Here is a 115,343-nt window from a genome sequence, read left to right on the forward strand (position 1 = left end):
CTCGCTTGGGATCTCGGACCCCGATTTCGGTTTGCGTGGCATACATGCTCCTTTTGGTACATGTTATGCCTCGAACACAAAATCTCTGACACTCTCTGAGGCACCCATCCGCATCGATGTCGACCGCGAACAACGACCCCGCAATGCAAAACAACACGACCGCCAACGGCGCCACCGTCAAGGCAGCGCCGATGTCGGTGGGAACCTGTCCCCCGCGAGCCCCCAAGACACGACTAAGAGCGCAGCACATCAGCAAGGCAACACCCCAACCCACCCCTCACCCCATAACCCGCTACGCCCCCTCCCCCGTCCGGAACGCAGACACCGCCGCGCGCAGTTGCTCAGTCTGATCATCGAGCGAACTCGCGGCCGCCGCCGCTTGCTCGACAAGCGCCGCATTCTGCTGCGTCACCTTGTCCATCTCCGTGATCGCGTGATTGACCTGCTCGATCCCGCGGCTCTGCTCATGCGACGCCGCCGCGATCGTGCCCATGATGTCGGTCACGCGCGCAATCGCGTCACTGACCTGACTCATCGTCTCCCCCGCGCGCCCGACAAGCTCGGCACCCGCCTGCACGCGCGTGCCCGACGTCTTGATCAATTCACGGATTTCCTTCGCCGCCGTCGACGAACGCTGCGCCAGACCCCGGACTTCGCTCGCGACCACCGCAAAACCACGCCCCTGCTCACCCGCGCGCGCCGCCTCGACCGCCGCGTTCAACGCCAGAATATTGGTCTGGAATGCGACGCTTTCGATCATGCCGATGATGTCGCCGATCTCCACCGAACTGCGCTCGATGCCCGCCATCGTCTCGACGACTTCACCCACGATCTTCGTGCCTTGCGACACGACATCGCGCGCCGCGTCAGCAAGACCATTCGCCTCGCGCGCATTGTCGGCATTCTTCTTGACCGTCGACGTCAGCTCTTCCATGCTCGCCGCGGTCTCTTCGAGCGACGCCGCCTGCTGTTCCGTGCGCGCCGACAGATCAAGATTGCCCGCCGCGATTTCCTTGCTCGCATTCGCGATCGACAACGCCGACATCTTGACCGTGCCGATCGCGTCAAGCAAACGCTCCTGCATCACGCGCACCGAAGCCAGCAAACTGGTGTGATCGTTAGCGGCCGTATCGACACGAACCGTCAAATCGCCCTCGGCGATCTGGCGACACACCTCGCCGACGTCTTGCGGATCGCCGCCGATCGTGCCGAGCACGCGACGAATGATCAACGCGATCGCACCCGTCAACGCAAGACCGACAACGATCACGACAACCAGCGCCTTGATCAAATGCGCGACGAATTCGGCGTCGATATCGTCGATATACGTCCCGGTAAAAACGTGCCAGTCCCACTCGGAAACATATTCGCCGTAAGCCAGCTTCGGCTGCGGCTTCGTCTCATGCGGCTTCGGAAACTGATAGTCGGTCAGATGCGTGCCGTCGAGATCGTGTTTGACGATCTCCGCCGTGAAATGCTTGCCCGTCGGATCCACGAGATCATTGATCGTGTTCTCCGTTTCGGGCCGCACAGGATTCAGCAACTGGAACAGCTTCGAATCCGATACGAGCAGATAACCGGCCTTGCCATAGCGAATCGGCCGAAGATGCGCGAGCGCAGCCTTCTGCGCATCGGCTTTCGACATCTTGCCGGACTGCTCCTGCTGCACGTAATACCGCACGACGCTGACCGCCGATTGGACCTGGTTCGCAAGCCCTTCGACGCGATCCTGAATCATCAGATTGCGTGTGAGCGTCGCACTCAGCGCCGACAACACGATCAGGCTGATCCAGACGAAAACAACCATGCTCCACAGCGAAGCCTTGAAGCTCAACTTTTTCATTTGCGCGCCTTATACCGATGCTATTGCGTAGGGGGCGCACACTCAGGCCCCACCTCTCTCAAATTGCCATATCGGTGCGAATGCACGGCGCACGCATGCGTGTTTTCACCTATTCAGCGTTACGGGTCGTTTCCCTTCAGCGTGCCTAAGCATCGAACGGATTGCGCACGACAATCGTGTCGCCACGCTCCGCGCCCGTCGTGACGATCGACACGGGCGCCTGCGCGATCGTTTCGATCCGTCTGATGAAATCGAGCGCCTGCGTCGGCAAATCACGCAGATGCCGAACGCCCTCGGCCGGACGCGTCCATCCGTCGAACCACTCATAAATCGGCGTGGCGCGCGCCTGCACGGCAAGGCTCGCCGGCAACACATCCGTGCGGCGTCCATCGACGTCATAGCCGACGCAGAGCGCGATTTTGTCGAATCCATCGAGCACATCGAGTTTCGTCAACGCCAATGAATCGATGCCCGACACTTTCACGCTCTGCCGCAGCTGCGCGGCATCGAGCCATCCGCAGCGGCGCGGCCGCCCCGTATTGACACCATATTCGCGGCCTTTTTCTCTAAGCCGCGCACCGAGCGCATCGTCGAGCTCGGTCGCGAACGGCCCTTCGCCGACGCGCGTCGCATACGCTTTCGTGACGCCGACCACATGCCCGAGACGCGACGCACCGCACCCGGTTCCCGTCGCCGCCGCCGATGCGACCGTGTTCGACGACGTCACATACGGATAGGTCCCCCAATCGACATCGAGCATCACGGCCTGCGAACCCTCGAACAGGATGCGCCGACCTTGCGCGTGCGCGGCATCGAGATCCGCCCAGACCGGACGCACGAAACGCAGCACGCGCGGTGCGATATCCAGCAGCATCGGCAACATCGCATCACGCGTGAAGCCGGCGAGACCCGCCCCCTTGAACCATGCATTGTGATGGTCGATCAGCGCATCGAGCTTGCGCGCGAGATGCTCCGGTTCGGCGAGATCGCACACGCGCAGGCCACGGCGACCGATCTTGTCCTCATAAGCCGGCCCGATCCCGCGCAACGTCGTGCCGATCGGTTGACGGCGCCGCTTTTCCTGCGCGGCATCCAGCGCACGATGGATTGGCAAGACGAGCGTCGCGTTGTCGGCAATCGCAAGACGGTCGGGCGTAACCGACACACCGAGTGCTTCGACACGTTCGATTTCCGCGAGCAGCGCTTCAGGATCGAGCGCGACCCCGTTGCCGATCACGCCGCGCTTGCCACGCACGAGGCCGCTCGGCAGCAGCGCAAGCTTGTAAGTCTTGCCATCGACCACAAGCGTGTGACCGGCATTGTGACCGCCGTTGTAACGCGCGACGAAATCCGCGTCGGCGGCCAGCCAATCGACAAGACGCCCTTTTCCTTCATCGCCCCATTGGGCGCCCACTACGACGACGTTTGGCATACCAAATCCGGTTCATGTGAAAATTCGACGCACGACATTCCGCTCTCTGTCGCCCTGCCTCGTCGATACCGGCGCCAATATAGTCGCGTGGAACGACGTGCATCAAACGATTAAACTTCGGACTTCGCGTGATTTAAATTCACACGATGCCGCCCATGAGCCGAAAACTTCCTCCATTGAATTCGCTGCGCGCTTTCGAAGCGGCTGCGCGTCTGAGCAGCTTTTCGCTCGCGGCCGATGAGCTCTGCGTCACGCATGGCGCAGTCAGCCGGCATATTCAGCAACTCGAAGCTTGGTTCGGCCATGCGCTGTTCGAGCGGTATAACCGTCGTGTCGTGCTCAACGAAGCGGGCGGCCGGTATCTCGCGGAAATCGGCGCCGCGTTCGACCGCATCGCGCTCGCCACGGCCCAGCAGATGCAGCGCGGACACGCCACGATCCTGCGCGTGAATGCGCCGGCCACGTTCTCGTTACGCTGGCTCGTCCCGCGGCTATCCGCGTTTCAGCTCGACCATCCCGCGATCGAGGTTCGTCTATCGACGTCGAACGAAGCGATCGAGAAGGTCCGCGACGAATTCGACATCGTGATTCGGGGCGGTCCGCATCGCGTCGAAGGCTATCTCGCGGACGAATTCCTGTCCGAGGTGCGTCTGCCGGTGTGCTCGCCCAAGCTGCTCAAGGGCAAGACGCTCAAGAAACCCGCTGACCTCGCGCATTTCACGCTTCTGCACGCGGCGACCTATCCGCGCATGTGGCCCGACTGGCTCGCGAAGGCCGGCACGCCGAATCTGACGCCGCGGCATACGCTGACGCTCGAACATTTCTATCTGACGTTGCAAGGCGCGCTCGACGGACTCGGCGTCGCGATGGGGCCGACCGCACTCGTCGCGGACGATATCGCCGAAGGCAGGCTCGTGCACCCATTCGACGGGCCCGCCCTGCCCGCCTGGCGGTATTTCTCGTATGTCGCGCTCGCGCGCGCCGAGGATCCGGCGATTCAGGCCTTTCGCGCATGGCTCGCGATCACGGGAAGCCATGCGGCACCCGACACGGCATAGTGCGGCATCCACAGGAGACATCCGTGACGCAACGCCCTCGTCGCAACGCATCGACCTCGTCGCCGACATCGACACCATCGCCGACGCCGCGCGGACCGTTGGCCTTCGATCCGCGCATCATGTTCACGCTTCGCGCCTCGCCGCCGCGCTTGCCGATCGCGTGGCGCGCCGCGCTCTGCATGTTCGTCCTCGCCGCCGCGGGGTGGCTTGCCGCCGACATCTCGGCGGGTCTCATGGCGACGATCGGCGCGTTTACATCGCTCTACGCGATTGATCGTCCCTATGCGAACCGTGCGCGCGTGCTCGCCGCGATCGCACTCGCGCTGGCCATGGCCGTTTCGCTCGGCGTCGAAGCCCAGCATGTCGCGTATGCGGCCGTCCCGCTCGTCGTATGTCTCGCCATGGCGGCGACCTGGATGTGCCGCGTGCTCGATATCGGGCCGCCCGGCGCGTATATGTTCTCGCTCGCGTGCGCGGTCAGCACGGCGATGCCGGTCGGCCACGCGTCCGCGCTGCGCCCCGGCCTCTACGTGCTCGTGGGCGGCGCGCTGTCCTGGCTCGTGCATATGACGGGCGCGCTATTCGTGCGTCGCGCACCCGAGCGAGCCGCCGTGGCGGCGGCCGCGCGCGCGGTCGCCCACTTCGTGGACCATGCCGGCACCGTCGACGAAGACGCGACGCGCAACCAGGCCGCGCTCGCGCTGCACCAGGCATGGACGATCTTGATCACCTGGCAACCCGCCTCGGCGCCGAAGGATCGCGCACTCGCACGCCTGCGCACGCTCACGCAGACCTTGCATCGTGTGTTCGCCGAACGTGTCGCGTCACGCGCGAACACGGCATCCGAAACAGCGGCGCTTGCCGCGCAAGCGCGGTCGATCGAAGCGCAGGCCAACGCAGCCGCGCGCGATACCTCGAACGCGACGCCGGCCGACATCGCCCAGACCGCCCCCCTTCCGATCGGGAGACTTCCGACGCGGCATCTGATCGCGGAACAGATGCGCCTCGATGCGCCGCTGATCCAGACGCTATTGCGCGTCGGCGCGGGCGTGGCGATCGCCGGATCGCTGAGCATGGCGTTCGGATTCGAGAAGCCGTACTGGGCGATGGCCGCCGCCGTCCTCGTCCTCCATCAAGGACTCAATCTCGCGCGGACACTCGAACGCTCGGTGGCGCGCACGGTCGGCACGTTCGTGGGAATCGGCGCGGCCGGCGTGCTGCTCGCGGCACAGCCCGGCGGCCTCTGGCTCGCGATCGCGCTCGCGGGCCTGCAGTTCGTCGTCGAAATGCTCGTCACACGCAACTATGCGTTCGCAGTCGTCTTCATCACGTCGCTCGCGATGCTCATCGCGTCGGGCGGCCATCGGGTCGCCGATATCACGGCCCTGCTGCTCGCGCGCGGTATCGATACGGCCCTCGGGTGCGCGGTCGGCGTCGCCGTCTCGATCGCGTTCGATCGATACGCCTCGGAGATCACACTGCGCGAGCGCGTCGCGGCGGCGCTCGATGCGACCGCGACGGTCGCGCGACACGCGGACACAGGCTCGGTGTCGTCCGTATCCGCGCTGCATGCGCGAAGCATGCTGCAACATCGGCTCGTCGCGCTGTCCGCCGCGTACGACAACGCGGTCCATGCACTGGCGCGCAAGGCCCGCCAGGCGCAGCGTTGGCACCCCGTTGTCGTCGCAACGGAACGGCTCGCGTACCGCGTGCTCGCGATGTGCTGGGAAATCGAATCCTCGGACACGCCGGGCGATGCAAAACCGAATGAGACATCGGACGCATTGCCTGATGACGCACGTCACGCCTTGGCAAACACGCTAGCCGGGATCGCCGGTGCAACCCATGCGCAGCAGCGCTTCACACCGGCCGCCCCCCTGCCCGAAGAATTCGCGACCGAGATCCGGGATCTGATCGACGCGCAAGCCGCGTTCGCGGCCGCGCATCGCGACACAATCTAAGGCGCTTCGTGCGAGATGGGCATGCAATCCCGTTCGAATTCAGTCGCGCTCGGTCAGGCGTACAAGCGGGTAAACATTTGCAAAGGCGGGTCATATACTGGCTAGGCAAGCGATTGGAGCGTCCCTCACACACCCGTCCGGACCCGGCCATGCTGACCATCGACCATATCCGCGCGATTCCGCTGTTTTCGTCGTTGCCCGAGAACGAACTCGAACGGCTCGCGCACACGTCCGCGGACCTGCATTTGAACGCGGGAGAATTCGCGGTTCACGAAGGGGGCGAGCGCGCGCTATATGCGGTGCTCACCGGCAAGATGGAGGTCATCAAGACGTTCGACGGCATCGAGCGCAGGCTGGGCTGGCGTTTGCCCGGCACCATCTTCGGCGAGGTGCCGCTCGCGCTGAGTTCGCCGTTTCCGGGCGCGTATCGCGCGGCCGAGCCCTCGCGCGTCATGCGTATCGATGCCCAGCATTACTACACGCTCGCCGCCGCGTCGCCCGAGGTCGCGCTGAAGATGGGCGCGCTCGCACGCGAGCGCATCGGCGGTCTGCAAGGCTTGTCGGCGGAACCGCCGAAGGCGCGCGTCACGATGATCGGTCATCGTTGGGACATCGCGTGCACCGCTCTGCGTCAATTCCTCGCGCGCAATCAAATCAGCTTCGACTGGATGACGCCCGATGCGCCCGAATTGCGTGCGCGCTGGCCGGGGACATGTCCGCCCGACAGCGATTGTCCCGTGCTGCGGCTCGTCGACGGGACCGTGCTGTGCCGGCCCGACACGCGTGAGCTCGCGCAACGGCTCGGTCTGCAGACGCAGCCGCGTCATCGCGAGTACGACACGATGATCCTCGGCGGGGGGCCGGCCGGACTCGCCGCGGCCGTCTATGGCGCGTCGGAGGGTCTGCGCACGATCGTCATCGAACGCGAAGCGCCGGGCGGACAAGCGGGGACGTCATCGCGCATCGAGAACTACCTCGGTTTCCCGAACGGCGTGTCGGGCGACGAACTCGCCAGCCGCGCCTTGCAGCAAGCCAAACGCCTCGGCGCGGAAATCCTTGTGACACGGTCGGTCACGCGCATCGACGTCGAGCGCCGCACCGTCCATCTCGACGCCGATGACGTGATCCGAGCACGCACGATCATTCTCGCGACGGGCGTCACGTGGCGTCGTCTCGCGATCGAAGGCTTCGACCGGTTCATCGGTAAAGGGATTTTCTACGGCGCATCGCGCAGCGAAGCGGACGCGATGCACGGGCTCGACATCCATCTGATCGGCGGCGGGAATTCGGCGGGGCAGGCGGCGCTGTACTTTGCGAATCACGCACGCAACGTGACGCTCGTCTTGCGGGGCGACGCGATCGAGAAAAGCATGTCGCGCTATCTTGTCGAGCAGCTTCGCGCGAAGACGAATATCGCGGTGCGGTTGCGCTCGGAAGTCGTCGGCGCGTACGGCGACACGCATCTGACCGCGATCGATATCCGCGACGGCTCGACCGCTGACGTCACGCGTCACGCATGCGGCGGACTCTTCGTCTTTATCGGCGCGGACGCGGAAACCGCCTGGCTGCCGACCGAGATCGCACGCGATGCGCGCGGCTATGTGCTGACCGGCGACGACGTCGTCAAGGCGGGACGCTGGACCCGAACGCGCGATCCGTATCTGCTCGAATCGAGCGTGCCGGGCGTCTTCGCGTGCGGCGACGTGCGGTTGAGTCCGGTCAAGCGCGTCGCGTCCGCCGTCGGCGAGGGCAGTATGGCGATCGCGTTCGCGCATCGCTTTCTCGAACTCGAAGGGCGCGCTCCTATCGCGTGATTCGCTTCACGCCATCATCAACCCAACTTCGCGCAGCGACCAAACGATCATCACACAGTCACCGAGCGGCCATCACGTGTTGCGCGTGATGGCCCGCGAACAGCCGGTCAATGCGTCGCGCACTTAAAGTTCGATGCGACATTCACGTCGCCGCTGCCCGTGTATTTCGGCCAGGACGGGTACTCGCACAGCGGGCGTGTGCGGCCATGCGCGTTCGCACCCGCATCGGCCACCACGAGATCCTTCGGCGCGACGCCGTGCTCAACCCATTGATCGAGCGCACCGAGCGAATCCCACGACGCGATGTACGTGCCCGTGCCGTGCCCGAAGCCCGGCACGATATAGAAGCGCATGAACGCATCGGCCTTGCGCTTGCCCACGCGCGCGACCAGACGCTCGTAGTAGTCGATCGTGTTGTAGGGACTCACGGCCGTATCGACCGAACCATGCATGAGCAACAGCTTGCCGCCATGCGATGCAAACGCCGACAGATCCACATCGTTCGCGTCGATGACCTTCGAGATGTGCTGCGTGCGAGCCTTCCATTGATTCGGATCGAACGTCAGCGAGTCGATGTTCGTATCGCGCGTGATGAAGTATCGAACCGCGGGATCCGAAAGCACATAGAGACCGAAGTCCGTCATCGGCGTCGGCGGACTTGACGGCTCGGCGCGCTTGCCGAACGTGAAGATCGACGACCAGTCACCCCCTTCGAGAATCGGCCAGCGCGCGAACGAGCGAACGCCGTTCGCGAGCGGGAAGCCGAATGTCACGCGCGAATCGATTGCCTTGACCGCGGCGATCTGTGCGTCCGACAAGCACGTATCGCCCGTGTCCTTGCCGCCTTCGCAGCGCAGCGCGGCAATCTTGAACGTCTTCCGGCAAGCCGCGACGTTGCTGATGACGCCGTCCTCGACACCGTCGAGTCCATCGCATGCCGCGAGGACTTCGCGCTGCAGCAACGCGACCTTGTTCGGATTGAGCCAGCCCGCGCCTTGGTGCGCATAGACCTTCTTCGACAGCGCATTCCCGTCGAGCTGCAGGATCGTGAAATCGTAGACCGGGTGCGTGGCGATCGCGCCATCGTAGTCCGCCGGCCATCGCTGGATCGCGAGGAAGGCTTCATGGCCGCCCTGCGAATTGCCCGCGAAATACATGCGCTTCGGCGCCGACCCATAACGGGCGTCGATCAGATACACGGCCACGTCGTGCGTTTTCTTGATCTGGCTGCCGCCGAAGTTGTCGAGCGCTTCTTCGTTGAGCGCGAACTTGCCGTCGACATTCGACGGACTTTGATGTCCGGAATCGCTCCCGAACGTCGCATAGCCCTGAGCCAGCGGCGTCGGTCCGGACATCGGTCCGAACGGCACCTGATCGAGCGCCGTCACGACGGTGCCGTTGTAGCCGCCGCCGCCGCGCTGCAAGGCTTTCCCGTTCCACGTCGTCGGCAGATTGAGTTCGAACTGGATATGCGGCGCACTCGGATCGACCGGATGAATCGCGCCCGTGACCTTGCAGAACTCGCCGTTCGCGTTGCCCGCATCGTTCGCGCCGACGAGCGTCGCCGACGAGACCGTCGCGCCTGTCGTCGGAAGTCCGATCGCGCTTGCGGGAATGGCCTTGCCGGCGAGGCCCGAACAGGCCGCGGCCGATGCCGACAGCGCGGTCGAAACGGCCGGCGCGGACGAAGCGTTCGCCGCCGAGGGCGCATGGCTCGCGCATCCTGCAATCCAAACGCTCGCGGCCATCATTGTCGCGAGCGTCATCGAAGAGGCTGTTCTTTTATTCATGTGGGATCCTGGAAGGTCGGCTCGGCGTGCGAGCCGTTCGGATTCGATTCGCGCACGTAAGCCGTGCGGCGCGAACGGTGCGGCCGCGCAGCGTTCACGGCAATTGTCGCAGACCGGTCCCGATTTCGTCGATGACCTCACGCGAGGTCCGGAGACGGTCGAACCGCCCCGACATCGCGTAAAATCGCGTCTCTCGCGACGGGATATCTAGCCCGAATTCGCGCCATCGCTCGAACCCTGATTGCCGTATGACTTCCGATATCAATCCCCACGCAAGCCTCGACGATTCCGCCGACGCCGACGTTGTTCACGAAGACCGTCTCTGGCGCGACAAGGGATGGACATGCCGTGTCATCAAGAACGAAGACGATGACGGCTGGGCTGTCGAGATGACGCAGGACGGCGAGGCCGAACCCGCGCTCGTGGGTCCCTGGACGATGGGACGCGACAAAAAAAATCCCAAGCCGCTCGACGTCTCTGCGTTCAATACGCTCGTCAAGACGGCATCCGAAGTGCTTCGCCGGCATGAACAGCAACTGCATGCGACGTTGCACAAGCAAGTCTGGGTCGACACGGCCAACGATCGAATCAGCGTGACGCTCGATATCGTGCCCGACGAAGACGATCCCCATGCGATGCTCGCCGCCGAAAGCGCGGACGGCGAACCGCTCGCGCGAATTCGCGTGACGCCTGCTTTCAAGCTCAATGCACGCAGCGCGGCACAGTGGATCGAAAGCGAGTATGCGAAGCCGAGCGGGTCCTGAATCGATCGGGTCGATCCAGTCGCTTCGCTCGATGCGCATTCGACACGCACATCGGACTTCGCGCGCCGCGGCCTTGTCTATGCATGGTCGACTCGAAACCGGATACGGCCGCCGCTCGATATCCATAACGTCACGGCCGAGATGCCGAGCAGAACAAGCGAGCTGATCAACAGCCCCACAAAGCCATGCACGGGATAGACCCAGCCCGCGACGGCCGATCCGAAGCCCATCCCGCTGTAAACGAACGACGCCGTCAACGCAAGCGCGATGCCCCGCACGTCGGGCGTGAGTTCGACGATACGGCGTTGCTGCGAGGGCCACACGATGTCCGTCGCAAAAGCCCAAAGCGTCAGCACGACAAACAACCATCCCATGCGCGCCGGTACGACCCAGAGTAACAGCAGATCGAGCGCGAGCAGGCACATGGCAATCGCCAGCATGCCCTCGGCGCTATATCGACGCGCCGCGCGCGTCACGAACAGATTGCCGGTCACGCCCGCGACACCGAGTACGACAAGCGACACCGAGATGAGATGCGGTCCCGCATGAAACACATCCCGGATGATCGGAGCAATGAACGCATACGTCGCGTACACGCCGGCACCGATGAAAAAGACCACGAGAAACGCGCTGATCGTGTCGCGTCGCACGAGCAATGATCGTATCGACGTCAACGGCACCCGTTCGCCGAGACTCGTGTTCGGAACGAATCGAGCGATCAACGCAGCCGTCGCGACGCCCGCGACGGCAACAATCACATAGAGCGCCCTCGGCCCCCAGGTTTGCGCGATCCACGATGAGACCGGGATGCCCACCATGCTCGCGACACTGAGTCCGAGCACGACCATCGCAATCGCGCTGCCCTGATGTCTGCGCTCGACGAGGCTCGATGCAAGCGCACCGAGCACGGGCGCGATCAGCGCGGCGCCCAAGCCCATGATCAGGCGTGCCGCGAGCAGCAGCGCGTAGTTCGGAGCGACCGCAAAAAGCAGCGCCGACGCGCTGAAAACCGAAACACCGAGCAACACTTGCGAGCGCCGGCGCAGATGCCCGAGCAACACCTGCAGCAAGGGCGCCGCAATCGCGAATGTGATACCGAACACCGAGATCAAATACGCGCTCTGCGAGTCGTGAAGATGCCAAGTGCGCGAGATCGGCTCGAGCGCACCGACGACCGACAGCGCGCCCGTCGCCTGCACGAAATAAGCGAGGCTCAGCGTGCGCAGTGCGAGCGCCGTGCGCGGCTCGATCCTCATATCGTTGTCGTTATGCGCTGACGCTAAGCGGTCGGCGCCCAGTGGTGTCGTGCTCATGATGTCGCTCCCGAGAGCCTCTGTGATGAATCGATGGCACGCATTCTGGTCCGCCGATCTGATGGCGTAAATGACGTATAGGGTTATAATTCGCGCCATTCACGTCGGAGCCTCGCGAATGCTGACCGAAGCGGTTCGTCTTGGCTAGGAGATGGCTCGACGCGAGTGCGAGTGCGAGTGCGAGTGCCAGTGCCAGTGCCAGTGAATCAGAGGAGCGCGCAATGCATCGATTGGGATACCTGCTCAGCGACGGCTTTCAGTTAATGGCGGTTGCGTCGCAAGCTGTATTCGAGGTCGCCAACAAGGTTAACGGCGCACCGTTTTACGCGATCGAGAACTTCTCCGTCGCGGGCGGGGAAGTGCGTTCATCGCTGGGCATGTCGGCGATGACGCGCTCGATCGGCACGCGCTCGCGGATCGACACATGGATCGTCGTGGGCGGGTTTTCGCCGATCAACGCGCCGCCTCCGGCGGACCTTGTCGCATTCCTGCGTCAGCGCGGTGTTCGTGCGCGGCGGATCGCGGCGATCTGCACCGGCGCTTTCGCGCTTGCCGAGGCCGGACTGCTCGACGGACGGCGCGCGACGACGCATTGGGACTACGCGAAGCTCCTGCAAACGCACCATCCGAGGATTCAGGTCGAAGCCGATCGCATTCACATCGCTGACGGTCCGATCTGGACATCGGCCGGGATGACGGCCGGCCTCGATCTCGCGCTCGCCATGGTCGAAACCGATCTGGGAGCAGACGTCGCTCGCTCGGTCGCGCATCAGTTGGTCATGCATCAACGGCGGTCGGGCGGACAGTCGCAACATTCCGAACTCCTCGACCTTGCGCCGAAGACCGATCGGATCCAGAACGCGCTGAACTATGCGCAGCAGAATCTGCGGGGTTCCCTAACGGTCGACGCGCTCGCCGAGGCCGTCAATATGAGTCCGCGCCAATTCAGCCGCGTATTTACCGAAGAGACCGGACAATCGCCGGCCAAAGCCATCGAAAACCTGCGGCTCGAGGCCGCGCGACTCATGATCGAGCAGAGCCGACACTCGCTCGACGTCGTCGCGGTCGAAACAGGCTTCAGGGATCGCCGGCACATGCGCGAAGTTTTTATGCGCCGATTCGGCGTGCCGCCGCAGACAATACGCCGCGAGGTTCGTCATCCGTCCGCGGCGCGCGCGGACGGCCCATCGTCCGAATCACGCATCGGCGCGTGACGCGTTGAACACCTCGAGCATCTGCGTATTCAAGCCATTGACGAACGCATGCTCGCCCGGTCCCGGGTTGTTGCGGAACGGCTTCGCGATCTCAACGAGCACCTCGTCGACATCCGTCCCCAACACCGCGACCGTTTCATCGATAAACGCATCGAGCGGCATCGCCTGCTCCGCCTCGCGGCTGTTCATCAGATCCGTGCGAACCCACGGCGGCGCGATCTCGAGAACGCGCACATTCGTGTCCTTGAGCAGGAAGCGCTGCGAAAGCACGTACGAATGCACCGCGGCCTTCGTCGACGAATAGACGGCCGTCATCGCAAGCGGAACGAATGCGAGCACCGAGCTGTTGTACGCAATCACGGCGTCTCGCTTCGTCTTCAGATGATCGATGAGCGCGGACGTCATGCGGATCGGCCCCATGAGGTTCGTCTCGATCGTCGACACCATCAGCGCGTCGTCAATATGACCGGCGGCCTCGTCGGGCAGCATGACCCCCGCGTTGTTGATCAGCACGTTGAGGTCCGGATAGTCGGCGACCAGTTGCGCCGCGACCTTCGCAATGCTCGCGGGATCGGTGATATCGAGTTCGATGGCCGCCATGCCGCGATTCGCCGCGACGACCTCGTCGAGATGGCTGCGCCGGCGGCCGCTGATGATGACCTGGTTGCCGCGCTTGTGAAGCGCCTCGGCGAGTCCGCGGCCGATGCCCGAACCGCCGCCCGTGATGAAGATCGTGTTTCCGGTGAGTTTCATGATCGTGCTCCTGTGGACCGCGTGGGTCCCGATGATCGTGCTGAGGTTGGAGGGAGTCAGGCAGCGAACCGGTCGCCGAACATCGGCAACCCGCTCACGGATTCGGCGCGCGTCGCTTCGTCCTGGAGGACGTCCCAGTGCTCGGCGAGCTTGCCGTCTTCAAAGCGAACGACGTCGGCCGCGATCCATGCGGCGGGCCGGCCGTTTCCCGAGAAGCGACCATGCGCGATCACGTAGTCGCCTTCGGCGACGATCAGCTGGTTCTCGTAGCGCAGCGTCTCCGGCAAAGTGCGGACCAGGTCGAACAGGCCTTCGCGTCCGGGCGCGATATGCGCGCTGTGCTGAATGTAGCGATCCGACCAGAAGCGCTCGGCCGCGGCGTAGTCGCGTCGATTGAACAGCGTGTCGAACGCTTCGAGCACGCGCGCCTTGTTCTGTTCGGGAGTCGTCTTCGCCATGATGCCGCCCTCATTCAAAAGATTCGGATCCCGGTTGTTGCGACTTGGATCGTCGCACCTTGGATCGTCGTTTTGCCGCTGCTGCCCGAATCGCCGGAGAGCAGGCTATACTCAAGACAATGGTGAATGACATTGTCTTGAGTGGATTGTCGGCGCGCCCTTTCGCAATGTCAATGGTGATCACCATTGTATTTTTCGATCAATCGCATTGGGTCGACGCGGGCCGGAGAGAGGGACGAATGGGTGTTTCGAGACAACAAGCGGCGGAAAACCGGAGCGCGATCGTGGCCGCGGCGGATAAGCTGTTTCGCGAGCGCGGGGTCGATGCGGTCGGGCTGGCCGAACTGATGAAAGCGGCGGGCTTCACGCAGGGCGGCTTCTATAACCACTTCAAATCGAAGGACGCGCTCGTAGCGGCCGTCATGGACAAGGCGCTCACGGAAGGCGGCGCGACCTATGCGTCATTGATCGACAACGCGAAATCGGCGGGCGTCGACCCGGTCAAGGCGCGCATCGACTGGTATCTGTCGCCTGAGCATCGTGCGGATATCGAGGCCGGCTGTCCGCTGTCGGGCTTTGTCGGCGACGCGCGACGGCTCGACGATGTCGCGCGCGGCGCGTATGCCGCCGGTCTCGCGATGAATCTCGCGGACTTCGCGAAGATCATCGACGAGACGCGGGCCGACGGCGCAAACAGCCGTCAGAAGGCGATCGCCGTGTTCAGTCAGATGGTCGGGACGTTGCTGCTGTCGCGCGCGGTCGCCGACGTGGATCCGAGTTTCGCGGAGGAAATTCTGGAAGCCGGGCGGCGGGCGTTGGCGGACGGTAGGACGGATACGGAGCCGGGGCATCGGGTAGGCAAAACGACGCGCTGAACATCAAGGCCGCCGCCCTCGCCAACTCGCACGTACAACGATGCGCGTCAAAGCGCGCCCGACATGTTCACTCGGCGTCGCGGCGCGCTTCGCCCAGTTCCGGCAATCCCGGGCTATCCGACGCCCGATAAAGAAGCTGGTCCCGACGTGCCTGTTTGACGAACGGATCCGTCACTTCATAGCGTCCGTGGTCCTTTCGCATGACGAGGTTCGCATCCGACAACGCAAGCAGCGCTGACTGAACATCCGTCACAGAGACATCGCGTCCCAATGCATGCGAATAGTCGCTCAATGCACGCGCGGAAAACAAACCCTTCGTCGCGTCCTGCGCCGCGCAGATACGCGAGAACACTTCGCTCGCGAGGCCGCCGAGCTGATCGAGTCGCGCGAGCTCGATATTGCCCGTCGACACCTTCAGCGCGTTGACGATGATCGGCAACTGCGTGTCGGCCGGCACGCTCCGATCGGCCGCACGCAACGCCTGGAATGCCTTGATCAACTCTTCCGGCTTGTAACCCAACTGCTGAAAGGCAGCGAATGCGACCCCGAGCGAAGGCGTCATCTCCTGAAGCTGCGATCGGGACTGATCGAGCATGAACTGAACGTAATCCTCCCCGAGGACCGGGAAAGGACGCGACTCCGCGCCCTGGAACGCCTGATTTCCGCGAATCACCAGCTCCTGGACCTGTGCCCGATGCGAGCCCGTGCCAATGAAAATGAACCGCCCGGGTGTGCCAGGGCGCATGTTGACCCGTTCGCGCGCCGCCTTCAACGCAAACAACAGATCGCCGCCTTGCTGGGTACCGAGTGTGTGCTGCACCTCGTCGACGATCAGCACGACATCGGTACGCACCTGATCGACCAGCTCCGTGATCGCCTCGGCCAGCGTCGTGCCGCCTGGCTTGCCGAGCTTGTCGAGATTCAGGCCGAATTTGAAGCCGGCGGCCGCCAGCTCGAGATGTGAAATGGCCTTGAGTCGAGACAACAGCGCCGAATGCGGCGCGCCGAGATCTTCGAGTGTCCTGCGAACCTCCGTGATCAGGAGATCCGCGGGATTCGCCTGCGGCTGAGCCCAAAGATCCGCGTACATCACGATCGCACCGCGACGTTCGAGTTCGGGAATCAGATCGAACTTCAGGAACGTTGTCTTACCGACCCGCCGCGGCCCAGAAAGGAATAGTCCTGACTGGAGCGTTTGCTCAAGCGCGCCCGGTTGGAGCAACTGCCGCGCCATGTCACTCGCCAAGACGGTCCGGTGATAGGTCAGGCTCATGATCTACAGAAAATTATGTGATTGCCATAATTATGGCTATTGCATAATTTTCTGTAAAGTCTCCATGCCGGCGACCCGGGCGATTGCTGGACAGCGTTCCAAGAGACGCCTGCCCGCGCGTCCATCGCTTTTCGCCCCTCGGTGCCTGCCCATCACCCCCGATCCCACGGCGGCACATCCGAAAACGCATCGGCAAGGAAATCGATCGCCGCACGCACCTTCGCGCTTACATGGCGACGGCTCGGATACAACGCGAGCACGTCGATGTCGGGCAAGCGATAGTTCGGCAACACGCGCACGAGTCGGCCCGCGCGAAGGTCGTCGCCGATCAGAAACGTCGGCTGCCAAATGATGCCGCGTCCGGCAAGCGCCGCCGCGCGCGCCGTGTCGCCGTTGTTCGTATGCATGACGCACTGCACGCGCACAGGATGCGGCCGGCCTTCGTCGTCGGCCAGTTGCCACGCGTCTCCGGTCGCCGCGTACGTGTAGCCGATGCAGGGACGCCCGATCAGATCCGCCGGCACGACCGGGTGCCCCCACTGCGTCAGATACTCGGGCGACGCGCACAACACGTTTCTCGACGTCGCAAGCTTGCGCGCGGCATGATCGACCGTGCCGGCCCGCGAGATCCGGATCGCAAGATCGAACCCCTCCTCGACGATGTCGACGACACGATCGATCAGCGCGACTTCGAGCTCGACATCGGGATACCGCGCCATGAATCGCGGCCAAAGCGGCGCCAGATGGAGCACGCCGAAACTCACCGGCGCATTGATCCGCAAACGCCCGCGCGGTTCGATCGACGCGCTCGTCAACACCCCCTCGGTCTCCGCGACATCGTCGAGAATCGTCGTGCATCGCGCATAAAGCGTCTCGCCGCCCTCGGTCAACGACAACCTGCGCGACGTCCGGTTGAGCAAGCGCACGCCAAGATGCGCCTCGAGTTCGTTGACGTAGCGCGTCACGTTCGCGGGCGACGTGTCGAGCGCATCGGCCGCGCGCGCGAAACTCCCCCGGTTGACGACCATGACAAAGACCTCGAATGCACGCAGCCGGTCCATGGAGCACTCCGATCATTTATAAAAACTGAATCATACGGTCAGAATCTTGGCCTTTCCGTCTCAAGAAGCGAATCATAAAGTTCACATCACGGCGCCGGGCATGACGCTCGGCCCACCCCAAACCGGAGATTGAACATGCAACGCTTGTCAGGAAAAGTCGCCATCGTCACGGGCGCAAGCTCGGGTATCGGCCGCGCGGCCGCCAAGCTGTTCGCCGCCGAAGGCGCGAAGGTCGTCGTGGCGGCGCGCCGCGAGGCCGAACTCGATACGCTCGTCAAGGAAATCGAGCATGACGGCGGCGTCGCCGCCTCGCTCGCGGGGGACGTGCAATCCGAAGACTTCGCGAAAGCGCTCGTCGCCCTTGCCGTGAGCCGCTTCGGCCGTCTCGACATCGCGTACAACAACGCGGGCACGCTCGGCGAGCTGGGTCCGACGACCGGCGTCTCGGAAGCCGGCTGGACCGCGACGCTGGCCACGAACCTCACGAGCGCGTTCCTGGGCGCCAAACATCAGATCCCCGAGATGATCAAGCACGGCGGCGGCTCGATCCTCTTCACGTCGACGTTCGTCGGTTACTCGTTCGGGTTTCCCGGCAGCGCGGCTTATGCGGCAAGCAAGTCCGGCATCATCGGACTCACGCAAGCGCTCGCGGCCGAATACGGCGCGCAAGGTGTACGCGTCAACGCGATCCTGCCCGGCGCCGTCGATACCGATATGTACCGCGACATGAACGACACGGCCGAGTCGCAATCGTTCATCACGGGCCTGCATGCGCTCAAGCGCGTCGCGAAACCCGAAGAACTCGCGCGTGCGGCGTTGTACCTCGCGTCCGACGACGCATCGTTCGTCACGGGTACGGCGTCGTTGGTCGACGGCGGCGCATCGATCACGCGGACATGAGCCGCGAGCCGTTGCCGTGAGGATCCCGCAGAGTCTTCACGGCCGTCACGCTCGCGTGCGCTAGGTGCGCTGGGTGCGCCCGGTGCGCCCGGTGCGCGGACGAAAAAAAACGCGCCGGGGTCGGCGCGTTGTCTTCTGCGGTCTATCGAGCGTTCGCGACCCGCGCCGGCATGCGGTCCCGGACCGCTCGCGCGGCCGGCGGGCGGAACGCAGGCGCCGCGACGACAGCTGAACGCATCGCGCCGTCGTCGACAAGCTTGAACACGGCAACCGCGTGGCGCAGCGCATCGGCCTGACTTTCGAGCGACTGCGCGGCGGCGCTCGCTTGTTCGACAAGCGCGGCGTTTTGTTGCGTGACGGAATCCATTTGCGTGACGGCCTGCGAGATCTGATCGATACCGCGACTTTGTTCGACCGTCGCGGCCGCAATCTCGCTGATGATGTCGGTCACGCGCTTGACCGAGTCGATGATGCCCGTCATCGAACGGCCCGCATCCTCGACGATCGACGCACCCGCATGGACGTGCGCCGTCGACTGCTCGATCAATTGCCGGATGTCCTTGGCCGCGCTCGACGAACGTTGAGCCAGATTGCGCACCTCCGACGCCACCACCGCGAAGCCGCGCCCCTGCTCGCCCGCGCGTGCCGCCTCAACGGCCGCGTTGAGCGCGAGGATATTCGTCTGGAACGCAATGCCTTCGATGAGGCTGATGATCTCGTTGACCTTGCCCGCGCTTTCGCCGATATCGGTCATGACCGCCACGACGCGCTGCACCGCGTCGGAGCCTTGTTGCGCCTTGTCCGAGGCGGCTTCCGACAAGCGCGCCGCCTCGTTCGTGTTCTCGGCGTTCTTGTGCACGGTGCTCGTCAGCTCTTCCATGCTTGCCGCGGTTTGTTCGAGCGATGCGGCTTGCTCCTCGGTACGCGCCGACAAATCGACGTTGCCCGCCGCAACTTCACGCGTCGCCAGCGCAATCTGTTCGCTGCCCGCGCGCACCGTACGGACCGTGGTCACGAGGCTCTCCTGCATCGTCGCGAGCCCGCCGATCAACAGCCCCATTTCGTCGCGCGACGACACGTCGATGCGATGCGTGAGATCCCCGTCGGAAATCCGGTCGAAATGTCCAAGCGCGCTTGTGAGCGGGCGGCCGATCGCGTGACGCAGATTGTTCCAGGTCAGCAGCGCGGCCAACACGCCGACAGCGATCGCAACCCAGACCACGGCGCGGAAAATCGCAAACGCGTGTTGCTGCGCGAGATACGCGCGCTTGGCGCCGTCGAACACGGCGTCCTTAAGCTTTTGATCGCTCGCGGTGAAATCCGCGTAGTAGCCATTGTTCTCAAGCGCCGCGCGCATGATGGTTTTCACATCACCGCTTTTGATCGATTGCGCGAATGCATCAAGGCCCGCGGAAAAAATCTTGCGCTTTTGCGCCACGTCCTGGACAAGCCGATCCTGCTCGGCATCGCGCGGAAGCGCGGCGAATTTCGACCAGATCGCATCCGCTTGCGTCGCGAAAGCCTTCGATTTGTCGATGATCGCATCGAGATCCGGCGCGCTCGGATCGAGCGCGGCACGCAGCAGCGCAGCGCGTTGACGCGCCATCACGATCTCGACTTCGCTGATGCCGGTCACGGCGGGCAGGTCGTTGCTATAGGTATCGCGATTCGCGTGGTTGCTGTCGGTCATGCCGACGATGCCGAGCATACCGATCAACAACAACAGAGACGCGAGCACCGCCATCGCGATCGCGAGACGCGTCTTGATTGAAACCGTCATGAGCGCTCCAGGGTCCGGCTGGAAAGGGTCGATAAATATTTTTTTATCCGGCTCCCGCAATTACGGCATCGAAAGGTTCGACTTTAGAAAAGCTGAAGAATCGGACGACCGAAATTCGAAGCGCATCGCTTAGCAATGCGACACGCTACGAATGCACTCGGTGTAAACGCTAGGAAAAATACAGGCGGGATGTGCAAACGCGCGATGCGTGCGGAACGCATGTGTGATGCATCAACGCCTGATATCGGACTTCGTCACGGTTATGTGCCGTTATTTGAGCGTCATCGGCACGTCATTGATTTCTGCTTGATGCGCATCACGCCGAATCAACTCATGAATCACGCACGTATCCGACCTAGTCGGATTGACGACGCGGTGTCGACAGCGATGCGTGCTCGCGCGCGTCCTGTTCGTCGGCGGCCGAGGCAAGCGCCGCATGCCGCATCAGCGGGATCAGTCTTGCCGCGCCCCATGCGGCGACGAGCAGCACGCCCGCCAACAACGACCATATCGCGCTCGCCGACCAGTGCAGACCAAGCAGATAGCCGCCCGCCATCGAACCGATCACCGAGCCGATGCGGCCGATGCCGAGTGCCCAGCTCATGCCGGTCGCGCGGCTCGACGTCCGGTAGAACGACGACGTGACGACGTGCGCACCCGTTTGCGCGCCGCCGGTGCCGACACCGATCGCGAACATGAGCGGCAACAGCACGATCGCCTCGGTTCCGACATGTCCGGCAGCCAACAACGCGAGCACGCCGACGCCGAACGACACCGCGAGCACGCGACACGGACTCCAGCGGTCCATCAAATAGCCGAGTCCGATCGAACCGAGCGCGCCGCCGATCTGGAACGTCGAGGTGAACGCCGCCGCGCGCACCATCGTCATGCCGAGATTGGTCAGCAACGTCGGCAACCAACTGTTCAGAAACAACAGCACGAGCAGGTTCGCGAAGTAGACGACCCAGATCAACACGGTTCCGTGACGCACGTCGCGTGCAAGCAGATCGGCGACCGGAAAACGGCGGCGCGTATCGGGATGCGTCGCGAGGTCGACGGCGTCGATATCGGCGTGCGGGAACAGCCGCGACGCAATCCGAGCGATCCGCGCGCCCGCATCGTCACGCAAGGACAGAAAACGCAGCGACTCGGGGATGCCGAGCAGCAAGGCCGGCAGGAACAGTATCGGCAACATGCCGCCGGCGACGAGTACCGCGCGCCAGCCGAAGTCCGACACGATCCATGCGGCGGCGAGCCCGCTGATTGCCGCGCCTGCCGTGAAGCCGCAGAACATGGTCGTGACCATCAGCGAGCGATGGCGTCGCGGGCAGTATTCGGACGTCAGCGTAATCGCGCAGGGCATCGTCGCACCGAGTCCGAGGCCTGCGAAGAAGCGCAGCGCAATGAATACCGGCATGGATGTCGCGAGCGATGCGGCGAGCGTCAGCAGTCCGAACACAGCGACGCTCGCGATGAGGATCGTCTTGCGGCCGAAGCGATCCGCGAAAGGACCGATCGCCATCGCGCCGACCATCAGCCCGAACACGCCCGATCCGAACAACGGCGCGAGTTGCGGCGGCGTAAGGCCCCATTCGGTCTTGATCGCGGGCGCGAGATAGCCGACCAGGATCGAATCGAAGCCATCGAGCAGCACCGCGAGGAAACACAGCACGCCGATCCGGATCTGCGCGCGCGACAGCGGCTGCGAATCGACAAATGCTTCGAGGCTCAGGCGCGCGTTCGCCATGACCAGTCTCCGGCTCGTAGTGTTGTCGGCATCGACACGGTTCTGTTGCGCGGACGTGTCGTTTGAATCGTCGGCGCTAAGGCTTCTTGTTTGGCTTAAGCCATCTTGACGTTCATGAGCTTCTTCAGCTTTTTGAGTTTCTAAGGCTTCTAAGGCTTCTAAGGCTTCTAAGGCTTCTAAGGCTTCTAAGGCTTCTAAGGCTTCTAAGGCTTCTAAAAATGATCGAGCGTCGCGCGCTTCTCAAGCGCCTTAAGACGATCCGCATAACGCTTCCAAAGCGCCCACGGCTTGCCGATCGCGCCCATATTCGTGTCGTCGGCTTGAAGTGCTTCGTCTTCGTCGAGATACGTCACGGGGCCGCCGAGCGCGATCGCCTGCTGCTGAATCGTCGCGTTGCGTTCCGTATAGATCGCGCGATAGACGACGCCGGGAATCGACGTGCTCGTCGCGACAAAGCCATGCCCGCGCATCAACGCGATCGCCGACGATCCGAGCGCCTGCGCGAGCGCCGCGCCTTGCTCGGCGCGACGGACCAACATATCGGTACAGCCGAAACAGGCGCGGATATCGAAGACCGGCGCGCCTTTCGCGAGAAATCCGGCCATGTGATAGACGGGACGCAGCGGCTGCGTGACGATGCCGAACGGAATCACGGCCGGCGCATGGCTGTGCACGACCGCGCGCACATCGGGCCGCGCGCGATAGATCTCCGCATGAATCGGCACCTCGAGATACGGTTTCGCGTCCGCGCCTTCGGAGATCGAACCGTCGAGCCGCATCGTGATGATGTCGTCGATCTCGACGAGTTCGGGCGCGCACGAGCGCGAGATCAGGAATTCGCCGGGACGCTCGGGATGACGCGCGCTCACATGACCGAACGCATCGAGCACGCCCTGATGCGCGAGGATGCGATTCGCGGCGACGAGCTCGTGCTTGAGCGCGAGGAGACGGCTGCCGGCATCGATCGAAGGGGTATCCATGGCGAATCCTTATTCGAGGACGGTCAGTCTAGTCGCGCCGGGCGATGGTGTCAGTCGGGTATTCCCGGACCCGGGCGACGCACATCGCCACGGTCGACATTGCGGCCCGTTACACGCGTCGTTGCGCGCATCATATGTGCCGCATATGCACACAGATACGATCGACGCTTCCGGCAAGCGTCCCGACGACGCATGAAGCGCCGCGCACCGCGGGTGAAGCGCACGAGATGCTCACACCTAGGCGCGATGCAAAACAACGGCCGACACGCGTTAGAATTTGTCCGCTCGCCCGCACGCGAGCGCTCTACACAAGACTCGATACGATATCGAGCGTCGGAGACAGACCTTTCTTTATCCCGCCCATGAACCAGCGTCTTGCAAGACTGGCTGACATTCCGTCATTCGTTCAGATGTGCTGCGCGATCCTGCTGCTCGGCACCGCGTCGTCGTTCACGACTCCCTACCTGTCCTTGTTCGGCGTCCAGCACGCGGGCATGACGCCGTTGCGGCTCGGCATCTTCATGACGTTGAACGCCGCGAGCAGCGTAACGATGAGCACGCTCGCGGGCAAATGGTCGGATCGGCGCGGGCGGCACCATGTCGCACTGCTGGGCGCGCTCTGCGCCGCCGTGATCGGCTATGTGGGGCTATGCCTCTTCACGAACTACGCGGCGCTGCTCGTGATCGGGATTGCGTTCATCGGTGTCGGCGGATCGGCGATGGCGCTGACCTTCGCCTTCAGCCGCGTCAACCTCGCCTATCGCAACGACGCGGAACGCTCGCTCGCGACGGCCTCGCTGCGCACGATCTTTTCGATCGCATGGGTGTTCGGACCTTCGATCGGCGCGCTCGTGCTCGCCGCGACGAATTTCAAGGGGCTCTTTCTGTTTGCGGCCGCAAGCTTCGCGGGATCGGCCGCGATCGTCGCGAAGATCGGCCCCAAAGCCGTCGCCGCGCGCGCACGCACGGCCGCGACGGCAAAGACACGCGAAGCCGAGCCCGGCGATGCGATCGACAGCGGGACCATGACGTGGCCCGACGTGGCCGCCGAAGAGCGTGAAATGCTCGCGGAAGAAGCGGAGGCGCAACGGGCAGCTTCGGCTTCGGCTTCGGCTTCGGCTTCGGCTTCGGCTTCGGCTTCGGCTTCGGCTTCGGCTTCGGCTTCGCAGCATGCATCGACCCACGGCGCACGCGACGCAAGCGCACCGCCCGCGCCCACATACGGCGCGCAGCCCGTGCACGTCGACAAGGCCACGCTCTGGCGCACGATCATCGCGCTGACGCTGCTCGGCCTGAACTCGAACGCCACGATGATCACGCTGCCGCTGTATATCGTCGACGGCATGCATGGCTCACGCGGCCACGTCTCGACGATGCTCGGCCTCGGCGCGTTGCTTGAAATCCCGATGATGCTGATGCTCGGCGCGCGCGCGCCGCGACTCAACAAGATCCGATGGCTCGCGGCATGCGGCGCGTCTCACGCCTTGTACTTCGTCGGCATGTCGCTCGCATGGAACGTCGACGTGCTGATCCCGATGCAGGTGCTGTTCGCCTTCGTCATCTCGGTCATGTCGTGCCTCGGCATGATCTACATCCAGGACATGATGCCGGCGACGCCGGCCGCGGCCACGGCCCTGTTCTTCAATGCATCGCGCGTCGGCTCGATCCTCGCCGGCGTGCTGTCGGGCGTGATGATCGGATGCCTCGGCTACCGCGGCACATTCATCGTCCTCGCGCTGTTGGGCATCACGTCGCTGTGCCTGTTCCTCTATCGCTCGGGCGACCGTCCCGGCCCACGCGCCGACGATCACCGCGCCGCGCGCACATCAGCCTAGACGATCGGCTCAACCCTCTGCTCTCACGCATCGTCGTGCCGCGGCGAATGGCGCAAGACCTGCCGGATCTTGCGCGCGAGCGCCTCGCGCGAATACGGCTTGCTCAGCAGCTCGATGCCCTCGTCGAGACGACCCCCATGCACGATCGCATTGTCGGTGTATCCCGATGTGAACAGCACGGCGATATGCGGCAATCGCTCGCGCGCCTTGCGCGCGAGTTCGGGGCTCCGGATCGCGCCCGGCATCACGACATCGGTGAACAACAGATCAATCGGCACACCGCTCTCGATGATCGCGAGCGCGCTTTGCGCATCCTTCGAGCGAAGCACGCGATAGCCGAGCTCCGATAACAGCTCGACGACCGTCCGGCGCACATCCTCGTCGTCCTCCGCGACGAGCACGGTCTCCGTGCCGCCGGTGATCGGTCCCGAATCGGTCTCCGTGACGAGATCTTCCTGCTGCCGCACACGCGGCAAATACAAGCGCACGGTCGTGCCCTGGCCCACTTCGCTATAGAGCTTGACGTGGCCGCCCGACTGCCGCACGAATCCGTAGACCATGCTGAGTCCGAGTCCGGTGCCCTGACCTTCGGGCTTGGTCGTGAAGAACGGCTCGAATACGCGGTCGACGATCTCGGGCGAGATGCCCATCCCCGTATCTGTCACAGCGAGCATCACATATCGACCGGGTGTGGATTCCTGATTCATCGCCACATACGCATCGTCGAGCACCGCATTGCCGGCCTCAATGGTGAGGCGGCCGTGACCCTGCATCGCATCGCGCGCATTGATCGCGAGATTCAGCAGCGCGTTCTCGACCTGAGACGGATCGACGAGCGTGTTCCAGAGCCCGCCCGACACGATCGTCTCGATCTCGATGCCGTCGCCGAGCGCGCGCCGCAGCATATCGTCGAGCCCCCGGACAAATCGGCCGAGATTGACGACCTTCGGCACGAGCGGCTGGCGCCGGCCGAACGCGAGCAATTGCGACGACAGCTTCGCGCCGCGCGCCACGCCCGCGAGCGCATTGCGCACGCGCTGCTCGGGCTTGTCCATGCCCGCGACATCCTTGACGAGCAATTGCAGGTTCCCGCCGATGACCTGCAACAGATTATTGAAATCGTGCGCGACACCGCCCGTGAGCTGGCCGATGGCCTCCATCTTCTGCGCGACGCGCAGCGCCTCTTCCGCGCGACGCAAGGCCTCGCGCGACGCGCGATCGGCCGTCACGTCGCGCCCCACGCCATGGAGTCTCGAACGGTCGCGCTCGACCGACAGGGTCCAGGCGATCCACTTCCATGCGCCGCTCGCGACCCGCATGCGCGTCTCGATGTGTACAGGCCGTCCGTGTTCGCGCAACGACGCGAGCATCGACGCGACGGTCGCCACGTCGTCGGGATGCGAGAACTCGAGATAGTGCGTACGAAGCAGCGCGTGTTCGTCGAAGCCGAGCGTGCGGGTCCACGACGGACTCACACGGATCAGATGACCGTCGAAATCCGCGATCGCGAGCAGGTCCTCGCTCGTTTCCCAGAGCCGGTCGCGCTCCGCGACGGTCTCCGCGACGCGCTGTTCGAGCGTCTCGTTGAACGTGCGCAACGTGGCTTCGACCTTCTTGCGTTCGACGATTTCGAACTGCGCGTCGCGGAACAGGCGTGCTGTCTCGCGGCGCAGCTTCGAGAGCTGGAGGTTGCTCGCGACGCGCGCGAGCAATTCGCGCGCGGAGAAAGGCTTGACGAGATAGTCTTCGGCGCCCGCTTCGAGACCGCCGACGGTCGCTTCCTCACCCGCGCGCGCCGACAGCAGCAGGACGGGAACATCCGCGAACCGGCCATGCGCGCGCAACGTGCGCAAGAGTCCGAAACCGTTGAGACGCGGCATCATGACGTCCGACAAGACGAGATCCGGCTCGAAGTCCTCGACGAGTTCAAGCGCGTGCTGCCCATCCGATGCAACCGCCACGCGATACCCGGCCGCGCCGAGAATACGCCGTATATAGTCGCGCAGGTCCGCGTTGTCGTCCGCGACGAGCACACGTGCCCGGGGCTGCGCGTCCGTCGTGGCGACGGATGCCCCATCCTCCGTGCGCGTCGCCGCGCGATCGCCGTGCGACGCCTGCCGATCGTGCGAATCGTGCACGCTACGCGCGCCGCCGTTCGCCGCGTCCATGCCCGATTCACGATGATCGGCGAGCCAGCGCTGCGCGGTTACGACGAACTCGTGCGCATCGATGCTCGCGCCCGCGAGCGGCGCGCGCATGTCGACCTCGATACCGGCCGCCGACGCGGTCGGCATCGTCACGATGAAACGCGTGCCGACGCCCGGCTCGCTCTCGACGCGAATCGCGCCGCCCAGCAGCCGCACAAGTTCATGCACGAGCGCGAGACCGATCCCGCTGCCTTCGATCGTGCGCCCCTCCGCCCCCGCGACACGGTGGAAGCGCTCGAAGACGCGCGGCAACTCGCTCGCCGCCATGCCGATCCCCGTATCCGCGACGATCACATCGACGCTCGCGCCATCGCGCGCAGGTACCACATGCACTTCGACGCGCCCCGACAGCGTGAACTTGAACGCGTTCGACACGAGATTCAACACGACCTTTTCCCACATCTCCGTGTCGATGACGACGATGCATGCGGAAGCCGGATAGTCGACGATCAACTCGAGCCCCGCGCGCTCGATCGTCGAACGGAACAGCGAAGCGAGCTCGGCCGTGAAGGTCCCGATGTCGACCGGTACGCGATGCAGGTCGATACGACCGGACTCGATGCGCGAGAAATCGAGCAACGCGTTGACGAGCTTGAGCAACCGCAAGCCGTTGCGATGCGTGATCTCGATCAGCGCGTGCGTCGCATCCGGGTCCTGCGCGGGACCGTTGAGCAACTCTTCGAGCGGACCGAGCATCAACGTGAGCGGCGTGCGGAATTCGTGGCTGATGTTCGAGAAGAAGGTCGTCTTCGCCCGATCGAGTTCGGCGAGCGCTTCGGCGCGCTGCCGTTCGAGGTCGTACGCCTCGGCATAGCCGATCGCGCTCGCGAGCTGTCCGGCGACGAGCGACAGGAATTGCCGGTAGCGGTCGTCGACGAGACGCCATGGATTGAGCGCGGCGACCAGCACGATCTGACGCGCGCTGTCGCCGGGCGGCGCAATCCTGACGATCGCGGCGCGCGACGGCGGCCGCGACCACGGTCCGCTGGGCAACGGTATGTCGAAGCGGGTCGTCAGGTCGGGCACGATCGTCATCTCGGCGTCGCCGAGCGTCGCATACGGCCAGATCGGGTTCCCGGCCCCATCGAGCGCCGCCGGAGCAGCCGGATGATCCGTACCGATGCCACATGCGGCGACACGTTCGAGCGGCGCGCCGGCCGCCCCTGCGTAGAGCACGGCGAACGGCACGTCGTGCGGGTTCGTGCCCAGCGCGCGCACCCCCGCGTCGCAGGCTTGCCGCCACGTTCGCGCGTCGCCGGTCGCCGTCGCGAGTTCGCGCAGCAGGGTGAGCTGACGCTCGCTGAGCACGCGGCCGGTGTCGTCACTGTTCGCGCAGATGATGCCGCCCGTACCGCCGTGATCGTCGGGCACCGGACTATACGAGAACGTGTAGTACGTCTCCTCCGGATACCCGTTGCGCTCCATGATCAGGAGTTTGGCTTCGGTATAGATGCCCTCGTGCCCCTCAAGCGCGGTCGAGAGCATCGGACCGATCTCCTCCCAGATCTCGCGCCAGACTTCGCGCGTCGGCCGCGCATGCGCCCACGGATGCTTGCCGCCGATGATCGATTTGTACGGATCGTTGTAAAAGAAGATCAGATCGGGGCCCCAACCGATCCAGATCGGCTGGCGCGACGTGAGCATGATGCGCACCGCGGTCTTGAGGCTCTGCGGCCATCGCTCGGGCGCACCGAGCGTCGATAAAGACCAGTCGTAGTCACGAAGCAGCCGTCCCATCTCGCCGCCGCCTGCGAGGAACGATCGCGTGTCGCCGCTTTCGGCGGTCTCGGAAGGGGCCAGCATGCGTAAGGGGTCTCCGTGGAGAAGCGTAAGCGGGACGACCGGTTCGGGTAAGCCTGCTTTCATCGCGCCGGATGAGGTCGTCCGATGCGTGCCGATCACGGCGACCGCGCGTCGGCCGTCATCGCTGACGACGTCCGCGGCTAACATGCGCAATTTATGGGCCCGCTCCGCGCGACACGCGCGCGAATCCGCCCCAATCCGATCGATACGGGGTCGGAGCCTCTCAAAAACGGCGATCGCGATCGATCCCGTTCGAACGCCGCAAGCCCGACGACGCGGCAGCCGCGGCTCACCAGTTCTCGGCGAGCCAGTCGATGAGCGCCTTGACGCGCGCGGTCCGCATGCGGCGGCGCGGCACATAGGCCTTGAACCAGTTTTCTTGCGGCGAGAAATCCGGCAAGACCTCGACGAGTTCGTGCGCGCCGAGCGCCTGTGCCGACACGTACTGGGGCAGCAACGCGACGCCGAGACCCGCGCGCGCGGCTTCGAGCAGCGTCATATTGTCGTCGGCCTGAAGCCGCGCGCTCACGTCGACCGAGACGACGCCGCGCGACGACTGGAAATTCCACGTCGTGCCGGTCGGCGAAAACACGAGGCACGCGTGATGCGCGAGATCGCGCGGATGCTGGATCTTCGGATGCGTGTCGAGATAGGCGGGCGTCGCGCAGAGGATGGGCCGCACGGGACGCAGCGGAATATCGACGACGCCGTCGTAGCTCGCGAGCCGCCCGCTGATCGCGACGTCATAACCGCTTTCGGCGGGATTGGCCGAGTGATCGACGAGCGAGATCTGCATCGTGATGCGCGGATGCGCTTCGAGGAACCGGCAAAAGACCTGACCGAGTTGAGCGAGCGTGATCGTCGTCGGCGCCATCACGCGAATCGGGCCTTCGAGCTTGCCGGCGTCGCGCTCGACGGCCGACATGAGCGCCTCGAAATCCTCGACGACGTCGCCGGCGCGTCCGTAGAACCGCTCGCCGGCCTCCGTCAACACGACCTTGCGCGTGCTCCGCTCGAACAGCTGGCTCTTGAGCTCGGCTTCAAGCTGCGCGATCCGGCGCGCGACGACCGACGGCACGACGCCCATCTTGTGCGCGGCCTCCGTAAAGCTGCCGCCGCGCACGACGGCCACAAACGTGCGCACATGCGTAATGACGTCCATCTGGTTGGGCCTCCACGCACCGCGCCCCGCGCGACGCCGTCGACGCGGGACAGCCGGTCTATTTGTGCAAAAACTCGTTGATAGATACCGCGTTTTATCACAAATGCCCGATGATTTGCATCAATACAATGCGATTCAGAAAGGCCGTCAGAGCCGCCCGGCAGGCAAGTGCAAGCACTGCGCCCCGCACGGGCCATCCTTGTTCCCACGGAGACAGCAGTGCACAACCACCCCACACTCGATATCAAGGCGTTGATCGACGCCCGGCGCATCAGCCCCATGCAATGGCTGCTCGTGACGCTATGTTTCTTCATCGTCGCGGCCGATGGCATCGACGTCGCGATGATGGGCTTCATCGCGCCCTCGATCGTTCATGACTGGCACCTCGCGAAGGCGAGCTTCGGCATCGTCATGAGCGCCGCACCGCTCGGCCTCGTGGTGGGCGCGCTCGGCGCGGGCCCGCTGTCCGACCGGCTCGGACGCAAGACGATCCTCATCGCTTCGGTGCTGCTGTTCGCGATCGGCACCCTGGTGACCGCGCTCACGCAGGACATCGGCCAGATGATGACGATGCGCTTTCTGACCGGCATCGGTCTTGGCGCCGCGATGCCCAACGCGACGACGCTCGTTTCCGAATACGTGCCGCAACGCCGGCGCAACCTGCTGATCACGTCGATGTTCATCGGCTTCGGCGTCGGCTCGGCCGTCGTCGGTTTCGCGGCGGGTTGGCTGATTCCGCGCTTCGGCTGGCGTTCGGTCATCGTGTTCGGCGGCGCGATCCCGCTCGCGCTGCTACCGTTCCTGTTCGCCTACCTGCCCGAGTCCGTGCGCTTCATGCTCGTGCGCCGGCATGCGGCTGAACGCATCGCCGCGACGATCCGGCGCGTCTGCGGATACGAGGCCGCGCCCGGCACGACGTTCTCGGCCCCCGAGCCCGCGCTGCACACGACGAAATCGACGGCCGTGCTGTTCACGCGCGGCTATGCGCTCACGACGCTGTCGCTCTGGATCACGTATTTCATGGGTCTGCTCGTGATCTACCTGATCACGGGCTGGCTGCCGATGCTGATCAAGGACAGCGGCCTGCCGATCACCGAGGCCGCGAACATCACGGCGATGTTCCAGACCGGCGGGATCGCGGGCGCGATTCTCGCGGGCTGGGCGATGGACCGTCTGCGTCCGGCGCCCGTCATCGCACTCGCCTATTTCGGCGGCGCGCTCTGCGTGTTCGGCGTCGGCGCGGTCGGGCCCGGTTCGGCGTCGCTGTCGCTCTGGATGCTGGCTGCGGGCTTCTTCATGAACGGCGCGCAGACGGGTCTCAATGCGTTCGCACCCGCGTGCTATCCGACGCTCGCGCGCGCCACGGGCGTGAGCTGGATGCTCGGCGTCGGCCGCCTGGGCAGCATCCTCGGTTCGGCAAGCGGCGGCATCCTGATCGGACTCGGCTATGGCTTCGGTCCGTTGATCTGCGGGCTCACGGTGCCCGCCGCGCTCGCCGGTCTCGCGATTCTGTTGAGCATCGTCGCGGCGCGCCGGAAGTCGGCCGATGCGCCGGACATCGCGGTCGCCGACGTCTCCGCGCTCGGTCACTGACGCATGCGTTCGCTGATCCGTCTGTCCGCTTAACCGTTTATCGCAACACCGGGCCGCGCCGTTCGCCGCCGGCTCGAGCATCTCCGCACTCACGCATCGAGGCAGCACGATGGCACGAAGCAACTTTACGGTCGAAGTCACGCGAGTCAGGCAACTGACCGAACGCGTGCGCGAATACCTTCTCTCGTCGGTCGACGGACGCCCGCTTCCCGAATACGGCCCCGGCGCGCATATCGCCGTGCATACCGTCTCGCCGACGCGCGGCCTCATCGTGCGCCATTACTCGCTGATCGGCGGCACCGATCGCGAGGACGATCCGCGCGACACGTACCGGATCGCCGTCCAGCGCGAAAGCGACACGCGCGGCTCGGCGCATATTCACGCGACGTTCGCGCCTAGCGTGCGCATCGAAATCGGGCCGCCGGTCAACGACTTCCCGCTCGATCGTCGCGACGCGCGGGTGCTGCTGATCGCGGGCGGCATCGGCATCACGCCGATCTTCTCGATGGCGCGCAGCCTCGCGCGCCGCAATCGCGCATTCGAGATCGTCTATGCGGGCCGCAACCGCGCCGCGATGGCCCTGCATGACGAGCTCGCGGGACTCGCGCGCGATGCCGCGACGTTCCACTACAGCGATACGGCCGGCGTGCTCGATCTCGCGGCGGTGCTCGCGCGTCAGCCCGAAGGCACCGTGGTCTATGTCTGCGGTCCCGTGCCGATGGTCGAGGCGACCCATGCGGCCGCCAAGGCCCTCGGCTGGCATACGGGCCGCGTGCACAGCGAGCTGTTCGGCGCGGGCGCGCCGTGCACGCCGCATGCGTTCGACGTGAAGCTCGCGCGCAGCGGACGCACGGTCCACGTCGGCGAAGACGCGAGCATTCTCGACGCGCTCGGCGCGGCCGGCGTGCCCGTGCTCTGGGACTGCCGGCGCGGCGAATGCGGCCTGTGTCCGCTGACCGTGCTGTCGAGCGACGGCGCGCTCGAACATCGCGACCGGTATCTGAGCGACGAAGAAAAAGCCGCGGGCGACCAGATGTGTATCTGCGTGTCGCGCACGCAAGGACGCGAAATCGTGCTCGACGCGTAACACGCATTCGCCTGACTCGATGCGATCGCCTCGGCACGATCCCCCGGATCGCACCCGCCCCCGAATTGGAGAAATCACGATGTCCCACCACGATCTTGCCGCCCTCGCGCCGTCCGCCGATCCGTTCGACGTATCAGGCGCCGAACCCGACTTCGAACCCGGCGGCTTCGCCGACCATACGACGCCGCTGATTCGCAATTGCTGGTACGTCGCCGCGCGCAGCGAGGAAGTCTCGCGCGACATCATCAGCCGGCGTCTGCTCGGCGTCGACGTCGCGCTCTATCGCACGCTCGCGGGCGAGACGGTCGCCGTGCGCAATCGCTGCCCGCATCGTTCGTTTCCGCTCGCGAAGGGCAAGCTCGAAGGCGACGTGCTCGTCTGCGGCTATCACGGCATGCAGTTCGATCCGTCGGGCCGGTGCGTCAACATGCCGGCGATGCCGATCGTGCCGACGAATGCGAACGTACGCAGCTTCCCGACGATCGAGCGCGCGCCGCTCGTCTGGATCTGGCTCGGCGACCCCGATCGTGCCGACGAGGCGCTCGTGCCCGATACCGGATGGCTCAACGACCCCGAATGGAAAAGTGTCAGCGGCAGTTTCCATTTGAAGTCCGACTACATATCGATGCATGAAAATCTGCTCGATCAGACCCATTTCCCGTTCCTGCATCCGGGCGCGATCGGCACGCCCGAATATGCGCGCTCAAAGCTCAAGGTCCGGCAAGAAGGGGATGTCGTCGTGATCGACCGCGCGCTGCGCAATTCGCCGCCGCCCGGTGTTTATGCGGTGCCGACCGGTCTCGCGGGCCAGCCCGTCGATCGTTTCTCGGAGGCGCGGTTCGTCTCGCCCGCGCTGCATACGGCCTATGCGCGCATCGTCGACAACCACGACCCGAGCGGCACGCCGCGCACGTACCGGTTCAACATCTCGCACATCTTCACGCCCGAGACGAACCACAGCATTCACTACTGGTGGTTTTGCAGCCGGAATTTCAAGCTCGACGACGCGGACATCGATGCGCATCTGTATACGTCATCGGACAAGGCCTATAAGGAAGATGTCGACGCGCTCGAATGGATCATGGAGACCGTGCGGACCGATACCGAGCCGCAATTCGATCTCAACTTCGCGCCCGACAAGCCCGGCTTGCTCATGCGACAGACACTTCATCGTCTCGCGGCGCAGGAGTCGCGGGGCCTGCGCACGCACGATCGCGGCGAGACGGCGTGCAAGCAAGACTGCGCGAATCGGTAAGACGCGCGCGATGCATTGCGCATCGCGCGCTCCGACACCCGAAGGCCCGGACCGCTCGCGTTACGCGGTCACTCGATGACGATGCGCACGCCCATCGGCCCGAGTTCGAACGCGCTCGGCACGCGCCCGCCTTCGAGCGCGTCCGTGCCGCCTTCGCGGCCCGTATCGACGAGCTTGACCGACTTCGTCAGGTTCAGATAGAACGCGATACGACGTCCGTCATCGCCCTCGCGCACCGAACGCTCGACGCCCTCGAGCAACGGCGTCAATGCCACACCGCTTGCGCGCGCGGCTTCCGTCAGCAGCCGGCGATACCCTTCGGCGTCCGGCACGGTGCCCACGTAGTACGCAAGCCCCTTCACGAAGCGGTTGCGCGTGAGCGCGACACGGCCCGCGAAATACTCGCTCGCATACGTCGCGACCGCCTCGGCCGTCGTCGGATTCAACAGATCGCACCATTGCGCGCAATCGACCGCGTCGGCATCGCTGTCCGAGAATTGAATCTGTTGCGTGTCGTGGCCGACGGGATCGTATTCGTCGACGACCGCGCCCACGACGTCGGCGAGCAAGCCCGGCAAACGCGCCGCATGGCAGACATTGTTGAGATTCTTGACGCCGGTGCGCGGCGTCACGATCAGCGTGCCGCCCGCCGCGACGTATTCGCGCAGGCGTGAGGCCGTCGCTTCGTCGAGCAGATAGAGCGACGGCGCGATGACCATCTTGTAGCCGCCGATATCCGACGTCCAGTTGACGACGTCGACGCCGAGACCGAGCGAGACGAGCGTGCGATGAATCTGCCGGAAATTGAGCAGGTAATCGAAGCCGTCCGACTGCGGTTGAATGCGCAGCGCATTGAGCTGTTCGTGCGAGAACAGCATCGCGACATCGTTGCGGATCGTCGTCCCGTCGAGCAGCGGCGACAGACGCTGGACTTCCTCGCTGAATTGCGTGAACTCCACGAAACGCCGGCCCGGTTCGCCGTGGTGATCGTGCAGGCCGTGCCAGAACTGCTCGGCGCCGATCCGCGCGGTGCGCCAACGGAAATGCACCACCGTGTCCGCGCCGCGCGACACGCTCTGCCACGCGTGCGCGCGGATCATGCCCGGCGTCGGCGTGCGCGACATCGGATGCCAGCATCCGGGCGTGCCGCTCAATTGCTCCATGACCCAGAAGTTCTGCTGCTTGACGCCGCGCGTGAGATCGAGCGTCATCGCGCCGTGATAGATGCGCGCCTTGCTGTCGTTGTCGAGATCCGTCGCCGGGTAGTAGTCGACCGACACGAAATCCATGCTGTCGAACAGGTCGTAGTAATCGTTGACGACCGGATAACCCCAGAGATTGTGCGTGACGAATTGCCCCGGGCAATTCGCCTTGATGATCCGCGCCTGGAAGCGATTGAACGCCGCGGCCGAATCCGAGCAGAAACGCTGGAAGTCGAGCAGGTACGACGGATTCAGATGCGGCGAGCCGCCGAGCGGCGTCGTGATCTGCGACCACGCCGTGTATTCGCCGCTCCAGACGACCGTACCCCACTCGCGATTGAGCGTCGCGAGATCGCCGTAGCGCGCCTTGAGCCATGTGCGGAAATCGGCGGTCGCGCCGTCGCTATGGCTTTCCTGTCCGATCATTTCATTGTCGGTCTGCCAGCCGATCACGTTCGGATGCCGGCCGAAGTGACGCGTGAGCCGCTCGACGATGATCTCCGTGTAGTGCCGCAGCGACGGACTGTTGTAGCAGCGATGCAGCCGCACGCCCGGGTAGATCGGCCGGCGTTGGTTATCGAGCGGCAGCACGTCGGGATGCTTCTCGACGAGCCAGTTCGGCGGCGTCGCGGTCGGCGTGCCGATCACGACCTGAATGCCATGGCGCGCAAACGTATCGATCGCGGCATCGAGCCACGCGAAATCGAACCGTCCTTCAAGCGGCTCGAGCCGCGACCATGCGAACTCGGCAAGACGCACGAGCGAAATGCCCGCTTGCCGCATGCGCGCCGCATCTTCTTCCCAGATGGCCGAGTCCCAATGCTCGGGGTAGTAATCGACACCAACCCTCATGCGTAAATCCTGATTCGTTGTTGAATTGATTTAAAGCGATGCGAACGCGCGGCGCGGCACCCCCGACGAGGCGCTCAGTGCGCCGCATCGGGCCCGAAGCGCATCGCGTGCGCCGTGCGCCTAGCCCTTCGTCGCGCCGAACGTCAGTCCGCTCACGAAGTGCTTCTGCATCGCGAAGAAAATGCCGACCGAAGGCAGGGCGGCCAGCAGCGATCCCGCCGAGACGAGATTCCACGCCGTCGTCCATTGCCCCTTGAGCCCCGCGACACCGACGGTCAGCGGCGCGGCGTCGTCGCCTTGCGTCAGGCAGAGCGCCCAGAAGTAGTCGTTCCAGACGAACGTAAAGACGAGTACCGCGAGCGCCGCGAGCGCGGGCCGGATCAACGGCAGCACGACGCGCACGAACACCTGCCACTCGGACGCGCCTTCGACGCGCCCCGCCTCGATGAGCTCATACGGCAACTCCTTGATGAAGTTGCGCAGGAACAGCGTGCAGAAGCCCGTCTGAAACGACAGATGGAACAGGATCAGGCCGCCGACCGTATTGAACAGACCCAGTTGGAGCGTCAGATTCCGCACGGGAATCATGAGAATCTGGATCGGCACGAAATTGCCCGCGACGAAGGTCGCGAGCACGGCCGTGTTGCCCTTGAACGGATAGGTCGCCAGCGCGAAGCCCGCCATCGACGACAACGCAATCGCGCAGATCACCGACGGGAACGTGATCAGGCAGCTATTCCACGCGTAATGGAGCATCGGCGAATCGACGAGCACGGTCCGGTAGTTCTCGACCAGACCGAACTCATGCGGCCACCCCCAGTAATTGCCCTGCACGAGTTCGGCCGACGAACGCACCGATGTCACGACGACCGCCAGCAACGGCAGCAACCAGACGATCAATGCGATCGGCAACGAGACCTTGTAGAACACGCGGCGCGACGGCCGCCACTTTTCGATGGGTAACGGATACATGCGCGCCTCGTCAACGCTCGGCCCGCAACAGGCGGCGGAGCTGATAAGCGATAAAGATGATCATGATCAGGAACAGCACGACCGCGATGGCCGCCGAATATCCGAAACGGAAGTACTTGATCGCCTGGTCGTACATGAAGTACGCGAGCACGGTCGAGCTGTCAAACGGCCCGCCGCTCGTCATGACCGAGATCAGGTCGAAGCTGCGCAACGCGCCGATGACGGTCAACGTGACGGCCATGAACGTCGCAGGCCGCAATTGCGGCAGCACGACGTGCCAGAGCAGCGACCACCCTTTCGCGCCTTCGAGCCGTCCGGCCTCGATGATCTCGGGATTCATGCCCGTGAGTCCGGTGAGGAACAGGATCATGCAGAACGGGATCTGCGGCCAGAGCGCGGCCGCGATGATGCCGAACGTCGCCATGTGCTCGTTGCCGAGCACCGGGACGCCGTGACCGGCAAGCACGCGCAGCAGTCCGAACGCGGGGTCGTAGAACCAGCTGAACACGAGGCCGATGACGACGCCCGGCACGACGAACGGCGCGAAAAACAAGGACTTCACGAAACGGATGCCCTTGACCGACTGATTCAGATAGAGCGCGAACACGAGCCCGATCGGCGGCGCGAGCAACAACAGCACGAGCCAGATCAGATTGTTTTCGAGCGCCGTGTAGAACGTGTCGGTGCCGACGAGCTCGCGATAGTTCGCGAGCCCGACGAACGTGCGCGCGCTCACGCCGTCCCAGCTGTAGAAGCTCAGCACGATGCTGCTCACGATCGGATAAAGCACATAGATCGCGAACATCGCGCATGCGGGCAGCAGGAACAGCAGCGCCGAACGTCGACGCCGCCGCGCAAGCGGACTGCTTGAAGTCTGCGTGGTCACGATTTCTTGTAGATCCGTTGACGCGTTTCTTCGAGATGGCTCAGGATCGCATCGAGCTTCGACGGATCGCTGACGAAGCGCTGCATGCCCTTCATGCCTTCGTCGGCCATCTCCTTGTTCATGTCGCGGTCATAGAACTGCGCGATGCCACCCTTCGTGCTCGACAGAATCTCGAAGCCCGCCTTCGCGAATGGATCGTCCGACACCTGCGCCTGATTGTTCGCGGGCAGCGAACCGAACGTCTTCGCGAGACGGCCGTCGATCTCCGCCGAGCCGACGAACGCAAGGAAACGTCGCGCATCGACCTTGTTCTTCGCGCGCGCCGGGATGTTCAGGCAGTCAGCCGAACCGTCCTCGGCGACCGGCACGTTCGGATCGACCACGGGGAAGCGGAAATAGCCGGTCTGTGCCTTGACGTTGTCAGGCAAACCGCCCGAGATGAACGTGCCCATCAGCATCATCGCGGCCTTGCCCTGGATCAGCAGCGGCTGTGCGGAATCGAGGCTGTACGACAGCGGATCGTCGACGAAGTATTTGTTGTCGATCAGCGTCTTCCACGCCGCGTAGACCTTCTTGACGCGTGCGTCGGTGTACGGGATCTCGCCGTTCATGAGTTGCATGTGGAACGCATAGCCGTTGATCCGCAGATCGAGGTAATCGAACCACGCGGCAAGCGTCCACGCATCGCGGCCGCCGACGGCGATCGGCGTGATGCCCGCGGCCTTGAGTTTCTGGCTCGCGTCGAGGAACGCCGTCCAGGTCTTCGGCTCTTCCTTGATGCCGACCTTCGCGAACAGGTCCTTCCGATAGAACAGGCCCCACGAGAAGTAGTCGGTCGGCAGCGCATATTGCTTGCCCGCATACGACGACGGTTGAACGAGCGCCGCATAGTTGGCGTTCCAGCCGTTCTTCTGCCAGTCGGGCGTCAGGTCTTCGAGCAGGCCGCGTTCGGCGTAGTAGCGCAGGCGTTCGCCCTCGTGCCACTTGACGATATCGGGCGCTTCGGTCGTGAGCCAGCCCGGCAACTGGACCTTATAGGCCTCTTCCTCGATGAACGCGGGCTTGACCTGGACGTCCGGGTTCGCCTTTTCGAATTCGGCGATCACGGTCTCCCAGAACGCGCGCTGATTCGCACCCTTGAACGCGATGTTGAACGTCAACGTACCCGCGCTCGCGATACCCGTCGCCAGCAGAGCCGCACACGCGACCGACAACCGAAGTGCCTTCTTCATTCCCGTCTCCTGTTAATTGTGTGTGATGCGCGGCAATGCACGTCCGTCCTTGGCGAACAGATGGCAATGCGCGGTATGGACAGACAAGCGGACCACGTCGCCAACGCGCGCGGTCGTGTCGCCCTGCACTTTCGCGAGCAACGGATGGTGCTCGTCGTCGCTCAGGTGCAGATAGCTCTGCTCGCCGAGCCGTTCGGTCAGCGAAACAGTGCGTATGAGGATCGGCGCATCGGCTTGCGCACCGGATTGCGAACCCGGTTCGCCGCCCCGCGCGAGCGGCGTCAGATGCTCGGGCCGCACGCCGAGCGTGACGCGATCGCCGGGCGCGACGTCGCGCGCGCCGTCGACCGGCACGGTCACCGATTCACCGGTGCCCGTCAGTCTCACGCGCACGCCGCGCGATTCGATCTGCGCGACATCGGCCGTCAGGAAATTCATGCGCGGCGCGCCGATAAAGCCCGCGACAAACAGGTTCGCGGGCGAGTGATAGAGCTCGAGGGGTGCGCCGACCTGCGCGATGCTGTCGAGATCCGCGCCGTCGCGCGAGCTGCGCAGCAGCACGATCTTGTCGGCCAGCGTCATCGCTTCGATCTGATCGTGCGTGACGTAAACCGCGCTCGAACCCGCGAAGCGACGATGCACGCGCGCGATCTCGACACGCGTCTGCCCGCGCAGCGTCGCGTCGAGATTCGACAGCGGTTCGTCGAACAGGAACACGCCGGGCTCGCGCACGATCGCACGGCCGATCGCGACGCGCTGCCGCTGACCGCCCGAGAGCGCCTTGGGCTTGCGATCGAGCAGCGCTTCGAGTTGAAGCACGCGGGCCGCATCGAGCACGCGGCGCTCGATCTCTGCCTTGGACACGCGCGCAAGCTTGAGGCCGAAGCCCATGTTCTCGGCCACGCTCATATGCGGAAACAGTGCATAGCTCTGGAACACCATCGCGATGCCGCGCTCGGCGGGCGGCACCTCGTTGACGCGCTGCCCACCGATGACGATGTCGCCCGCGCTCGGGTCCTCGAGACCCGCGATGATCCGCAGCAGCGTGGACTTGCCGCAGCCCGACGGACCCAGGAAAACGCAGAACTCATCGGCGCCGATCTCGAGATCGACGTTGCGCAGCACCGGCGTCTGCGTGCCGAATGCCTTTGAAATACCGCGCAGTGAAATGGCCGCCACAGTGTCTCCAAGCTTGATTTAACGTTAAATCATCCGTTTTAAAAAAAACGGCGAATGCCGTTCCGAGGATGATGACGTTGCGATGTGTGCCGTAACGAATCACTGTGCTGTACGATCTGGCAACGAAATTTTTCGGGTTCGCGCGTGGTGTCGTTCGTGCGAACCCGCATTGACGAAAGGGAGACTATGAGCAAGCGGCCAGGCCAGATGATGACCATCAAGGACATCGCCGGACTTGCGGGCGTGACGCCGATGACCGTCTCGAACGTGCTCAGAAACCGTGGACGCGTCGGCGAGCTCACGCGCCAGCGCGTGATGGAGGTCGTCGAGGCGCATGGCTACCGGCCGAACCTGACCGCGCGCGCGCTCGTCGAACGCCGCGCGCCGACGCTTGCGCTGATGCTCGGCTGCATCACGAATCCGTTCTATCCCGAGTTCACGCTGCAGGCCAACAACGCCGCGCGGCGCCACGGACGTTTTCTGCTCGTCTGCAACACCGACTACGAACCCGACAGCGGCACGCGCTTCATGGCCGACGTCGCGGGGTCGCTGTCCGACGGCATTCTCGTCGCGAACACCGGCGAGCTGCGCGTCGAGGAACTCAAGGCGATCCAGGCATCGGGCACGCCCGTCGTCGTGTCGGTCTGGGAGTTTCCCGATGAACCGCCCGAGGGCATTCCGTGCGTCGCGTTCGACTCGCGCAAGGCCGGACGCATCGCGACCGAGCATCTGCTCGAACTCGGACATACGCGGATCGGCGCGCTCGTCGCGAGCGCCAAGAAGGGCATCCACGGCGGACGTTATCAGGGCTACTGCGACGCGATGCGCGCGGCGAAGGTCAAACACGTGCTGGCCGACGCGCATTTCGGCGAGGACAGCTATCAGGGCGGATACGACGCCGCGATTGCGTTGCTGACGACGCGCCCGGACCTGACCGCGTTGTTCGTCTCGAACGACCTGCCCGCGCTCGGCGTGCTCAACGCGGCAGCCTCGCTCGGGCGCAGCGTGCCCGGCGATCTCTCGGTCGTCAGCATCACGAACATCGAGCTTACGGGTCAGTCGCGGCCCGCGTTGACGACGGTTTCGATTCCCACGGCCGAGATGGCCGAGGCCAGCGTGGATCTGCTGATCCGTCTGATCGGGCAACCGGGCGCCCATGTGCCGATGGTCATGACGTCCGATCCCGTGCTCATTCGCCGCGCGTCGACGGCGCCGCTTCAGGCGTCACCCGCGCCCTCCCGCTCGCGCTAGACCTCGCCCGCAAACGGGTGAACCGGCGTATCGATCGATCGGAAAGCATAGCGGCGCAGCAGTTCGCCGTAGCCGCCGCGAATATGAAATCCATCGCATTTGCCGATGTATTCCGATGCGCGCATCCGATACACCTGCGGCAGCAGATACCACGGCAACGCGGGAAGATCGTGGTGAACGAGGTGGTAATTGTTGTTGAGAAACAGCAGGCGCATGAGCGGCCCCGCTTCGTTGATCGCGATGCGCGCCTTCGTCGTCGAGACCGCGCGGTGTTCGTAGAACGAGCGGATCATCGCGATCGACTGCGCGGGCCACGCGATGACGACGAGGTAATACCAGACCGGCACGCCGCTCCACCGATGCATCGCGATCAGCATCGCGGCGAGCAGACCGCCATGCGCGATCCAGATGCCGAGGTAACGAAAATCCGCATGCCACCATGCGCGCAGCGTGTGTTTGACGAGCGATCCGACCGTCATCGGCGGCCCGATGACCATGCGCCCGACGAACGTCTTGCGGATCCGCAGCAACGCACGCTTGAGCGGCGACATCCGTTGCCATGCATGACGCAACACGTAGTTGCTTTCGGGATCGACGGCCGGCACCGTGAGCCGCTCGTCGTCGTGATGGGCGAGATGGGTGTCGCGATAGATCGTGTACGGATACCAGACCGCGATCGGCGCGCAACCGAGCAGCCGATTGAGCCATTTGATGCGCGTCGGGTGACCGTGCATGAGTTCATGCTGGACCGATGAATACCAGGTCGTGAACACCACGAGCAGCGGCGCGGCCGTGACGAGATCGATCTTGCGCGCATGAAGCAGCCAGAGCGTGCCGAACCATCCGCCATAGACCGCGACGATCACGAGCCAGGTCGGCCACTCGGTGCGCGCCGTCCAGCTTGATCGCAGGCGCATGACGGCCTGCCGATGTTCAGGGTCGAAATATTCGTGCATCGTGATACGCGTCGAATCCAGTCTGCCTTCGGCTGATCGCGCGATATCGGAGCCCTTCTCCTGTAAGGGTCCGGCGCGGACATCCCGATCGGGTATGGCATGAGTCTAAGAGGCATGGATGCACACGACCAACGAACGAATCGTTAGAAGCTTATGGCATCCGGAACGCGAGGAAAAAATGACCGAATCAGGCGAGTTGCGGATAGCCGAGCTGAATCGCCGTCTCTTCGAGATGCACGATCAGTGCGTAGTCGTCGCGTTCCAGTTTCGCAAAGCCTTTGAGGCGTAGCGTTGCGGCGCGTTCGGCGTCGGCGTCGAGCGCGTATTCGAGCGCCGCGCGCAGACGCTCGACGAGCGCGGGTTCGACCGTCGCGGATGCGATCAAAGGAAGACCCGGGGTCTGCATGCTCAGGCCGAGTACGCGATGCGGAAGATGCGCGAAACCGTGGGCGTCGCGCGCAAATGCATAGGTCACGCAATCGATCGCGGCGATATCGGCGGTGCCGGCAGCGAGCGCTGCAAGCGAACCGAGGTGAGAGCCGGTCTGCACGACGGACGCGAAAAAGCGGCCCGCCCGCGCAAATGGCGCGACCGCGTGCCGCAACACATTCATGCCGCTATTGGACATGGAATCGTTGACCGCAACACGCAGGCCGCGGCACGGCTCGAAGGACGTCGCGCCGCGCGCAAAGGCCGCCTCCGAAACCACGATGACGCTTGAATACGCGGGCCCGTCGCAACCGTCCGCATCGAAGATCGGCGTACCGACGATCTGGATCGACGCAGGCAACACACGCATGAGCGGATAGCCGCAGGTCTGCGACAGCAAGAGATCGTCGCGGCGCCAGAGCGCATCGAGATCGGAACCGACGTCGTCGGGCTGCACGACGCGATCCGCAAAACCGTCCTCGCGCAGCCGCGATATCGCGTCGTCGACCAGCGCGCGCCAAAGCGCGCGCAATCGCGGCGTCACGTTGTACATCGGCAGGGACACGATCCATTCGCGCATGGGATGGCGATGCAAATCTAACGAATCTCGCGCGCGACGCTTTGCAGCATCTTGAACGCCTTGAAACGCGCCGCGTGCAATTCGGCCAAAGCGCCCGCGCGCGGCGCATAGGTCCGGCTGATGCTCGACATCGCGTCCATCGCCGAACGCACGTCGTCGAACCGCGCGCCCGCCACCGCGCCGAGGATCGCGGCGCCGAGCAGCACCGGCTCGTCGGCCGCGGTCGCGAGGACCGGCTTGCCTGCCGCATCCGCGAGCAACTGGCGCACGAGATCGGAACGCCCCGCGCCCCCGCTGATCACGACGCATTCGATCGGCGCGCCCGCGATGTCCTGCGTTTCGATGATCTGCCGAAGCCCATAGCCGATGCTGCAAATGCCCGCAACGTAGAGCGCCACGAGGCTATCGAGATCGGTCTCCATGCCGAGGCCCGCGATGACCGCGCGCGCATGCGGATCGGCAAGCGGCGCGCGATTGCCAAGGAACTCGGGCACGATATGGAGCCCCTTCGCCAGCCACACGGCATCGGACGGATCGTTCGACGCCGCCGCGGCAAGGTCGGTCAGCAGCGCGGGCAGCGACAGGCCCGCCGCATCGGCGCGCGCCTGCGCTTCACGCGTCGCGGGATGCATCGAGATCAATCGATCGATCGCCGCGCCCGCGACGGATTGCCCGCCCTCGTTGAGCCATGCGTCGGGCACCATCGCCGAGAAATACGGCCCCCAGACGCCCGGCACGAATACCGGACGCTGCGTCGTCGTCATCGTGCACGACGACGTCCCGAACACGTAGGCGAGGCACGCTTCGGGTTGCTGCCCTCGCGCGCCGACGCTGCCGATGCCGCCCGCATGCGCGTCGATGACGCCCGTCGCGACAGGCGTGCCCGCACGCAAGCCGAGCTCCGCGGCCGCCGCTTCGGTCAATCCATGACCAAGCGGCGTGCCCGCATCGACGACACGCTGCCCGATCCGCGCGAACTGCTCGTCGGCCAGCACGCCGAGACCCACGGCCCGGAAATAACTGTCGTCCCAGCGCCGCTCATGCGCGAGATAGGTCCATTTGCACGTGACCGTGCAGGTCGAGCGCGCGAGATCGCCCGTCGCGCGCCACGTGAGGAAATCGGTCAGATCGAAGAACTGCCACGCGGCCGCGAACACCTGCGGCCGGTGTTCGAGCAGCCACAGCAGCTTCGGCGTTTCCATTTCGGGCGAGATCGTGCCGCCGACGTAGTCGAGCACGCCGTGGCCCGTCGCATTGATACGCTCGGCCTGCTCGACCGCGCGATGGTCCATCCAGACGATGATGTCGCGCTCCGCGTCCTCCGACGGCCCGACCGGCAACGACGTGCCGCCTTCGCCGAGCACGACCAGCGAACACGTCGCATCGAATCCGATGCCCGCGACTTGATCGGGACTCGCGCCGGCCTGCGCGAGTGCGTGCCTGACGCAGTGACAGATCGCGTTCCAGATCTCGCGGCTCGATTGCTCGACAATCGACCCGGCCGCGCGAAACAGTCCGATGTCGTGCTTGGCCGAGGCCAGCATCCGGCCTTCGAGATCGAAGACGCCGGCCCGCGCGCTGCCTGTGCCGACATCGACGCCGATCACATAACGAGGAAGTGCATTCGATTCGCGACTCGGATTTTGAGGGGTCATGGTGCCTGACGTCATGGAAAACCGATGATTCAATCGACGGCCATCGCGCGATGGCCGCCGCCGTCACGCGATCATAGATCAACGTTATTCGGAAGGATGACGAGATCGCGAATCGTCATGTTGCACGGTCAGGGTCGGGATCGGGATCGGGATCGGGATCGGGATCGGGATCGGCATGAAGAGTCGCGACAGATCGCGCGCGACGCACGGCATCGCGACGCGCGTTGCTTAGCCGCTATACGAGCCGCGCCGCGAGCCGAGTCTTCACGTCGACCCATTCGGTGTCGATGATGCTGAAGCGAATCGAGTTGCGCTTGCGCCCGTCGGGCATGATCCGCTCATTGCGAACCGTGCCTTCCTGCGTGGCGCCGAGGCGCAGAATCGCGGCACGCGACTTTTCGTTGAGTTCGTCGGTCTGGAACTGCACACGCACGCATTGCAGGTCCTCGAAGGCATACGTCAGCAGCAGAAACTTCGCTTCCGTGTTGATGCGCGTGCGCTGCGCCGATGCGGCGAGCCACGTGCTGCCGATCTCGAGCTTGCGGTTTACGCGATCGATTTTCCAGAACCGCGTGCTGCCGACGATGCGGCCCGTATCGCGCCGCACGATCACGAACGGCATCACCGTTCCCGCTTCGCGCCCCTTGAGCGCGGCCGCGATATAGCTGTCGACGGTCTCGGGCCCCGGCACGACCGTGACTTTGAGCTCCCAGAGCGCACCGTCCGCCGCGGCTTCGACAAGAGCCGCCGCGTGCGTCGTTTCAAGCGGACGGAGCTCGACGGCGGATCCCGTCAAAGTGGGTTGCGACGCGGGGCGCGCAGGCGTTGTGGCGAAATCGGTCGGCGTCATCGGGCAGCGAGAGGCAGGGTCGAATCGCCGATTGTAGTGCAGGCCTCGTGCGTGCTTGCGCGTCGGTCTATTCGCCTCGGCCCCTCGTATCGTTTCAGCGATTCGCGATACGTCGCGGTTCGCCTCGCATTCAACACCCGCGTCAGGCATGTCTTTATCTGTATATGCGTCTCATACAGTTCATGCGGGTCGACGCAGATCCGCGATCATGTCGATGAACGCACGGACCTTCGGGCTCGGCACGCGTCGTGCATCGTAGAGCGCCCAGACGTCGACAGGCGCGTCGACTTGCGTGCCCCATCGCACGAGCCGTCCGGCGGCGACATCGTCTTCGACGAGCAATCTCGGCAACAACGCGGCCCCGACGCCCTCGAAGACGGCCTCGCGGACCATCAGCAGCGAAGAAAGCCGAAGCACCGGAAGCGGACGCAGCACAAGGGCCGCTTGGGCATCGGTACGGATCGTCCAGGTCCGGGGCGTGGCCGCGGATGAGGCGACGACGACGGGGATACGCGACGCATTGAGGCCGTGCGGACGCGTCGCCGGACGCGCGGCCGAGGTCGGTGCGACGAGCCAGCGTTCGTCCTCGAACACGCGATGTCCGGCGAGACGGGTTTCGCGCGGCGGATCGATGAGGATCATGAGGTCGTAGCCCTCTTCGACGGGATCGAGCAGACGATCCTCGGCGATGAGTTCGAGATCGACCTCGGGGTGGGTCAGCGTGAAGCGCGCCGCGAGGCGCGAGAGCACGAGATGCACAAGGGCGACGGGCGCGCTGATCCGCAGGCGTCCGTGGACGGCCGGCGCACGTAGGGCGACGACTTTGCCGGCTTCCTGCAGCTCGGCGAGCAGTCCTCGCGTGCGTTCGTGCAGCGCCATGCCCTCTTCGGTCAGGCGCATGCGCCGCGACCCGCGTTCGATCAGTCTCACACCCAGTTCCTCCTCGAGTTCGGCGACGCGCCGTGTCAGCGTCGCTCTGGGCCGGTCGAGCGCGCGGCTCGCCGGGCCGAAACCGCCGTATATCGCGACCGCGTTGAAATCGGCGAGCGCCGCTAGGTCCATGAACGTTCCGTCAGGTCGATGGGACGTGCCATATTTCACAAGTAACGATGACGTCGAACGCATGATTGAATGGATCGACGCCGCGACGAGACGTCGGTGCGCGCCGCGCATTCCGTACGATATCCGGCAAAATGGCGCTTTGCCGACGCATGGCGTTTATCGCATGCCGATTGGCGGCAAGGGCATATCGATGATCGATGTGCGCGGCATCGACGACGCGCGCGCCGGCGATAAAACGCCGGATTGAATGTTGGATTGAACGCTGCACGGGCCCGACGGGCCGGAGACGGTCGACGATGTTTCGTTCTATTCGTTATGCGTTTGCGGTGGCGGTCAATGTCGCGATGCCGGCGGCCGCCTATCGTCTTGCGTTCGGCCATTACGGGCTCGAAGGCGCGCTCGTGGCGTCGGCGATACCGCTCGTCGTCTGGATGGGCATCGATATCGTGCGATTCGGGCATTTCGACGCATTGAGCGCACTCGCGCTCGCGGCAATCGCGCTTTCGCTGCTCATCGTCGTTTCGGTGCCGGAACACTGGATCGTCGCGGTTCAGGACCCGCTCGTCAGCGGCTTGATCGGCGTGCTGTTTTTGCTCTCGCTCGGCTTGCGGCGTCCGATCGTCTTCTATCTCGCGCGGTCGACGATGGCGCGCGAAAAACAGGGCAAGGAATACGAATTCGACGAGATGTGGCGCACGCGTCCCGATGTCGTGCGTTCGATCCGGCTCATGACGGTGGTCTGGGGCGTCGGATTTATCGGCGAAAACGTCGTGCGCTTGTGGATCACGTACGGCGCGACCCGCGACAGCGCCGATCGCATCTCGATGTGTGTCCGATACGGCACCTATCTGGCCCTGACTGCATGGACCGTCTATTACCGGCGCGTGATGATCCGGCGCAGAGAGACGTCTGGGGTCGCGCAGGCGTGATCGAAGGGCCGGCGAAATGTGCTGTGCGCGGATGCTTGTGGGGCGCGGCGGCACGGCTCGAAGGCGTGCTAGACGACGTGCACTCGATCAGGTTTGCGATCCGTGGCGCGCGATCCTTTCTTCGATACGACTCAACAATGCTTGCACGAGGCCGGCGGCAAAACGCTGGTTGGCAATCCGGTCGTCATCGTCCATTGCACCCACAAATCTCGCATACGCGACCGAACCCGCTTTTTCATGACCCTCGCCGTGTTCGTCGTCGCCAAACCGACGACGCAGCGCCGCAAGACCTGCGTCGATCGCGGCGCGATGAGCATTCGATCGTTCGCGCTGCGCGAATTGCTCGGCAACCTCGTCGAGGGTGCCGGCATACCGCAGCACGTGAATCAGATCGCCGGCGTCCTTGTTTTCCATGCGGTCATCGAGCGCCAGTGCTTTCAGGATCACGAACGCCGGCACATCGGCAAATCGAACGATCTCGGTGGCGATACCCCTGCCGTCCAGCAGTCTGCCGGTGATCTCGCGCTCCCTATACCACTCGTGCACCACACCTGCGAATTTCACGGGTAGCGCAGAGATGCCCTCCCCATCGACATTGACCAGCTTACCGGGTGTTGCGTCTCCAGCGTCTCGCAGGAATTCAACAAGCACATGCGTGGTGTCACTGACCTTGCGCCGCCACTGCCAGGAGGAACGCGCACCGGTGCGGGTGATGTGGCGCTCAAAACCGCGCGCCGTAAGCTGCTCGGCCAACACCGTGTAGCCGTCACCGCTAGCGATGAGTGCAATGTTGAGCACGACATCGACGTCCGAAGTACCGGCATGCGCAGGGACGTCTGGGGGCATCTCGGGTGTCAAATAGCGCGGTACGAGGCCGCCGACGAGTCGCAGCGTATCCTTGAGACTGCCGAGCGCGCAGAGAAGCGTGAGCAGCGTGCTTTCGCACGCGGCAGTCACGTCCGGGTGATAACCGGCGGCCGTGCTGGGTTTGACTCCTGTCATCTTCTATAACTCCAATTTCTCTAGAAGGTGCTGAGCCAACTCCTTGTTTCGTCCTCGTCCGTCGAGCAGGTCGAGATACAGCACGAAGGGACTCGCGAAACACGCCCCGTATGCTGACCGCGGCTGGCGAAACAACAGACTTGCTCCATCGCGTTCAACGAGAGTGACGTTCCCGCCTTTGTCCGCAGGTCTCAGACCGATCGCGTGAGCCAGCGTCTCGGCAGATCCGGGCGGAACAATCATCGCCGCGCTGTCCACGCCCGTGAGGAGCGGCGCATACGCGTTAGCAGCCGCCGCACCGGTGAAGGCCCAATCGAGCGGTAGGTTCGCTTTCTCAATTTGGTCCGTCAAGCGGGCGAGGAGCTGGTCGCCATGCTCGACAAAAGCGTACCAACGGGAACGGTGGTGTGTACGACGCGTCCAGTGCTCGGCCCACGCGTCAAGGAGCGCGCGTGGCGCCGAAAGGCGTCGCAAGCGCAATCGGCCCGCTCCGGTCGATGACTCGCACCATTCGCGCCGCTCGAGTTCCTGTAACACGACGGAGCACGTGTAGGGCGACGTCCCGGTGATGTCCGCGAGATGTGCGGCAGTAATCCATTCGTTCCGGTGAATCAGAAGCGCGTGGATGACCCTTTCGCGCGAATCCGTGAACAGCGATAGCGCTTCAGTCTTTATCGAGGGCAGATTCGGTCGTTCGATATTGATCAGCCAGTCGCGCCAACGCAGAAAAAGGTTGCCATTGCGTTCGAAGTAGCCGATCCCGTGGCGGCGAAGCAGTGCTTTGGCCCCGGGGCTGAGGGACTCAGCTGCGACGAACAGCATCAGATCCTCGGGTCGTTCGGAAACCCGCTTGTACTCGTCGAGCTTCCACACGGCCCGTTGAACATCACGCGGATATGCAAAGCGGATCACTTCCACGGCCACCTCGACAGGCATGTCTCCGGCGGCGAGTTCCACAACGACATCAACGAGCGAGTGCTTTGCGGACGAATTGGCAACATGTCGAGTCGTAAGGTGCCCCGCCGTTGCGTCGCGCAAAGCGGAATCGAGGGCGGCGGCCATCTCGCGTTCATACGCCTGACGGGTCATCTTGGGGCGAGGCATATCAGCGTCTCGGGAACAATTCGACGAAATCGGTCACGCTGGCTGCGGGGCAGGAATGCCACTCCGATCTAGTTTTAGCTATTTTAGCCAAATTAGCTGCACAGCAAATTAACCAAATTTAGCAAAGCGCGCTTGGCCGGCGTTTCGCTGAGACAGTGTGAAGACCTTCAGTCGAGGGACAACGGACCGGCGACCGAGATCGCCTCTCTTTCAGGTCACCCGCTCATTACGACGCGCACGGAACAGCGGCTGCCGCGCAGGCGAGCCGCTCACGAGCCGACAACCGCGAGACGCGAACTCAATCGTCCGCCATCAGCCGCACGGTCTCGATCGCGCGATACACGAGCGCCTGCGCATCTTCGAATGCCGGGCTCGCGCGGACCAGCCCGTTGAGCCGGTTATCGATCAGCAGCGTCGCGAGGCCATGCACGTAGGCCCACGCCGATGTCACCGCGACCGCGTGTTCGGGTGTGAGCGGCAGGAAGGGCGTGCCCTGTCTGTTGTCGTCGCGCGCGGCATCGACATCGCCCGACAGCACGCGCCCCGCACGCGCGCGCGCCGCCATCAGCGAGGGGCGCGCGGAATCGAGCAATTCGCCGCGCGACATCAGCCGGAACAGATCCGGATTCTCGATCGCGAATTCGACGTACGCGTGCGCGACGGCCTTGCGCCGCGCTCGGCCAGGCGCCGCTTCACGGCCGCTCGCCTCCATACGGTCGGCAAGCCGCTCGAACGCCCGCGCGACAAGTTCGCTGAGCACACCGGCCATATCGCCAAAATGATGCTGCGGCGCCGTGTGCGACACCCCGGCTTCGCGCGCAATCGAGCGCAGCGTGAGCCCGCGCAGCCCATCGCGCGCGAGCACCGTCTCGGCCGCGGCCAACAACGCTGCCGGTAGCGCGCCATGGTGATAGGCGCGTGTCCGGCCCGCACTGTCTCCGAGTTGCGGCGCCGGGGGCACGTCGATGCCGGCCGCGGCGCGAGCGGCGGAGCGCGGACCGCCAACACCGGCGGCGCGCCCGGGTGCAGCGGCCTCCGAGGCATGGGCCGCACCATTCGCATCGTCTTCGGGCGCGGCAACGGCGACGCGCTCAGCTTTGGGTTGTGTCATGTCTTGCACGCCATGTTTCCATCGTAAAAATATGTTGACGGGTTTCGCCTGTTTGGTCAAAATCTTTCCACCGGAAACATAGACGATCCGATCTCATCGGATCTCCGACGCGCGCCCGCCTCCGCGATTGCGCGCCAACCCGACGCAACACAACGAGGCAGGCCATGAATTCGAACGTATTGATCTCCGGCGCGGGTGTCACAGGTCTCGCACTCGCCTATTGGCTCGATCGCGCGGGCTTCGCGGTCACGATCGTCGAACGCTCGGCCGAGCTTCGCAGGGGCGGACAAGCCGTCGACATTCGCGGCGTCGCGCTCGATGTCGTCGACGCCATGGGCCTGCTCGACGCCGCACGGGCGCTGCGCACGCAACTCAAGGGCATGTCGATGCTCGATGCCGACGGCCACGAAACGCAGCGGACCGAGGAACGCACATTCAGCGCGGGACGACTCGACAGCGACGACATCGAAATCTTCCGCGACGATCTCTGCGAATTGCTGATCGGCGCGCTCGGCTCGCGCGTCGAATTCATCTATGACGACAGCGTGCGTGCGATCGACGACGATCGCGACGGCGTATCGGTCACGTTCTCAAGCGGCACATGCCGCCGGTTCGATCTGCTCGTCGGTGCCGACGGTGTCTATTCGAACGTGCGCAAGCTCTGCTTCGACAACGAATCGTCAGACGTCGCTTCGCTCGGCATGGTCCTCGCGCTGTTCTCGACGCCGAACTTCATCGAACTCATCGACTGGCAACTCGGACACCGGGTCGGCGGCATCGGCTACGTGATCTATCCGAGCCATGACCAGCGCGAACTCCGGATCGGTGTCGGCTTCGCCGCGCCCGAGCCGCCGCCCGCGCGCAACGACGTCGATGCGCAGAAGCGCGCCGTCGCGGCCGCGTGCGCGCATTTGCGCGGCGACTTTCCACGCTTCATCGAGACGATGTACACCACCGACGCGTTCTACTACAACGAGCTTGCGCAGATTCGCATGCCGTCCTGGTCGAAAAGTCGAGTCGTGCTCGCCGGGGATGCCGCGCATTGCGCGTCGCCGTTCTCCGGACAGGGCACGAGCCTCGGTCTCGTCGGCGCGTTCGTGCTCGCGAGTGAACTCGCGCGTCATCGCGATTGCGCGGCCGACGCGTTCGCGGCCTATGAACACCGGATGCGGCCCTACGTGAACCTCAATCAAGGACTCGTCGATCCGACGCGCCAAGGCCCGATTCCCGACGCACTCATGACGGCGGCCAAGAACGGCATCGACCTCAACGATCTGCTCGAAGCCGTGCAGTGAGCGCATGACGGTCGCACCGTCAAACCGGAAACCGCTCGATCGTCTCGCGTACCGCGCTCAGCACGGTATGCAGTTCGGTCATCGCCACCGAGCTCAAACCGAGTCGCAACGCATGAGGCGCGTGGCGCGTCGTCGCATAGGCCTCGGCCTTCGACACCGCGATACCTTTATGTGCGAGCGCCGTGGCGATCCGGTCCATCCTGAGCCCTTCCGGCAACGTCAGCCAACAAAACATCGAGGCCGGATGCGCAACGATATCCATGCCGGCCAATATCTCGCGAGCCAATTTCTGCCTGCGGCGCGCATCCCGGCGCAGCCATGTCTCCTGTCGCGCAGCCGTACCGTCAGCCATCCAACGCGTCGCGATTGCGGTCACGACACTCGGCAGGCTCCAGTAGCTCGCGCGTATCGTTTGCTTGATGCGATTCGCATGCGCGTCCGCGACGGCCATATAGCCAAAACGGAGCCCGCTCGCGAGACTCTTCGAGAGACTCGACACGTAAACCGTGCGTTCGGGTGCAAGCGTCGCGAGCGCGGGCGGCGCATCGGCTGCGAGGTACGCGTAAGCCGCGTCTTCGATGATCGCGCAATCGTGCCGGCGCGCGATCTCGACGACGCGCGCGCGCTGTGCAGGGGTCCACACCCATCCGAGCGGGTTCTGCAGGGTCGGCATCGTATAGATCGCGCGAATCGCGTGCCGCTTGCACAGGGCGTCGAGCGCGTCGAGATCGAGGCCTTCGGCGCGAGCCGGCACGGGTACGAGTTTGAGCCGCTGCGCCTGCGCCAGCATCTTGAAGCCCGGATACGTGAGCGCATCGACCGCGACCGCATCGTGAGGCTCGAGTAGCGCACGCGCCGCGATATCGAGCCCTTGTTGGGCACCGTTGACGAGAAACACATGCTCCGCGTCGATATCGATCGCGCGATGCCGCGCCAGGAACGTCGCGACGATCGCGCGCTCGTGCAACCGCCCGCCCGGCGGCTGCTGATGCATCAACGCCGCGAGATCGCCCGAGGCCGCAAGATCGCGCAGGGTCGTCCTCAAGAGATCGGCCTGTCCGGGCCACGTCGGATGATTGAACGACAGATCGGCGGTCGAGGCGCTCAAACGCGCTTCGTCGCCACCGTCCCAATCGCGGCGCGGCGCGGCATCGCGGACGTACGTGCCGCGCCCGGTCTCGCCGACGACCAGCCCCTTCGACTTGAGCGCCGCGTAGATCTTCGTCGCCGATGCGATCGCAATGCGATGCCGGGCCGCGAGCTTGCGATGCGTCGGCAACCGCGTCCCCGGCGCGAGCGTGCCGTCGCGAATCGCGGATTCGAGATCGGCGGCCACCTCGTCGACATGCGTTGCAGCCATACGAAGTGTCTCCAGGACAATTATTGGATCGTCCTAGTCTACGGGATTACAGTGATCCCGACCGACCGCCCATAGGATCCGATATGAACGATGCCCTGCCCCGCCCGATACCCGTGCTCGATTATTTGCAGCGTCAGATCGAAGGCACGCTCACGGCCGACACCGTCACGCACATGCGGTATCCGACGGCGATTTCAAAGCTTCTGGGCCTGCGCGTCGTCGACATCGGCATCGCCATGGCCGTGCTCGAAATCGATGCGGACATCGCCTTGCACGGCAACCAGCAGGGGACGATCCATGGCGGTCTATTGTGCGAACTCGCCGACGCGGCGATCGGCACCGCGCATTCGACGGTCGTGGCGCCCGAGCAGAGTTTCACGAGCATCGACCTCAAGGCGGCGTTCGTGCGCCCCGTTTGGAACGCGCGCCTACGTGCGCATGCATGGGCCGAACATCGCGGCCGCACGATCAGCCACTATCGCTGCGAAATTCGTCGCGACGACGACACGCTCGTCGCGACGGTTAGCAGCGCGGTGATGACGCTAAGCGGCGAACAAGCACGAGGACGGTAGAGATCGCGATCGCAACGTGCGCGCGCACGTCGTGCATGCCGATCGCGGCTCCAACGGAACATCTACTTCCCGCTGCGGCACTCGCGTACGCCCGGCATCGCTTCGAGGCGCGCGCGGATCGCGAGGAATTCGTTGCTCGTCGCGCGCGAGAACGCGATCTGGACTTCGTCGGTTTCGGGATCGTCCTCGGCCTGCTGAACGATGAACTGCTTGACGCGCACGCTGCCCGTGCCCAACGCGCTATGGACCGTCTCGAACGACACGCTGCCGCGCTCGACGATCAATTGGACGCTGTGCTGTTGCTTGACCGTGATGAAGCGCCGTTCGAGCGGCTTCACGCCCGCAAGAATGATCACGATGATGATGGTCGCCCCGATCGCGGCCGTGTACATTCCGCCGCCTACCGCGAGGCCGATCCCCGCGACGGACCACAGACTCGCGGCCGTCGTGAGCCCGCGCACGATCTCGCCGCGCAGCAGGATCGATCCCGCGCCGAGGAAACCGATGCCGGACACGACCTGCGCCGCAATCCGAGACGGATCGAGCACGACGTCCTTTTGTCCGAGCACATCCGCAAACCCGAACGCCGATACGAGCATGATCAGCGCCGACCCCACGCACACCAGCATGTGCGTTCTGAGGCCCGCCGCCCAATTCAGCCGTTCGCGTTCGAAACCGATCACGCTGCCCAGCAAGGCGGCAATAATCAGCCGCGATATCAGTTCGACACTACCGATCATGAATCCGGAGTCCTCCTTCGATATGCCGATATGTCGACACGTGGATATGTCAGGCCAACACGTACAGATCACCCCCTCGACGCGCGGCCCCGTTCAACGCGCTCGAACGGACGCGCGCGGATTTCTCCACACCTCATGCCGGATCGCGAGATTGATGATCTCCTTGGTCGGAATGCTGGTCTCGAGCCCCGTCACGCGTGATGGCTCGAACCATTCGCACTGCAGGATTTCATTGCTCGGCGACGGCGCGATTTCGTGCGGAAAATCCGCGTAAAACACGTGATGCCGCTTGTCGCGGCCGCCGAACGCGAATAAATACACCAATTCCTGCCATACGACGGTCGTCTCTTCGCGAAGTTCGCGCCTCGCCGCTTCGAACGGCGTCTCCTCGCGTTTGATCGTCCCTCCGGGCAAAGCCCAGCGCACGCGTTCCTCGCGGGCGACCAGCAGAATCTCGCCAGCGCGTCGGCACACAATCGTTGCCCTATCTTTCATTCATCCCCTGCCTGCGCTCGATTTCCGAATGTGACAGAGGCGGATTATCGCCCAACACAATCCTTGCGCGGGCCGCAGCACGTCTCATGCCCGATCCGGAGCATTTCAATTGCCTTTCGATGCTTCTTGAGCATGCCCTTGCGCCTAAGAAGTCTTTTTCGCAACGACGCGCTCCGCCTAGACTCGTTTCCAAGGCCACCGGCGCGGCGCGATCCAGACCGCTTACCGTCCGGCCCATGCATTGACCGGCCGCGCCTCGCGGCCCCATCGACACCAGGATATGAACATGAACACCTCACCCGTCGTTTTGATCACCGGCGCACTGTCCGGCATCGGCCGCGCAACGGCTTTCGCGTATGCGCGCGCACCTGCGCGCATCGTCGTCTCGGGCCGCCGCGCGGTCGAAGGTCAGGCCCTCGCCGACGCATTGCGCGCGCTCGGCGCGGAAGCCGAATTCATCGAGGCCGATGTGCGTCACGAGGCCCAGGTCCGATCGCTCGTCGAACGCACGGTCGCGCGGTTCGGGCGCATCGATATCGCCGTCAACGCGGCGGGCACGGAAGGCGAAGCCAGCCCCCTCGTCGATCAAACGCCCGAACGCTATACGGATGTCTTCGATGCAAACGTGCTCGGCACGCTGCTCGCGATGAAACACGAACTGCGCACGATGTCCGCGCAACAGCACGGCAGCATCGTCAATGTCTCGTCGACGATGGGTCTGCGCGGCGCGGCCGGACAGTCGATCTATGTCGCGAGCAAGCACGCGGTCGAAGGGCTCACGAAGTCCGCGGCACTCGAAGCCGCGCCGCTCGGCATCCGCGTCAATGCGGTCGCACCGGGGCCCGTGCAGACCGCGATGCTCGACCGCCTCACGGGCTCGGAAGAACGCAAGGCCACGTTCCTGTCGGCCGTGCCGCTCAAGCGCGCGGGCACGCCCGAGGAAATCGCGGACGCGATCGTCTACGTCGCTTCCGCGGCGTTCATGACGGGCGAGATCTTGCGCGTGAACGGCGGCCGAACCGCCGCATAACGCACGCGACGCTCGGTCCGGTATTGCGGGCGGACATATGCGTCGCGTGCACGCGGGCGTACGCGACGCAACCGCGTCGCGCCGCCCGCTTGCTTCTTCACGTTCGGCTCACGTTCGATTCACGTCAGAACGTGTACGTCATCTTCGCGAACGCGGTTCGACCCAGCGAGTTATACCCGTACGCGGTCGAATACTGGCGATCGAACAGATTCGACAGCGACACGGATACCGCCACGTGCGTATTGATCGTGTACGCCGCGCGCAACGCGACCGTCGTGAAGGACGGCAGATAGTCGACGTTCGGCACGCTGTCGTACGTCCAGCCGTTGTAGAGCACCGAGAAGCCCGTGCTCAACGCATGCAGGTTGAACTCGTCCCACGTGTGATCGACGATCAGGCTGAACGTCTGGCGCGGACGACGGCTGAGCCACGCGCTGTCCGTGACGTCCTGCGGATCCAGCAGCCCGACCGACACGCTGACCGGCGTGTACTTGCCGATCGTGCCCTTGTACGAGAAGTCGATCCCCTGGATATGCGCGCGGATCACGTTGAACGGCACGTAGTCGGCATTGAGCGCGATCAGATCGTGCACGCGCGTGTCGTAGAGTGCCGTCGTGAAGGTCCCGATCGACGTCGCCGCGTCGAGCGCGACCTCGACCGTATCGCTGCGTTCAGGCTGCAGGTTCGGATTCGAGTAACCGGGGTAGTACAGATCGTCGAACGTCGGCAACCGGAACGCATTGCCGTACGACACGCGCGCTGTATAAACGGGGTTGATCGCCCACGCGAGCGCGACGTTGCCCGTGTTGACCGACTGTCCTTGAATCACCTCGTGCCGACCCGCGAGGAACAGCGTGACCGGACCGAGCGTCGTCGATTGATGCAGCGAGACGGCCGAATCGTCGCGCGCGGGCACGCCCGACGGAATGTCGACCGGCAGGAAAGCCTGTTCGCGCGTGTAGTCGTAACCGATCTTCGTCTCGCCCGACAGCGGCAGGCCCCAGAGCGTCCAGCCCGACTCCTGATGCGTGAGCGAGGTCGACGACGTGAAGCGCTGCGAGTCGATTTCGTCGGTCGGGATCGTCGGATCGTCCGCGTAGATGTACTGCCGGTCGTTCGCATAACCGAAGGTCTGATCGAATTGGACCGTCGGCGTGATGTCGAGATGGAACGCGACGCCCGTCGTCAGTTGGTGATCGAGCTGGCGATCGTCATAACCGCCGCCGTCATACGACAGATCGGAGCGGTGATAGAGCATGAACGTCGAGATCGACCAGTTGTCGCGCGCATAAGCCAGACGCGCATCGATGTCCTGCGAGTGATACGGATTGCGTCCGTCCTCGTGATACGGTTCCCAGGGCTGGGTCGCATCGATGCCGGCCGTGTTGTAGTCGTGCAGGCCCAACGAATACGTGAGGCCATGCAGTGCGGACAGCGCCCCCGTCGACGGCACCGAACCCGACGTCCGGATTTCCGTGTCGAACGTCTTGTTCGAGCCGCCGCCGAACGAAACCGTCGTCTGGTTGGGTTGATCCGAGGCCTTGCGGGTGAAGAGCTGCACCACGCCGCCAACAGCGTCGGCGCCGAACGAGGCGCTCGCGGGCCCCGAGATAACTTCGACGCGCTCGAACGCCTCGGTCGGCAAGTCGGCCCACTCGGCGACGCCCGTCGTCGACGAACCGACGCGGATGCCGTCGATGAACACCGCGACCTGGCTCGACGACGAACCGCGGATGCTGACCGTCGCCGTCGCGCCCGGACCGCCGGACTGCGACACGGTCACGCCCGGCAGCGTCGCGAGCGCCTGCGTAATGCTCGGATCGGCCGGCGAGAGCCGATCGAGATCCTCGCGCGTCAGCACCTGCGTCGTCGCATAGCGCCCGTCGAACGAGCGCGGCAGATGCGATGCGTCGACGTCGACCTCAGGCAGCGCGACGACAGGGCCGACCTGCTGCGTCGTGTCGGTCTGCGTCGCATCGTCGGCTGCGTGCGCGCACTGCAGTCCGCCGATCGTGATGGCTGAAGTCATCAGCACATGGCGCAGTTTCATGGAGAGTCCTTGTGTATTCGAATGATTGAAGGGCAATGAAAACCGCCCCCCGGTACCGCGCTTGAATCCGATCCGTTTGCGACGCAAACGCACGTCACGTCGAATCATCGGATGGATAGATCGATGTACACGCCGACACACGCGGCGAAAAGGTGGCGCGACGCTCCCTGCGAGGGGACGCCATGCGAATCGGAGAACATGAGACAGGTCCTGAGGTCGGGGCTGTCCAAGCACAGACGCATCGCCATCGGCGATGCTCGCACACTGGGACACCCCGCCCCGTGCGCCTGCGCGGACCTCGGTCGATGGCAGGTCTCCTGGCTCGCGGGTCGTCGCCATCTGCCGACCTTCCCGGAAAATCCAGTGGTCGCGTGGGGCAGAGGCTCACCGCTCACAGTTGCGGGGGCAGCCGCAGATTCGAGCCGCGAGGCTCTGACTGCGTTCCCTTTTGATCCCGGTCAAGGGAACCATCGGGGGCGAGATTACCGATATTGACAGGCCTGCGTCAATGCTGGTGTCGGCGCCTGTGGCGATCGCGACAATGCGATGCGCAAGGCTTGCATCCGCTCGAACATCGCGCCATGCGCGCCCTCCATCTCATTTCATTTTGCTTTCAATGCGGCGACGCTTCACACATGGCAACGTATCAGCGCCGCGCACGATTCGCGTGCGACGCCCATCGTGCTGGTACGCTCATGGCCTTGTCCGACCTTGGAGAGACCTCGACGTGACTCAGATCCGGCCCATGACGTTGCACGACTACGACGCCGTCATCGCACTCATGAAGCAGACGCCCGGCGTATCCGTTCGCGATGCGGACTCGCGCGACGCCGTCGGCCGCTATCTCGAACGCAATCCCGGCTTGAGCTTCGTCGCGTGCGCGGACGAAGCCGACGGCATCGTCGGCACCCAGGCTGCGCATCGCGCGATCGTCGGCTGCATCATGTCGGGCCACGACGGTCGCCGCGGCTATCTCCAGCATCTCGTCGTGCATCCCGATCATCGCCGCCGCGGACTCGGCGGCGCGCTGGCAACGCACTGCATCGATGCGCTCGCCGCGCTCGGCATCCACAAATGCCACGTCGATGTCCTCAAGAACAACGCAAGCGGCGCGGACTTCTGGACACGCCAAGGCTGGTCGTTGCGGACCGATATCGACCGCTATTCGCATATCCGCGGCGGCAACGCGAACGCGTGAACGTGAACGTGAGCGTGAGCGTCCGAACCTGCGACATCCGCACGCGGCGAGGTCGCCGCATTCCATTTAGAATTTCGCCTCACGAATGAGGGAGGATCGATGAGTTACGCGATGGTGCTTGGCGTGGGCTTCCTGGCGGGTCTGCTCAGCGGCGTGATCGGGACCGGATCGTCGATGATGCTGATGCCCGTGCTCGTGCTGCTCTACGGTCCGCAGCAAGCGGTGCCGATCATGGCGATCGGCGCGATCATGGGCAATCTCGGCAAGGTCCTTTCGTGGTGGCGCGAGATCGATTGGAAAGCCTGCGCGGCATACACCGTCACGGCGGTCCCCGGCGCGATGCTCGGCGTACGGACTTTGCTCATCTTGCCGCCGCATGCGGTCGAGATCACGCTGGGCCTGTTCTTCATCGCGATGGTCCCCGCGCGCCGCTGGCTCGCGCAGCATTCGATCCGCTTCACGCTCGGCCAACTGTCCCTGATCGGCGCGGGCGTCGGTTTCCTGACCGGCATCGTCGTGTCGACGGGACCAATCACGGTGCCCGTTTTCATGGGCTACGGACTCGTCAAGGGCGCGTTCCTCGCGACCGAGGCCGCGGGTTCGCTGGCCGTCTATGCGGCGAAGGTCGGCGTGTTCGAGCATTTCGGCGCCTTGCCGATGCGCATCGTCGTCGACGGATTGATCACGGGCTTCTCGCTGATGCTCGGCACCTTCGCCGCGCGGCGCATCGTCGCGCGCATGTCGCCGAAAGCCTTCAAACTCGTCGTCGACGGAATCATGTTCTCGTCGGGCCTGTCCTTGTTGTTCGCGGCCGCGCGCTGATTGCGGCGTTATTGCGACGTTATTGCGGCATGCTCGGCACGAGCTTGCGCGCGATGAAATGCAGCCACCACGCATTGCTGTCGCTGTCGGGCGAGATCGGCTGCGCGTCCGTGCTGCCGAAGACGATGTCGAGTTCGAGACCGAGCGCTTCGAGTTGTCGTTTCTGCTCGGCCAGCGTCATGTAGACGATCATGATGCCGAAATTGTGCGCGGCGCCGACCGCGATCGCATAGCCGCCGAAATCGCGATTGCCGCGTGAATGCCGCAGGTAGTTGTAGATCCCGACCGGCAAGACGCGCAGCGATTGCAGCGTACGCCAGCCGAGCCGCACGGGATTCGGCGTAAAGCGCGGCATCAGCTTCCAGATTCGCTCGCCATAACCCGGACCATGCCGGTTGTGCGAAGAAAACAGCAGATAACCGCCGGGCCGCACCACGCGGCGCATCTCGCTCAGGATCCGCACGCGATCCTCGTAGTCGACCGAATCGATGCCGTTGTAGCTGAACATCGCGAGCGCGAAATGATCGGACGGCAGCGACGACATGTCGCGCGCGTCCATATTCCGGAGGTCCGCATCGGGAAATCGCGCACGCGCGCGATCGAGCAGTCCCGGCGTGTAGTCGACGCCGACGTAGTCGGTCGAGATCGCGCGCATCAATCCGACGGTGCGTCCCGCGCCGACACCGATATCGAGAACGGGCGCGCCCGTGCAGTGCTTCGCGACCCACTCGAACGCGGCCTCTTCACCGGGATCGGTCCACGTGCTTTCGAGTGCGTAGCTGCGTAACGATTCGCGCGAACCCCACGTCGCGCGATTGATCGTATCCAGATCGATTTCACGTGTCATCGCAAACTCCTTGACATGGCGCCGCGCGCGCACCGCCGCGAGACCAAGGTCAGGCGAGCGCACACGGGGGGCTTCGTGGATCGTGTAGAGCGAAATGCGAGGGCGCCGATCGGCGAACGTCCGACTGCGCAATGTGGAAAAGCCGAGGGCTTTCGAGGCGCTTGCGAACGCTTTCATCAAACCATTCGACGCATCAGAGGGTCTGTGCGAAGGCGCACGTTCGACGCGCTCGAACCGCGCCGCGCAAGCGTCATCACGCTGTCACCAAACCCATGCCCATCAAGCGATCGGCCCGCATCGAACGAATCAAATCGAGCCGGTCCGACGCATATCGCGCGTTCAGCGTTTCGCAAGCCTCGTCGTCATCGGTGAATCTTGCTCAGACGACGTGCGCGCGTTCGGCATCGACATATTGCTTGGCATAGCGCGCGGGCGGCACACCGACATGCCGCGCGAACGCGACGCTGAACGCACTTGCCGAACCGTAACCGACGCGCTCCGCGACCTCGGCGATGCCACCCGCTTCGTGTCGAAGCAAACGCTTGGCCAACGCCATGCGCCAAGCAAGCAGATAGGCCATCGGCGCAACACCGACCGCGCGGCTGAAGCGCTCGAAAAACGCGGAGCGCGATAGTGCGGCTTCTTTAGCAAGCGCCGCGACAGTCCACGCCCGCGTCGGACTTTCATGCATCCGGCGCAACGCGCCCGCGAGACGTTCATCGGCAAGGCCGCGCACGAGCCCGGGCGATGCCGCCGTTCCCGCCGAACGAAGCGCTTCGATCAGCAGCACTTCGAGCAATCGCGCGAGTACGACTTCACGCGCGGGACGTCGCTCACGCGACTCGTCGCTGACGAGCGATACGAGTGTCGCAAGCCGAGGCTCCGTGCGGACATGGACGAGCTGAGGCAACAACGACACGAGCAAACCCGCATCGGGCGAGCCAAACACGCAGTGACCGATCTGCAGGCGAACATCGGGCGGTCCGCTTGGCTCGCCGACCCGGAATTCGCCGTTCGCCAAAGCGACCGGCGTCGTGACGAGGCCCTCCGGCGCGAGCGGATCGACGCTCGACGTCGAGAATCCGCGTGCCGACGGGATCAGCACGAAATCCCCCGTGTCGAGGCGCATCGGCGCATGTCCGTCGACCGTCAAACAACACGATCCCTCAAGAATCACGCAATAAAACGGCTGCCCCGTTTCCTCGGGCCGGCGCACGCGCCACGCCCCCGCGCCGCCGACGGCCTTCGAGAACGGCGCCTCGGGCTGGAGCAAGGTGACGACTTCCGCGAGTGGATCGACCATGACTGGACTCTTGCAAACAAACCATGGACTTTCAAGTATAGCGAGTCCGGCTCCAAGTCCCTATCGTCCTGGACACACACCTGGGTTCTTTGGAGACGTCTGTCATGAAAACCGTACTGATCACCGGCTGCTCGTCGGGTTTTGGACTCGAAGCCGCCCGTTATTTCCTTGAGCGCGATTGGCACGTCATTGCCACGATGCGCACGCCGCGTGACGACGGATTGCCTCGTTCCGAACGTCTCCGCGTGCTCGCGCTCGATGTCACGAATCCGCGCAGCGTGCGCGACGCCGTCGAGGCCGCGGGACCCATCGACGTGCTCGTCAACAATGCGGGCATCGGACTGCTCAATGCGCTCGAAGGCGTGTCGATCGATGCCGCGCGCGAGATCTTCGAGACCAATACGCTCGGCACGATCGCGATGACGCAAGCCGTATTGCCGCAGTTCAGGCAGCGCAGAGCCGGCGTCATCATCAACGTCACGTCGAGCGTCACCTTGCGATCGTTGCCGCTGTTGTCCGTCTATACCGCGAGCAAGGCCGCCGTGAATGCATTCACGGAATCGGTCGCGCTCGAACTCGAAGACTTCAACATCCGCGTCCATCTCGTACTCCCGGGCCGTTCGCCCGAAACACGCTTCGGCGAGAACGCACGCGCTCGAATGGCGAACGGTATTCCGCAGCCCTATGAAGCGCTCGCACAACGCGTGTTCGCGGGATGGGCCGAATCGACGAGGGTCACGTATGCGCGTGACGTCGCCGACGCCGTCTGGCGAGCCGCAAACGATGCGTCGAGCGCGCTGAGGATTCCGGCCGGCGAGGATGCCGTGGCGTGGGCCACGGCCACGGCTTGATCGACGTCGTTTCAATCCGTATGCGCTTGTAGCGCGTGCCGCGCGAGTTCGGCGATATGCATGACGCGCCGGCCCGCGCCGTGCTCGATCTGTTCGCGGCAGCTAAAACCGTTCGTGACCACGATCGTGTCCTCGCGCGCGCGGCGAATCTGAGGCAGCAAGGCATCCTCGGCAATCCGCATCGACATCGCATAGTGCTCGGGGTTGAAGCCGAACGATCCCGCCATGCCGCAACAGCCCGTATCGAGCACCGACCATCGAACCCCGAGCTTGTCGAGCAAGGCCGTCTCGCCCGCCATGCCGAACAGCGCCTTCTGATGGCAGTGTCCATGCACGACGACGTCCGCATCGAGCACGGGCCATTCGAATGCCGCGCGCGACACGAAGTCGGAAAACAGATAGGTCTGCTTCGACAGCGCGCTCGCGCGCGCATCGCCGGGCCACTGCTTGAGCAGTTCGTCCTTGAACACCGACAAGCATCCGGGTTCGAGACCGACGAGCGGCACGCCCTGATCGATTTCGTCGCCGAGCGCGTCGAGCACGGCGCCGAGCATCGCGCGCGCCTCGTCGAGCAGCCCGTAGTCGTAGAGCGGACGACCGCAGCACAGGTGCTTGCGCGGCAGCACGACGTCATAGCCGATACGCGTCAACGTCTCGTAGGCGGCGATCGCGATGTCGGGCGAGAAGTGTTCGTTGAACGTATCGACCCAGAGCATCACCTTGCCCGCGCGGCCGGGCACAGGCAGGTCGCGCCGCTTCGCCATCCGTTTGCGAAACGTCTGCTTCGCGAAGCTCGGCAACGCGCGTTGCGGCGCGACGCCCGCGACCCATTTGCCGAACCGCGCGAACGGCGGCGCTGTCAACAGCGACGCAAGCATCGGCACGCGGCTCACGACGGGCGCCCACTGCCCGATGCGCCCGAGCCACGCGGCCTGACGCGGACGCCGATGCGTCTCGTAGTAATGCGCGAGAAACTCGGCCTTGTACGACGCCATGTCGGTATGCGTCGGGCAATCCGACTTGCAGCCCTTGCACGCGAGACACGTGTCGAGCGCGTGCTTGACCTCGTGACTGCGCCAGCCGTCGGTGATGACTTCGCCCTGCAGCATCTCCCAGAACAGATGCGCGCGGCCGCGTGTCGAATCGCGCTCCTCGCGTGTCGCGCGAAAACTCGGGCACATCGTGCCGCCGTCGAGCGCACGGCATTTGCCCATGCCGATGCAACGCTCGACCGCGCGCTGGAGCCCGTCGCCTTCGCGACTCGCGAACGCCAGCTTCGTCGTAAGCTGTACGGGCTTGTACGCGGGCCCCAGGCGCAGATTCTCGTCGGCGCGATACGGATCGACGACCTTGCCCGGATTCAATCGATGCGCGGGATCCCAGATCGCCTTGAATTCGCGCATCGCTTCGATGATCCGTGCGCTGTACATGATCGGCAGGAATTCGGCCTTCGCTTGCCCGTCGCCATGTTCGCCCGACAACGAACCGCCGAATTCGACGACCAGATGCGCGGCCTCGTGCAAAAACGCGCGCCAATGCGCGATGCCTTCGGCCGTGCGGATATCGAAGGTGATCCGCGCGTGCACGCATCCGTCGCCGAAGTGGCCGTACAGACTCGTCTCATAGCCGTAGCGATCGACGAGCGCCTGAAAGCGGCGCAGATAGTCGCCGAGACGCAGCGGATCGACGGCCGCGTCCTCCCATCCGACGATCGGATCGGGCCGGCTCGGATCGATGCCGAGCGCGACCGCCGACGCACCCGTTTCGCGGATCGACCAGATCAGTTGCTGCTGCCGCTTGTCTTCGACGATGCGCGTCGAGATGCCGATGCCGCCGTGGCCCGCATCGAAATAGGCGGCCGCCTCGTGTACGCGCGCGCGTGCATCGGCCTGCGACGCGGCGCCGAATTCGAGCACGACCCACGCATCGCCGTCGGGCAGCAACGCGATCTCGTTCGCCTTGAGCCCGCGCGCCTGCAAGCCGCGAATGATCTGGCGATCGAGCCCCTCGATCGCGATCGGCGAAAAACGCTGGAAATGCGCGATGGCGTCCGCCGCCGTGTAGATATCGACGAAGCCGAGCACGAGCAGCACGCGGCACGGCGGGCTTTCGACGAGTCGCACCTTGGCCTGCAGCGTGACGGCGCACGTGCCCTCGGTACCGACGAGCGCGCGTGCGACGTTGAATCCGTTTTCAGGCAGCAATTGTTCGAGATTGAAGCCCGAGACGCGTCGCGGGATCCGCGGAAACTCGGCACGGATCGCGTCGGCATAGCGATCGCGCAGATCACGGAGCTTGCGGTAGATCTCCGCGCGGCGGCCGCCGTGCCGCACGATCTCATCGAAGTCGGCATCGCTTGTCGGACCGACCCAGAACCGCGCGCCATCGTAGGTCGCGATTTCAAGCGCCTCGACGTTCTCGACGGTCTTGCCCGCCATGACCGAATGCGCGCCGCACGAGTTGTTTCCGATCATGCCACCGAGCGTGCATCGGCTATGCGTCGCGGGATCGGGCGCGAACGTGAGACCGTGCGCCTCGGCGGCATCGCGCAGCGTGTCGCAGATGACGCCCGGTTCGACGATCGCCGTGCGCGCGAGCGGATCGATCGACACGACGCGATTCACGTACTTGCTCGTATCGGCGACGACGGCCACGTTCACGCATTGACCGTTCTGCGACGTCCCGCCGCCGCGCGTCAGGAACGGCACGTCATGACGCCGACAGATATCGAGCGTCGTCACGAGGTCGTCGATATCGGCGGGCACGACCGCGCCGAGCGGCACCTGGCGATAGTTCGACGCATCGGCCGCGTAGAGCGCCTTCGTGCCCGCGTCGAAACGGACTTCGCCGCGCACCTGCGTGCGCAGACTGTCTGCGAGTCGTTCAAGCAACGCGGCGCTCGCCTCGAAGGGCACCGCGGGCTTCGATTCAGATCGTTGCATTCGACGTCATCTTGAAGATGCGTAGCGCACGGCATCGGCACACGGGTCGACGACCCCATGTTGCGATGCATGATCGAATGCGCGCTTGCGCGTGAGGATGCCGTATTTGACCACAAGCGGCATCGGGACCGCCTCACGCATGAACTGGCGCACCTCGGTCTCGCATGCGCCGCGCCGCCTGTGCAATTTCGCAATACCCGACGTTCAAGTTCGCGCTTGAACGCCCGCCGGGCCTTCTGCAGAATGGGCGCGGCCGCCGATCCGGACCCCGGCATCGGTCTTCACGCTTCGATCACGTCAGCACAGCCCCTTCCCGATGAGCACGATCCAGAATCCCGTCCTGCGCGGCTTCAATCCCGACCCCTGCGTCTGCCGCGGCAAGGACGCGTGGTACATCGCGGTCTCGACATTCGAGTGGTATCCGGGCGTGCTCATTTACGAATCGAAGGACTTCGTCAACTGGACGCTCAAGGCCACGCCGCTCGACCGGCTTTCGCAACTGAACCTCATCGGCGAGCAGCCTTCGGGCGGGATCTGGGCGCCCGCGCTCTCGTATCACGACGGCCTCTACTGGCTCGTCTACACCGACACGAAGGCATGGAAGGGTGAACAGAAGATCTCGCCGCTGCGCGACATGCACAACTACGTCGTCACGGCGCCCGATATCACGGGACCGTGGTCGGAGCCCGTGCATCTCGTGTCGGGCGGCTACGATCCGTCGCTGTTCCATGACGACACGGGCAAGAAGTGGCTCGCGTATATCCGCCGCGATTTCCGCGGGATTTATGAAGACCTGTTCGCGGGCATCATCATCCGCGAGTACTCGGTCGAGCAGCAGCGGCTCGTCGGCGACGAGCACGTGATCTACAAGGGCGCGAATCTGCGGACCGACTACTTCATGAAATGCCAGATCTACGAAGCGCCGCATTTGATGAAGAAGGACGGCTGGTATTACCTGATCACCGCCGAAGGCGGCACCGGCTACTCGCACGCGACATGCGTGTCGCGCTCGCGCGATCTGTTCGGCCCCTACGCATTCCACCCCGATACGCCGATGCTCACGTCGCGAGACGTGCAGCGGCGGATTCAACGCACGGGCCACGGCAATCTCGTCGAAGGTCCTGGCGGCCAGTGGTATATGCCGTATCTCGGCTCCCGTCCGATCGAGGGCGAGACCAAGCGTTCGCCGCTCGGACGCGAATCGTGCATCGCGCCGATCGAATGGCGCGACGGGTGGCCATGTCTCGCGATCGGCGGCGTCGTGCCCGGCGAATCGTTCGAGGTCGCCTCCGATGTCGCGCAGCACCTCGATTCGAGCTGGTCCGTCGATTTCGGCCAATGCCGCTCGATCCCTCTCGAACTCCAAAGCCTGCGCATACCGAAGTCCGACGACTGGTGCACGCTACACGAGCGCCCCGGTTATCTTCGGATCCGCGGACAGGAGTCGCCGACGTCGCGGTTTCATCAAAGCCTGCTTGCTTGCCGGATCCGCGATTTCGAATTCGAACTCGAAACCGCGTTTGAATTTACGCCGACCTCGTATCTGCAGATGGCCGGCGTCATGGCGCGCTATGACGAGAACACGTTCTTCTACGTGGCCGTCACACGCGACGACGACGGCGCAAAGATCCTCTCCTATACGGAGATGGATGCGGGCAGCTTTACCTATCAAAATCGACTCGCGAGCTTGCCCGAGGACACGGAGATCGGTCTGCGCATTCGCGTCACGGGTACGACGCTGCGCTTCCTTTATCGCGCGGGTACCGACGAATGGACGGATCTCGGGCTCGAAAAGGACTTCACGAAGCTCAGTGACGAATACGCCACGCCGATCGGATTCACGGGTGCGTTCGCCGGCATCACGGTCAACGACATGCTCGGCTTCAAAACGCCTGCCGATTTCAAATCGTTCTCGTATACTCCGCTGACCGTATAACGCGCGAGCGAGGGTCGACGATGGCGCCGAAGGACTTGTTGCTTGCGCTCGTGGTCGTCGTCGCCTGGGGCGTCAATTTCGTCGTGATCAAGGTCGGGCTCGACGGCGTACCGCCGATGCTGCTCGGCGCGCTACGCTTCACGGTTGCGGCGATACCGGCCGTCTTCTTCGTCAAGCGGCCCCGACTGCCGTGGCGCTGGCTGTTCGCCTACGGCCTCACGATCTCGTTCGGGCAGTTCACGTTCCTGTTCACAGCGATGTACGTCGGCATGCCCGCGGGCCTCGCTTCGCTCGTCTTGCAGGCGCAGGCGTTCTTCACGCTCATTTTCGCGGCGCTGTTCCTGCACGAGCGGTTTCACGCGCGCAATATACTCGGCCTCGCGATCGCGGCGGCGGGGCTCGCCGTCATCGGTTCGCAAAGCGGCCGCGCGATGACGATCGCCGGCTTCGTGCTGACCTTGTGCGCCGCCGCCTCATGGGCGCTCGGCAATATCGCGTCGAAAAAGGCCGGCAAGATCGACCTGCTCGGACTTGTCGTCTGGGCGAGCCTGATCCCGCCGATTCCGTTTGCCGTGTTGTCGTACCTGTTCGAGGGGCCGCAACGCATGGCGAACGCGCTCACGCATCTCGGCGCGACGTCGATCTTCGCCGTCGTCTACCTCGCGTTCATTGCGACGCTGCTCGGCTACAGCCTCTGGGGACGCCTGCTCTCGCGCTACCCCGCCGGGCAGGTCGCGCCGTTCTCGCTGCTCGTGCCGATCGTCGGACTCGCATCGGCCTCCTGGCTGCTCGATGAGCGACTGACGTCGATACAGATCGCGGGCGCGGCGCTCGTGATGATCGGCCTTGTCGTCAATGTCTTCGGGGGATGGTTACATCAGCGGCTAAGTTTCCTGCACTGATCAACAAAAGGCCGCTCCGAAGAGCGGCTTTGAGCGCGCAGCGGCCTAGATGGCCGCCGTGCGAACGTCAGTCGTCGAGCAGCGACAGGTCGCGCACCGCACCCTTGTCGGCCGACATGACGAACTTCGCATAGGCCTTGAGCGCGCCCGACACCTTGCGCGGACGCGCCTTCGCGGGCTTCCAACCCTTCGCGTCCTGTTCCTCGCGGCGACGCGCGAGTTCTTCATCGGACACGAGCACGTTGATCGTGCGGTTCGGAATGTCGATGCGAATCTTGTCGCCGTTGCGCACGAGACCGATCGCACCGCCCGCCGCCGCTTCGGGCGAGCAGTGACCGATCGACAAGCCCGAGGTGCCGCCCGAGAAGCGGCCGTCGGTCAGCAATGCGCAGGCTTTGCCGAGGCCCTTCGACTTGATGTAGCTCGTCGGATAGAGCATCTCCTGCATGCCGGGGCCGCCGCGCGGACCTTCGTAGCGGACGATGACGATGTCGCCGGCCTTGACCTTGTCGGCGAGGATGTTCTCGACCGCTTCGTCCTGAGATTCCGTCACATGCGCCGAGCCCTCGAACACGAAGATGCTCTCGTCGACGCCCGCCGTCTTCACGACACAGCCGTTGAGCGCGATATTGCCCGTCAGCACGGCCAGGCCGCCTTCCTTCGAGAACGCGTGCTCGTACGAGCGGATACAGCCTTCGGCGCGGTCGAGATCGAGGCTCGGCCAACGCGTGTTCTGGCTGAACGCGACCTGCGTCGGAATACCGGCCGGACCCGCCATGTAGAACGTCTTGACGGCGTCATCCTGCGTGAGCGTGATATCCCACTGTGCGAGCGCATCGCCGAGCGTGTCGGCGTGAACCGTCGGCACATCCGTGTGGAGCTTGCCCGCGCGATTGAGCTCGCCGAGGATCGCCATGATGCCGCCCGCGCGGTGCACGTCTTCGATGTGGTACTTGTTCGTGTTCGGCGCGACCTTGCACAGCTGGGGCACGACGCGCGACAGACGGTCGATGTCCTTCATCGTGAAGTCGATGCCGGCTTCCTGCGCGACCGCGAGCAAGTGCAGGATCGTGTTCGTCGAACCACCCATCGCGATATCGAGCGTCATGGCGTTTTCGAACGCCTTGAAGCCGACCGAGCGCGGCAGCACGCGTTCATCGTCGTGCTCGTAGTATTGGCGCGCGAGTTCGACAATGCGACGGCCCGCGCGCTTGAACAATTGCTCGCGGTCCGCGTGCGTCGCGACGACCGTGCCGTTACCCGGCAGCGACAAGCCGAGCGCTTCGGTCAGGCAGTTCATCGAGTTCGCCGTGAACATGCCCGAGCACGAACCGCAGGTCGGACACGCCGAGCGTTCGACTTCGGCGACTTCGGCGTCGGAGTACTTCGTGTCGGCCGCGATGACCATCGCGTCGATGAGGTCGAGCTTCTTGATCTCGATGGCCTTCGTGACGGGGTTCGCCAGACGCGTCTTGCCCGCTTCCATCGGGCCGCCCGAGACGAAGACGACGGGGATGTTGAGGCGCATCGCGGCCATCAGCATGCCTGGGGTGATCTTGTCGCAGTTCGAGATGCAGACCATCGCATCGGCGCAGTGCGCGTTGACCATGTATTCGGTCGAATCCGCGATGATCTCGCGGCTCGGCAGCGAATAGAGCATGCCGTCATGGCCCATCGCGATCCCGTCGTCGACGGCGATCGTGTTGAATTCCTTCGCTACGCCGCCTGCCGCTTCGATCTCGCGCGCGACGAGCTGGCCGAGATCCTTGAGGTGGACGTGTCCGGGGACGAACTGGGTAAACGAATTGACCACCGCAATGATCGGCTTCGAGAAGTCTTCGTCTTTCATGCCGGTGGCACGCCAGAGCGAGCGTGCACCCGCCATGTTGCGGCCGGCGGTGGAGGTCTTGGAACGGTATGCGGGCATCGTGGGTCGTCGAGGGAAATATCGCTGAATAAAAGCGGGCCACGGGAATAAGGGCCTCTCGTGTGCCCGTGCGATCAACCTTTTGAGCCTCGCTCTGGGCAAGCTCCGCGATTATCCCACAGAGGGCGCAACCGTTTCCGTGTACACCGTATCGCGGTTTCCCCGGCTTTCCCGTCCGTGGCGGGCCTGCTTGCCCTCGTCTGCGGCGATCTTTAGTCCGCGTGCCTGAGTGCCTGAGTGCCTGAGTGCCTGAGTGCCTGCGTGCCTGCGTGCCTGCGTGCCTGCGTGCCTGCGTGCCTGCGTGCCGCAGCAGGCTAAACCCGCGCCGGCCAGACATAGAGCGCGACAGCCTGACGCTGCGCACCGCCGCGGGACGCCGCGGCCTGCCGCCCTCGAAACCAGAACTCGATCGATGCGACGCATGTACCCGGCTTGACCTGCGCGTCGAGCAGATCGGCGAGGCCCGACATCTTGCCCGGCATCAGATAACACGTGACCACGTCGGCATCGGAGAGATCGCGTCGCGTGAAATCGCCCCATGCGAAGCGGAGATTCGGAAGGCGGCGCGCTCTGAAACGCGACACCCAGTATGGGAAAGGCGAGAGTTCGACGCCATGAATGCGCGCTTGCGGGAACGCGCGCGCCAACGCGATCGCAAGCGATCCCCATCCGCTCCCGAGTTCGTAGATCACGGCGTCTTCGGCGATATGGGCCTCGCGCAGCAGCGCAATCACGTCACGCGCCGCGCGCGCGTTAGACGGCAACGACGGCGCGCCCGTGAACGCCAGCGAGATCAACAAGGACGCGCCGATCAGCAGCGCGCCGCCGACGAGCACGGTCGATACGAGTTCTTCCATCTTCAAACGCAAGCCGCCATGTTTGTCATCGCCGATATCGAGCCGCCTCGATACCGCGCACCCGGTACGCGCCGTCGAGCCGCCGCTGCGAGTCCCGACGCGCGATCCGCACCGCGATTCTCGCGAAATTCCGCACCGAAATCGAACGTCATGGCGAACGCCACGGTTTCGTTTATTTATACCCGGATAATATTGACATTATATTTTAACCCGGGTGAAAATAGACCGCGTCGGGATCGATATATCTCGATCCCCATCCATTCACAAGGTCAGCCATGACAACGTTCGATTTGAATCGCGGCGCGATCGCGCCGGTCGCCGACGAGGTCGATCTCGTCGAGATCCGCCATAGCGGAGCCATCCCGCGCGATCTCGACGGATCGCTGCTGCGTAATGGTCCGAATCCGTTGCGCGGTCGTTTTGAAGGGCACGACATGGTGTCGTGGTGGCCCGAGTCCGCGATGTTTCACGCGATCGCGTTCCACGACGGGCGCGCGACCGGATATCGCAATCGATGGGCGCGCACGCGCCGCTGGGCCGACGTGTTCGCGCCCGAACGCGCGGCGGTGTCGTGCGATACGAATCCGAACGTCAACGTCCTCACGCATGCGGGCGCTGTGCTCGCGCTCGCCGAAGGCGGTCCGCCGTTCGCGATCACGCGCGCGCTCGATTCGACCGGCATGCCCGCGACGCACGCGGGACTGGCCGGCGGCATGACCGCGCATCCGAAAGTCGATCCGCGCACGGGCGAGCTCATGCACTTTCGCGCCGACTGGCAAGCGCCGTGGTTACGCTACGGCGTCTGCGACGCGCATGGGCAATCGACGCTCGACATCGAAGTTCGGGTCCCCGCGCCGTCGATGATGCACGACATGGCGATCACGGCCACGCACAGCCTGCTGTTCGATTTAAACGTCGGTTACGACTTCTCGATGCTCTCGCGCGGTTACCGGATGCCGTTGCGCTGGCATGGTGAACGTCAGGCGCGCATCGGCGTCATCGCGCGACACGGCGGGCCGATGCGATGGTTCGACATCGCGCCGTGCTTCATCCAGCACGTCGTCAACGCGTATGACGCGCAAGACGGATCGATCGTGCTCGACGTCGTCCGATATCCGTGGTTTTTACGCTTGAATAGCGAGGGTTCGGCATTCGACGACAACCCGCTCGGCACGCTCTGGCGTTATGCGATCGATCTTCGGCGCGGCTCCGTCACGGAAACGCAGCTCGACGAGCGCGGCATCGAATTGCCCCGAATCAACGAAGACCGCACGGGACGTCGCCACCGGTTTCTCTATGCGGTCGAACAGCCGTCGAATGTCGAGATGCGCGGCATCGTGCGTCACGATCTCGCGAACGGCACGGCGATGCGTTACGCCGTGCCCGAGGGCGACCAAAACAGCGAGCCCGTGTTTGTGGCGCGGCCCGACGCGTCGTCGGAGGACGACGGGTGGGTGCTCGCGTGGATCTATCGCCATGCGACCGATACGAGCGATCTTGTCATCCTCGATGCGCAGGCGATCGATCGCGGCCCCGTCGCGACGATCCATCTTCCGAGGCGCGTGCCGGCGGGATTTCATGGCGCATGGGTGCCGTCACACGTCGGGCCTTGAGGCAGGGCGCTTGAGGCAGGACGCTTGAGGCAGGGCGCTTGAGTCGGGCCTTGAATCGGGCCTTGATGGCTTCGGACCCGCCTCCGCACAATGACACGCGGGCTTCATGGACAACGCGCTCCGCGCGTGCGCGGGCTCATACGACGCGCTTTGGCGCGGATCGCCGCTTCGACAGGTAGCGATCGACGAGCCATGCAAGCTCGCGCCGCAGTTCGGGCGACGCCAACTGCCCCTGTCTCGCCGCCTCGTGGACCGCGCCCGCCAGCGCGCCCGCGAGCACCTGCGCGCCCAGCTTCGTATCGCCGACGAAATCGGGCACGTTGACTTTGAACAGCGCCTCATAAGCATGTCGGCATTCGATGTCGAAGCGATCGTGCATCTGCCGCTCGGTTTCGCCGCGCGGACACTCCTCGAGCAACACGCGATGCGCGGTCGCATGCCGGCTATGCACGGCGATCATGCCGTCGACGAGCGCCGCGATACGCGCCGAACGCGGCGCGCTTCGATCGGCCGCGGCATGCAGGACCGCCAGCACGTCATCGAAATGACGTCGCCGCACGGCTTCGATCAAGGCAAGCTTGTTCGGGAAGTATTGGTAGAGCGAACCGATGCTCGCGCCGGCCGCCTGTGCGACGTCGTTCGTCGTCAGGCCTTGCCAGCCGCGTTCGCCAAGAATGTGAGCCGCCGCATCGAGGATCGCGTCGATCGTCGCCCTCGATCGCGCCTGCTTCGGCGCTTTGCGCATCGAAGCCGACGGTTCCGGAATGCGAGTAGCCATCGATGGACCTCCGCACGAAAATATGAGCAATATGCTCGCATTTTCGGACACGGTCGAGACGACCGCCGACATGCGCATCGCACAACGGACGGAGCACGACGATGGCGACCGATCGCATGCAGGGGCGGGATCGACGGCTGCAATGGCCGCTCTATATCGGCGCGCGCTTCGTCTCCGAAGCGGCCGCGCTCGCGATGTCCGTGGCGGTCGGATGGACGGTCTACAAGGCGTCGGATTCACCCCTCGCGCTCGGCGTCGCGGGTCTCGTGCAGTTCGTGCCGATCGTGACACTCTCGCTGCCGGCGGGCGAGCTCTGCGATCGCCTCTCGCCGCGCCCCGTCATCGTCGCGGGGCTCGCGCTGCAAGCGCTCTGCGCGCTCGCGCTGTTCGGATGGACGGCGTGGGGCGCGTCGATTCTATGGCCGCTCTTTGGCGTGCTGGCGCTGTATGGCGTCGCGCGCGCGCTCGTCGAACCCGCGGAACAGGCCTTGTTGCCGCTGCTCGTCGCCCCTCGCGACTTGCCGCGCGCGATTGCCCGCGGCTCGACAGCCTGGCAGCTCGCGGTCATCTCGGGTCCCGCGCTGGGCGGGCTCGCCTCCGCATTCGGATCGGCGGTCGCTTACGCATGTTGCGCGCTCGCGTTTCTCGCGGCGTTAGCGGCGCTCGCCGCACTCGACGTTCGACGTCCGCCGCACGTCGACGTCGCGGGGTGGCGCGAGCGTGTATCGCGCATCGTCGACGGCGTGCGCTTCGTCAAGTCGGAACCGATCGTGCTCGGTGCGATGTCGCTCGATCTGTTCGCGGTGCTGCTCGGTGGAGCGACCGCGCTGATGCCCATCTATGCGCGCGATATTCTGAAAGTCGGTCCGCTCGGGCTGGGTCTCATGCGCAGCGCGCCCGCGATCGGCGCGTGTCTGTGCGCGTACGTCCAATCGCGCAGGCCGACGATGCGGCGCGCGGGTCCGACGCTCTTCGCGGCGATCGCGGTCTTCGGCATCGCGACACTCGTGTTCGCCGTTTCGCGATCGTATGTCGTGTCGCTCGTCGCGTTGGTCGTCGTGGGGGCGAGCGATATGGTCAGCGTGAATCTGCGTAGCGCGATGATCCAGCTCCGAACGCCCGATGCATTACGCGGCCGCGTATCGGCGGTCAATGTGCTGTGCATCGGCGCGTCGAGCGAGCTCGGCGCATTCGAATCCGGCGTGGCGGCAACGTGGCTCGGCACGGTACCGTCCGTCGCCGCGGGCGGAATCGGCGCCTTGTGTATCGCCGCGATCTGGATGGCCGCCTTCCCCGCGCTCAGACGCGTCGATCGCATGCCGCGCGCGGATTGATCGTCGTGTCCCCATTCATCGCGCAACCGTCAGCACGATGCGCTTCGAACTCTCGGCGCGTTCCCAGCATTCGGCGACCGACGACAGCGGGATCGCCTCCGTTTCGATATGCAAACGCGCCGGCAATGCGATCTCGAACACCGACTTCAGCGCGTGCATCAGACGCGGCATCGGCACGCTGCCGATCCCGCTGCCGAGCAGCGTGATCGCGGTCGAGCGCAACACGGCGCCCGGCAACGGCAGGTCCTCGCCGCCGATCGATCCGATCTGCACGAAGCGCAACGGATAGCCGTCAGGCAGCGCCTTGGCCGCCGCGATCAATGACGCACGGGCGCTCGGCCCCCACAAATAATCGAGCACGACATCGATGCCCTCGCGGAAATGCGACGCGAGCGCGCGTTCGAGATCGGCCTCCGGTTGCGTCAGCGAAATCGTCGCGTCCGCGCCTTCCGACCTCAGCGATTCGAGCACAGCCTCATTGCGCCCGGTCGCAATGACCTTGCGCGCGCCCAGATGCTTGGCGATCTGCACGGCCAGGCGACCCGAGCTCCCCGTCGCGCCGTTGACGAGCACCGTTTCGCCCGCGACAAACCGGGCCCGCTCGATCAGCGCCGCATACGAAGACATGCCGGGAATCGCAAGCGCGGCGGCGGTGACGTCGTCGAGCCCGTCGGGCAACGCGATGCAATGCGCGTCCTCGACGACGCAATGCTCGGCCATCGCGCCGAAAGGCGCGGGAGGAAAGGCGAAATACACGCGGCGACCATCGTCGAGACACCCGGTCCCGTCGACTCCCGCGACAAACGGATAGCGCGACGACGACGAATAATGCGTGCCCGATGCACGCGCCCGCGTCACACGGCTCAAGGCAGCCGCACTCACGGCGATCGACCGAAGCCCGGGCTGCGCCTGCGGCACGGCGAAGTCGGCATAGAGCGGGGGCGTATGGGCGGCGGTCACGACTGCGGCTTTCATGGGAATTCCTTATATACGGTTCTGAATCCAAGCACGGAGCCCGGCATCGCGGACCTCGAGTACGTCGAACAGGCCGATCGCGCGTAACGCGGGAAGCGCCTCGACGATATCGGCTTGCGCTTGTGCCTTGGCATCGGCACTCGCGTGCGGATCGCTCCACACGCGCGCATTGACGAGAAACGCCCCGACCGTGCCCTTACGCACCGTCGTGCCGTTGATGTCGCCCTGATTGACGTGATCCGGAAGAAAATCGCTCGCTCGCATGGTCCACGCTCCGTGGCTTTCGATAGGTGCCCAGTCTAGATCTGCGAATTCGGCCATACTCCGGCATATCGGACTTTCGATACGGTGTTTTGGCCATGACCGGTTTCCTGATCCGTCCGGACCTCGTGCTGTCGGACGCGGGCCCCTTTCTCGCGGCGGCCGAACTTACGCAGAAGGAAGCGCGCGATACGGCGCCGCATTCGCACGCGCGCGGACAATTGATGGGCGCGATCAGCGGCCTCGTGTCGGTCGGGCTCGACAAACAGCACTGGGTCGTGCCGGCGATCCATGCGATCTGGATTCCTCCGCATCACACGCATTCGATCCGATCGCACGGACCGTTCTCGGGATGGAGCGTGTTCGTGCGCGAGTCGCGATGCGCGACCTTGCCCCCGACCCCGCGCGCGATCCGCACCAACCCGTTGTTGCGAGAAGCGATACATCGCGCCGCCACGTGGCCGGGCATCGATCTGAACCCGGCTCAGACACATATCGCCGAGGTCATTCTCGAAGAGATCGCGTCGGCCGACGAAGTCGCGCTGGGATTGCCCGAGCCCGAGGACCCGCGGCTCGTGCGGATCGCTCAGGCATTGACGCGCGACCTTGCCGACGACCGTCGGCTTGAAGCCTGGGCGCAATGGGCAGGCGTCGCGCCTCGCACCTTGAGCCGGAAATTCGCGGCCGAGACCGGATTGAGTTTCGCGCAATGGCGCCAGCAAGCCAGGGTGCTGCGCGCGCTCGAATTGCTCGCGGACGACGTGCCCGTCACGACGATCGCGCTTGAGCTCGGCTATGACAACGTCAGCGCGTTCATCGACATGTTTCGGCGCGTGATGGGCGTCACGCCGGGACGATACGGCAACGATGCGGCGCAAGCGTAAGCACGACGCATGCGTCGATATTCGACGCGAATACATAAAATCTGCCGCAAATCAATAGGCCGTCGCGCTAAGGTGACATTCCTGGCTATCTAGCCTGCACGCCCATTCATATTCAGCGATACTCGCCCCCCTTCTCGCAACCGTCTTTGAAAGACATTTGAAACACCTTTGAATCAAGCGTATATCGCGCGGCATGACGGATATGTTTGCGACATATGCACATATTTCCTCGGTGCAGAAAAATGTGTCGAAGGGAAGACTACTGCTTTATCAATCGGCATTTCGTTGTATAGCAGCGACATTGCGTCGCGCGATCACAACGGCCGCGCACGGCGCGGCAGCGATGCGGCGGATTCGCGCGAAACGCGCGTGCCGTCAGTGATTTAAGCGCAAAACGATGCCCGTTCGAAGACGCTTGCGACGATAGATTCTTTAGGGATCTTTGCGCTCTTTTAACGTGTAGCGATCGAGGTGATCCGCACAATTTATTTTTGACTTCATATAGTGACTAGACGTTGATTCCAATTCCCCTGTGATCAACCGTAATTTCGTGGAGCCCCCTAAAACATGAAGAAATCTTTAATCTCCGTCGCAATTCTCGGCGCATTCGCCGCAACGGCCCATGCGCAAAGCAGCGTGACGCTGTACGGCCTGCTCGATACCGGCTTCGTCTACACGAACAATCAGCTCGGCGGTCATACGTACCAGCTCAACAGCGGTTCGACGCAGAACACGGTCTTCGGCTTCAAGGGCAATGAAGATCTCGGCGGCGGCCTGCAAGCGGTCTTCAAGCTCGAACAAGGCTTCCTGCTGAACAACGGCGCTCAAGCATTCGCTGGCGACGGCTTCGGTTCGCAAGCATGGGTCGGCCTGCAAAGCGACGCGTACGGCACGGTCACGCTGGGCCGTCAGTTCGACGTGATGAACGACCTCGTCGGTCCCGTCACGGCGGAATTCAACACGTGGGGCGGCAGCCTCGCGGCGCATCCGTTCGAGAACGACAACCTCGCGGCGAACTCGGTCGTGTTCGACAACACGGTCAAGTACGTGAGCCCGACGTTGAGCGGCGTGACGTTCGAGACGATGTACTCGTTCAGCAACAAGACCGAATTCGCCGACAACCGTGCATACGGTTTCGCGCTGTCGTACGTGATGGGCCCCGTGAATCTTGCCGCGGGCTACCTGCAGATGAACAACGTCGGCGACGGTACGGGCGCAGCGAGCACGAGCGACACGAGCGCGAACTTCCTCGCGCAACGTCAGCGTATCTGGTCGCTCGGCGGCAACTACACGTTCGGCCCGGCGCAAGTCGGCCTCGTGTGGAGCCACACGCAGCTTGACGACGTCGGCGGCGTGTACTCGTTCGGCACGGGTTCGTATCTTGGCGCAAGCGACGACGCGGCGGGTTCGCTGACCGGTTCGCTGCGTATGGACAACTTCGAAATCAACGGCAAGTACGCACTGACGCCGGCGCTGAGCCTCTCGGGTTCGTACACGTACACGCACGGCGCGTACAACGGCACGAATCCGGGCTGGAACACCGCGATGCTGCAATCGGACTACGCGGTCAGCAAGCGCACCGATTTCTACCTCGAAGGCGTGTATCAGAACGTCCACGGCGCACCGGCTGACTCGGTGCTCTCGCACGCGATGATCAACACGCTGTCGCCTTCGTCGACGGACACGCAAGTCGCCGTCACGGTCGGTATGCGTCACTCGTTCTAATCCCGCATCCGGCCCGCGCGGCCGGATTCAGGACTCGCGGCGCCATGGAGTCGATCGCACGCACTGTGCGGCCGGCGCCATGGCGCCGTTTTCGTTGAACAGGCGCTCGATTCGCTCGGCCGGACTGGCAAAGCCGCGCAAACGACATACAGTATTGCGATAGGGACGCGCGATTCGACACGGTGAGCTGCATGGCATACCGATCGGCGGTCCCTGGAGCGCGACGTCCCGCCGGCGCGGCCCGTGTGCCGCAAGGCAAGAACCGGCGTTCCGATCGCGCAGTTCAAGCGCGTGTAGCACACCACTCAGAGGACATGACATGCGTCGCTTCTTGCTGTGTGTGGCGGTCGGTGCGGCTTGCGTTGCCGCGTCGGGATGTGCGGTGCTCGATCAGACGAGCGACACCGTCGAAAAGGACTTCAGCGGCACATACCGTGTCGCGAGCCAGTCGCGCAGCGATACGCTGCAGGTGTCGCAGGCGGAGATCGCATTCGATCGGAACGGCGCGCAGTTGTCGTCGGCGACGATCCGGCTTACGGGCGCAAGCGTGCCGGCGGGCTGGACGCTCACGAAATGCGGCGATCCGGGGCCCTTCGTGTCGTCGACGTTCGCGATCGCCGACGATCCGTCCAAGCTTGAAATGATCGTCTGCAGCAATCAGCAGCCCGTCGAGGATTTTCCGGTCGTCTACCTGATCCGCAGCAAGGACGGCAGTCCGATCGATTTCACGTTTCCGGCGCTTGATTTCTCCAACAAGCGCATCCATGCCGACGCGGGACGTGTGATGGTGATCAAGTGGAACCCCGTCAGTCATTCAAGTTATGCGTTGCAGCCGGGCTGACGGAGACGGTCCCCGTGCAGCGATCGTTGAATGGCACGGGGTTTGCGGCCCGCAAGGGCCCGATCAGCATGAATGGAGCGGAATATGACCATTGAATTCTCCGGCCGGCGTGAAGTCATCGCGGCGGCGCGCGTCGCGTTCGAGGCCCAGGTGAACGGCCGCGACGTCTGGTGCAGCGTGTCGCTCGACGCGCTCAACGAGCGCTTCGGTAACTCAGGGACGTCGTCGCACGATCTGGTCGGCGCGTTCGAAGCCCATCGCACACAAATCGAACGCGCCGCTACGCGCGTGCTCGAGCGCAATGGCGGCGCCTCGGTCGAACTCGAACCCGGCGACTTCAATTAGCGGGATCCAACCCTTTATCGATTCGCGTCCGCGGGTTCGCGTCGGTATTTGCGTCGGTATTTGCGTCGGTATTTGCGTCGGTATTTGCGTCTGTATTTGCGCCTGTATGTACGTCCGCATTCGCCGCGGGCGGACATCCGATCCGTTCGACACCCGGCGCGCATGCGCTGGCGGGCATCGTCGGCGGATCGTCATGCGATGAACGCCGCACGACGGACCCTGACTGCGTGTCGCCGCTCGTGGCGTCCGGCAGGTCGAAATTCGGCAATGTGCCGGGCAGCAGGCGCTTGACCATGCCGGGTTGCTGCGGCGCGGGCAGCGTCGCCGTGTCCGACTCCGGGTCGCCCGAGCCCTGTGCATCGTCAAGGAACAGCCGGCGCTGCGCCGCGCGCGGCGCGACGGCCCCTTCGAGCCGCTGTTCCGCGTGCGTCTCGCGCCATGCGGGCGCATGCGTCGACGGAACGGAGCGCCAGACCAGCACGAGCACCATCGCCGCGACGACGATCCAGCCATAGCGCGCGTTATTCGACGCCGACGACCTCGGCCGCGGTGCGCGGACCGTTTCGCGAAACGGTCCGCGCGCATGCGTCTGGGTCGATGCGCCGCGCGACGTGCCGGATTCGCGTCGCGCACCCGCGCCGGCCGAGGCGCGGGCGTCCGAAGCGCGCGACGAACCGGTCGAGGATCGCGGCGGCGCATCGCGGGTGTCGGTTCGATGCTGACCGCCTGCATGGGTCTGGAATTGGGCGTGTGCGTTGCGCAAGTGTTCGTATTCGCGCGCGACGTCGCGCGCGAGCGGGGTCGCGAGACTCGGCAGACAGCCTTCGCCGCGCAAGGCGCGCGCGAGGGTATCGGCGTTCGGTGCACGCTGCACGAGTTCCCAGGCGCGCGCATGCCAGTCGGTCGGCTGTGCGCGAGACGGGCCCGCGGCGTGCGCGCGATCGCGGCCGGAGGTCGATCCATAGGTGTTCGATTGCGAAGCGGACTGCGCGTAGGCGTTGCGGCGGCGTGCGAGTTCGGCCTCGAAGACGGCTTCGCGCGCGAGTTCGTCGTCATACTGCTCGCGCGAGTCGGGCGAGATCAGCGTGTCGTACGCCGTGCGCACGCGCGTGAACATCTCCGCGCTCCGAACCGGGTCATGCTGGTTCTTGTCGGGATGATATTTCTGCGCAAGGCGCCGGTAAGCGGTCTTGATTTCGGCAAATGTCGCCGTTGGGGCAAGGCCGAGGGTGTCGTAATGCGAGTCCATTGCGGGGATCCGCCTCGCCGCGCCGGCATCGGAATCGATGCCGACTGCCCGAGTCGGACCACTCAGTCGTCAAGACTGTCGTTAACGGCATATCCGGCGAAAAGTTGAAGGTCAACCGTTGGCCCTCGCGGATCCGTGAAGTTCTCGCTAGCGGAGAGGGAACCTAAAACAACGGCTGTCGTTTAGCGCGACACATCGGTTTTCCTGTCGGACGACAAGCCAACCGGCAACAGAATGCGGCGAAATACGCCAGGCCGACTTGCTGCACCTAACGACTGTGATAACATCCGCCGCAATATGTCCCCCACCTCTGGGCCCGGTGCAAACCGGCAACTCATGTGGGGGATTTCCTTTTGTGGGCCCGGAGAACCGATATGGCCGCAGTAGGACAACCGTCGTTCTCCCCGCTCAAGCCCCATCTCTCCTACGCCGATCAGCTCGACCTATTGAGGGCGAGAAATCTGACCATCGGAGACGAACGCGCGGCGTTAGATACGCTGCAGCGCCTCGGCTACTACCGATTGGTCGGCTACTGGTTTCCGCTGCGCAGACCGGATCCGGCGAACGCCATGGCGCGCCTCGACGAATTCGAGGACGGCGCGACATTCGAGCTTGCGGTCGATCTCTACAACTTCGATCGCACCCTTCGTTTGCTGGTACTGGACGCCATTGAACGCATCGAAGTCGCTATTCGCGTCGATGTCGCTTACCTGCTCGGAAAACGCCACCGACTCGCGCACGAATGCGCATCGCTCTTGGATTCCCGTTTTACGTCGCCTCGCGAGAACGGCCGACCATCGGGTCATAGCGACTGGATGCGGCGCTATCAGGATGGCGTGCGCAAAAAAACGAAGGACGAATTCGTCGCACATCATCTCAGCAAGTACGGCGGCAAGATGCCTATCTGGGTCGCCACCGAGACCTGGGACTTCGGGCTCCTCTCCAAATTCTTTGCAGGAATGAAGTACGGCGATCGAAACAAGATCGCACAGCGGTACGAGTTGGACGGGCAAACGCTCGAATCGTGGCTACGCGCATTGAATTTCGTCCGTAACGCTGCCGCACATCACGCGCGCCTTTGGAATCGAAACAACCCCGATGGACCGCGACTACCTACGATGCAGCGCCATCATCATCTGCACCATCTGCGTGGCGATGACTTCGCCCGGCGTCGCGTCTATGGATCTCTGTGCGTCACGCGGTATCTGCTGAAATGCGTCGATTCTCAGTCCCAGTGGATACAGCGTCTTAAATCGCTCGCCGACACATTCCCGATCTCGGATCTCGTCAGTTTGCGTAATGGCGGTTTCCCGCCCGCCTGGCAGGATCTCGCGCTTTGGGCGGCCGTCTGAGTCGACAACATCGCAACGCAAAGGTGGCACGCGCAGCGCGGTCCTTTGGCATATCACGCGATCACGGCAGGCATCGGACGATTCAAGCCGCTCAAAAAACGGGGGACGATTATCACCGTCGCCCCACACGCACCTCTGCATTCAGGCCGCCCGAACCGGCTCCTCCCACGTCGCGCCCGACAGCACGCCGCCGTCGACGACGATCGATTGCCCCGTGATATAGGCCGAGGCCGGCGACACCAGCAGCAGCAACGTGCCCACGAGATCGGCCGGTTTCGCAAGGCGCCCGGCCGGAATGAAGTCCTTGAACCATTGCGCGCGATACGTATCGTCCCACAGCGGACGCGTGAACTCGGTCTGCACAAAACCCGGCTCGATCGCATTGACCTGAATGTTGTCGGCCACCCATTCATGCGCCTGCGCGCGCGTCAATTGACTCACCGCGGCCTTCGACGCCGCATAGACCGAGATCGTATTGAACGCATGCTTCGCGCTCAACGAACTCAAGTGCACGATCTTGCCACCCCCGCGCCGCTTGAGATGCGGATGCACGGCCTGGCTCAGGAAATAGACACTCTTGAAATTGACATCGACGACCGCGTCGAAATCCTCCGACGTGACGGCATCGATCCGCTTGCGCCGATTCGCGCCGATGCTGTTCACGAGGATATCGAGCCCGTCGAAGCGCTCCGCCACGCTATCGACGAGCCGCTTCGCGGCCTCCGGTTCGCGCGTGTCCGCCACGAACGTCTGCACGGTGCCGCCCGCGTTTTCGATGGCCGTCTTCGCGCGTTCGAGCCGCGTCGAATCGACATCATGCAACGCGATGCGCGCCCCGGCCTTCGCCAAGGCCAGCGCGAGTTCGCTACCGATCGCGCCGCCGCCGCCCGTCACGAGCGCCACCTTGCCATCGAGGGAAAAAAGCTGATTCAGTATCGTTGACATCGAACATTCCGAATTGATGAGCCCGCGGCTCACATCACGCTAGCGGGCAATGGGTCGTGCCGGATCGAGAATCCATTCGCTCCACGATCCGATGTAATGCTTGGCGTCGCCGAGACCCGCATGCGCGAGCGCGACAAGATTTTGCGCGGCGGTCACGCCCGAGCCGCAGTAGAAGATCACCCGGCTCGGATCGACGTCGCCGAACAACTGCGTGTAGTGCGCACGCAGCGCTTCAGGCGAACGAAACCGGCCATCTGCGCCGAGCGTGTCGGCGCGATCGGCGAGCCGCGCGCCCGCGATATGTCCGCGCACCGGATCCTGATAGACGCCTTCGCCGTGATAGCCCGCCTTCGAGCGGCTGTCGAACAATGCCCAATCCGCATCGAGCCGATGCTGCTCGACGAGATGAATATCGGCCTGCAGCTCGCTGCGTTCGGCATGTCGATACTCGGTACGCTCGCGCGGCGCGACGAATGTGTCGATCGGGTAGCCGAGCGCAAGCCAACGCTGCAAGCCGCCGTCGAGCACCGCGACCGCATCGTGTCCGGCCCAACGCAGCATCCACCAGACGCGCGCCGCGGCCATCATGCCGCCGCTCGAATCGTAGACGACGACCTGCGTATCCGGCGTGACGCCCCATGCCGACAGCGTCTCGCGCCACGTATCGAACGCGGGCAGCGGACGGCGCCCGGTCTTGCCCGCGACGATCGGCCCCGCGAGATCGGTCGCCAGGTCCGCGTAGTGCGCACCGGGAATATGGCCTCGCGCATGCTCTCGCCGACCCCACGCCTCGTCATCGAGCGTGAAGCGCGCGTCGAGAATCAGCCACTCGGGATCGTCCAGTTGCGCGCAGACCGTTTCGGCCTGTACGACAGACGTGTATGCCATGCCCCGCTCTCCCACTCATAGACAGGGCAAACATCATTGCACGCGCATTCGCGCGCTCAACCAACATATCGTGCTTTGCTTATTCGCATACCGAAACTTTGCCTTCCGTGAAATCGATATCGAATTTGCTTGGTATGCGGTACGTGCCGGACATGATTACATATTCATTCGATTCACTCGAACCTCGATAACAACTCGCGCATGGGTCCGATGACGGACCCATGGGCACGGATAGGCGGTCCTTGTCAGAGCTTGACGATGCGACGTCTTGTGTGTGTACGCGTCGCAGCGTATGCGATTTGTTGAATCCCGACCTCTGACATCCCCGTTCCATCCATGATCAAGAAAATTGCACTCGCACTCGCGTTGTCCGGCGTACTGACCGTCGCCGCTTCGTCATCCGCACTCGCCGCGCCGAAGGGCAAGGGCGCCCCCGTCAAGGTCTTCGTATCGGTGCTCTCGTTCTCGTTCCCGCATTTCGTCTTCCTCGAAGATCAGCTCGAAGACGAAGCCAAGAAACTCGGCAACGTCGACGTGATCCGCTCCGACGGTCAATTGAGCGCGCCGAAGCAGATCGCCGACGTCGAAGCCGCGATCGTCCAGGGCGTCGACGGCATCATCATCGCGCCGGCCGATGCCAACGCCCTCGCGCCCGCGATTCGCGAAGCGATCAAGGCCGGCATCACGGTCGTCACGATCGACCGCCCCGTCAACGGCGTGCCCGAAGTGCTCGCGAATGTCGCGGCCGATAACTTCACGGGCGCCGTGCATCAGGGCGAGGCCGTCGCAAAGCAATTTCCGAAGGGCGCGACGATCGTGAATCTCCAAGGCATTCCGGGCGACAAGACGGCCAATGACCGCAACGCCGGTGTCCACAAGGCGCTCGACGGGAAGCCGGGCTACAAGTTCGTCGCCGAGCAAACGGCGCATTTCAGCCGCGATGAAGGTCTGTCCGTGACCGAGAACCTGCTGACGGGTCTGCCGACGCCGCCTCAGGTCATCGTCGCGGGCAACGACGATTCCGCGCTCGGTGCGGCGCAGGCCGTCGAGGCACGCGGCCTCAAGGGCAAGGTCGCGATCTTCGGCTATGACGGTTCCGAGAACGCATTGAAGGCCGTGCGCGATGGCTCGCTCGCCGCCACCGTCGATCAGTTCCCGGGCCGCCAGGGTCGCCTCGCGATCGAGACGCTCGTTCAATACGTGCGCGACGGCAAGAAGCCCGCGAAGACCGATCTGCTCGTCGATCCGGTCGCGATCACGAAAGCGAATCTGACGTCCGCCGAACGGTACGGCAAGATCGCGCAATGAGCGAACTGCAGGCGAGCGATGCGCCGGCCGTCCGAAGCGTGGACGGCGCGATCGTCCGCGCGCGCGGGCTCGTCAAGCGTTTCGGCGGTCAGACGGCGCTCGACGGCGTGTCGTTGTCGCTCGCGCCGGGTGAAATTCGCGCGTTACTCGGCGAGAACGGCGCGGGCAAGTCGACGTTGATCAATCTGCTCAGCGGCGCGCTCGAACCCGACGACGGCACGATCGAGATCGACGGACGGCCGGTGCGTCTTGCGCGTCCGCTCGAAGCCTGGCGTCAAGGCATCAGCACGATACGCCAGGAATTCAGCCTGTTCGACGAACTCAGCGTGACGGAGAGCATCTTTACGGGTGCACTGCGCGTCACGCGATTCGGCCGCGTCGACTGGAAACGCATGCACGCGCAGGCGCGCGACGCGCTCGGGCGGCTCGGCTATCCGATCGACCCGCAGCGGCGCGTCGGCGATCTGAGCATCGGCGAGCAGCAACTTGTCGAGATCGCGCGCGCGCTGACGCGGCAGTCACGCGTCGTCATCATGGACGAGCCGACCGCACCATTGAGTCCATCGGAAGTCGCGCGACTCAAATCCGTCGTGCGTCAGTTGTCCGCATCGGGCATCGCCGTGCTTTACGTGAGTCACCGGCTCGAAGAAATCGTCGATCTGTGCCGCACCTATACCGTGCTCAGAGATGGGCGCGAGGTTGCGCACGGCGAGGTCGCGGGCATGAGCGAGGCCGCGCTCGCGAACCTGATGGTCGGCCGCGACATCGCGGTGAGAACGGCAGTGCGCGACACCGCGCCGGGCCCCATCGTCTTTGAAGCCGACGGACTCAGCGCGGCATCCGACGCGCCGGGCGCGGTCAGGCATGCGTCGTTCTCATTGCGCGCGGGAGAAATCGTCGGCGTCGCAGGTATCGTCGGCGCGGGACGCACCGAGACCGCGCGCATGATCTTCGGTCTCGACCCGATCGGCGCGGGGTCGATGCGTCTCGATGGCAAGCCTTATGCGCCGCGTTCGGTCGCCGACGCGATCGAACGCGGGATCGCGCTCGTGCCCGAGGATCGCAAGAACCAGGGCGCGTTCCTGCCGCTCGGCATCACCGAAAACTTCTCGATGCCGCGCGCGCGACGCGCGCCGTTCGCGCGGCTCGATCGCGACGCGGAACGCCGAAGCCTGTCGGCGTTCGCGACTGCGCTCAAGTTGCGCGCGCCGTCGTTCGATGCACCGCTCGCGGCGCTTTCGGGCGGTAATCAGCAAAAGGTCATGCTGGCGCGCTGGCTCGATGTATCGCCGCGCCTGCTGATCGTCGACGAGCCGACCCGCGGCATCGATATCGCCGCAAAGGCCGACGTGCACGAGATTCTGCGCGCGCTCGCGGCGCGCGGCGTCGCCGTGTTGCTGATCTCGTCCGACTTGCCCGAGGTCCTCGCGCTCAGCGACCGCGTGCTCACGTTCTGCGCGGGGCGGATCACGGGCGACACGCGCGCCGCCGACGCCAACGAGCACACGCTGATGGCGCTCATGACGCGCGACCTGCGCGCATCCGTTCAATCCGAAGAAGCGACCCTGTCATGAATTCCGTTTCGCCCCTCGCCGAGCCGCCGCGCCGCACGCACGCGCATCCTGCCGCGCTCGCCGCGAAATTCGCGCCGACGATCTTCCTGATCGCGCTGATGGTGCTGTTTACGACGCTCGCACCGCGCTTTCTGTCGTCGGTGAATCTTTTCAACGTGCTTCGCCAGGTGTCGATCTACGGCATTCTCGCGATCGGCATGAGCTTCGTGATCCTGACGCGCGGCATCGATCTGTCGGTCGGCGCGCTCGTCGCGTTGACGGGCCTCGTCGGCGCGGTCGTCGCGCACGGCGGCGTCGAAGGACATTTCACGCTGCCGTTTGCGCATGACGGACTCTCGTGGCCGTTCGCGGCGGCGGCTGCGATTCTGGTCGGCGGCCTCGCAGGACTCGTCCAAGGCCTGCTCGTCGCGCGCTTTGCCGTGCCCGCCTTCGTCGTGACGCTCGGCGGCATGACCGCGTTCCGCGGTCTCGCGCTGATCGTCGGCAACGGCAGCCCCGTCAGCGGGTTCAGCGACGCGTTCGGCTGGTGGGGCCGCGGCATGATCGGGCCTGTGCCGGTGCCCGTCGTCGTATTCGCGGTCATCGCGATCGCCGCCGCCTATCTGCTAAGCGCGACGCGCTACGGACGCGCCGTCTACGCGATCGGATCGAACCCCGAAGCCGCGCGACTATGCGGTCTCAACGTACGCGGCGTGCTCACGAGCGTCTATGTCCTCACGGGTCTGCTCGCGGGCCTCGGCGGCTTTTTGCTCGCGTCGCGGCTCAATTCGGCCGAAGCCGTCGCGGGCACGCAATACGAGCTGACCGTCATCGCGGCCGTCGTCATCGGCGGTACGAGTCTCTACGGCGGCAAGGGCGGCATTGCGGGCACGGTCATCGGCACGTTGCTGATCGGCGTGCTGCTCAACGGACTCGTGATTCTCAACGTGTCGCCCTATATCCAGCAGTTGCTGATCGGCGTCATCATCGTCGCGGCCGTCACATTCGACGTCGCGATCAAGAGAGCATTCAAATGAGCCGAACTGTACTTCTTACAGGCACACACGAAATCGAACCGGTCTACCGACAGTTTCGCGCGGGCTCGCTGAGTGCGTCGTTCGGCCAGGGACAATTGAAGGACGTCCGCTGGCGCGGCGTCGAAATCATTCGAGGCCTTTCGTTTCTCGTGCGCACACCGGGCTGGGGGACGCCGTCCCCTGACATCTCCGCGCTCGAGATCGACGAAACCGACGCGCAATTCACCATCCGCTATCGCGCGACCTACCGGAACGACAATGAGATCGTCGCCGCGGACATCACGTTCAGCGGTGCCGGCGAAGGCCGTCTGCACGCCGACGTCACGATTCGTCCGCAGACGGATTTCACGACGAATCGCAGCGGCTTTGTCGTGCTGCATCCGCTTGAAGGTTTCGCGGGGACGAACGTCCGCGTCGAGCACGCGGACGGCTCGCGCGTCGAACGCTTGATCGACGCGGCGATCAGTCCTGGGCAACCTGTCTTCGACATTCGCGCGATCACGCATACGCCGCGATCCGGCATCGAGATCGAGACACGCTTCGAAGGCGACGTGTTCGAGATGGAGGATCATCGCAACTGGTCCGATGCCTCGTTCAAGACGTACAGCCGTCCGATCGGTTTGCCTTACCCGTACCGGCTCGAAGCGGGTACGTCGTTGACGCAATCGGTGCGTATCGGTGTGACCGAACACAGCGAGGCTTCGATCGCGTACGCATCGGACACGCACGGCGATATTCGCGTGAGTGTCGGGGAACGCGTTCCGCATGTGTTGCCGCGCATTCTGGTCGCGCTCGATTCGCGCAGCGCCGCCGATGCGATCGATCACGCGGAACGCCTCGCAAAGCTCGGCGCGATCGAGTACCTGTATCGCCACGATCCCGGTCTCGGCAACGGTGTGCATGCGATCGAAGCGCTGGATGCACTCGTTCGCGCGAGCGGGCATCCGTTTTCCGCCGAGTTGATCCTCGCGCTGCCCGATCAGGCGGATCGCGAAATCGCCGGCTTCGCGGCGCAGCTCGAACGCGCGGGTCTCGCGCCGCGGACCGTCGCGGCATTTCCGGCATCGGACCGGCAATCGTTTCAGCCCGGTGAAGCGCGGCCGCCGGTGCCCTCGGATCACGAGATCGCCGCATCGTTGCGGCGCTGGTTTCCCGATAGCGCGATCGCGGGCGGTTCACCCGCGTTCTTTACCGAGCTCAATCGCAAGCGGCCGCCGCTCAGTGTCTTCGACGTGATTGCACATGCGACGACGCCGACCGTTCATGCGTCTGATGATGGTTCGGTCATGCAGACCCTCGAATCGCTCCCGCATATCTTGCGTTCGGGTCGTACGCTCGCGGGTGATGCCGCGTATCGGATCGGACCGATCGGTATCGGGGCGAGACTGAACCCGTACGGCGCGGGGCCCACGGCGAATCCGTCGCAGATTCGCGTCGGACTCGCCGATGCCGATCCGCGCCAGCGCGCGATGTTTGCCGCGGCCTGGCATCTCGGTTATGCGGCGGCGATCATGCCGTTCGATATCGATTCGCTCGCGCTCGCGGGGCCCGTCGGGCCATTCGGCGTGTTGTCGCTCGCGCAAGGCTATGCCCGCGCGTGGTGGGATACGGTGCCGGACGGCGCGGCGTATCCGCTCTATCACGTCGTGGCCGATCTCGCCGAGGGCACGGGCCGTCTTGCGCTGAACGTCCGCGTCAGCGATCGCCGTGTCGCGGCGCTCGGATTCGAACACGCGCGCGGCCGCACGCTGCTGCTCGCCAATCTGAGCGCGGAACCCGTATCGGTCACGCTCGACGGACTCCGCGATGCACGCATTCGATGGCTCGATGCGCAACACGCGCCCGATGCGGCGCTCGCTCCCGAACACTATCGAGGATCGGCCGAATCGCTCGGCGTCGAGGGCCATGTCTTGCTCGACGCCTATGCGTATGTGCGTATCGACGAGGTCGAGCCATGATCGGCTTGAACGCAGTAAGCCCCAACTCATTACACGTCATGCGTGCTTCAAGGGCTCGTCCCGGTGTACGCGGCGCCTCATCGCATCGGACATCCATTTCATGAAGATCACTGATTTGCGCCCCTTGGGCCGCACCGGAGCCTCGATTCCCGTGCTCGGCGTCGGCACCTGCCCGCTCGGCGAGTTGTTCGGGGTGATTCCCGACGACGAAGCCACCGCCACGTTGAATACCGCGTGGCACAGCGGCATCCGTCTTTACGACACCTCGCCGTGGTACGGCCTCGGACTCGGCGAACGTCGGACCGGTTCGCTGCTGTATCGCAAGCCGCTGTCGTCCTATGTGCTCTCGACGAAGGTCGGACGGCTTTTGCGTGCACCCGAGCGGCGCGATCGTATCCGGCCCGCGCCGTGGAAGGGCGGTCTCGCGTTCGATCACGTCTACGACTATTCGTATGGCGGCATCATGCGCTCGTATGAGGACAGTCTGCAGCGGCTTGGGGTCAATCGCGTCGACGTGCTCTACATTCATGATCTCGACACGGGGTACTTCAAGGAAGAAGCCGCGTTGCTCGCGCATCTCCGCGATCTCGAGAAGGGCGGGTTTCGCGCGCTCGAGGAGCTCAAACAGGCGGGCGACATTCTCGCGTATGGCGCGGGCATCAACGAGCCCGGCATGATTCATCGATTCCTCGACCGGCATCCGCTCGACGTGTTTCTCGTCGCATCGCGCTATACCTTGCTCGAACAGCAGATCTATGCGGATGAACTATTGCGTGCCGCACGCGAAGGCGCGTCGATCGTGGTGGGAGGCGTCTTCAATTCGGGGATTCTGGCGACGGGCGCGCGCGAAGGCGCGCGCTTCGAATACGGTGCGGCGCCGCCCGCGATCGTCGAACGTGTGCGGCGGCTCGAACGTGTGGCGCAGCGACACGATGTTGCGCTCGCGGCGGCGGCGCTGCAATTTCCGTTCGGATTTTCGGCCGTGAGTTCAGTGTTGTTCGGGCCGACAACCGCGGAGGAAATCGAGGCGAACGTTCATCACTTCGAACGTGCGATTCCGCCGCAGTTCTGGGCCGATCTGCGCGACGAAGGACTCGTCGCGGAAGATGTGCCGTTGCCCGCGGCGGTCGCGGTGTAAGGACGCGCGTTCGCGCGTCCTACGCTCTGACCAGGCGACGCCGGACGCTACCGAGCGCACGACGTGCGACAAGCGCGACGCGACGCAGTGGGAAAAGCACCGCTCGCGTGAACAAGCGGATCGGCATCGTGGTCTGCAACGAGATCTGCACGGTGCGCGCGTATTCGGACGAAACGAATCGGCTGATCTCAACGAGTTCCTTGCCGATTTTGACGATTTCGGTGCGCGTGTGCGCCTCCGAGTCCGGCACCTGCGCGGCTTGGTCTTCCGCATACTTCTGCAAAAGCAAGCGCAGATCTTCAAGACTGTCGCTTACCCACACATAGGGAGGCGACTGTCGGATGTCGATGTATTGAAGAACGGACTCGATTCCACCGGGAACATCCGGATCGATCGCGACCCAGCCCATCGGCATGTTGTACAGATCGAATCCGAAACACGTACCGCACCAATGGTTGCGGTACGGGTCCGCATCGTGTTGCCTGAAGATCAGATCGAATTCTTTGCGTATCGAGCGCAGTTCGCTGCGCGATCGCTGGCCCATTGCAATCTCGTTGAGCTTCTCAATGGGTTCGAACAAATCGTAGGCAAACGGATCGCACGACACGAGAAAGTCGCGCGAATGCTTTAGGACCGCCGGATCAATACGCTGCCGTGCTTCGCCCGTCTCGATCGATAGAACGACTTGCAAGTAGAAGCGCATGATGACTTCATTGAGCAACCTGAATCGCGTCCCGTCGCGCCGGCCTTCAATGACTTTCGCGACCGATCCCGGCTGGATCGCCCCCTTGCTCACAAGATACTCGAGCTGCTGAGCCACGCCCAGCCCCCAGAAGTAATGATCCCCGACGCCGAGGCGCTCGGCATATTTTTGAAAATGCTTGATCTGCTTCGGGATCGCCGAATTTCGGTAATACACCAGCGGCAAATTAACAATCCGGCTTCGCTTTTGAGCGAAGGAAATCAAAAACCAACATACGTGAGAATAGATCGGCGCGACCGCTTGCGACTCCCAAGCCACGTCGACGTCGACAGCCGAGCGCTTGAAAACGACGTTCGAAATCCCCGCGAGCATAAAAACAAAGCCCGCCGTCTGGATCAATGCATCACCGCAAACGTCCACATATAGAGAACGCATCGGCGCCATACGCGTCGCAAGGAGACCGCCCTCGTCGTTGATGACGGACGAATTGAACACGAACATATCCGCCTCGTCGGCGCGAATGGACTTGATCAATTCGAGGACGGTTTCGACCATCGGCAACTCGTCGTCGCCGTGAAACCATATATATTCGCCCGTGCAGAGTTCGACCGACGCGTACATATTTTTCTCGGCATTATCGAGAAATTCAGTTCGCTTAAAAAACTGAACGCGCTCGTCGACTAACGGGGTAATCAGAGCTTCCGTGCCATCATTCGAACAATTGTCGACGACCAGCACGTTCACGTCGTCGGTCCGGGTAAGAAGGTTGCTCTTCAAAAAGAGCACAAGGGAATGAACACGCTTTCCGCGATTGTAGGTCGGAATACAAATCGTCAAAGCGGGTTGCTTGGCGTTGTCTGACATAGCGAATGTGTGTGCTCGATTTATCAGGTTATTTGTCTTTCAGTTACCGCTTACTTCGCCTGAGGCTTGCCTGGATCATCGATGCCGTGCATATATTACGAAATTCCTCGCTGCATGTCGGACCACTCAAATCATTAAAAAATACTTCATCCGAAGTGCAATGACACGCTGCGCCACATCAATCACGCATGTCGAGCCATCCGCGTCCGGTGTTATGTGCACAACGGCTATTCCGTACGCCTCGAAACGTTCTTCCGCCGACGTAAAGTAGGGTGTCGATTGTGTGTCAGTGTCCCATCGCTTCAGTCCGCGACGCAAGCGTAGACGGCTGTCTTTAGGTCAGATATTTCGCACGCTCGTTGCGAATGCGCCTTCCAATGTCCTTGCAGAAGTCAGGCCATGAGCGCTACCGCGACACGGCCAGCCACCAACGAGACAAACAATAAGGACCAGTCGATACACGAGACCCTGTCCTAACCAATCGCGGACGACGAATCCATGACCGGGGCAACACCCTCGAAGCGCATACCCATGCAGCATCATTTCATTGAGCTTTCCGTCCTCCTCTCCGCGCTCCGTTTACTGTCAACGGCTCGCTCGCAAGGCTCGCTCGAACATCCGTTTGAAAAACGTCGGCGACATCGGGATTGAGCAGGTCTAAGACCCCAAAACGTGCACGAACATACGGTGTCGGCTCATGAAATTCGAAAGCAATCGGGAAATATCCCCGATCTCTTTTCATTGTCAAAAAATTGCCTGCAAAATGACATATTCGTAACGCGTACGCCGGGCGCGGCCGCGTCACAAGGTCCTCGGTTGTCGATAACAATATTCGCAGTCACACTATTCATTAGCGCGACATGGGCGGCGCACATGAACAACAACGCTTCCGACACGGCCGGTCGGAGCAAAACAGGGACAGTCTAGACGCAAGGGAGAAATTTCGCGCTGCGACTCCGAGTCCGTCGACAAATATAGGGAATCGTCCGTTCGTCGTGCAGACATTTGAGAATGTTTAAGATGATATTCAATCTCAAAGAGCCGACGCCGTGACCGCGTGCCCCTCTCGTTCATGGCCGCCTGTAGCGACAACTTTACGAATTCGTGCTCGAACCTAACCGTCCGCTTTCGACGTAGAGATACACAATTTGAAACATATTTGCTCATGACGGGAGCGAACTTCTAACTTAAAACATGCGTGTCATGTAAGCCACGCCGCATCCTCCCTTAGCGGAACGAGCGGCCCGTGATTGCGCAAGTATCGTTCCAAGACTGACTGAACGTCTCGAAATGAGCGTGGTCGATAGGCCTGTCGTGACGCATGACACAGCGCGCACCCCTTCACCAGGATTGATCTCGGCTCAATACAAGATCGGTCCATGGAAGGACTGACACGTCGTCGATCATGTGACACGGTCTTTTTTGTTCAACGACTTTCACAGGGGATATTCGGCCAATGCAAACTCAACTCAGCCACACTATCGTATCGGAAGATCTTGCTGCGATCATCGATGCAGATCTTCCCTGGGAGCGGTTTGAAGGCAAAACCGTGCTCGTGACCGGCGCTGGTGGTCTGGTTGGAAGCTACATCGTCTGGACCTTACTGGCATTGAATGAACGCTCCGACAAGCCGGTCAAGGTCATCGCGTCGGGTCGCAATGCATCCGCGCTCGCACACAAGCTCGGTGCTCACGAACACCTTCGCCTCGTCGAATTGCCGCTGACGAATGTTGCGCCGCTGGAATTGAAGGCCGATTTCGTCATCCACGCGGCGAGCCCGTCTCGCACGTCGATCCACCGTGACGATCCGCTCGGAACGATTGCACCGAACGTTTTCGGTACGCAGGCTTTGCTCGAACTCGCGCAACGGTCTCGCGCCGAGGGATTCCTCTTCGTCAGCAGCGGCGCCGTATACGGGCAGCCTGAGTTGGCGGACGGCCAACGCGTGCACGAAGATATCGCCGCGTCATATGGTCATCTAAACCCGGTCATGTCTTATGCCGAAGGCAAACGCATGGGCGAGTTTCTCTGTCGCGCATGGGCCGCGCAGCATGGATTGCAAACAACCATTGCTCGACTCGGTCACACCTACGGCCCAGGGCTTGAAGAAACCGACGAGCGCGTGTTCGCGGACTTTGCGTTTCGCATTCTGCGCAACGAACCCATCGTGATCAAATCCGCCGGCACCGCGATTCGGCCGTTCTGCTACGTCACCGATGCGATCGTGGGGCTCTTCACGATACTGCTGCGCGGCGGCAAAGGCGAAGCCTATAACCTCGTCAACGTACGCAATGAGTTTTCGATGCTGGAACTCGCTTCAGCGTTACGCGAAGAGTTCTCCGAGCGCAATGTGCACGTCGAGGTTCTCGGTCAATCATCGCACTCGTTCCAGAAGCAGATCCTGCTTTCGACCGACAAGCTCGAAGCGCTCGGATGGGAACCGAAGATCTCGATTCGCGAGGGATTCAGAAGAACAATCGAGAGCTATTGAGCGGTCTTCGCAAAGCATTCACAACCGGCGACGTGGCTGAAGGCGCCAGCGTGACCCGGAGTCGGGTGTATCGAGGCCGGATCGAAGATCGGAATACCCGACGAACTTCTCGCATCGTATTCGCGTAGAATCGGCCGCGTTTGAAGCAACCTTACGGCTTGCCCACGAGCGCGGCTGCAACCCATTGGACGGACCGCAACTTAAAACGAGCGCTCGCCTTAGACACACCCCGCGCGCGGCACTCGCCCTGTCTGCGCATACCGCATGCATGCCAGGGCGCCCCGAGTACGCGCATCGCAACCATCTGACGCTTCTATGTTCGGATCGATCGGTCGAACCCGCAGTTTCCCGCCCACGCGTAGACATGGCGGCCCAAAAAACAACGTTGAGGACCGACGTGGTACGTAATTCCCGGATCGATACCCTGCTCATCTTGCGCGGGATTGCTTGCCTTCTCGTCGTGCTTTCGCATGTCAAAGGCGAATTCCCGTGGGCGAATTTCTTCGTCGTTTTCGGTCACGACTATACGTGGACGATATCCGTCACCGGAACCACAGGCGTGTGGATTTTTTTCGTTTTGTCCGGATATTTGATGGGCAAGGCGTTTTATACGGGACGTTATGATTACAAACCCCGCGGCATTGCGAGATTTTATCGAGATAGATTTCTGAGAATTTACCCCCTTTATCTCGCGAGTATCATTGTATCGTGCATTATTTTTCACGAAACCTATCCGATCGATGCACCGAGCATTCGAACGATAGCTCATCTACTTCTATTCAGCTATTATGGAAGAACGCCATTTCCGGATTCGGTGCTCTGGACGATTTCTACTGAATTTCGCTTCTACCTGCTCGCGCCGCTTCTCTTCTTTGCACTCGAAAAAACAGTAAGCAGTACGCGATCCGCCGTGGTCGCAGCCGGCGTTTTTATTCTCTTGCAGATTGGGTTTCGATCCTGGCTATATCTTCATTACGCCCATCGCGTCCCCGACTGGACTACATTCTGGATATTGCACAGCTACATTCCTCTCATCGGGAATTTCGATTCATTCACTCTCGGATTTTTATTGAACGTCTTCGTGATCAAATGGAACGCGCAGCCGCGTCGTAGACAGCCGCCACGCGCCGCAGGATGGATCGTTCTTGGCATATCGACGATCGTGTCGTCATATGCGGGATATAGAGGACTATTACTCGCTCAACCGGGCTACAAGCCGCTATTCTTTTGCGCGCTAGAGTCGATCATTGTCTTGGGTGTCTGTCTGACATTGTTCTGCTTCGAAAGCCACAACAACAATACGCTTCGCATGCCCGCGCTAAATTGGTCTGCGATAAAAACCACGCCGCTCAGGAGCTTCGAGATTTTCGGCGTCGTGACGTTTGGGATTTATCTATGGCACATGCTGGTGCTCGCATGGGCCAAGAATATTCATTTCCCAGTGAGTAGCGCACAGGCAGAATTTGTACTTCGATTCGTTCTCGTGCTCGCGGTCACGACCGTCATTTCGGCAGCAACATACTTGCTAATTGAGAAGCCGTTCTTGCGTCTGCGTTCGGTTTTACGATGGCCACTATCGGTTCGACAGCCCACAAACGATATCGACGGAGCGGCGAGCCGATAGCGAGCCTCACGCATCCGACCGAAGTCGCCTTAAAATGGCCCGCATTGGTGCGGTCAGGCGCCACGAACGCGACATCCGAAGTGCCGCAAGTTGACTGTGGGCATCACGTGCGTCGGCCGCCTGACGCGCGCAAGCGATCTCGAGCTCTCTCACGCGCTCGTTAAGACGTTCGACTTGCGCATGCGTCGAGTCGGAGTCGAGCCGCAACGACGCCGCGCGAGCGAGCCCGGTTTCGACGACTTCCGGCGTATGAATCAGCGATAACAGGCGGTACTCATCGGCATTCACCTCATGCAGTAGCGTCATCGTCTCCGCACTCAACGCGGGCTTCTCGCTGCCGTTCTGCACGTGTACGATTTCTGCTTCGGGATCGAATGTAAAATCAAGCAAGTGTGCGATCGCCGACGCCGTCTCCTTGAAATGCGGATACATGCCGATATAGACGAATCGCTCGTGAACCGCGGCCGCCAGTTTTAATTGATGATACTCATCGATCAGACTGTCGTAGTACGTCGGTTCGAGCGTCGGTCGGCCGAAAAGCACCGACCACAAGGTATTGAAATAGTAATTTCTGTAGTACGGCGTTCGGCACGCGACGCGCGCAAGTTCATTTGGATCCGTATCTGGGTTTCGAAAAAGCGCGTACAATTCTTCGCCCATGACTTTTCGATACCAGGCAATTTCGCCTTGATTCAGGGGATATTTTTCCGGCTCATCAATGCCACGCGCCAAAATTAGCTTGATTTGAAAAATATCGGAAATGAAACGCTCAACCGGATCGCGCAAAATGGTCGCATACTGGCACCTCTCGCCTGGCAATCCAAAATCGAGATTTTGTCGCGTATGGTGATGGCAGAGATAGTTTTTGAGAAGATTATTTGGATCCCTGCCGCCCGGAAAATATATATTCAGGGCCGATTGCGTATCGAAAGGCGTACCAAACGACTTCAACGATCCATCGTATAAATCAAATACCGGGATTTGATTTCTGACCGCCGCATGTGCGAGAGAATGCCAGACGGTCGAACCGCTGGTCCGATGTAGGTGTAAGAAAATCATTCCGAACTATCCTTCTTATCACACGCTGCGTGTCATGCACGACGCCAAGTCAAATAGGCGTCAATCACGTGGGAGCGTCACACGCCTGTAACGACGGCTCGCTACGATCTTTTTAAATCGGGGAATGGCGTGTGAGGCGACGCAGCACCACGCCGTCCCACCTCCCGTCCATCGCGAGAGCCATACTTTCAGGCAGTGTCCGAAATCGCGGGACGCGCAAAAGGCGCTTCCAACGCAATACCGAGTTCTTCGTAGAATGCGTCCAACTCGCAGTTCTCCATGACCAACCTCGGATGAAACTTGAGCCAATGCATCCACAGCTCTTGGTTATCCAGAAACCAGATATGCAAGGATTGCCCGAAATCGAGGTAAAAAACCGCCGGATCCCAATGATGCAGACGAGCGATCAGCCAGCAAGCCAACGACCCGCCCTGCAGCATAATGAGCGGGGGCCCACTTCCGATACGCTTAGCCTCTGCCTTTGCTTCGATCGTGGCCGCTTTGCATAGATCAAGAATAGCATATCGCTGGTTGTAACTTAAAAGCGGTATTTCGAGATGAGTAAACGACGGTAACTTCCATCTTTCGCCGAGCGCCTTGACGCGATTTGCACCGACCAGGACGACAGGCCGTGATCGCGCAAATACGGGAAGTCGCTTGATGTCTCCGGAATAGACCCATCGCTTCCAGATCATGGACTCGTACACCGGCGAATCCGCGCCAAAGAGATCCGCAAAAGTACGCAACTGCGTCGATTCCATCTCGCCGATCGCATCTGTCCGCCCAAATATCCGATGCGCAATAGTGGGCTGCCATTTGAACGAAACTGACCGGAAATAGTCGGGCGAAACTGTCTCGGTGCGGATGCCTTGAAAGAGTTCGTCAAGAAAATTTTCGTTATAAACACCCATCTCGGGCAGGAAAGCGTCGAACGCTCGCGCGGCAAGACGATCAATCTGTGCGTCGGTAAATATGTTCTGCAACTGCCGCTCAACCAACCAGGACGAAAGCAGCGCCCGCGCAGTTTGCAGGTTATGCACACAATCCCAAAACCCGTGCGGCAAGCGAGGATAGGCACAGGCCTGGTTACTTTCGAGTCGCTCAAAGAATGCGTCCGCCGATAGAGCGATGAGCGAGTACTCACGTTCGTCGACACGGAACCGCAGCGTTTCCGCGAGTCCGAATTGGCGGGAATACGCAAGGTTGTCCTCGCGGTCGCGCGCCTGCATGTCGTCAGGCTGCTGGGGCACGTAGGAAACAGGAACTGGCAACACGGCGGAGATCGTCAGATCGATCTCATCGCCGCCCTCATCAACCGCATGCTCGAGATAGTGAATTAGTGCACCGCCCGATCTCGACTCAGGAACCACAATGAGATAGAGAAGCGGATCGAAATACGCGTTGGGCTTATATCCAAGCTTTTCTCCGAACTCAAGAAAGTGCTCGAGCGGCGCAACACCCGCTGGGATAAATTCGCGATAACACGAGACATAAAACGCCTCGTCGAAAATGCGCATCCGTTGAAGGCGCTTGCGCAATGCAACCGCTTGCCGTTCGCTTGTGCGCTGCGCATCCGAGCGCCATATCCGCTTCGCGACAATGCGAATATGGTTCGGAGGCAATCGCCAGCCGCGCCGATAACGATGTGGGATAAAGCGGCGCCGAAACGCGTGCCGCGCGCGATCGGCGAACGCTTGGATGGAGGCTATTCTGTCGCGCATCGTGAATCTCCGACGTCAGTCCGTTATTCGACGATACGAATCGTGCGTTGCAAGAAGGATCGGACAACATCGGGGTCGTTCCACATCAGGACGTCGAGCACCGACATGTTGGGTTCGAATCGATTGTGATCGACAGAATACGTCAGGGTGGCGGGTTCGATGAATCGCAGATCGATCTTCGCTTTCCGCCATTCTTCGGAAACGAAGATATCCCTACCGCCCGGAGGATTGATATAGCGTGTCGCGCCGAACGCCGTGGTGATCGCGAGTGCCCATTGCCCGGCGTGATCGACCCCGGACAGATCGAGATCGAGTTCGCTGCATAACGACCACTTGAACGGAATCCCGAGGTAGTCGCAGACCACGGATAGAGTTTGCACGTTCAGGTCGACCAGACGAAGGGTCGCCGTTCGCGAGAATGCCTGTCTGACTAGTTCACACACGCGCTCAAAATAAGGCGACTTGCCTCGATAGTGATTAAGCTGCCCCAACACGCGACGCTGCGCGGCACCCTTGTCGACGAGCATCACGTCATGAATCGCGGTCGTCGAACGGTGTGCAACCGGCACGCCGACGTACTGCCAGCCTTGCGTGGGATGCAAAATCCGATTTCGATTCATCCAGCTCCGGGCGCTGTATTTAACGACATCGAAAACAATCCAGTGGTCGCACGCGAGGATCAACTGGTAGTGCCCGAGATACGGGAAGAAGTACGGCTGCATGATCCCCAACGTCAATCCCGAACCCCGTGCGGCACCTGTGCATTCGGGCCGCGACGCATCCATGGCAGTGTTGGCTTCGTGGCTCAAATCGCGCGCTCCCGAATGTCGCGAACCATTCGGCACACCTTGTCGATATCCGATTCGGTGATCCCCTGTCCCGAGGGAAATTGAATCAAAGTCTCGCAGAGCTGCTCCGTGACCGGCAGTGACCACGGCGTGTCGTCAAACGGGGGGCACAGGTGCGTGGCCGGCCAGAAATACCGCCGGACGTAGATATTCCGGTTCCAAAGTTCATTCATCAGGCGATCACGACTGGTCCCGAAAACCGACTCGTCAATCTGCGCGACAACATACTGGTAATTGCTTTGCCCGTCGTCGCCGTAGTCGATGACTCGCAAACCCGGAACATCGGCCAGCAAGCGGCGATAGTGAAGATATCGCTCGCGGTTATCGACGATGAGCGCGTCGATATTGCGCAACCCAATCAAGGCCATCGCCGCCTGCGCTTCGGACATCTTCGCGTTCATGCGCAATAAACCCGACGTCACGAAGCCCATGTCGTGAAAACTGCGCGCCGCGCGCAACTTGGCCGCGAGCAGGTCGTCGTTCGTCGTGATGCATCCCCCCTCGGCCGCGTTCAGTATCTTGGTCGCGTGGAACGAGAAGATCTCGGCGTGACCCAGTCCGCCGATCGGCACACCTTTGAAGCGGCAGCCAGTTGCATGCGCGGCGTCGAACACAAGCTTCAGACCGCGCCGCTGGGCAAGGTCGGTGAGACCGTGCGGATCACATGGCCGGCCCCATAGATGGACGCCCAGAATCGCGGCGGTCGAGTCCGTGACAAGCGGCTCGACGCGTCTCGCGTCAAGCACATGCGTCTCGGGATCGACATCGCAAAAGACGGGGGTGAGTCCTGCCCAGACAATCGACTGAACCGTGGCCGGAAACGTGAACGAGGGCGTGATGACGTTGCCCTTCAGATCAAGCGATCTGAGCACCAACATCAAAGCGATCGTGCCATTGGTCACGCAGATCGCATGCTTGACATTGAGATATGCGGCTAACGCGCGATCGAGTTCGGCCGTCAGCGGACCGTGATTGCTGTAGAAACCCCGATCGAAGATGTCCGAGAACGCCGACTGGAACGCATCCCAGCTCGGAAAGTTCAGTTGGCCGACATGCATCGCCTTGTCGGAGTCCTCTAGCATGCGCGGCTCCGCAGACGTTCGAGCATCGCAGGGGCGTCTCTAAACAGCGCCCGGAAAAGCGCCGCAAGGCGCACGATGTCGGCATGCGTGACGCCGTCGCCGCAAGGCATCTGAATCCACACGCGGCTCACCTCTTCGGTCACAGGCAGCGCCGTGCGCTCAGACCCGGGCGCCTCGACTTCAAGCGCGTAGAGCGGCGGCGAATAGTAGGGCCGCACGAGCGCGTTCTCAGCGCGCAGCACATCGATGAGCTGCGCGCGGCTGAACGGACAGCTCGGTTCCACGCGCATCAAGGCAAGACAGAAGTTTTTGACGTTCGCGTCATAGTCAGCGAACGTTACGAAGGGGATGTCCTTGAACGCACGCTGGTAGGCGACGAAGCGCGCTCGATTGTCGGCCATGATGCTTTCCGCATGCGGAAGATTCGACAACGCCAGGGCGGCATGAATCTCGTTGAGCTTCGCGTTCATGCCCAGTTGCGTCGGCGCACCCGAGTTGTCATATCCGAATGTACGTTGGCTCCTGAGCGCATCGGCCAGCGCAGCATGATTCGTCGTCAGATAGCCGCCTTCGAACCCGTTGATCAGCTTCGTCGCATGGAGACTGAAAACGCATGCGGTCGCGCGAGACCCGACGAGATCCGTGCCATAGCGCCCTCCGACTCCATAGACCGCGTCGATGATGAGCGGAACATCATGCTCGCGCGTCGTCGCCTCCAGCGCATCGATATCGCAGAGCGCGTTCACGTTGTCGACAGCAAGCACTGCCGCGGTGTCTGGACCGATCATCCGCGCCAATTCACGCGGACATAGGGTTTGCGTGTGCGGATCAACATCGCAATACCGTGGCTCGAGACCCGCCCAGCGAATCACGTGGGGCAGTCCCCGAAACGTGAATGCGGGCATGATCACTTCTCGCCCACTGGGCCTCGCCAATGCCCGAATCGAAAGAATCAAGGCAAAGCACGCGTTCGCGAACGCGACGCAATGTTGCGCGCCGTGCCACTGCGCAAGACGATCTTCGAGTTCGCTGACGAGCGGGCCCTGATTGCTGAGTCGCCGCCTCTCGAAGGCCTTCGCCATCATCGCGAAGAAGGCCTGCGGATCTCGATTCGCGAGCTGGCCGGTCGCGAGTGCACGCGCAAAGGCCGGGGGTCCCCCCAACACGGCCCAGTCATCAGGGCCAGCCTTCTCCGCGATCGCCGCGACGGATGACGGATCCGACGGCCCGCGTGATCGGATAGCCGAATCGAAGCTCATGAGCGTTTCAGAACCGCGTCGTAACGATAGTGCGCCGAATAAAACGAATCCGGCATGCGAACGATCTGCGTACGCCAACCTGCCTGGACGGCCAACGCATCCATCTCTGCGGGAGTCCGCCATGCGCCCAGCGTGCCACCGGTCGCGGCCAGTTCATCGGCGGGGGGCACACTGCCTTTATAGAAGGCGTGTGCTCGACTCCGGTCCGGGAGTTGGCCCAGAAATAGAGTCTCGACACACGTGAATCGATCGTGCAGCACGCGCAACATCTGCAGCGCGGTCTCAGGCGGAAAGTATTGAAACGCGCCGTAGCACAGGACCTTCGTGAAACGTTCGGGCGCGGCTTCCTGCTGCAAATACGCTAGCGCGTCGGCAAGCAGATAACCTTCCGACGAACGTTTGACGAAGCGACGGTTTGCCACGTCGATCAAGAACGCTGAATAGTCGACACCCAGTCCCCCGTGACACGCCGAGAAAATCGATGTCGTCAATGCACCATTCCCGCAGCAGAGGTCGAGCAGCGTATCGTCCTGCGTCAATTCGAGCGCCGTGGTGATCTGGGCAACGATCATGGCGATCTGCTCAGCGGAAACCGGGCGTCCGTTAACCGTGCGGCGCACTTGCGCCCACACATCATCGTCGTCGCACGTTTCGGGATGATGCCTGTCCGGGTAATGACTCGATGCAGTATTCATAGATGTCCGGCAAATGTCGTGACCAGCGCTTCAGCGCGTCGCGTGTAGCCATCGAATAATGCGCCAGACTTTCGAAGCCGTCAGCCCTGTGTAAGCCCGGATTTCGCCGGGTTGAGTTCGTTCGAGATCTCGCGTTCCAAACAACGGTTGGCCATTCATAAACATTTCAGCCACCTGGCGATTGCTCGCTTCATAGGATTGGACAACTGCCATACGCTGCGCATCGGACAGAAATGGGACATCGTCAAATACGCCCAAATTCGATGTGGCGGCGGTCAGGGCGATCAACTGCTTGTGGTATCGACGCTTGCGCGCGACGTCCAAGGGAAGGCGATTGATCCAGCGCTGGAAATTGAGGATGTCGCGATTGATCCGCTCGTTACTTCTCCCGCTCGGCAACTGGATCGAGCCGGGCGCGACACCCGCGAATTGTAGAAAATCCGCTCGTATGTCGCTTCCGTTACCGGCAAAAGGTGCGTAATCGCGCAGCGTCACGGATTCTGTTCCGAATTCTGCGACCCAGGGCTTGATTCGCTCCGCGTAATCCCAGATATCGCGATCCCGACGCATCGTTGCATCGAGCGTGTCGCCATTGCCTTGCGCTTTGACCGTTTGGTTGTACCAGGACAGATGCGCGTCGTCCTGGCGCCGAATGTAGCAGAGAATATCGACGCGTTCGTCAAATCGCCGGCCCGCCGCATCGAGCAACGCGGCCAAACGTTTCGGCGCGGGAAAAAGATAGAAGTTCTCGCTGCTGAGCACAACCGTGCTCGCGGCATGGCCCGCGACTTCATTCTCGAATCGTCGCTGCAGATCGTCGAGCGTCAGCGGCTGCTGGCTCGCCCAGTCGGGGTATGCGCCGTGCAGCCGGAACGCCAGATCATGATGACCGAAGCCACGCAGGCTGACATCCGGATAGTGGAGCCCATGGTCGAGCAGCGCGGATCGGTTATCGGCAAGGGTCCGTTGTATTGCAGTCGAACCGGTCTTCGGTGCGCCTATATGGACAATCCAGCGCATACGCTCTATGCCTCGTCTCGTCGAACAATCGTTGTTCCGCTCGAATCGCTGCAGCATACTCCGCCGTCGCCCGTCAAACGCGGTGCGCTCGTCTCGCCCAGCAAAGCGTCAACGAGCAATTCGGATACCCGCGCTTGAAAGGCCGTGCGCCCGCGCCCCGGGGTCTGCCATGACGCAACCCCGAGTACACACGCTTCAATCTCAAACAGCCTGCCCCACCGTTTCCGTAGTGCCGCCCGACGACGCCGATTGCCCACGCTCTTCGTGAACGATCTTGCCGTGCGAGATATGGAGAATCCGGCTGCACACGCGATGCAGCAAATCCTTGTCGTGCGATGCGAGCACGACGATGCCCGACTGGTTGATCAGGTGCGTCAGACGCTCCTTCGCGCGCTCGCGGAATTCGTCGTCGCCCACGCTGAGCCATTCGTCCATCAGCAGGATGTCGGCGCCGACCGACGTCGAGATCGCAAACGCCAGACGCAACGTCATCCCGCTCGAATACGTGCGCACGGGCAGTTTCAGATAATCGCCAAGTCCTGAAAACTCGCTGATCTCCGGAATCAACGGCCGAATCGTGCGCACGGGCAGCCCCATCGTGATCGCGCGCAGGACGATGTTCTCCTCACCAGTCGCGTCGACATCGAAGCCCTGCGCGATATCGAGCAGCGAGGTCACCGAGCCCTGCACATCGAGGCGGCCCGATGCCGGTTCATAGATGCCGCTCAACGCACGCAACATCGTCGTCTTGCCCGAGCCGTTGTGCCCGAGCAAACCCACACGCTCGCCGTTCTCGATATGCAGCGTGAGATTGTCGATCGCGCGCACGGACACGCCGCGATCCGTCCCGGACAACTTGCCGCCCGTCGCCGCCGCGAGAAACGTCTTGCGCATCGAGCGCTGCGTCCCCTGATAGATCGGAAATTCGACGACGACGTTTTCCGCAATGATGTGTGCCATGGCTTACAACCAATAAACGATGCGCGAACGGAAGCGCGCGAACAGCAAGAACGAAATACACGCCGTCAAAGCCACGACACCCGTGACCTGCAGCCACAGCATGCCGCCCGAATCCACGCCGAGCAGCGGGTTGCGCACAAGCTCGAGCATGTAGAAGAACGGATTGATCTGCGCAATCCAGATGTGATTCTTAAGCACGCTGGCCTGCCACATGATCGGCGTCATAAAGAACACCACCTGCAGCACATTCGTGACGATCTGCGGAATATCGCGGAAACGCGCGCTCAACAAACCGACGAGCAACGCGACCCAGAAAAGGAAAATCCCGACGATCACCAGCCCGAGCAACGATTCGAGCAAGCCGAGCGGCCGGAACGGCAAAAAGATGAGCACCACGACCACCAGCACCACGGCGTTGTGCATGAAGACGATCATATTGCGCCAGACCAGCCGCAATACGTACGACGTAATCGGCATCTGGCCGTTCTTGATGCTGCCCTCGGAACCCATGAACACGAGGCAGCTTTCGTTGATAACCGTATTGATGAAACTCCACGTGATCATCCCCGATGCGAGATAAGGAATGTAGTCACGCAGCGTCATCCGGAACAGGCCCGCGTACATGACGCTCAAGCCGCTGACCAGCACGGCCGTGCTGATCGTGATCCAGAACGGACCCAGGACGGACCGGCGATACCGTTGCCGGATGTCGTGCCAACCCAGGAATGCCCAGGTCTCCGTGGTCGTCAGCGCGGCCCAGAGGTCCTTTCCGGCCTCCGCGATCCGCATCGAGAATGTCCTTTTCAAAACGCGTTCCTGTGAAAAAAGAATGTCGGCGTCGACGGGAGCGGGTATCGCATCACCGGAGGCCAAACGCCGCATTTTATCCCGAGATTGCGTCGAATCCATGTGACTCGATTCGTACGCACCAGGGATCGCAGCCGGGCAGCCGGACGAGCGCCCTATCGCCGTCCGGCCGCGCGCCAACCCATCACGTTCCCTTCAACGCGATCCGGCCGAGTTTCAGTCGCGTCAGGACCAACTTCACCGTAAAACCGAACCCGTTATCGCGAATCAGATACCGGACCGTGCGCACAAGGCCGCCGATCCGCGCAAACCACGTGATGCGCTCGACATAATCGTCGGACATAGGCTGCGCGTACGGCACACTTTCCGCGGCGGCCTGCGTCGATGCCACAAATTCGCGCAACGCCTGCTCGGCCTGCGCGTACAGACTCAGATAACGCTCGCGTCCAATTGCGAGCGTCTGTCGGGCGCGTTCGAGACCCGCCGCGTCGTCCGCCCCCCACACGTAGCCATCATCGCCGAGTTCGACCTTGCCGATCACATCGGTAAAGTGCTCGTTCGGCAATAACACGACCGGACACCCGCACAAAATGGCCTCGATGATCAGCGCGGAGTTCTCATAGCAATAAAACACTTCCGAGCGCTGAAACAGGTCGCGGATTTCCGCAGGTGTTTGCGCGCCAGGCCGATCGCGCGTGATTTCCTGCAAGCCGTCCGTAATCGGATACGTCTTCGCGCCGTGATAGTACTTGTATTTCCCCGCATAAAAGCACGCGCCTTTGCGCTGCACGCCGGGCGCGGCCGTAAAGAACGTCGGATCCGAAGCAGGAATGAAAATCGTGTGATGCGAATGCGGTACCGAGCCCGCAATGGACTCGCTGTATGAAATGCAGTACTCGTCCTCATGAAACTCATCGTCGCCGCCGAGCAGACCCGCGTAGTTCAGCACATAACGCACGACGAACGGTGCATTGAGCGGGTTGCCCTTCACGCTTTCCGGATAGATCGTGATCGGTGTCAAACCGTTTTCACGATGAAAGTCCATGATGCGCTTCGTCAAAACCGGTGTATTGAGCGAAGGATGGGTCGCAAGGTAAGACGAATAGTGCGGGACCACGACCAGGAACGCCTGCTCCCCCATCCGGTTCAGCGCATGACACAAGTAGTGCAGCACCTTGATGCCGGCCGACGTTCTGACGTAACGCGGAGCAACGATATAGAAAGGGCGGCGCAATTGCGGAAGGAAGACGGATTCAGTGTCGTTCATAGATGACGCGTTTGCGTGAGCCAATATGAGTTTCCAGGACGTATGGCGACGGAATGCGGCAGCTGTCCGTGCCGCTTGCGTCTTTCGCCGGGCCATGCCGGATCGGGTAGGCAGCGTGTCGCAATCCTAATGGGATCGACCGCCGCCAGCCATGCGTGCGTACTCAAACGATCGGCGTAATGTGGGTGATGAAATTCTGTTCACTATGTCGGCACACGTTCCGTGGCCGGAAAAGTGGCCAGTATAGACGCATGCACGCGCAGCATGAGAGTCGTCCGATCGCCCGCTCAAGACATCCGCCCCCCGCGCCGCGCCAGGCCGGGGCGCTGTCGTTTTTTACCTTTCGATACAAATACCCCGAGCCCCATGCTTTTCCGTCATGCAACAAGGACGTCAGACATTCGAAACCTGACCGAACCGATACGCCGTTCATCCCCGCAATAAGGCCATCTTCGACCCGACCGCACACGTGTCACCGAGGGCGCGAGTCGGATCGACCTATGCGGGAAACACGCGGACGGCCTCGACGTCGCGCGCCGTATCGAGGCAAATTGATGTTGTCCGACATCAGATATCAATTTGATGATCAGCGCCACGGTCGGCCACGTCGTGCCGCGAATAGACTCGCTCGACAAGAACATCACGTCCGGGTCACCGCACGGCGGTCCGAAACGCCTTGAAATTGAAGCAAAAGCACTTTCCGGAGTGCGATGGGATCGTGATATCCGATACCCGCATGCGTCCCAGGGTAAACCATCGGCATTCCCATTCTGGCGATGCATTATAGTCTGTTGTCAGACAACTTAGATCGATCGTCACACGATCGATCTAACCGCGCGGCCGGCGACGCGCCGATTTGACCCTCGTGCGCCCCAGCCCCGGCTCACGACGATCGGCGGCCGTGCAGCCGGCTGTCGCCGCCGTGCCGATCCACTTCACGTTCGAACATGCGTTCGAACCCATCCTTTTCGAACGGACTCCCCCATGTCAGGCCACCCCGTCCCCACGAACGCATCGCCCACCGTGACCGAACTGCGTGTCGTCCCCGTCGCGGGCCACGACAGCATGCTGATGAACCTCAGCGGCGCGCACGGCCCGTTCTTCACGCGCAATGTCGTGATCCTCAAGGACAGCGCGGGCCATATCGGCATCGGCGAAGTCCCGGGCGGCGAAAGCATCCGCAAGACGCTCGACGATGCGCGGTCACTCGTCGTCGGACAATCGATCGGCAATCTGCAAGGCACGCTCAACGCGGTACGAAAAGCGTTCGCCGATCGCGACGCCGGCGGCCGCGGCTTGCAGACCTTCGATCTGCGCACGACGATTCACGCGGTCACGGCGCTCGAATGCGCGCTGCTCGATCTGCTCGGCCAGCACCTCGGCGTGCCCGTCGCCGCGCTGCTTGGCGAAGGCCAGCAACGCGACGAAGTCGAAATGCTCGGCTACCTGTTCTATATCGGAGACCGCCGCAAGACGACACTGCCCTACGCATCCGGCGAGCACGGTCGCGACGACTGGGAACGCCTGCGAACCGAGGAAGCCTTGACGCCCGAGGCGGTCGTGCGTCTCGCCGAAGCCGCGCAGCAACGCTACGGCTTCAATGATTTCAAGCTCAAGGGCGGCGTGCTCGACGGCGATGCCGAAATCGAAGCCGTCACCGCGCTCGCGGAACGCTTCCCCGACGCACGCATCACGCTCGATCCGAATGGCGCGTGGTCGCTCGCGGAAGCGATCCGGTTGTGCCGGGATCAGCATCACGTGCTCGCCTATGCCGAAGATCCGTGCGGCGCGGAACATGGCTACTCGGGCCGCGAGGTCATGGCCGAATTCCGGCGCGCGACGGGCCTGCCGACGGCGACCAATATGATCGCGACGGATTGGCGTCAGATGGGACATGCGATCCAGCTTCAGTCGGTCGATATTCCGCTGGCCGATCCGCATTTCTGGACCCTCCAGGGTTCGGTGCGCGTTGCGCAGATGTGTCACGACTGGGGCCTCACCTGGGGCTCGCACTCGAACAATCACTTCGATATTTCACTGGCGATGTTCACGCATGTCGCAGCGGCGGCGCCCGGCAAGATCACCGCGATCGACACGCACTGGATCTGGCAGGACGGTCAGCATCTGACGCGCGACCCGCTGCAGATCGTCGGCGGCAAAGTGCGCGTGCCGAACAAGCCGGGTCTCGGCATCGAACTCGACGTCGACGCGCTCGAACGCGCGCACGCGCTCTATCTGCAGCATGGCCTCGGTGCGCGAGACGACGCCGTCGCCATGCAGTTCCTGATTCCGAACTGGACATTCGACAACAAGCGTCCGTGCCTCGTGCGTTGAATCGCCGACGGATCGCGAACGGCGCGCCGACACGCATGCGATCGGGGCCCGGCATCCGATCAAAGACGCCGACCCAAGAATCGGGGGCAAAGCATCAGGGTCGCGCGCCGGCCCCAAAGACCAGACTTAAGGAATCGGGGCTAAGAAATATTGGCTAAGACATAAGGCTTAAAGGATAAAGCCTGAGGAATAACGCCGAAGAAGCGGGCCTAGGGACTCGGCCTAAGACAAGCCATACACATTCATACGCATCGTTGACGGCGTCCGTCTTAGCGTGGCTCAGCCTTGTCCCATTGCGTCATCCGATTCGAATGCATCGCTTCAACGTGCCGAATTGCTACACGCGTAACGCGCGTTAAGGTTCCGGCCTCTTTCGATGACATGACGTCGCCCGACCCTCTTTACAATCACGGGCAACGCACAGGCATTCGCCGCTACGATTTTTCATGCAACAGATCAATGTCGGCGTACCGATCGTCGTGTACGATCGCGCGTGATACATGAGAAAGCGGCACGGCGCAGCGGGCATCGGGGAAAGATAAGACATGGCCCGCGCTTAAAAAAAAGGGGCTTCAAGAATTGCAGAGCAGTGATCGAGTCTTCACGCTGCCGCGGGGGCGGCTTGCGACGTGGCTAGCCGAGCCGGGGCGCGATACCCCGCATGAAATTCGCGTTTCGCTCGTGGGCACCCTGTTCGGAACGCTGCCTATTTTTTTCGGCGGTGTGTTCAATACGGTCGCTGTCGCCTGGGTCCTCGCGCTCCGGCATCCGACTTTCTTGTTCCGGCTTTGGCTCGTCGCCGAGATCGCGATCTGCGCGATCCGCTTCGGCGTGCTCGTCGTCTCGCGCAGGCGCGCGGCCATCGGCAAGCCGACGCCCACCGACCTCTATTTGCTGCTCGCGCCGCTCTGGGGCGCCACGGTCGGCTACGGCGCGTTCGTCAGCGCGATCAGCGGCGATTGGGTCGCCGCGACGCTCGCATTTCTCTCCGCCGCGGCCATGGTCGGCGGCATCTGCTTTCGCAACTTCGCCGCCCCGCGCCTCGTCGCCGTCATGATCTTTCTCTCGCTCGGGCCCTGCTGCCTGGGCGCGCTTGTGTCGGGCGAACGCGTGCTGCTGCTGACGCTGCTGCAGATTCCGTTCTATCTGTTCGCGATGAGCGTCGCCGCACGGCGCCTGAACGCGATGCTGATCGCGACCATGAAAGCCGAACGCGAGAACAGCCATCGCGCACGCCATGACATGCTGACCGGCCTGCTGAACCGCGCGGGCCTCTTTCATGCGGCGGCGCTCGACGGCGGCGCGCGCATCACGCCCGGCATGACGCTGCTGTATCTCGATCTCGACGGATTCAAGCCCGTCAACGACGCGCACGGTCACGAAGCAGGCGACACCTTGCTCATGCAGTTCGCCAATCGTTTGCGCGGCTTGGGCAGCGAACAGGCGCTCGTCGCGCGCATGGGCGGCGACGAATTCGTCATCATCGATACGTTCCGCGATAGCACGGCCGAACTCGCGAGCACGGTCGTACGCGCAATGGAACGGCCGTTTGAAATCATGCCGGGAATCTCGACGCGAGTCGGCGTGAGCGTGGGGGTCGCACCCGTCACGCGCGAACACCGCAGCGTCGATGCGCTTCTGCGCGCCGCCGATGCGTCGATGTACGAGGCCAAGCGCGGCCGGCGCCGCGACGTCACGAGTCAAAGCTAAAGCGTGACCGCTATCACGCTGCAGTACGGCGGAGCGCCGGGCCGCGCCGTACTGCACGGTGCCGCGCCGTGCGCGGATCGCCGCGTTCGCGTGCGACCCGCGTATCTCGACACGGCGCCCTAAGCGCCGCGCCTCCCGAAGACCTACGCACGCACGGCCCGTTCAGCCCACTCGACGAGGATGCCGGTGACGGCTTCGGGACGCTCCATCGTCGACATATGCCCGCATGTCTCGATCGCGTGGAGCGTCGCCTCGCGCATCCGCGCCTGCATCTCTTCATGGCGCGACAGCGGACTCCATCGATCTTCCGTGCCGCACACGAGCACCGTCGGACAGCGAATCTCCGCGAGCACGGGCGTGGCATCCGGCCGGTCCAGCAGGGCGCGAATCTGGGCCTCGAACTTCTCGGGCGTGCTCCGCTCGATCATCTTCAGGATCGACTCATAGACCTCGGACGCGAGCCGGCTCGGATGCACCATGCCGGGCGTCCAGGCCTCGCCCATCGCGCGCATGCCCTTGGCGCGCGCGGTGTCGAGCAAAGCGAAGCGCGCCGCTTGCTCCTTGGCGCCGGCTTCGCCCGCATCGCGCGCCTCATAGCCCGTATCGAGCAGGGCAAGCGCGGCGACACGGTCCGGCGCGCGACGCGCGATTTCGAGCGCGACGCGCCCGCCCATCGAATGTCCGGCGACGAGCAGCGTCGACGCGTCGACGCTCGCGAGCACATGGTCCACCATGTCTGCGATCGAACGGCGCATGCCGTAGTCGGGCACATGGCAGTCGGCGATACGGCTCAACGCCTCGCGCTGATCGACCCAGACTGCGTCGTCGCAGAGCAGACCCGGAAGCAAGACCACTTGGATCGACATCGCCTCGCTCCGTCAGAAGTGGACCACGGTCCGGATCGACTTGCCTTCGTGCATGAGGTCGAAGGCTTCGTTAATGCCCTCGAGATCCTTCGTATGCGTGACGAACGGCGCGAGCTGAATATTCCCGGCCATCGCGTCGTGGACCATGCCCGGCAATTCCGATCGGCCCTTGACGCCGCCGAACGCGGTGCCGAGCCAGCGACGGCCCGTCACGAGCTGGAACGGACGCGTCGAGATTTCCTGGCCCGCACCCGCCACGCCGATGATGACCGCCTGCCCCCATCCGCGATGTGCGCATTCAAGCGCGGCGCGCATGACATTGACGTTACCGATGCACTCGAAGCTGTGGTCCACGCCCCAGCCGGTCATCTCGACGATGACTTGCTGCACGGGCTTGTCATAATCCTTCGGGTTCACGAAATCGGTCGCACCGAACGCGCGCGCGAGGTCGAACTTGGACGGGTTCGTGTCGATCGCGATGATGCGTCCGGCCTTCGCGAGCTTCGCGCCCTGAATGACGGCCAGACCGATGCCGCCGAGTCCGAAGACCGCGACGCTGTCGCCTTCCTGCACCTTGGCCGTGTTCTTGACCGCGCCGAGGCCCGTCGTCACGCCGCAACCGAGCAGACACACATGCTCGGGGTTCGCTTGCGGATCGATCTTCGCAAGCGACACTTCCGCGACAACCGTGTATTCGCTGAACGTCGAACAGCCCATGTAGTGATAGATCGGCTGGCCGTTGTAGCTGAAGCGCGTCGTGCCGTCGGGCATCACGCCTTTGCCCTGCGTCGCGCGCACGGACACGCACAGATTGGTTTTGCCGCTCTTGCAGAACAGACACTCGCCGCACTCGGCGGTATAAAGCGGAATGACGTGATCGCCCGGTTTGACGCTCGTCACGCCTTCGCCGACTTCCACGACGATGCCCGCCCCCTCATGGCCCAGCACCGCCGGAAAGATCCCTTCGGGATCGTCGCCCGAGAGCGTGAATGCGTCGGTATGGCAAACGCCCGTGTGCGTGATCTTGATGAGCACTTCGCCTTTGCGCGGCGGCTCGACGTCGATCTCGACGATCTTGAGCGGTTCTCCCGCCGCGAAGGCAACAGCAGCACGTGATTTCATGGACAGTCCTGGTAAAGAAAGATGAACCCCCGGCGACCGCGCCGTACGGACGCCGACCGGGCTTAGCGGAGATAGGAACGCACGAGCGACACGACGTCGTCAATGGGCGTTTGCCGTGATTCGTCCGATTCGGCGAGGCTTGCGAATGTCTCGCGCAGATGGCTCTCGAGCACACCGGCCATCAGGCCGTTGACCGCCCCTCTCACGGCAGCGATCTGCTGAAGCACGGGGCCGCATTCGGCCCCTTCCTCGAGTGCGCGCTCCAGGGCGTCGATCTGTCCCCGCACGCGGCGCACGCGCGCCAAGACACGCTTCTTTTCCTCGGCGGTGTGCGGCATCGATGCCCCTTATCGGATACGGAACGGGGGCATCCTACAGTACTGGTGGGGA

Annotated in this window: 93 protein-coding genes and 1 riboswitch; of the genes, 38 read left to right on the plus strand and 55 right to left on the minus strand. The window is 63.2% G+C overall.

Annotated features, from left to right (window positions below; translation table 11 throughout):
• Positions 1-292: 292 nt before the first annotated feature.
• Both D7S86_RS24585 and D7S86_RS24590 read right to left on the minus strand, forming a co-directional pair.
• The gene (locus D7S86_RS24585; RefSeq protein ID WP_121090398.1) at positions 293-1,843 is read right to left on the minus strand and encodes a methyl-accepting chemotaxis protein; all 1,551 of its coding nucleotides are present in this window, start codon (positions 1,841-1,843) and stop codon (positions 293-295) included.
• A gap of 145 nt (positions 1,844-1,988) precedes the next feature.
• Entirely contained in the window at positions 1,989-3,275 is a 1,287-nt protein-coding gene (locus D7S86_RS24590) for an adenylosuccinate synthase (protein ID WP_121090400.1), read from the minus strand.
• A 155-nt stretch (positions 3,276-3,430) separates the two neighbouring features.
• On the opposite strand from D7S86_RS24590, the gene gcvA reads away from it, so the two are divergent.
• The 3 genes from gcvA (at position 3,431) to D7S86_RS24605 (ending at position 8,108) form a co-directional block, all read left to right on the plus strand.
• Positions 3,431-4,333, plus strand: a complete 903-nt coding sequence (gene gcvA, locus D7S86_RS24595) for a transcriptional regulator GcvA (RefSeq protein WP_121090402.1) — start codon at positions 3,431-3,433, stop codon at positions 4,331-4,333.
• A gap of 23 nt (positions 4,334-4,356) precedes the next feature.
• The gene (locus D7S86_RS24600) at positions 4,357-6,294 is read left to right on the plus strand and encodes an FUSC family protein (RefSeq protein WP_158602083.1); all 1,938 of its coding nucleotides are present in this window, start codon (positions 4,357-4,359) and stop codon (positions 6,292-6,294) included.
• Between the two features lie 149 nt (positions 6,295-6,443).
• Positions 6,444-8,108: an FAD-dependent oxidoreductase gene (locus D7S86_RS24605; protein WP_121090406.1), complete on the plus strand. Its 1,665-nt coding sequence runs from the start codon at positions 6,444-6,446 to the stop codon at positions 8,106-8,108.
• A gap of 107 nt (positions 8,109-8,215) precedes the next feature.
• Here the strand turns inward: D7S86_RS24605 and D7S86_RS24610 are convergent, their stop codons facing one another.
• Positions 8,216-9,898 carry a tannase/feruloyl esterase family alpha/beta hydrolase gene (locus D7S86_RS24610; protein ID WP_240648394.1) on the minus strand — a complete coding sequence of 561 codons (1,683 nt, stop codon included), beginning with the start codon at positions 9,896-9,898 and terminating at the stop codon, positions 8,216-8,218.
• A gap of 248 nt (positions 9,899-10,146) precedes the next feature.
• Here D7S86_RS24610 and D7S86_RS24615 point away from each other — a divergent pair, with 248 nt between their 5' ends.
• Positions 10,147-10,662 (plus strand): hypothetical protein, encoded by a 516-nt coding sequence (locus tag D7S86_RS24615; RefSeq protein ID WP_121090410.1) that lies wholly within the window; start codon positions 10,147-10,149, stop codon positions 10,660-10,662.
• A 77-nt stretch (positions 10,663-10,739) separates the two neighbouring features.
• Here the strand turns inward: D7S86_RS24615 and D7S86_RS24620 are convergent, their stop codons facing one another.
• A complete protein-coding gene (locus tag D7S86_RS24620; protein ID WP_240648395.1) occupies positions 10,740-11,975 on the minus strand; it encodes an MFS transporter in 1,236 nt (411 codons plus the stop codon).
• 221 nt (positions 11,976-12,196) lie between these two features.
• Between D7S86_RS24620 and D7S86_RS24625 the strand changes: the two genes are divergently transcribed.
• Positions 12,197-13,189, plus strand: coding sequence for a GlxA family transcriptional regulator (locus D7S86_RS24625; protein WP_121090414.1), 993 nt, complete (start codon positions 12,197-12,199; stop codon positions 13,187-13,189).
• Here the strand turns inward: D7S86_RS24625 and D7S86_RS24630 are convergent.
• On the minus strand, positions 13,172-13,942 hold the full coding sequence (locus tag D7S86_RS24630; protein WP_121090417.1) for an SDR family oxidoreductase: 771 nt from the start codon (positions 13,940-13,942) through the stop codon (positions 13,172-13,174). The genes D7S86_RS24625 and D7S86_RS24630 overlap by 18 nt on opposite strands.
• A 56-nt stretch (positions 13,943-13,998) precedes the next feature.
• On the minus strand, positions 13,999-14,400 hold the full coding sequence (locus D7S86_RS24635) for a nuclear transport factor 2 family protein (RefSeq protein ID WP_121090419.1): 402 nt from the start codon (positions 14,398-14,400) through the stop codon (positions 13,999-14,001).
• A gap of 239 nt (positions 14,401-14,639) precedes the next feature.
• Here D7S86_RS24635 and D7S86_RS24640 point away from each other — a divergent pair, with 239 nt between their 5' ends.
• Complete coding sequence (locus D7S86_RS24640) at positions 14,640-15,275, plus strand: TetR/AcrR family transcriptional regulator (protein WP_121090421.1); 636 nt, start codon at positions 14,640-14,642, stop codon at positions 15,273-15,275.
• Between the two features lie 67 nt (positions 15,276-15,342).
• On the opposite strand, the gene D7S86_RS24645 is transcribed toward D7S86_RS24640, so the two are convergent.
• Together D7S86_RS24645 and D7S86_RS24650 are read right to left on the minus strand one after the other, a co-directional pair.
• On the minus strand, positions 15,343-16,548 hold the full coding sequence (locus tag D7S86_RS24645) for an AAA family ATPase (protein WP_205962889.1): 1,206 nt from the start codon (positions 16,546-16,548) through the stop codon (positions 15,343-15,345).
• Positions 16,549-16,700: 152 nt separating this feature from the next.
• Positions 16,701-17,609, minus strand: coding sequence for a LysR family transcriptional regulator (locus D7S86_RS24650; protein ID WP_121090423.1), 909 nt, complete (start codon positions 17,607-17,609; stop codon positions 16,701-16,703).
• Positions 17,610-17,744: 135 nt separating this feature from the next.
• On the opposite strand from D7S86_RS24650, the gene D7S86_RS24655 reads away from it, so the two are divergent.
• Positions 17,745-18,509 (plus strand): SDR family oxidoreductase, encoded by a 765-nt coding sequence (locus D7S86_RS24655; protein WP_121090425.1) that lies wholly within the window; start codon positions 17,745-17,747, stop codon positions 18,507-18,509.
• A gap of 142 nt (positions 18,510-18,651) precedes the next feature.
• On the opposite strand, the gene D7S86_RS30465 is transcribed toward D7S86_RS24655, so the two are convergent.
• The 3 genes from D7S86_RS30465 to D7S86_RS24675 all read right to left on the minus strand — a co-directional run bounded on the left by D7S86_RS30465 (position 18,652) and on the right by D7S86_RS24675 (position 23,016).
• Entirely contained in the window at positions 18,652-20,289 is a 1,638-nt protein-coding gene (locus D7S86_RS30465) for a methyl-accepting chemotaxis protein (RefSeq protein ID WP_121090427.1), read from the minus strand.
• A gap of 355 nt (positions 20,290-20,644) precedes the next feature.
• A complete protein-coding gene (locus D7S86_RS24665; protein ID WP_121090429.1) occupies positions 20,645-22,036 on the minus strand; it encodes an MFS transporter in 1,392 nt (463 codons plus the stop codon).
• Between the two features lie 212 nt (positions 22,037-22,248).
• Positions 22,249-23,016 (minus strand): class II aldolase/adducin family protein, encoded by a 768-nt coding sequence (locus D7S86_RS24675; protein WP_121090431.1) that lies wholly within the window; start codon positions 23,014-23,016, stop codon positions 22,249-22,251.
• A 362-nt stretch (positions 23,017-23,378) separates the two neighbouring features.
• On the opposite strand from D7S86_RS24675, the gene D7S86_RS24680 reads away from it, so the two are divergent.
• A complete protein-coding gene (locus tag D7S86_RS24680; RefSeq protein WP_158602084.1) occupies positions 23,379-24,851 on the plus strand; it encodes an MFS transporter in 1,473 nt (490 codons plus the stop codon).
• Positions 24,852-24,874: 23 nt separating this feature from the next.
• Here the strand turns inward: D7S86_RS24680 and D7S86_RS24685 are convergent, their stop codons facing one another.
• Together D7S86_RS24685 and D7S86_RS24690 are read right to left on the minus strand one after the other, a co-directional pair.
• Positions 24,875-28,861, minus strand: coding sequence for an ATP-binding protein (locus D7S86_RS24685; RefSeq protein ID WP_240648397.1), 3,987 nt, complete (start codon positions 28,859-28,861; stop codon positions 24,875-24,877).
• 289 nt (positions 28,862-29,150) lie between these two features.
• A complete protein-coding gene (locus D7S86_RS24690; protein WP_121090436.1) occupies positions 29,151-30,023 on the minus strand; it encodes a LysR family transcriptional regulator in 873 nt (290 codons plus the stop codon).
• Positions 30,024-30,242: 219 nt separating this feature from the next.
• On the opposite strand from D7S86_RS24690, the gene D7S86_RS24695 reads away from it, so the two are divergent.
• From D7S86_RS24695 to D7S86_RS24705, 3 genes are all read left to right on the plus strand, one after another.
• Positions 30,243-31,616 (plus strand): MFS transporter, encoded by a 1,374-nt coding sequence (locus D7S86_RS24695; protein WP_240648398.1) that lies wholly within the window; start codon positions 30,243-30,245, stop codon positions 31,614-31,616.
• 109 nt (positions 31,617-31,725) lie between these two features.
• Positions 31,726-32,703, plus strand: a complete 978-nt coding sequence (locus tag D7S86_RS24700; RefSeq protein WP_121090440.1) for a PDR/VanB family oxidoreductase — start codon at positions 31,726-31,728, stop codon at positions 32,701-32,703.
• Between the two features lie 79 nt (positions 32,704-32,782).
• Positions 32,783-33,958: an aromatic ring-hydroxylating oxygenase subunit alpha gene (locus D7S86_RS24705; protein ID WP_121090442.1), complete on the plus strand. Its 1,176-nt coding sequence runs from the start codon at positions 32,783-32,785 to the stop codon at positions 33,956-33,958.
• Positions 33,959-34,026: 68 nt separating this feature from the next.
• Here D7S86_RS24705 and D7S86_RS24710 read toward each other — a convergent pair whose 3' ends face one another.
• From D7S86_RS24710 to D7S86_RS24730, 5 genes are all read right to left on the minus strand, one after another.
• The gene (locus tag D7S86_RS24710; RefSeq protein ID WP_121090444.1) at positions 34,027-36,012 is read right to left on the minus strand and encodes a beta-galactosidase; all 1,986 of its coding nucleotides are present in this window, start codon (positions 36,010-36,012) and stop codon (positions 34,027-34,029) included.
• 120 nt (positions 36,013-36,132) lie between these two features.
• Positions 36,133-36,984: a carbohydrate ABC transporter permease gene (locus D7S86_RS24715; RefSeq protein WP_121090446.1), complete on the minus strand. Its 852-nt coding sequence runs from the start codon at positions 36,982-36,984 to the stop codon at positions 36,133-36,135.
• 10 nt (positions 36,985-36,994) lie between these two features.
• The gene (locus tag D7S86_RS24720) at positions 36,995-37,870 is read right to left on the minus strand and encodes a carbohydrate ABC transporter permease (protein WP_240648399.1); all 876 of its coding nucleotides are present in this window, start codon (positions 37,868-37,870) and stop codon (positions 36,995-36,997) included.
• Positions 37,867-39,102 carry an ABC transporter substrate-binding protein gene (locus D7S86_RS24725; protein ID WP_121090448.1) on the minus strand — a complete coding sequence of 412 codons (1,236 nt, stop codon included), beginning with the start codon at positions 39,100-39,102 and terminating at the stop codon, positions 37,867-37,869. Before D7S86_RS24725 ends, D7S86_RS24720 begins: the two co-directional genes overlap by 4 nt.
• Before the next feature lie 12 nt (positions 39,103-39,114).
• Positions 39,115-40,281, minus strand: a complete 1,167-nt coding sequence (locus D7S86_RS24730) for an ABC transporter ATP-binding protein (RefSeq protein ID WP_121090450.1) — start codon at positions 40,279-40,281, stop codon at positions 39,115-39,117.
• Positions 40,282-40,488: 207 nt separating this feature from the next.
• Here D7S86_RS24730 and D7S86_RS24735 point away from each other — a divergent pair, with 207 nt between their 5' ends.
• Complete coding sequence (locus tag D7S86_RS24735) at positions 40,489-41,532, plus strand: LacI family DNA-binding transcriptional regulator (RefSeq protein ID WP_121090452.1); 1,044 nt, start codon at positions 40,489-40,491, stop codon at positions 41,530-41,532.
• On the opposite strand, the gene D7S86_RS24740 is transcribed toward D7S86_RS24735, so the two are convergent.
• The 5 genes from D7S86_RS24740 to D7S86_RS24760 all read right to left on the minus strand — a co-directional run bounded on the left by D7S86_RS24740 (position 41,529) and on the right by D7S86_RS24760 (position 47,064).
• Positions 41,529-42,488: a fatty acid desaturase gene (locus tag D7S86_RS24740; protein WP_121090454.1), complete on the minus strand. Its 960-nt coding sequence runs from the start codon at positions 42,486-42,488 to the stop codon at positions 41,529-41,531. The two genes, D7S86_RS24735 and D7S86_RS24740, sit on opposite strands and share 4 nt — an antisense overlap.
• Before the next feature lie 187 nt (positions 42,489-42,675).
• Complete coding sequence (locus D7S86_RS24745) at positions 42,676-43,497, minus strand: phosphate/phosphite/phosphonate ABC transporter substrate-binding protein (RefSeq protein ID WP_121090456.1); 822 nt, start codon at positions 43,495-43,497, stop codon at positions 42,676-42,678.
• 17 nt (positions 43,498-43,514) lie between these two features.
• On the minus strand, positions 43,515-45,152 hold the full coding sequence (locus tag D7S86_RS24750; RefSeq protein ID WP_121090458.1) for an FGGY-family carbohydrate kinase: 1,638 nt from the start codon (positions 45,150-45,152) through the stop codon (positions 43,515-43,517).
• Between the two features lie 235 nt (positions 45,153-45,387).
• Positions 45,388-46,002 carry a GNAT family N-acetyltransferase gene (locus D7S86_RS24755; protein ID WP_121090461.1) on the minus strand — a complete coding sequence of 205 codons (615 nt, stop codon included), beginning with the start codon at positions 46,000-46,002 and terminating at the stop codon, positions 45,388-45,390.
• Positions 46,003-46,182: 180 nt separating this feature from the next.
• On the minus strand, positions 46,183-47,064 hold the full coding sequence (locus D7S86_RS24760) for a LysR family transcriptional regulator (RefSeq protein WP_121090463.1): 882 nt from the start codon (positions 47,062-47,064) through the stop codon (positions 46,183-46,185).
• Here D7S86_RS24760 and D7S86_RS24765 point away from each other — a divergent pair.
• Both D7S86_RS24765 and D7S86_RS24770 read left to right on the plus strand, forming a co-directional pair.
• Positions 47,036-47,311, plus strand: a complete 276-nt coding sequence (locus D7S86_RS24765; protein WP_147432465.1) for a hypothetical protein — start codon at positions 47,036-47,038, stop codon at positions 47,309-47,311. The two genes, D7S86_RS24760 and D7S86_RS24765, sit on opposite strands and share 29 nt — an antisense overlap.
• A gap of 49 nt (positions 47,312-47,360) precedes the next feature.
• Positions 47,361-47,993: a VC0807 family protein gene (locus D7S86_RS24770; RefSeq protein WP_121090467.1), complete on the plus strand. Its 633-nt coding sequence runs from the start codon at positions 47,361-47,363 to the stop codon at positions 47,991-47,993.
• 87 nt (positions 47,994-48,080) lie between these two features.
• Here D7S86_RS24770 and D7S86_RS24775 read toward each other — a convergent pair whose 3' ends face one another.
• The 3 genes from D7S86_RS24775 to D7S86_RS24785 form a co-directional block, all read right to left on the minus strand.
• Complete coding sequence (locus tag D7S86_RS24775) at positions 48,081-48,995, minus strand: hypothetical protein (protein WP_121090469.1); 915 nt, start codon at positions 48,993-48,995, stop codon at positions 48,081-48,083.
• 3 nt (positions 48,996-48,998) lie between these two features.
• Complete coding sequence (locus tag D7S86_RS24780) at positions 48,999-50,099, minus strand: type IV toxin-antitoxin system AbiEi family antitoxin (RefSeq protein WP_121090471.1); 1,101 nt, start codon at positions 50,097-50,099, stop codon at positions 48,999-49,001.
• A gap of 298 nt (positions 50,100-50,397) precedes the next feature.
• The gene (locus D7S86_RS24785; RefSeq protein WP_121090473.1) at positions 50,398-51,210 is read right to left on the minus strand and encodes a TetR/AcrR family transcriptional regulator; all 813 of its coding nucleotides are present in this window, start codon (positions 51,208-51,210) and stop codon (positions 50,398-50,400) included.
• 164 nt (positions 51,211-51,374) lie between these two features.
• Here D7S86_RS24785 and D7S86_RS24790 point away from each other — a divergent pair, with 164 nt between their 5' ends.
• The gene (locus tag D7S86_RS24790; protein ID WP_121090475.1) at positions 51,375-52,505 is read left to right on the plus strand and encodes an FAD-dependent monooxygenase; all 1,131 of its coding nucleotides are present in this window, start codon (positions 51,375-51,377) and stop codon (positions 52,503-52,505) included.
• Between the two features lie 19 nt (positions 52,506-52,524).
• On the opposite strand, the gene D7S86_RS24795 is transcribed toward D7S86_RS24790, so the two are convergent.
• Entirely contained in the window at positions 52,525-53,865 is a 1,341-nt protein-coding gene (locus D7S86_RS24795) for an aminotransferase-like domain-containing protein (RefSeq protein ID WP_121090477.1), read from the minus strand.
• Positions 53,866-53,948: 83 nt separating this feature from the next.
• Between D7S86_RS24795 and D7S86_RS24800 the strand changes: the two genes are divergently transcribed.
• Positions 53,949-54,437, plus strand: a complete 489-nt coding sequence (locus tag D7S86_RS24800; protein ID WP_121090479.1) for a PaaI family thioesterase — start codon at positions 53,949-53,951, stop codon at positions 54,435-54,437.
• A 62-nt stretch (positions 54,438-54,499) separates the two neighbouring features.
• On the opposite strand, the gene D7S86_RS24805 is transcribed toward D7S86_RS24800, so the two are convergent.
• Complete coding sequence (locus D7S86_RS24805; protein WP_121090481.1) at positions 54,500-55,177, minus strand: MgtC/SapB family protein; 678 nt, start codon at positions 55,175-55,177, stop codon at positions 54,500-54,502.
• Between the two features lie 93 nt (positions 55,178-55,270).
• A complete protein-coding gene (locus D7S86_RS24810; protein WP_121090483.1) occupies positions 55,271-55,672 on the minus strand; it encodes an NUDIX hydrolase in 402 nt (133 codons plus the stop codon).
• A 286-nt stretch (positions 55,673-55,958) separates the two neighbouring features.
• On the opposite strand from D7S86_RS24810, the gene D7S86_RS24815 reads away from it, so the two are divergent.
• A complete protein-coding gene (locus tag D7S86_RS24815) occupies positions 55,959-56,702 on the plus strand; it encodes an SDR family NAD(P)-dependent oxidoreductase (protein WP_121090678.1) in 744 nt (247 codons plus the stop codon).
• A gap of 124 nt (positions 56,703-56,826) precedes the next feature.
• Here the strand turns inward: D7S86_RS24815 and D7S86_RS24820 are convergent, their stop codons facing one another.
• Positions 56,827-58,752, minus strand: coding sequence for a TonB-dependent receptor domain-containing protein (locus D7S86_RS24820; protein ID WP_121090680.1), 1,926 nt, complete (start codon positions 58,750-58,752; stop codon positions 56,827-56,829).
• A 290-nt stretch (positions 58,753-59,042) separates the two neighbouring features.
• A riboswitch (cobalamin riboswitch) is annotated at positions 59,043-59,239 on the minus strand.
• Between the two features lie 240 nt (positions 59,240-59,479).
• On the opposite strand from D7S86_RS24820, the gene D7S86_RS24825 reads away from it, so the two are divergent.
• Together D7S86_RS24825 and D7S86_RS24830 are read left to right on the plus strand one after the other, a co-directional pair.
• Positions 59,480-59,950, plus strand: coding sequence for a GNAT family N-acetyltransferase (locus D7S86_RS24825; RefSeq protein ID WP_121090485.1), 471 nt, complete (start codon positions 59,480-59,482; stop codon positions 59,948-59,950).
• Between the two features lie 99 nt (positions 59,951-60,049).
• Positions 60,050-60,772 carry a sulfite exporter TauE/SafE family protein gene (locus D7S86_RS24830; protein WP_121090487.1) on the plus strand — a complete coding sequence of 241 codons (723 nt, stop codon included), beginning with the start codon at positions 60,050-60,052 and terminating at the stop codon, positions 60,770-60,772.
• A gap of 19 nt (positions 60,773-60,791) precedes the next feature.
• On the opposite strand, the gene D7S86_RS24835 is transcribed toward D7S86_RS24830, so the two are convergent.
• A complete protein-coding gene (locus D7S86_RS24835) occupies positions 60,792-61,619 on the minus strand; it encodes a class I SAM-dependent methyltransferase (protein WP_121090682.1) in 828 nt (275 codons plus the stop codon).
• Positions 61,620-61,998: 379 nt separating this feature from the next.
• Positions 61,999-62,922 carry an AraC family transcriptional regulator gene (locus tag D7S86_RS24840; RefSeq protein ID WP_121090489.1) on the minus strand — a complete coding sequence of 308 codons (924 nt, stop codon included), beginning with the start codon at positions 62,920-62,922 and terminating at the stop codon, positions 61,999-62,001.
• Between the two features lie 104 nt (positions 62,923-63,026).
• Here D7S86_RS24840 and D7S86_RS24845 point away from each other — a divergent pair, with 104 nt between their 5' ends.
• Complete coding sequence (locus D7S86_RS24845; protein WP_121090491.1) at positions 63,027-63,773, plus strand: SDR family oxidoreductase; 747 nt, start codon at positions 63,027-63,029, stop codon at positions 63,771-63,773.
• Between the two features lie 11 nt (positions 63,774-63,784).
• Here the strand turns inward: D7S86_RS24845 and D7S86_RS24850 are convergent, their stop codons facing one another.
• Positions 63,785-66,715, minus strand: a complete 2,931-nt coding sequence (locus tag D7S86_RS24850; protein WP_121090493.1) for an FAD-binding and (Fe-S)-binding domain-containing protein — start codon at positions 66,713-66,715, stop codon at positions 63,785-63,787.
• Between the two features lie 316 nt (positions 66,716-67,031).
• Between D7S86_RS24850 and D7S86_RS24860 the strand changes: the two genes are divergently transcribed.
• Together D7S86_RS24860 and D7S86_RS24865 are read left to right on the plus strand one after the other, a co-directional pair.
• Positions 67,032-68,651, plus strand: a complete 1,620-nt coding sequence (locus tag D7S86_RS24860; protein WP_121090497.1) for a glycoside hydrolase family 43 protein — start codon at positions 67,032-67,034, stop codon at positions 68,649-68,651.
• Positions 68,652-68,671: 20 nt separating this feature from the next.
• A complete protein-coding gene (locus tag D7S86_RS24865; RefSeq protein ID WP_121090499.1) occupies positions 68,672-69,553 on the plus strand; it encodes an EamA family transporter in 882 nt (293 codons plus the stop codon).
• 67 nt (positions 69,554-69,620) lie between these two features.
• On the opposite strand, the gene ilvD is transcribed toward D7S86_RS24865, so the two are convergent.
• Complete coding sequence (gene ilvD, locus D7S86_RS24870) at positions 69,621-71,480, minus strand: dihydroxy-acid dehydratase (RefSeq protein WP_121090501.1); 1,860 nt, start codon at positions 71,478-71,480, stop codon at positions 69,621-69,623.
• Positions 71,481-71,794: 314 nt separating this feature from the next.
• A complete protein-coding gene (locus D7S86_RS24875; protein WP_121090503.1) occupies positions 71,795-72,337 on the minus strand; it encodes a methyltransferase domain-containing protein in 543 nt (180 codons plus the stop codon).
• Positions 72,338-72,612: 275 nt separating this feature from the next.
• Here D7S86_RS24875 and D7S86_RS24880 point away from each other — a divergent pair, with 275 nt between their 5' ends.
• Complete coding sequence (locus D7S86_RS24880) at positions 72,613-73,950, plus strand: carotenoid oxygenase family protein (protein ID WP_121090505.1); 1,338 nt, start codon at positions 72,613-72,615, stop codon at positions 73,948-73,950.
• 136 nt (positions 73,951-74,086) lie between these two features.
• Here D7S86_RS24880 and D7S86_RS24885 read toward each other — a convergent pair whose 3' ends face one another.
• Positions 74,087-74,728: a TetR/AcrR family transcriptional regulator gene (locus tag D7S86_RS24885; RefSeq protein ID WP_205962890.1), complete on the minus strand. Its 642-nt coding sequence runs from the start codon at positions 74,726-74,728 to the stop codon at positions 74,087-74,089.
• A gap of 101 nt (positions 74,729-74,829) precedes the next feature.
• On the opposite strand from D7S86_RS24885, the gene D7S86_RS24890 reads away from it, so the two are divergent.
• Positions 74,830-76,062, plus strand: a complete 1,233-nt coding sequence (locus tag D7S86_RS24890) for an MFS transporter (RefSeq protein WP_205962891.1) — start codon at positions 74,830-74,832, stop codon at positions 76,060-76,062.
• 15 nt (positions 76,063-76,077) lie between these two features.
• Here D7S86_RS24890 and D7S86_RS24895 read toward each other — a convergent pair whose 3' ends face one another.
• Positions 76,078-77,037 (minus strand): quinone oxidoreductase family protein, encoded by a 960-nt coding sequence (locus D7S86_RS24895; protein ID WP_121090509.1) that lies wholly within the window; start codon positions 77,035-77,037, stop codon positions 76,078-76,080.
• Positions 77,038-77,046: 9 nt separating this feature from the next.
• Entirely contained in the window at positions 77,047-77,301 is a 255-nt protein-coding gene (locus tag D7S86_RS24900; RefSeq protein ID WP_121090512.1) for a hypothetical protein, read from the minus strand.
• A gap of 95 nt (positions 77,302-77,396) precedes the next feature.
• Between D7S86_RS24900 and D7S86_RS24905 the strand changes: the two genes are divergently transcribed.
• From D7S86_RS24905 to D7S86_RS24920, 4 genes are all read left to right on the plus strand, one after another.
• On the plus strand, positions 77,397-78,182 hold the full coding sequence (locus tag D7S86_RS24905; RefSeq protein WP_121090514.1) for an AraC family transcriptional regulator: 786 nt from the start codon (positions 77,397-77,399) through the stop codon (positions 78,180-78,182).
• A gap of 567 nt (positions 78,183-78,749) precedes the next feature.
• On the plus strand, positions 78,750-79,907 hold the full coding sequence (locus tag D7S86_RS24910) for a porin (RefSeq protein ID WP_121090516.1): 1,158 nt from the start codon (positions 78,750-78,752) through the stop codon (positions 79,905-79,907).
• Positions 79,908-80,226: 319 nt separating this feature from the next.
• Positions 80,227-80,748 (plus strand): hypothetical protein, encoded by a 522-nt coding sequence (locus D7S86_RS24915; RefSeq protein WP_121090518.1) that lies wholly within the window; start codon positions 80,227-80,229, stop codon positions 80,746-80,748.
• A gap of 84 nt (positions 80,749-80,832) precedes the next feature.
• Positions 80,833-81,093: a DUF1488 family protein gene (locus tag D7S86_RS24920; protein ID WP_121090686.1), complete on the plus strand. Its 261-nt coding sequence runs from the start codon at positions 80,833-80,835 to the stop codon at positions 81,091-81,093.
• Here D7S86_RS24920 and D7S86_RS30015 read toward each other — a convergent pair.
• Entirely contained in the window at positions 81,086-82,342 is a 1,257-nt protein-coding gene (locus tag D7S86_RS30015; protein WP_121090520.1) for a J domain-containing protein, read from the minus strand. The two genes, D7S86_RS24920 and D7S86_RS30015, sit on opposite strands and share 8 nt — an antisense overlap.
• A gap of 374 nt (positions 82,343-82,716) precedes the next feature.
• Here D7S86_RS30015 and D7S86_RS24930 point away from each other — a divergent pair, with 374 nt between their 5' ends.
• A complete protein-coding gene (locus tag D7S86_RS24930; RefSeq protein WP_121090522.1) occupies positions 82,717-83,694 on the plus strand; it encodes an Abi family protein in 978 nt (325 codons plus the stop codon).
• 141 nt (positions 83,695-83,835) lie between these two features.
• Here D7S86_RS24930 and D7S86_RS24935 read toward each other — a convergent pair whose 3' ends face one another.
• Together D7S86_RS24935 and D7S86_RS24940 are read right to left on the minus strand one after the other, a co-directional pair.
• Positions 83,836-84,639 carry an SDR family NAD(P)-dependent oxidoreductase gene (locus D7S86_RS24935; RefSeq protein WP_121090688.1) on the minus strand — a complete coding sequence of 268 codons (804 nt, stop codon included), beginning with the start codon at positions 84,637-84,639 and terminating at the stop codon, positions 83,836-83,838.
• A gap of 39 nt (positions 84,640-84,678) precedes the next feature.
• Entirely contained in the window at positions 84,679-85,527 is an 849-nt protein-coding gene (locus D7S86_RS24940) for a sulfurtransferase (RefSeq protein ID WP_121090524.1), read from the minus strand.
• Positions 85,528-85,863: 336 nt separating this feature from the next.
• Between D7S86_RS24940 and D7S86_RS24945 the strand changes: the two genes are divergently transcribed.
• The 5 genes from D7S86_RS24945 (at position 85,864) to D7S86_RS24965 (ending at position 92,521) form a co-directional block, all read left to right on the plus strand.
• Complete coding sequence (locus D7S86_RS24945; RefSeq protein WP_121090525.1) at positions 85,864-86,835, plus strand: substrate-binding domain-containing protein; 972 nt, start codon at positions 85,864-85,866, stop codon at positions 86,833-86,835.
• A complete protein-coding gene (locus D7S86_RS24950) occupies positions 86,832-88,409 on the plus strand; it encodes a sugar ABC transporter ATP-binding protein (protein WP_121090527.1) in 1,578 nt (525 codons plus the stop codon). Before D7S86_RS24945 ends, D7S86_RS24950 begins: the two co-directional genes overlap by 4 nt.
• On the plus strand, positions 88,406-89,425 hold the full coding sequence (locus D7S86_RS24955; protein ID WP_121090529.1) for an ABC transporter permease: 1,020 nt from the start codon (positions 88,406-88,408) through the stop codon (positions 89,423-89,425). The genes D7S86_RS24950 and D7S86_RS24955 overlap by 4 nt, the downstream gene beginning before the upstream one ends.
• Entirely contained in the window at positions 89,422-91,383 is a 1,962-nt protein-coding gene (locus D7S86_RS24960; RefSeq protein WP_121090531.1) for a D-apionate lactonase family protein, read from the plus strand. The genes D7S86_RS24955 and D7S86_RS24960 overlap by 4 nt, the downstream gene beginning before the upstream one ends.
• A 100-nt stretch (positions 91,384-91,483) precedes the next feature.
• Positions 91,484-92,521, plus strand: coding sequence for an aldo/keto reductase (locus D7S86_RS24965; protein ID WP_121090533.1), 1,038 nt, complete (start codon positions 91,484-91,486; stop codon positions 92,519-92,521).
• A gap of 19 nt (positions 92,522-92,540) precedes the next feature.
• Here the strand turns inward: D7S86_RS24965 and D7S86_RS24970 are convergent, their stop codons facing one another.
• The gene (locus tag D7S86_RS24970; RefSeq protein WP_121090535.1) at positions 92,541-94,088 is read right to left on the minus strand and encodes a glycosyltransferase family 2 protein; all 1,548 of its coding nucleotides are present in this window, start codon (positions 94,086-94,088) and stop codon (positions 92,541-92,543) included.
• Positions 94,089-95,544: 1,456 nt separating this feature from the next.
• On the opposite strand from D7S86_RS24970, the gene D7S86_RS24975 reads away from it, so the two are divergent.
• Both D7S86_RS24975 and D7S86_RS24980 read left to right on the plus strand, forming a co-directional pair.
• The gene (locus D7S86_RS24975; RefSeq protein ID WP_121090537.1) at positions 95,545-96,579 is read left to right on the plus strand and encodes an NAD-dependent epimerase/dehydratase family protein; all 1,035 of its coding nucleotides are present in this window, start codon (positions 95,545-95,547) and stop codon (positions 96,577-96,579) included.
• A 364-nt stretch (positions 96,580-96,943) separates the two neighbouring features.
• Complete coding sequence (locus D7S86_RS24980) at positions 96,944-98,203, plus strand: acyltransferase family protein (RefSeq protein ID WP_158602085.1); 1,260 nt, start codon at positions 96,944-96,946, stop codon at positions 98,201-98,203.
• Positions 98,204-98,209: 6 nt separating this feature from the next.
• Here D7S86_RS24980 and D7S86_RS29290 read toward each other — a convergent pair whose 3' ends face one another.
• The 10 genes from D7S86_RS29290 to D7S86_RS25030 all read right to left on the minus strand — a co-directional run bounded on the left by D7S86_RS29290 (position 98,210) and on the right by D7S86_RS25030 (position 108,921).
• A complete protein-coding gene (locus D7S86_RS29290) occupies positions 98,210-99,262 on the minus strand; it encodes a sulfotransferase family protein (RefSeq protein WP_147432467.1) in 1,053 nt (350 codons plus the stop codon).
• A gap of 188 nt (positions 99,263-99,450) precedes the next feature.
• Positions 99,451-100,983 (minus strand): hypothetical protein, encoded by a 1,533-nt coding sequence (locus D7S86_RS24990; protein ID WP_147432468.1) that lies wholly within the window; start codon positions 100,981-100,983, stop codon positions 99,451-99,453.
• A gap of 23 nt (positions 100,984-101,006) precedes the next feature.
• Positions 101,007-101,768 (minus strand): WbqC family protein, encoded by a 762-nt coding sequence (locus tag D7S86_RS24995; protein WP_121090545.1) that lies wholly within the window; start codon positions 101,766-101,768, stop codon positions 101,007-101,009.
• 20 nt (positions 101,769-101,788) lie between these two features.
• The gene (locus D7S86_RS25000) at positions 101,789-102,913 is read right to left on the minus strand and encodes a DegT/DnrJ/EryC1/StrS family aminotransferase (protein ID WP_121090547.1); all 1,125 of its coding nucleotides are present in this window, start codon (positions 102,911-102,913) and stop codon (positions 101,789-101,791) included.
• The gene (locus D7S86_RS25005; RefSeq protein WP_338069200.1) at positions 102,907-104,172 is read right to left on the minus strand and encodes a DegT/DnrJ/EryC1/StrS family aminotransferase; all 1,266 of its coding nucleotides are present in this window, start codon (positions 104,170-104,172) and stop codon (positions 102,907-102,909) included. Before D7S86_RS25005 ends, D7S86_RS25000 begins: the two co-directional genes overlap by 7 nt.
• Positions 104,169-104,867 carry a class I SAM-dependent methyltransferase gene (locus D7S86_RS25010; protein WP_121090551.1) on the minus strand — a complete coding sequence of 233 codons (699 nt, stop codon included), beginning with the start codon at positions 104,865-104,867 and terminating at the stop codon, positions 104,169-104,171. The genes D7S86_RS25005 and D7S86_RS25010 overlap by 4 nt, the downstream gene beginning before the upstream one ends.
• 30 nt (positions 104,868-104,897) lie before the next feature.
• Entirely contained in the window at positions 104,898-105,887 is a 990-nt protein-coding gene (locus D7S86_RS25015; RefSeq protein WP_121090553.1) for a hypothetical protein, read from the minus strand.
• A 201-nt stretch (positions 105,888-106,088) separates the two neighbouring features.
• Positions 106,089-106,847 carry an ABC transporter ATP-binding protein gene (locus D7S86_RS25020; protein ID WP_121090555.1) on the minus strand — a complete coding sequence of 253 codons (759 nt, stop codon included), beginning with the start codon at positions 106,845-106,847 and terminating at the stop codon, positions 106,089-106,091.
• Between the two features lie 3 nt (positions 106,848-106,850).
• The gene (locus D7S86_RS25025; protein ID WP_158602087.1) at positions 106,851-107,654 is read right to left on the minus strand and encodes an ABC transporter permease; all 804 of its coding nucleotides are present in this window, start codon (positions 107,652-107,654) and stop codon (positions 106,851-106,853) included.
• 184 nt (positions 107,655-107,838) lie between these two features.
• Entirely contained in the window at positions 107,839-108,921 is a 1,083-nt protein-coding gene (locus tag D7S86_RS25030) for a glycosyltransferase family protein (RefSeq protein ID WP_121090559.1), read from the minus strand.
• A gap of 984 nt (positions 108,922-109,905) precedes the next feature.
• Between D7S86_RS25030 and gudD the strand changes: the two genes are divergently transcribed.
• Together gudD and D7S86_RS25040 are read left to right on the plus strand one after the other, a co-directional pair.
• Positions 109,906-111,255 (plus strand): glucarate dehydratase, encoded by a 1,350-nt coding sequence (gudD, locus tag D7S86_RS25035; protein WP_121090562.1) that lies wholly within the window; start codon positions 109,906-109,908, stop codon positions 111,253-111,255.
• Between the two features lie 579 nt (positions 111,256-111,834).
• On the plus strand, positions 111,835-112,965 hold the full coding sequence (locus tag D7S86_RS25040) for a GGDEF domain-containing protein (RefSeq protein ID WP_121090564.1): 1,131 nt from the start codon (positions 111,835-111,837) through the stop codon (positions 112,963-112,965).
• A 143-nt stretch (positions 112,966-113,108) separates the two neighbouring features.
• On the opposite strand, the gene D7S86_RS25045 is transcribed toward D7S86_RS25040, so the two are convergent.
• From D7S86_RS25045 to frmR, 3 genes are all read right to left on the minus strand, one after another.
• Positions 113,109-113,831, minus strand: a complete 723-nt coding sequence (locus D7S86_RS25045; protein WP_121090566.1) for an alpha/beta hydrolase — start codon at positions 113,829-113,831, stop codon at positions 113,109-113,111.
• 12 nt (positions 113,832-113,843) lie between these two features.
• Positions 113,844-114,953, minus strand: a complete 1,110-nt coding sequence (locus tag D7S86_RS25050) for an S-(hydroxymethyl)glutathione dehydrogenase/class III alcohol dehydrogenase (protein WP_121090568.1) — start codon at positions 114,951-114,953, stop codon at positions 113,844-113,846.
• Positions 114,954-115,015: 62 nt separating this feature from the next.
• A complete protein-coding gene (frmR, locus tag D7S86_RS25055) occupies positions 115,016-115,291 on the minus strand; it encodes a formaldehyde-responsive transcriptional repressor FrmR (protein ID WP_121090570.1) in 276 nt (91 codons plus the stop codon).
• Between the last annotated feature and the right edge of the window lie 52 nt (positions 115,292-115,343).

The sequence above is a fragment of the Pararobbsia silviterrae genome (assembly GCF_003628125.1).
GTDB lineage: Bacteria > Pseudomonadota > Gammaproteobacteria > Burkholderiales > Burkholderiaceae > Pararobbsia > Pararobbsia silviterrae.

What these genes read in the sequence shown, in the direction of transcription:
- D7S86_RS24975 (WP_121090537.1), top strand. Translation starts at nt 95,545, where the DNA reads ATGCAAACTCAACTCAGCCACACTATCGTATCGGAAGATCTTGCTGCG.
- D7S86_RS24920 (WP_121090686.1), top strand. Translation starts at nt 80,833, where the DNA reads ATGACCATTGAATTCTCCGGCCGGCGTGAAGTCATCGCGGCGGCGCGC.
- D7S86_RS24740 (WP_121090454.1), bottom strand. Translation starts at nt 42,488, where the DNA reads ATGCACGAATATTTCGACCCTGAACATCGGCAGGCCGTCATGCGCCTG.
- D7S86_RS24760 (WP_121090463.1), bottom strand. Translation starts at nt 47,064, where the DNA reads ATGGACCTAGCGGCGCTCGCCGATTTCAACGCGGTCGCGATATACGGC.
- D7S86_RS25050 (WP_121090568.1), bottom strand. Translation starts at nt 114,953, where the DNA reads ATGAAATCACGTGCTGCTGTTGCCTTCGCGGCGGGAGAACCGCTCAAG.
- D7S86_RS24710 (WP_121090444.1), bottom strand. Translation starts at nt 36,012, where the DNA reads ATGAGGGTTGGTGTCGATTACTACCCCGAGCATTGGGACTCGGCCATC.
- D7S86_RS24895 (WP_121090509.1), bottom strand. Translation starts at nt 77,037, where the DNA reads ATGAAAGCCGCAGTCGTGACCGCCGCCCATACGCCCCCGCTCTATGCC.
- D7S86_RS24655 (WP_121090425.1), top strand. Translation starts at nt 17,745, where the DNA reads ATGCAACGCTTGTCAGGAAAAGTCGCCATCGTCACGGGCGCAAGCTCG.
- D7S86_RS25045 (WP_121090566.1), bottom strand. Translation starts at nt 113,831, where the DNA reads ATGTCGATCCAAGTGGTCTTGCTTCCGGGTCTGCTCTGCGACGACGCA.
- D7S86_RS24995 (WP_121090545.1), bottom strand. Translation starts at nt 101,768, where the DNA reads ATGGATGCGTCGCGGCCCGAATGCACAGGTGCCGCACGGGGTTCGGGA.
- ilvD (WP_121090501.1), bottom strand. Translation starts at nt 71,480, where the DNA reads ATGCCCGCATACCGTTCCAAGACCTCCACCGCCGGCCGCAACATGGCG.
- D7S86_RS24650 (WP_121090423.1), bottom strand. Translation starts at nt 17,609, where the DNA reads ATGGACCGGCTGCGTGCATTCGAGGTCTTTGTCATGGTCGTCAACCGG.
- D7S86_RS24830 (WP_121090487.1), top strand. Translation starts at nt 60,050, where the DNA reads ATGAGTTACGCGATGGTGCTTGGCGTGGGCTTCCTGGCGGGTCTGCTC.
- D7S86_RS24620 (WP_240648395.1), bottom strand. Translation starts at nt 11,975, where the DNA reads ATGAGCACGACACCACTGGGCGCCGACCGCTTAGCGTCAGCGCATAAC.
- D7S86_RS24705 (WP_121090442.1), top strand. Translation starts at nt 32,783, where the DNA reads ATGTCCCACCACGATCTTGCCGCCCTCGCGCCGTCCGCCGATCCGTTC.
- D7S86_RS24980 (WP_158602085.1), top strand. Translation starts at nt 96,944, where the DNA reads ATGGCGGCCCAAAAAACAACGTTGAGGACCGACGTGGTACGTAATTCC.
- gudD (WP_121090562.1), top strand. Translation starts at nt 109,906, where the DNA reads ATGTCAGGCCACCCCGTCCCCACGAACGCATCGCCCACCGTGACCGAA.
- D7S86_RS25000 (WP_121090547.1), bottom strand. Translation starts at nt 102,913, where the DNA reads ATGCTAGAGGACTCCGACAAGGCGATGCATGTCGGCCAACTGAACTTT.
- D7S86_RS24780 (WP_121090471.1), bottom strand. Translation starts at nt 50,099, where the DNA reads ATGCCTCGCCCCAAGATGACCCGTCAGGCGTATGAACGCGAGATGGCC.
- D7S86_RS24725 (WP_121090448.1), bottom strand. Translation starts at nt 39,102, where the DNA reads ATGAAGAAGGCACTTCGGTTGTCGGTCGCGTGTGCGGCTCTGCTGGCG.
- D7S86_RS25030 (WP_121090559.1), bottom strand. Translation starts at nt 108,921, where the DNA reads ATGAACGACACTGAATCCGTCTTCCTTCCGCAATTGCGCCGCCCTTTC.
- D7S86_RS24790 (WP_121090475.1), top strand. Translation starts at nt 51,375, where the DNA reads ATGAATTCGAACGTATTGATCTCCGGCGCGGGTGTCACAGGTCTCGCA.
- D7S86_RS25010 (WP_121090551.1), bottom strand. Translation starts at nt 104,867, where the DNA reads ATGAATACTGCATCGAGTCATTACCCGGACAGGCATCATCCCGAAACG.
- D7S86_RS24775 (WP_121090469.1), bottom strand. Translation starts at nt 48,995, where the DNA reads ATGACAGGAGTCAAACCCAGCACGGCCGCCGGTTATCACCCGGACGTG.
- gcvA (WP_121090402.1), top strand. Translation starts at nt 3,431, where the DNA reads ATGAGCCGAAAACTTCCTCCATTGAATTCGCTGCGCGCTTTCGAAGCG.
- D7S86_RS24965 (WP_121090533.1), top strand. Translation starts at nt 91,484, where the DNA reads ATGAAGATCACTGATTTGCGCCCCTTGGGCCGCACCGGAGCCTCGATT.
- D7S86_RS24945 (WP_121090525.1), top strand. Translation starts at nt 85,864, where the DNA reads ATGATCAAGAAAATTGCACTCGCACTCGCGTTGTCCGGCGTACTGACC.
- D7S86_RS24745 (WP_121090456.1), bottom strand. Translation starts at nt 43,497, where the DNA reads ATGCGCGAATGGATCGTGTCCCTGCCGATGTACAACGTGACGCCGCGA.
- D7S86_RS24880 (WP_121090505.1), top strand. Translation starts at nt 72,613, where the DNA reads ATGACAACGTTCGATTTGAATCGCGGCGCGATCGCGCCGGTCGCCGAC.
- D7S86_RS24810 (WP_121090483.1), bottom strand. Translation starts at nt 55,672, where the DNA reads ATGAAAGATAGGGCAACGATTGTGTGCCGACGCGCTGGCGAGATTCTG.
- D7S86_RS24615 (WP_121090410.1), top strand. Translation starts at nt 10,147, where the DNA reads ATGACTTCCGATATCAATCCCCACGCAAGCCTCGACGATTCCGCCGAC.
- D7S86_RS24800 (WP_121090479.1), top strand. Translation starts at nt 53,949, where the DNA reads ATGAACGATGCCCTGCCCCGCCCGATACCCGTGCTCGATTATTTGCAG.
- D7S86_RS24900 (WP_121090512.1), bottom strand. Translation starts at nt 77,301, where the DNA reads ATGCGAGCGAGCGATTTTCTTCCGGATCACGTCAATCAGGGCGACATC.
- D7S86_RS24885 (WP_205962890.1), bottom strand. Translation starts at nt 74,728, where the DNA reads ATGGCTACTCGCATTCCGGAACCGTCGGCTTCGATGCGCAAAGCGCCG.
- D7S86_RS24840 (WP_121090489.1), bottom strand. Translation starts at nt 62,922, where the DNA reads ATGGTCGATCCACTCGCGGAAGTCGTCACCTTGCTCCAGCCCGAGGCG.
- D7S86_RS29290 (WP_147432467.1), bottom strand. Translation starts at nt 99,262, where the DNA reads ATGATTTTCTTACACCTACATCGGACCAGCGGTTCGACCGTCTGGCAT.
- D7S86_RS24905 (WP_121090514.1), top strand. Translation starts at nt 77,397, where the DNA reads ATGACCGGTTTCCTGATCCGTCCGGACCTCGTGCTGTCGGACGCGGGC.
- D7S86_RS30015 (WP_121090520.1), bottom strand. Translation starts at nt 82,342, where the DNA reads ATGGACTCGCATTACGACACCCTCGGCCTTGCCCCAACGGCGACATTT.
- D7S86_RS24715 (WP_121090446.1), bottom strand. Translation starts at nt 36,984, where the DNA reads ATGTATCCGTTACCCATCGAAAAGTGGCGGCCGTCGCGCCGCGTGTTC.
- D7S86_RS24795 (WP_121090477.1), bottom strand. Translation starts at nt 53,865, where the DNA reads ATGGCTGCAACGCATGTCGACGAGGTGGCCGCCGATCTCGAATCCGCG.
- D7S86_RS24875 (WP_121090503.1), bottom strand. Translation starts at nt 72,337, where the DNA reads ATGGAAGAACTCGTATCGACCGTGCTCGTCGGCGGCGCGCTGCTGATC.
- D7S86_RS24665 (WP_121090429.1), bottom strand. Translation starts at nt 22,036, where the DNA reads ATGGCGAACGCGCGCCTGAGCCTCGAAGCATTTGTCGATTCGCAGCCG.
- D7S86_RS24610 (WP_240648394.1), bottom strand. Translation starts at nt 9,898, where the DNA reads ATGAATAAAAGAACAGCCTCTTCGATGACGCTCGCGACAATGATGGCC.
- D7S86_RS24755 (WP_121090461.1), bottom strand. Translation starts at nt 46,002, where the DNA reads ATGACGCCGACCGATTTCGCCACAACGCCTGCGCGCCCCGCGTCGCAA.
- D7S86_RS24940 (WP_121090524.1), bottom strand. Translation starts at nt 85,527, where the DNA reads ATGGCATACACGTCTGTCGTACAGGCCGAAACGGTCTGCGCGCAACTG.
- D7S86_RS24690 (WP_121090436.1), bottom strand. Translation starts at nt 30,023, where the DNA reads ATGGACGTCATTACGCATGTGCGCACGTTTGTGGCCGTCGTGCGCGGC.
- D7S86_RS24860 (WP_121090497.1), top strand. Translation starts at nt 67,032, where the DNA reads ATGAGCACGATCCAGAATCCCGTCCTGCGCGGCTTCAATCCCGACCCC.
- D7S86_RS24970 (WP_121090535.1), bottom strand. Translation starts at nt 94,088, where the DNA reads ATGTCAGACAACGCCAAGCAACCCGCTTTGACGATTTGTATTCCGACC.
- D7S86_RS24805 (WP_121090481.1), bottom strand. Translation starts at nt 55,177, where the DNA reads ATGATCGGTAGTGTCGAACTGATATCGCGGCTGATTATTGCCGCCTTG.
- D7S86_RS24585 (WP_121090398.1), bottom strand. Translation starts at nt 1,843, where the DNA reads ATGAAAAAGTTGAGCTTCAAGGCTTCGCTGTGGAGCATGGTTGTTTTC.
- D7S86_RS24835 (WP_121090682.1), bottom strand. Translation starts at nt 61,619, where the DNA reads ATGACACGTGAAATCGATCTGGATACGATCAATCGCGCGACGTGGGGT.
- D7S86_RS24850 (WP_121090493.1), bottom strand. Translation starts at nt 66,715, where the DNA reads ATGCAACGATCTGAATCGAAGCCCGCGGTGCCCTTCGAGGCGAGCGCC.
- D7S86_RS24960 (WP_121090531.1), top strand. Translation starts at nt 89,422, where the DNA reads ATGAGCCGAACTGTACTTCTTACAGGCACACACGAAATCGAACCGGTC.
- D7S86_RS25005 (WP_338069200.1), bottom strand. Translation starts at nt 104,172, where the DNA reads ATGAGCTTCGATTCGGCTATCCGATCACGCGGGCCGTCGGATCCGTCA.
- D7S86_RS24645 (WP_205962889.1), bottom strand. Translation starts at nt 16,548, where the DNA reads ATGAGCCTGACCTATCACCGGACCGTCTTGGCGAGTGACATGGCGCGG.
- D7S86_RS24815 (WP_121090678.1), top strand. Translation starts at nt 55,959, where the DNA reads ATGAACACCTCACCCGTCGTTTTGATCACCGGCGCACTGTCCGGCATC.
- D7S86_RS25015 (WP_121090553.1), bottom strand. Translation starts at nt 105,887, where the DNA reads ATGCGCTGGATTGTCCATATAGGCGCACCGAAGACCGGTTCGACTGCA.
- D7S86_RS24950 (WP_121090527.1), top strand. Translation starts at nt 86,832, where the DNA reads ATGAGCGAACTGCAGGCGAGCGATGCGCCGGCCGTCCGAAGCGTGGAC.
- D7S86_RS24750 (WP_121090458.1), bottom strand. Translation starts at nt 45,152, where the DNA reads ATGACCCCTCAAAATCCGAGTCGCGAATCGAATGCACTTCCTCGTTAT.
- D7S86_RS24735 (WP_121090452.1), top strand. Translation starts at nt 40,489, where the DNA reads ATGATGACCATCAAGGACATCGCCGGACTTGCGGGCGTGACGCCGATG.
- D7S86_RS24785 (WP_121090473.1), bottom strand. Translation starts at nt 51,210, where the DNA reads ATGACACAACCCAAAGCTGAGCGCGTCGCCGTTGCCGCGCCCGAAGAC.
- D7S86_RS24640 (WP_121090421.1), top strand. Translation starts at nt 14,640, where the DNA reads ATGGGTGTTTCGAGACAACAAGCGGCGGAAAACCGGAGCGCGATCGTG.
- D7S86_RS24915 (WP_121090518.1), top strand. Translation starts at nt 80,227, where the DNA reads ATGCGTCGCTTCTTGCTGTGTGTGGCGGTCGGTGCGGCTTGCGTTGCC.
- D7S86_RS24865 (WP_121090499.1), top strand. Translation starts at nt 68,672, where the DNA reads ATGGCGCCGAAGGACTTGTTGCTTGCGCTCGTGGTCGTCGTCGCCTGG.
- D7S86_RS24930 (WP_121090522.1), top strand. Translation starts at nt 82,717, where the DNA reads ATGGCCGCAGTAGGACAACCGTCGTTCTCCCCGCTCAAGCCCCATCTC.
- D7S86_RS24685 (WP_240648397.1), bottom strand. Translation starts at nt 28,861, where the DNA reads ATGCTGGCCCCTTCCGAGACCGCCGAAAGCGGCGACACGCGATCGTTC.
- D7S86_RS24700 (WP_121090440.1), top strand. Translation starts at nt 31,726, where the DNA reads ATGGCACGAAGCAACTTTACGGTCGAAGTCACGCGAGTCAGGCAACTG.
- D7S86_RS24770 (WP_121090467.1), top strand. Translation starts at nt 47,361, where the DNA reads ATGTTTCGTTCTATTCGTTATGCGTTTGCGGTGGCGGTCAATGTCGCG.
- D7S86_RS24630 (WP_121090417.1), bottom strand. Translation starts at nt 13,942, where the DNA reads ATGAAACTCACCGGAAACACGATCTTCATCACGGGCGGCGGTTCGGGC.
- D7S86_RS24635 (WP_121090419.1), bottom strand. Translation starts at nt 14,400, where the DNA reads ATGGCGAAGACGACTCCCGAACAGAACAAGGCGCGCGTGCTCGAAGCG.
- D7S86_RS24910 (WP_121090516.1), top strand. Translation starts at nt 78,750, where the DNA reads ATGAAGAAATCTTTAATCTCCGTCGCAATTCTCGGCGCATTCGCCGCA.
- D7S86_RS24955 (WP_121090529.1), top strand. Translation starts at nt 88,406, where the DNA reads ATGAATTCCGTTTCGCCCCTCGCCGAGCCGCCGCGCCGCACGCACGCG.
- frmR (WP_121090570.1), bottom strand. Translation starts at nt 115,291, where the DNA reads ATGCCGCACACCGCCGAGGAAAAGAAGCGTGTCTTGGCGCGCGTGCGC.
- D7S86_RS24590 (WP_121090400.1), bottom strand. Translation starts at nt 3,275, where the DNA reads ATGCCAAACGTCGTCGTAGTGGGCGCCCAATGGGGCGATGAAGGAAAA.
- D7S86_RS25020 (WP_121090555.1), bottom strand. Translation starts at nt 106,847, where the DNA reads ATGGCACACATCATTGCGGAAAACGTCGTCGTCGAATTTCCGATCTAT.
- D7S86_RS24990 (WP_147432468.1), bottom strand. Translation starts at nt 100,983, where the DNA reads ATGCGCGACAGAATAGCCTCCATCCAAGCGTTCGCCGATCGCGCGCGG.
- D7S86_RS30465 (WP_121090427.1), bottom strand. Translation starts at nt 20,289, where the DNA reads ATGACGGTTTCAATCAAGACGCGTCTCGCGATCGCGATGGCGGTGCTC.
- D7S86_RS24890 (WP_205962891.1), top strand. Translation starts at nt 74,830, where the DNA reads ATGGCGACCGATCGCATGCAGGGGCGGGATCGACGGCTGCAATGGCCG.
- D7S86_RS24675 (WP_121090431.1), bottom strand. Translation starts at nt 23,016, where the DNA reads ATGGATACCCCTTCGATCGATGCCGGCAGCCGTCTCCTCGCGCTCAAG.
- D7S86_RS24605 (WP_121090406.1), top strand. Translation starts at nt 6,444, where the DNA reads ATGCTGACCATCGACCATATCCGCGCGATTCCGCTGTTTTCGTCGTTG.
- D7S86_RS24935 (WP_121090688.1), bottom strand. Translation starts at nt 84,639, where the DNA reads ATGTCAACGATACTGAATCAGCTTTTTTCCCTCGATGGCAAGGTGGCG.
- D7S86_RS24820 (WP_121090680.1), bottom strand. Translation starts at nt 58,752, where the DNA reads ATGAAACTGCGCCATGTGCTGATGACTTCAGCCATCACGATCGGCGGA.
- D7S86_RS24845 (WP_121090491.1), top strand. Translation starts at nt 63,027, where the DNA reads ATGAAAACCGTACTGATCACCGGCTGCTCGTCGGGTTTTGGACTCGAA.
- D7S86_RS24680 (WP_158602084.1), top strand. Translation starts at nt 23,379, where the DNA reads ATGAACCAGCGTCTTGCAAGACTGGCTGACATTCCGTCATTCGTTCAG.
- D7S86_RS24625 (WP_121090414.1), top strand. Translation starts at nt 12,197, where the DNA reads ATGCATCGATTGGGATACCTGCTCAGCGACGGCTTTCAGTTAATGGCG.